This window comes from Tsukamurella strandjordii, from assembly GCF_039525985.1.
GTDB lineage: Bacteria > Actinomycetota > Actinomycetes > Mycobacteriales > Mycobacteriaceae > Tsukamurella > Tsukamurella strandjordii.
On the sequence record NZ_BAAAII010000008.1, the window covers coordinates 162,326 to 274,841 of the forward strand.

Genomic DNA, 112,516 nt, shown 5'->3' on the forward strand with positions numbered 1-112,516 from the left:
CCTGATCACCCCGACCGGCCAGGTGAAGATCACCGACTTCGGTATCGCCAAGGCGGTCGACGCGGCGCCGGTCACCAAGACCGGCATGGTGATGGGCACCGCCCAGTACATCTCGCCGGAGCAGGCCTCCGGTGAGGACGCCACCGCGGCCTCCGACGTCTACTCGCTCGGCGTGGTGGGTTACGAGTGCCTCGCCGGCAAGCGCCCGTTCTCCGGCGACGGTGCGATCACCGTGGCGATGAAGCACATCCGGGATCAGCCCGATCCGCTGCCGGCCGAGCTTCCGGCGCCGGTGCGCGAGCTGATCACGCTGACCCTGGTCAAGGATCCGCGGCAGCGGTACGCGAACGGCGGCGAGTTCGCCGATGCCGTGGCCGCCGTGAAGGCGGGCCAGCGTCCGCCGATGCCGCGGGGCTGGACCGGTGGCGCCGCGGGCGCCTCGCGCGAGCCGGCGACGGCCGCCACCGCGGTGGTGCCGCCGCAGCCGCGTCCCGGGCCGCAGCCGGTGACCGCGAACCGGAACTCGACGCCCACGCCGCGGGCGGCCGCGCCCACGCAGTACGACAGCGACGGCTGGACCAAGGGCCAGAAGACGATCCTGGGCGGTTCGGTGGTGCTGCTGCTGATCGCCGCGGCGATCATCGGCGGCTACCTGCTGCTCCAGGGCACGGGCAGCGATTCGCCGTCCACGACCACGCCGACGGAGCCGACGGTCACCGCGCCGCCGCCCACGGGTGCGCCGACCTCGGTGCGTCCGACGACGCAGACGCAGGACACGCCGCCGCCCACGCGGACGGTGACGGAGACCTCGACGGCCGCCCCGCCGCCGCCCCCGCCCACCACGACGCCGCCGCCGAAGCCGACGACCACCACGCCGCCTCCGACGACGACGCAACCGCCGACCACGACGGAGCCGCCGGTCACCGGCGGTGAGCCGACCACGACGCCGCCGCCGTGCGGCATCTTCGGGCTCCCCGTCCCCTGCAGGAACTAACGGATAACGGACACAGACGATGACAACCCCGCCGCGTCGCATCAACGACCGCTACGACCTGGGCGAAACGCTCGGGTTCGGTGGCATGTCCGAGGTGCACCTGGCGCGGGACACCCGTCTGTCGCGCGATGTGGCGATCAAGATCCTGCGTGCCGATCTGGCGCGGGATCCGAGCTTCTACGAGCGCTTCCGGCGCGAGGCCCAGAACGCCGCCTCGCTGAACCATCCGACGATCGTGCAGGTGTACGACACCGGTGAGGCCGACACCCCGACCGGGCCGCTGCCGTACATCGTCATGGAGTACGTGGACGGCGAGACGCTGCGCGACGTGCTGCGCCGCGACGGCACGATCGCCCCGCAGGCGGCGATGACGTGGATGGCCGATGTCTGTGCGGCACTGGACTTCAGCCACCGCAACGGCATCGTGCACCGCGATATGAAGCCGGCCAACGTGATGCTCACCCGGGCGGGCGAGATCAAGGTGATGGACTTCGGCATCGCCCGCGCGATGAACGATCCCTCGGCCGCGATGACCCAGACCGCCGCCGTGATCGGCACCGCGCAGTACCTCTCCCCCGAGCAGGCCCGCGGCCTATCGGTGGACGCCCGTTCCGATGTCTACGCCGCCGGCTGCGTGCTGTTCGAGCTGCTCACCGGCCGTCCGCCGTTCGTGGGCGATTCGCCGGTCGCGGTGGCCTCGCAGCACGTCCGCGAGGATCCGCCGACCCCGTCGTCGATCCTCGACACCGTGCCGCCGGAGCTGGACTCGATCACCCTCAAGGCGCTGGCGAAGAACCCGGACAACCGGTACCAGACCGCGGGCGAGATGCGGCAGGACCTGATCCGGGTGCTCGCGGGCCGCAAGCCGGAGGCACCGATGGTGCTCACGGACGAGGAGCGCGATGCGCTGCTCACCGAGCCCTCGAGGCCCCGCCGCGCGGCGAAGGCCGCTCCGGTCGCCGCTGCTGCCGCGGCGGCACCTGCCGCGGGTGCGCCGGGCGCACCGTCGGACGACGACGATCGGCCCACCGAGGCCGTGGCCGCGGTTCCGGCGGCCACGGGGCGGGCCAAGCACTCGACCGACTCCTCGGGCGGGCGTTCGAAGCTGCTGCTGTGGGTCTCGGCCGCGGTGATCGCTCTCATCCTGGTGGGCGGCACCACCTTCTACCTGCTGTCGGGTCCGGGCGAGACCAAGCAGGTCACGGTGACCTCGCAGATCGGCCAGAACGCCAGCGACGCCCAGGTGGCGCTGCAGAAGCTGGGCTTCAACGTGCAGATCAAGCGGGTGCCCGACAACACGGTGCCCGCGGAGCAGGTGATCTCCACCATCCCCGGTCCGGACACGCAGGCCACCGAGGGGTCGACGGTGATCGTCGAGGTCTCGTCGGGCCCGAAGATCGCGGCGGTCCCCGATGTGGTGAACCGTTCGGAGAAGGACGCCCGCGACATCCTGACCAAGGCCGGTTTCACCGTGGCCAAGGACCCGAAGCGGGAGGCCTCGCCCACCGTGAAGTCGGGCGATGTGGTCTCCACGAATCCGGCCGTGGGTGCGAACACGCCGCAGAACACGCCGATCGTGCTCACCGTGAGCACCGGTAAGGAGCAGGTCCGGGTGCCGGACGTCTCCAACACGCCGCTCGCGCAGGCCGAGTCGAACCTCAAGGGCCTGGGGTTCGAGACCTCGGTCCAGGAGGTCGACGATCCCGCCGCCGCCGGCACGGTGCTCCGCACCAACCCGACCGGTGGTACCTCGGTCGACAAGGGCAGCAAGATCACCATCGTGGTGTCCAAGGCGAAGTCGCTGCCGATGCCGAACGTGGTCGGTCAGGACGTGAACGCCGCCCGGGCGACGCTGATCTCCGCCGGATTCTCGGCGTCGAACATCAGCGTGGACGATTCCGCCAAGGCCGGTTTCCCGTGGGACGTGAACAAGGTCTACGACACCACTCCGCGCCCGGGAACCCCGGTGGACACGTCCACGCAGGTGACGATCAAGATCCGCCGCTAGGCCGCGGTATCGCGATGTCGCGCTCAGGCGAGCGCGGCGGCCACTTCCTGCTCCAGTTCGGCGACACGCGCCTCGGGGACCTGGAGGCCGCACACGGCGAGCCAGTTCGCCAGCATCCGGTGACCGCCCTCGGTGAGCACGCTCTCGGGGTGGAACTGCACGCCGTGGATGGGCAGCTCGCGGTGTTTGAAGGCCATCACCACGCCGGATTCGGTGCGCCCGGTGATCTCCAGCTCGTCGGGGATCGTGGGCTCGAGCACCGTGAGCGAGTGGTAGCGGGTGGCGGTGAACGGATCGGGCAGGCCCGTGAGCACGCCGTGGCCGTTGTGGTGCACCAGCGAGGTCTTGCCGTGCAGCAGTTCGGGGGCACGGTCCACGGTGGCGCCGAAGACGGCGCCGATGGCCTGGTGGCCGAGGCACACGCCGAGCAGCGGCGATCCGGCCTCGCGAGCGGCGGTCACCATGGGCATCGTCTGGCCGGCGCGCTGGGGGGTGCCGGGGCCGGGGCTCAGCAGCACACCGTCGTACTGCGCGGCCGCGGCGGCCGGATCGTCCAGTCGCGGATCGTCGTTGCGCCAGACATCGGCCTCCACGCCCAGCTGGCCCAGGTACTGGACCAGGTTGAAGACGAAGCTGTCATAGTTGTCGACGACGAGGATTCGCACGTCGCTCAGCGTACTGGGGTGGGGTCACCCGGGCACATCCGATAACCTGGCTGGTGAAAAGCACCCAGGTAGAAGGAAGTCATGCCGAAGTCGAAGGTCCGCAAGAAGACCGATTACACGATCAACACGGCGTCGGATTCGCGCACGCCCGTGAAGGTCAGCGCACCGTCGGGCCGCTGGTTCGTGGCCCTGTTCCTCGGATTCATGCTGGCCGGCCTGGCCTGGCTGCTGGTGTACTACCTCGGCGCCGATGAGTCCGGCATGGGTGCGCCCGGCAAGGCGCTCAACTGGATGGTCGAGCTGGGCCCGTGGAACTTCGCCATCGGCTTCGGCCTGATGATCGTCGGTCTGTTGATGACGATGTGGTGGAAGTAATCCTCACCAGCGGAAACACATCGATGTCATTCATCCCCAGTTGTGGACGAAGCTGTGGATAACTGGAGCGCTCCGCGCAGTGTGGGCGTGGTCCTGCTGGTGGCGGGAGTCGTGCTCGGCGCCGCGACCGCCTTCTTCGGCGCGGTGAGCGATCCCGTGGGCATCGTCCTCGTGGGGCTGGGCACCGTGCTGCTGGCGTACCTGGGCGCCTCGGTGCTGATCCTGCGTCCGCGGCTGGCCGCCGATGCCGAGGGTGTCACCTATCGCGGCGCCTTCGGCCGCAAGCACTTCCCGTGGGACGGTCTGCAGATCAAGCGGACCAGCACCAAGCACTGGGGCCGCGAGTCGGTCCTGCTGGAGCTCAGCCGCGGGGACGATCTGCTCTTCCTGGGCCGCTGGGAGCTGGGCGAGGCGCCCACCGTGGTGGCGCAGGAGCTCGAGGACCTGCGCCCCTAGAAGCGGCGCGCGGTCACGAAGCCGCGGATACCGGCCACGCGCACCGGGGTGCCGTAGGTGACCGCCTCGACCACCTGGCCGTCGCCCACGTAGAGGGCCGCGTGCCCGCCGCCCGCGGTGATCACCACATCGCCGGGGCGCAGCTCGCCCTGGGAGACCGGGGTGCCGGCGCTCATCAGCGAGTAGCTGCTGCGCGGTACCGACAGGCCCGCCTGGTTCATGGCCCAGCTGACGAGGCCGGAGCAGTCGAAGGCCGACGGGCCCGACGCGCCGTACTGGTAGGGCATCCCCACGCGGGTGAGGGCGGCCTGGACGACGGCGCCGCGGTCGGGTGCGGCGGAGACCTGCGGTGCGGGCGCCTGGGCCGCAGGGGCCTGCGGAGCGGGTGCCTGGGGCGCGGGGGCGGCCTGGGAGACGGCGGGTGAGGCGACGAGTCCGATCACTGCGACGGCGGCGCCGAGAGCGGCGCGGGTGCGGCGGGTGGTCTTCGTACTGTCGCTGGTCACTTTCGTTCACACTCCCTGTTCCCCGGAGCGGCGCGATGGTCACGCCTTCATCTCCTGAAGATCACGGCAAGGTTACGAAGGGTGAACGGCGGGTGTCCATCTGAGAACGGCTCGGTGACGGTGAATCCGCCCACCCGCACGCGTTGTCCGTGTCCTGGACCACAGGTTTTCTTGTCCGGCGGGCAATTCCGAGACCGAAGCGGTTCGCCACGATGGACGTCTTAGGCTAAGGAACTTTCTTCACTGGCGTGCCTCCCTCAGCCCGCTCGCTCCCCGCCGGGTGGGGGCCGGAGCGCACGAAGGCCCGGCCGGAATCCCGGCCGGGCCTTGCGCAGATAGCTGAGGTTTAGGGCTCGACGGTGATCGAGTTGATGGTGACCTCCTTGACCGGGCGGTCGGCGCGGTCGGTGGGGGCGTGCGCGATGGTGTCGATGATGCGCTTGCTGTCCTCGTCCTCGACCTCACCGAAGATGGTGTGCCGGTTGTTGAGGTGCGGCGTCTTGCCGACGGTCACGAAGAACTGCGAGCCGTTGGTGGCGGGGCGGCCGATGTTGGCCATGGCCAGCAGGTACGGACGGTCGAACTTGAGCTCCGGGTGGAACTCGTCGACGAAGTCGTAGCCGGGGCCACCCGTGCCGGTGCCGGTCGGATCGCCGCCCTGGATCATGAAACCGTCGATCACCCGGTGGAAGATCGAGCCGTCGTAGAACGGGCCCTCCGAGCCACCCGACGCATTGGTCGTGGTGTAGTCCTTGGTTCCCTGGGCGAGTCCGACGAAGTTGGCCACGGTCACGGGCGCGTGATTACCGAACAGGGCGATCCGGATGTCGCCTTCGGAGGTGTGCAGAGTCGCGTGGGCGGTAGCGTTGGAGTTGGTCACACCGCCATTCTGCCATTTCGGCGGATGCGTCCGGTCGGGCTTTCCGAATCGGACGAACCGGCGGTGCACACTGTCACACGTCCGCCGAAAGGATTCCGCCACGATGGCTACCCCACTGCTCGACGACGTCCAGGCCACCGACGAGTCGTCGCACGCCCCCACCAACGCCCAGCGCGTCGCGACCGGCTTCGGTCAGAGCTTCACCGGCCCGCTCAACATCGCCCGCGGGCTCACCGGGATCGGTCTGTCGATCGCCACCCGCGTACTCACCACGTTCTTCTCCGTCACCCGTAAGACCATCGCCCTGGCGCTGGCCAAGAAGGTGGTCCGCAAGGTCCGCTCGTCCGACGAGGCGCCGCTCGCGCTGGTCGACGATGCGGCACCGTCGGGCACCGCGAAGGGCGGCGCACGCAAGCCGCTCCTGATCACCCTCGTGGTGGCGCTGGTGCTGGCCGTGGGCGGCACCGCGTTCAAGCTGCTGCGCACCCCGAAGGCCCCGCCGATCGCCGCCGAGCCGCCGCGGGTGCGTCCGGCCAGTGGCGCCACGGGCGACAGCGCCCCGATCGCCGAGGAGGAGCCGGCGGTGGTGGCGGTCGACGAGGATCCGCGCAAGATCGGCGAGTAGCCCGATCCGGTCGGCGGCGCGGTGGTCTCTAGCCGCGCCAGCCGACGGGTTGGTGCGCCTGGATGCCGAGCAGCACCCAGGCCAGCGCGATCACCAGGAAGAGCCCGTCGATGCCGCCGGGCCCGCCCCGGTAGAAGGCCACCCCGGCCACGATGAGGAAGAACACCGCGACCACCCAGCAGAGAACGCAACGGCGGGTCATACCCACGAGGGTAGACCCGCCGTTGCGGTTTCGCGGTGCGCTACGCGGTCAGGCCGCGACAGCCTCCGGGGCGCGGCTGCGCGACAGCGTGAGCCGGTTGATCAGCTCACCGCCGATCAGTCCGATGGCGCCCCACAGGATCGCCTGCGCCAGGAACGAGTAGGTGCGGAACCAGTACAGATCGTCGGCGGGGAAGTCCTTGGCGGACAGGGGCGCCGGCAGCACCAGGAAGGCCAGCACGGAGCCGGCCACGATGATCGCGCCGCCGATGAGGGCCGACTCCCAGCCCCCGTACTTCGGGGTCAGTGCGAGGCCCACCACCCACGCCGTGGCCACCAGTGCCAGGGCGATGGCCACCATCAGCAGGTAGGTGCCGGTGCGTTCGCCGATGGAGTCGGGATCGCCCACGCCGGGCGGGTTGGGCGGGTACTTCAGGTACGGGATCAGGTAGAAGCCCGCGAACAGCGAACCGGCCACGGCGAGCGCCAGGGCGCGTGGGCTCCACTGCGGGAGCTTGGGCGCCGCCACGCAGTAGGCCACCGCGAAGAGCACGCCCATCGCGATGCCGAAGACGATGATGCCCGCGCCCAGACCGAAGTTCTCCTGGACGGCCCGGCTGTAGACCTCAGTGGAATCCATCGTCATGCCGGGCATCGAGGCGTGCTCCGCGGCGTCGGCGGCGTCCTGCCGTGCAATGGCGCGGCGGATGATGGGTTCCACCAGGAACCGGGCCACGAGGAAGGCGAGCAGCCCTCCGATCGCCCCGGCGAGTGCGCCGCGGGCGATGACCTTCTTCTCCATGGGTTCTCCCCCGTCAGTGGCAGGGGAAGCCCAGGAAGTGCCGGGCGTCGTGGAAGAACTCGTGGATGTGGGTGTCGTTCCCGAACACCGAGACGGCGCCCTGGTCGATGCCGATGAAGTAGTACGCCAGCGCGGCGAGGACGGTGGCCGCGGTGAGCCAGACGGCCCGCCGCGAGATGCCCAGGGAGAGATCGCCCGCGTGCGCGGTGCTCAGATTCGCCATGACGGTGGCTCCTTCGTCCGGGGTTTCGCGCCCGGATAGTGAATACGGTGTGCCGGAGCGGGTCTGGCTTCACAGTGGCGCGACCGCTCCCCGAGGGATTCCGCCTCCGGCCGACGAAGCATATCCCCGGCCCTGTTCCCCCGCGACCGATCATCGCTCCGGTGCCCGAATCGTTCCGGATCACCGCAGGTGAGAGGCCGACTACCAAGGTTGTCTAAGGTATGAGGCGGTGGCGACCGGAGTCGGGTATCTTCCCATCACCCACTACGTCATCGCAAAGCCCAGAAGGTATCCAGTGACTCCCCAGCGCAGCCTCCGCCGCACCTCGCTCCTCGCCGCCTCGCTCGCCACCGCGGGCGCTCTCACGTTCGGGACGGCCGCACCGTCCGGAGCCACCACCGCACCGGCACCCGCACCCGTCATCGACCTGCTGGTGCTGTACACCCCCGAAGCCCTCAAGGCGCGCGGCGGCAAGGAACAGCTCGCCCAGGCGGTCGAGCGCGGCATCGCCTCCATGAACGATGCCCTCAGCCGCAGCCGCATTCCCGGAACCATCCGTGTCATCGGTCTCGAGGAAACTCCGGTTCCGGAATCGAAGGTGGGCCGCAGCAGGACCGGTTTCGACTGGATAGCCGGGTACGGCCCAGGCGTCCGAAACATCTACGACGCCGACTTGGTCTCCGTTGTCGTCACAGGCGGCGAAGGCATCGCCAGTAGTCCGTACGTGCCTATTGCCAACGTGAACGGCGCCGAGGCCTGGAGTGTGGTCGGAAACGACTGGCTCGAACCCGTTCCCGGCGGGGGCGAGGCCGGGGTGTTCGCACATGAGCTCGGACACAACCTCGGCGCCACGCACGACTGGGGCACTACCCCGGATACCCGCGGTGCGAATTCCCAGCGACACGGTTACGTGAACCCCAATGGTCTCATCGACATCATGGCGTACACCACGTCGCCGCTCTGCGCCCCGAACAGGTGCAACCGACAGCCCTACTACTCGAACCCCGATGTCACCGTCGGCGGCCTGCCCTTCGGCCAGCGTGGAGGCACCAAGCCCTCCGATATCGCCTCCGTCTTCACCAAGACGATCCCGGTGGTCGCCGGCTACCGCACCGCGACCATGGTGCAGTTCCAGTACAACGAGGACAACGCGGCCCGGCCGAGTCTCTTCGATCCGCTGGGGGCACTGAATCGCCTTGCGGCGCAGCGCTACCTGCCCGGCACGTACCGGTCGGCCCGGATCGAGAACGCCCCCTCGGCTGCCCGCGCCGGGTACACGCCCGCGGAGGTGGACGCGGCTGTGAAGGCCGCGAAGGCCTCCTGCACGGCGGCCACGAACTGCGAGACCCGCGACGGTGCGCGGTACGTGACACTGCCCGCGAAGATCCTCCCGATCATGCTGCCGCTGCTCGACTTCGGCTCCGCCACCGGAACGCTCGCCTTCGTCCGGCCCCTGGTCGACCTCACCTCGCCGCTGCTGCGGGTGCTCCTGGACCCGGCCCGCGGCACCGCGCTCGCTCCCGCCGACCTGATCTCCCGGCTGTCCAACGCGGTGGGTGAGGGCGTGCGCGCCGCCTCGACGGGGACCGGCGAGGGCTCCCGCTACCTCGCGCCGGCCACCCGTTCCGGCGACACCGTGCGGTCCGTCTCCGGCGACAGCGCCCCCGTCGGCACGCAGGCCGGTGCCACCGCGGCCCTCGTGCGCGATACCGCCTCCACCGCCTCGTCGACGGTGAGCCCGGTGACCGCCGCTCCGTCCACGCAGACCCCGAAGGCCTCCACTGCCACGTCGGAGACGGCGAAGCCCGCGTCTTCGTCGGGTGCATCGAAGACCTCGGAGCCCTCGGAGGCGGCGGCTGCGACCGGTTCGTCGACCGCATCCACCTCGGCCTCCGGGACCACGTCCGGCAGCACGGCGAAGTCCGGGGCGAGCACGGCCGAGAAGACGACCGCGGAGAAGACGACCGCGGACAAGGCGGCGTCGGGAAGCAGCACGGCGTCGACCGATCCGTCCGGATCGGCCTCGTCGAGCGACAAGGCCGGCGCCTCCTCCGCGAACTGACCACGGGCGGCCTCCACCGCGGTCGGGTACCTTGAATCAGGTATTCGCTATCGCAACGTGTGGAGGTCCCCGATGTCATTCCGTCCCCGGGCGCGCCGCGTCCCCGTCGTGCTGGCCGGCCTGCTCGCCCTCGGCACCGTCTCCCCCGCCGTCACCGTCGCCGCTCCCACGGCGCCCGTGATCGACCTTCTCGTCCTCTACACCCCCGAGGTGCTCAAGGCCCGGGGCGGCGAGGCGCAGGTGAAGGCGGCGGTGGAGACCGGGGCCTCCGCCATGAACGGCGCCCTGGTGCGCAGCGGCATCGCGGGCTCGGTGCGGGTGGTCGGGGTCGAGCAGACCTCGGTACCGCAGGCGCAGACGGGGCGCGCCGGCGCCGGCATCACCTGGCTGAAGAAGAACGCCGGCGGGCTGCGCGACAGCTACCGGGCCGATCTGGTGTCCCTGGTGGTGACCGGCGGCGAGGGGATGGCCAGCAACCCATCGCTGCCCGTCACCGCCGCCAGCTCCTCGCAGGCGTGGAGTGTGGTGGGCAACGATTGGCTGGAGCCGGATCTCAAGCGCGGCGAGGCCGGAGTCTTCGCCCACGAGCTGGGCCACAACCTCGGCGCCATGCACGATTGGGGCACCAATCCCGGTGCGGGCGGGGCGAACCCCGAGCGGCACGGTTTCGCCGACTCCACCGGCCGGGTGGACATCATGGCCTACAACACCTCCTCGCTGTGCAAACCCAGCAGGTGCAGCCGCCAGCCCTACTACTCGAACCCCGATATCACCGTGGGCGGCAAGCCCTTCGGCCAGCGCGGCGGCGATAGGCCCTCGGACATCGCCTCCGTCTTCGCGAAGACGATGCCCGTGGTGGCCGGGTACCGCTAGGAGGCGGTCGGCATCAGCCGGCCCAGCAGGTCGGACAGGGTGACCACGGCGGTGGCACCGTCGGCGCGTTGCACAACCACCAGGTGCGTGCGGGAATCCCGCATGGAACCCAGTGCGGCGTAGGCGGGTTCGTCGGCGGTCAGGAAGAGCACGGGGCGCATCAGGTCCGTGGCGCGTGCCTCATCGGGGACCTGTAGGCAGTCGCGCACGTGGACCATGCCGAGCACCGCGGCACCGTCGTCGATCAGCAGCCGCAGGTGGCCGGTGCGATCGGCCTCGGCACGCACCTGCGCCGGCGTCGCGGACGGCGCCACGCTGGACGGCGGCACGTCCCACCGGGCGATGTCGCCGAGCGTGAGCGCCTCCAGTTCCAGTGCGCTGGTCAGGTGTCCGGAGTACTGCGCGTCGAGCGCGCCCACGGTGGCCGAGTGCTGGACCAGCTGCCGCAGCGCGGCGGGGTCCTGCCCCGATTCCACCTCGTTGACCGGTGTCACGCCCACGCGGCGCAGGCAGGCGTTCGCGGCGTTGTTGAGCACTACGAGAAGCGGGCGGGTCACGGTCATGAAGGCGCGCATGGGCAGCGCGAGCAGCACCGCCGACCGCTCGGGGTGGGCGATGGCCCATGATTTCGGCGCCATCTCGCCCACCACCAGGTGCAGGAAGGTCACGATGAACAGCGCCAGCAGGAAGGCGCCCACATCGGCTGTCCACGTGGGTATTCCGGTGCTCTCCAGCACGGGTGTGAGCCAGGAGTCCACGGCGGGTTTGGTGATCGCGCCCAGCGCCAGGGTGCACACCGTGATGCCCAGCTGCGATCCAGCGAGCAGCAGCGAGAGCTCCTGCGAGCTGCGCAGCGCCGCGCGCGCGGACCGGCTGGATGAGGCGGCGTCCTCCAGGCGGTGCCTGCGCACCGCGATCAGTGAGAACTCCACCGCCACGAAGAAGGCGCTGGCCGCGATCAGCGCGGCCGTGATCGCCACGATCACCCAGGGGTTATCCATTGGTGGCCTCCTCGGTGCGCACGGTCAGGTGCACGGTCTCCGGGACACGCCGGTCGACGGTGCGCACCTCGGCCCGCAGGATCCGTTGCGGTGGAGCGTCATCGAGCAGTGTCGCGGGTTCGGGCACCACCGGTAGGTCGACGGTGTCGCCGGGCTCGGGCAGGGCGCCGAGGTGGGCGATCACGGCGCCGCCGACGGTCTCGTAGTCGCCGGGTTCCAGATCGAGGTCGAGGAGGCGTTCGAGTTCGTCGATGTGCAGGTCGCCCCGCACGAGCCAGCCCTCGCCGTCGGGGACGACCGGGTCCGCTGCACCGTTGTCGTCGTGTTCGTCGTCGATCTCGCCGACCAGTTCCTCGGCGATGTCCTCCACGGTGACCACGCCGTCGAAGCCGCCGTACTCGTCGATCACCAAGGCCATCTCCTGCCCGGCGTCGGCGAGCTGCGCCACCACGGCGGGCAGGGGCAGGGAGCCGGGGACGACCACGGCGGGGCGGCAGCGGGTCGCGGCGGTGCCGGAGCTGTCGGAGAGCAGATCGTGCAGCGTGATCACGCCGATCAGATCGTCGGCGGTGGCACCCACCACGGGGTAGCGGGTGTGCCCGGTGGCCATCCGGTCGAGCACGGACCGCGCGGGTTCACCGGCCGCCACCACGTCGACCCGCGAGCGCGGGATCATCGCGTGTTCGGCGGTGTGCGTGGGGAAGTCGAGGATCCGGTCGAGCAGCGTGGACAGTTCGCGGGGCAGCTCGCCGGCGTCGCGTGATGCCGCCACGATGTGTTCGAGGTCGCGCGGTGTGGCCGAATGCTCCACGTCGTGCACCGGTTCGATGCGGACCGCCCGCAGCAGCAGGTTCGAGGCCCGGTCGAAGAACCGGATGAGCCAGCCGAAGACGCGCAGGTACACGGTGGTCGACAGGGCCAGTTGCAGCGCAACGGGTTCCGGCCGGGAGATGGCGAGATTCTTGGGGAAGAGCTCGCCGAAGACCATCTGCGCCACGGTCGAGAAGCCGACGGCCGCCACGGCACCGATCGCGATGCCGACGGCGGTGGGCATGCCCACGCCGCCGAGCAGGGTGCCCAGGCCCTGGCCGATGAGCGGTTCCGCGACGTAGCCGACGAGCAGGCCCGTCACGGTGATGCCGAGCTGGGCTCCGGAGAGCATGAAGGAGGTCCGCCGCGTGACGGACAGTGCGCGGGCCGCCGCGGGATCGCCGCCCTCGGCGCGCGCTTTCAGGCGCGACCGATCGACGGCCATGTAGGCGAATTCCTGGGCGACGAAGTAGCCGGTGAAGGCGGTGATGAGCAGCACCACCGCGATTCCCGCGAGGATGCCGAGTGCCGCTAGCACGGGGTGTCACACCCCCGCTGTGCACGATCAATGACCGGGTGGGCCAGGTCGGGTCTTCGGCGTTTGCGCGAGGCGCGTCTCATCATTCCTTCGGGGTCGTCGATGCCGTACCTCACCCAGAATAGGGCAAAACTCCCTTCGCCTCGGCAATGATTCAGTCTTCGAGCGACTGCTTCGCGTCGTGCCGCTCCGCGGGCTGGAGGAAGTCGGTCAGGTGGAAGGCGTTTCCTACCAGCAGGATCCCCACCAGCATCGCGAACCCGAGGCCGATCGCGGGGTTGAACCCCACCGCCCCGCCCGCCCCGGCCCACAGCGCCACGACGATCCTCGCCACATCCCACACGGTCATTCGGCACGCCCGCTTTCCATGGAAACAGCTGTGCCGGGCATCGACTCCCCGTCGATGCCCGGCACAGTGGTGGTCTTAGCGTGCGGCGATCAAGCTGCGCTCGGCGGCCTCGGCCTGCGCCTGACGATCCGGCGCCTCGACCGGGACGGCGGAGAGGTAGTAGGTCTGCGGCGTGGTGTCCACGACGATCACGCGCAGCCGGTCGGCGCGCACGGGCGCACCGTCGAACTGCACCTCGGCGAGGGCGCGCGTGGCGGGGACCCCGGAGATGGTGGTGGGCGTGACCTGCACTCCCACGACACGGCCCTTGAGACCCTTGTAGCCGTCGGACTCCAGGCTGCGGGTCACGATGGTGCGAGCCACGGCCTCCGACGACTGCCCCTTGACCAGCGACGGGCCGAACTCGATCTGCGAGCCCCAGTTCTTGCCCGTGAGCTGCGCGCCGGCGACGACGGTGCCGTCGGCATCGGGCGCCATGATCTCCCAGCCCGGCAGGGCGGCGCGATCGAGCGACAGCGGCCCTGCGACGACGCGGGCCGGATCGGCCGCGGCCGGGGCGGCGGTCACGGTGGCGATGGACGCACCGGCGACGACGGTGGCCACGAGGGTACGGGCGGTTCGAGAGGTAAGTGCGATCATGAATACCATGATTCCATATCAGTAAACTTTGTGCATTTTGCGGCATCCGGGTGTGACGAGGATCGAGCCGCTCAGATGTCGAGTAGCAGCGCCCGGTGGTCGGAAACCTCCGGGTTCGCGACGATCTCGAAGCCGCGGACCGCGCTCTCGTCGGAGACGAGCAGGTAGCTGGCGCTGCGGATCGGCTTGCGATACCGCGAGGCGCGGGTGTCGGCCGTGCCGACGAGATCGGTCATCCCGGCGGCGCGGAGCAGCGTGAAGGTCTCGCTGTGCGGGAGCAGGTTCAGGTCGCCACAGAGGACGACGAGGTCGCTGGCCACGCTCGCGTCGCGAACGGCGTCGGCGAGGCGACGGGCCTGGTCCATCCGGGCCGGCGTGTCCTGTTTACCGGCGGGGTCGCACAGGCCGTGCGCCTGAATCACGGCCACCGTGCGGCCCGCGGCACGGTCGCGGACCGTCACAGTGGTCGAGCACGATCTGCATCCGCACGAGCTACGCCCTACTGCTGCGAACCTCGCGAGTTGTCGGGGCGAACGCGAAGTCTGTCAGCTCGATGCTGGAGCGCGGGCGGGCATCGATCACCCTCGGCCCGCTAGTCCTCGGGCCCTTGGCCGTCGCCCGAAATCCTTTTCACGGGGCGCGCCTGACCATGCGGTCACTGTGGACGGTGCGTGTCAGAGCGGAACCGACCAGTCCGGCGCAGCGCTACAGTGCGACGGTGGATTCTTCTTGGCCGCGCCCGAGCGTGCGCATCTCGGCGCTCATCCGGCTGGTCGCGGAGCACATGCTCGCCGCGGCCGACAAGGCTGCGGAGGAGGTGACGGCCGCCGCGCACGAGTCGGCGGAATACCGCGCTCTGCTCGATGACCCGCAACTGGTCGACGCGGACCGGCGAATGAACCGGACCAACATGCTCCACTGGCTGTCCGCGAACATCCAGGAGCCGGGAATGCGGGTTGCGCCGAGCATGGATCCGGAGATCCTGCAGTTCGCGCGGGACGTTGTGCGCCGCGGGCTGGATCTGCACGACCTGGGTTCCTGGCGCGGCGCGCAGCACGGGGCGTGGTCGATGTGGGTCGACGGCTGCTTCGCAGCCACCACCGACCTCGACGAGCTCCGGGACCTTATGAAGGTTTCCGAGCGCTCGATGGCGACATTCATCGACGACTCGATCGCCGCGCTCGACGAATTCGTGGACCAGGAGCGCGCCGTTCTCGCCAAGGGCGCGAACGCCGAACGGCACGCCACGGTCCAGCTGCTGCTCGAAGGTGCGCCGATCGGTCGCGCCCGCGCGGAATCGCGCCTCGGCTACGCGCTGACGGGAAACCACGTGGCCGCGATCATCTGGAGCGATTCGGCGGAAGAGGCGGCGGGCCTCGATACCGTGGCGGAGGCGGTGATGCGGATGTGCGGCGCCGGGCGTCGGCTCACGCTCAACGCCAGCACCACCGCCCTGTGGGTGTGGGTCCCGGCACACGTGGTCCCGCCGACCGAGGTCGCCGAACAGATCGTCGCGGACACCCCGGGGATCCACCTCGCGTTCGGGCGCCCGGGCCAGGACCTCGAAGGTTTCCGCCGCAGCCACCTCGACGCGGCGTCCACGCAGCGCATGCTGGCCCGACTCGGCTCGAACCGCCCAGTCGTGCGCTCCGAGGACGTCGCCCTGGTCTCGGTGCTCACCGCCGACATGGCCCAGGCCGATCAATTCGTCGCGGACACGCTGGGCGACCTCGCCACCGCCGACACGGCGCTGCGCGAGACCGTGCTCACCTACATCCAGGAGCGGTTCAACGGCTCCGCCGCCGCCGAGCGCCTATTCACCCACAGGAACACCGTCGAGCGGAGGCTGGCGCGAGCCGACCAACTCCTACCCGTGCCGCTCGCCGAGAACGCCGCGAGCGTCGTCGCCGCGCTCATGCTCGTGCAGCTGCGCGACTGACACCCGCGGCGTCGCGACCGGGTTGTCTCGCCCAGGCTCACCCCGAGGCGACGATCCTCGCCTGGGCCGCGAACCCGAGATCGCCGAGGCCGGCGTCCACAGCGACGGTGAGGTTCTCGACGGCGGCGGTGAACACGCGGGCCCGGATGCCGGCTTCCGCCATGATGGCGGCGGCACCGTGGAGGCCCTGCGCGTACGTCGCGATGGTGGCCTGGTCGGTCGCGTAGTCGTCGCCGTCGATCGCGGCGGCGGCCCGGGCGGTCTCCGCCTGGATGGATCCGAACACCGCCGGCGTCAGGTTGTCGAGGAGCGACCGATCGACACCCTGCCCCAGCATGTAGGTCGCCGCCTCGACGTACGCGCTGATCGCGGGCACGAGGAACATGCCGACGAGTCCCGCGTTGAGGACGCTGGCCGTCCTGTCCTCCGGCGACACCCACATCGACATCGGTGTCAGGGCCCTGAGGGCCTGGCCGTTTGCGGCCCAGGCGGATTCGGATCCGGAGTAGAGGATCGCCGCCGCCTCGGTGCCGATGTCGGCGGGGTAGCCGAGGATCGATCCGTCCAGATAGTCGGTGCCGCGCCCGCGGGCCCACTCGCCGAACGCCTCGACCTCCACCGGAGTGCCACTGCCCACGTTGACGAGCGTGACGCCGGTCCAGTCCGGCACGTCCCGCAGGGCGGCGAGGGCATCGTCGTAGGTGGACAGGCAGGCCAGCACGAGCGGCGCGGCGGCGACGGCGGCGGCGACGTCCGGCACGGGGGTGATGGCCTCGCTCGCCAGCGCCTCGGCCTTGGCGTGGGTCCGGTTCCACACGGCGACATCGTGGCCGGCGCCGGCCAGTGTGCGTGCGAGTGCCGCACCCATCAGCCCGCAGCCGAGCACTGTGACGTCATGAGAGGTGTTCTTCTCCAAAGGTGTTCTCCTTCTCGTTCAGGTCCGGTCACGAGTCACATCGGCAGGTCCGGCGAGTCCATGCCGACCACCCGGTCTCCGCAGAACACCCGGATCGATTCCGCCGGGCCGTGTCCGCCGATCCCGGACGGGCCCCAGAAGCTCTGCGCGGAGTCGTCGCCGAGGTCTGCGACCTTCGCGCCGTTGACCCGCACCTCGCCGGACTTGATCCGTGCGCCGACGGCGATCGCGCGGCCGGTGTCGGTGCCGAAGACGTACGCGTCCAGGCCCGACGGGTGCGCGTTCGCGGCCCGCAGCGCCTCCTCCTCGGACTCCACGCCGTGCAGCGAGACGACCGGCCCGAAGAGTTCCGCCGTGGTGCGGTCGGGGTCGGAGCCGGTGGCGACGGTGGGGGATAGGAAGAATCCGGCCAGCGCGGGCAGCTCGCCCGGCTGGTCGATCTCGGCCCCGAGGGCGCGGAGGCCGTCGATCCGCTGCCGCAGCGTGCGGAAGTGCGGCTCGTTGGAGATCGGGCCGATGTCGGTGGCCTCGTCCAGCGAGTGCCCGATCCGCAGCTTTGCGATGCGCTCGCCTAGCGCCTCGCGGAGCGGTCGCACCAGGTGATGCGGCGCAAGCACCTTGCCGGGGCCCTCGCACCACTGGCCGTTGAGATTCGTCATGCCCGTGAGGATCCCGTCGGCGGTCACGTCGAGGTCGGCGTCGTCGAGGACGATCACGGGGTTGTTGCCGCCCAGCTCCAGCTGCAGGACCTTGAAGTCCTCCGCGGCCGCCCGGGCGATCGCCCGGCCCGCACCCGGGCCGCCCGTGAACGAGACCACCTGGACGCGGCGGTCACTCGTCAGCGCCGCGCCGATGTCGCCGGTGCCGTGCACGAGTTGGAGGGCACCGGCGGGCAGGCCGGCGTCGACGAAGCACTCAGCGATCACCTGCGCGCTGGCGGGCGCGTGCTCGGACGGTTTGAGCAGCACGGGGCAGCCGGCGGCGATCGCGCTCGCGACCTTGGCCGCCGGGATGAAGCTGGGGCCGTTCCAGGGAGTGAGGATCGCCGCGGGGCCCCACGGGATCCGGTGCAGCCGCACATCGCGGCCGCCCGCAGGGAGAGCGGTGACCCGGGCGATGTTCCGCGCCTCGGCGGCCGCGCCGCGCAGGCGGTGGGGGAGGAAAGCCGCGAGCTTGCGGGTGACGCCGATCGCCGTGCCGCTGGTGAGCGCGTCGACCCGCGCGATCTCCTCGAGCCGCTGCTCGACGAATCCCGCGGCCCGCTCCAGCGCCTCGGCGCGTTCGATCCGGAATTCGTCGGCGGTGAAGTCCGTCGCGTCGTAGACGCGCTGCGCAAGGACCAGCGCCCGGTCCAGATCGGCGTGGGTGGTGGTCACCGTGCGGTGCACGGGCTCACCGGTGTTCGGGTCGACGTTCCAGGTGTCGAGCGTCTCGCACTCGACCCATTCCCCGGCGATATAGCTGCGGGGCTGGGCGAGGGTGGTGGTGGTTTCGGTGGTCATCGGGTCGCCTCGGTCTCGGAAGTGGTGGGCATGGCGACGACGATCCGCGTGACGTCGCCGGATTTCATGGCCTCGAAGCCTTCGTTGATCTCGTCGAACGGGATGACGTCCGTGACCATCTCGTCGAGGAGCAGGCGGCCCTGCTGGTACAGGCGGGCGAACTGCCCGATGTCCTCGCGTGCCTGGCCGGAGCCCATGTACGAGCCGATCAGTCGCTTCTCGCTGAAGAAGAAGTCGGAGGCGGGGACGGGCACGTCGGTGCCGTCGGGTGCGATGCCCACCAGGCACGCGGTGCCGGTGGCCCGCACGATCGCGAGCGCGGTCGCGGCGGTGCGCGCCGAGCCCACGGCCTCGAACGCGTAATCCACGCCGTCGCCGAGCAGTTCGGTGATGTCGGCTCGCACGTCGCCCGCACCGTTGATGGTGTGGGTGGCGCCGTACTCGTGCGCGGCCTTGAGCCGGGCGTCGTCGAGGTCGATGCCGACGATCGCGGACGCGCCGGCCAGCCGCGCGCCCTGGATGATGGCCGAACCGACTCCGCCGCAGCCGATCACCGCGACGGTGGAGCCCGGGCGCACCTGCGCTCCGCGGAACACCGCGCCGACGCCGGTCACGATGCAGCAGGACAGCAGGCAACCGACGCGGGTCGGCACATCGTCGGGCAGCTTCACCGCGGCGTTCGCGCGGAGCAGGATGTGCTCGGAGAACGCGCCCACGTCGCCGAGGCGGGCGACGGGCGTCCCGTCGGGCAGCGAGTACGCGGGCCGGGGGCGGCGGCGGATCTCCGCCTGCCGCTGGCACTGGGTGGAGCGGCCGGCGTTGCAGTTCGCGCACTGCCCGCAGGACGGGGTCAGTGCGCCGGTCACGCGGTCGCCGGGCTTCAGGTCGGTGACGGCGGAGCCGACCGACTCGACGACGCCGGCGACCTCGTGCCCGACGACGACCGGGACCTCGGATTCGACGGTGCCGGTCATGTAGTGCAGGTCGCTGTGGCACAGGCCCACGTGGGTGACGGCGACGCGGACCTCGTTCGGCTCGGGATCGTCGACGTGGATGTCGGTCAGGTGCAGGGGCCGTCCCACCTCGGTGAGCACGGCGGCGCGGGTGGTGATCATCGGTTCGCTCCGTTCGTGGCGGCGGGTGTGCGTGCGTCCCAGAAGCTCTGGACGCCGGCGGTGAGCGCGCCGCTGTTCCAGGACTCGTCGGCCGCCGCGTCCTCGCGCTCGAAGGCGCGCTCGATCTCCTCGATCGACGGCCGCAGCAGCTCGAGGTGCAGGGCGGTGTTGTTGACGCCCTCGGGGGTCCACGCGAGCACGGTGTCGATGGCGCGATCCAGCAAAGCTTCCGGTTCGACGATCTCGTCGAGCAGGCCGATCTCCAGCGCCTCGTCGGCGCCGACGCGTTCGGAGGCCAGGACCATCCGCATCGCGTGGCCGCGGACGATGCGGGGCAGCAGGATGCTGGACGCGTTGGAGATGGTCAGGCCGCGTCCGTTCTCGGGCTGGTAGTACTCCGTCTGCGGGGTGCCGAGCCGGGCGTCGCAGCACAGGGTGATCTCCGACGCACCGCCCACGGCGATGCCGTTGATCGCCGCGATCACGGGCACCCGGGTCTCGATCACGGCGCGGGTCACGTCGTGGAAGCTCTCGAAGCTCTCCCGCATCTCCTCGAACGACGTGGGCGCGGCGGCGAGATCCTCTCCTGCGCTGAACGCGCGCCCGGTGCCGGTGAGCACGATGCCCCTGGCCTCGTCGCCGGCGCCGTACTCGCGGATCAGCGCGGACAGGCGCCGGCGCATCGGCGCGGTCAGCGCGTTCAGCTTCTCGGGGCGGCGCAGCGTGATGACGGCGACCTCCCGGGTCACCTCGACGAGCACGTGCTCGGTCGCCTGGTCGGTGCTTTCCACCTGGTTCTCCTTGTTCGACGGTGCCGGCGCGCGCAGGTCATGGACGGTGCCGGGGGCCTGCGCGGCGCGGGCCTTGAGCGCGGGTTTGGACACCCGCTCGGACGGGGTGCGCGGGAAGTCCGCGACGAATTCGACGTAGCGCGGCACCTTGAAGCGGGCGAGGCGCTCCGCGACGCGGGAGGCGATCGCCTCGGCGGTCGAGCGGTCCGCGGGGACGCCCGCCGCGAGCTGGACGAAGGCCTTGACCTCCTCGCCGAGCACGTCGTCGGGTTCGGCGACCACGGCGGTCGCGACCACCTCGTCGTCGCGCTCGAGCGCGGCCTCCACCTCCGCGGCGGCCACGTTCTCCCCGCCGCGCCGCACCATGTCCTTGAGGCGGCCGACGAGGCGGATCCCGCCGTGCTCGTCTTTGACCGCCAGGTCGCCGGTGTGCAGTCGCCCGTCGCGCAGCGTGCGCGCGGTCTCTTGGGGGCGGTTCCAGTAGCCGAGCATCATCGGCGCGCCGGCCACGGTCAGCTCGCCCGGTGTCCCGGCCGGGACCTCGGCGCCGTCGGCGTCGACGATCCGGACCTGCTTGGTGGGCACGGGATATCCGAGGGTTCCGCTGCCGACGGCCGCGGCGTCGTCGAACGGACTGAACAGGTCGATCCCGCTCTCCGTCATGCCGTACACCTCGCGCCAGGGCGCGCCCCAGCGCTCCTCCAGCGCAGCGTGCAGCGCCACAGGGATCGCGGAGCAGAACACGCCGCGCAGCCGGTTGTCCCGATCCTCCGGTACCGCAGGCTGTTTGAACAGCAACGTGGGCATCGAGCCGAGGACGTAGCAGAAGGTGGCGCCGTGGCGGCGCACATCGCGCATGAAGCCGGATGCCGAGAACTTCGGCAGCACCACCAGCGGAGCGCCGGTCGTCAACGCCAGCACGGTGTTCCACTGCGGGTCCATGTAGGAGAAGGGCTGGGCCGTCAGCAGCACGTCGTCGGGACCGAGGCTGGCGGCTCCGGCGCAGGTCCAGCCGATCCGGGTCCAGTAGTCGTGCGTGAGCATGCACGCCTTCGGGAAACCGGTGGTGCCCGAGGTGTACTGCAGGTTCGCGAGGGTGTCCGGGCGGATCTCGACCTCCGGGGGCGTGGCCGGGAATCCGGAATCCGCGGTCTCCGCGATGTCGACGACGCCGACGCCGGCCAGCGCGTCATCGCTCGTGATCACCTCGCGCACCAGCGGCAGGTGATCGGCATCGGTCACGATCACGCGGGTGCCGGAGTCCTCCAGCACGAACCGCAGGTCGGCCTCGCGGTAGGCGGAGTTGACGGGCACGGCGACAGCGCCTGCCTTGAGCACGGCGAACCAGGTGAGCGGCCAGCCCGCGACGTTCGGCAGCATGATCGCGACGCGGTCGCCCGGGGCGATGCCGTGGTCCTCGATCAGCAGGTGCGCGAGCCGCGATGACGCCGCGTCGGCCTGCTCGTACGTCCAGGACTCGTCGCCGAACCGCAGCAGCTCCGCGCTCGGTGTGCGGGCGGCGCCGTCGGCCAGAAGTCCGGTGACGGTGCCGATCCGCGGGGCGTCGCGGAGCTCGCTCGGCTCGACGACGACCCGCCGTCCGGTGTCTTCGGTGTGCGATGTGGTGGTCACTGCCAGGCCTCCTGTCGGCTCTTCGATTCGTCGACGATCCAGCTCATCGCCGGGTCGTCGCTGTCCATCCATTCGGGGTGCCACTGCACGCCGAGGATCGGAGCGCCGGGCATCTCGACGGCCTCGACGACGCCGTCGGACGTCCGCCCCGTAACGATCAGGCCGTCGCCGCACCGGTCCACGGCCTGGTGGTGCCACGAGTTCGTCGTCATGCTGGGGCCGAAGACCCGCGCGGCGGTCGAGCCGGGCTCGAACCGCACCACGTGGACGGCGTCGCCGTCGGTGGGCGCGGACTGCGGGGACAGGTGCGGGATCGGCCCCGCGGGAAGGTCTTCGATCAACGTGCCCCCGAGCGCGGTGTTGAGCACCTGCAGGCCGCGGCACACTCCCAGCACGGGGATCCCGCGGTCTAAAGCCGCACGGGTGAGGGCGAACTCGTACTCGTCGCGTTCCGGATCGTGCGCATTGGTGTCGGTCCGCGGGTCCACGCCGCGGACGACGGAGGCGTCGCCGCCCCAGCGGTCGGGGTGCACGTCCTGCCCGCCGGTGATCACCACGCCCGACAGCCACTCGCAGGCGTCATCGGGGTCCGCGTCGTAGGGCAGGTGCACGGGCATGCCGCCGGCTTGCGCGATGCGGGTCGCGAAGGCGGACATGAACGAGTCCATGCACGCCTTGCCGTAGCGGGGGTCGGATCCGGCGATCAGGCTCAGTTCGAAACGGCGGCCGGTGATCCCGATGAGTGGCCGGCGGCTCATGAGAACTCGAAGTAGCGTCGAGACTCCCACTCGGAGAGATCCACGTACGGGTCGCCGCCGGTGGTGTGGAATTGCATCCATTCCCAGCGGCGCGAGGCGGTCCAGAAGTCGACGAACTCGTCGCCGAGGTACTCGCGGAGGATCTCGTCCGCGTCGAGCGCGTCGATCGCCTTGGTCATCGAGTCGGGGATCCGCGCGACGCCGCAGTCGTCGGGTAGGCACCAGGCCATGTCGTCGACCTGCGGTGGGGGTGTCATCTTCTTCTCGATGCCGGCGACGACACCGGCGAGGACGCCTGCGAGGGCGTAGTAGGGGTTCACGTCCGATCCGGGAACGCGGTATTCGAGCCGGGAGTATTTCGGGTGGCCGGCGATGGCGCGCAGCGCTGCGGTCTTGTTGTTCACGCCCCAGCTGATCGTGGTGGGCGGACCCGAGACGTCGACCAGTCGGCGGTAGGAAGTGATCTGCGGCAGTGCCAGCAGGGTGTTGCCGGCCATCGTCGCCATGAGTCCGCCGACGGCCTGCAGCATCGTCTCCGATGGCCCGTCGGGGGCGTAGAACTGGTTCTCGCCGTCGCGCTGCAGCGAGATGTTGATGTGTGCGCCCTGTCCGAAGCCGGCGGTCGGCTTGGCCATGAAGGTCACCGAGCGGCCCTTCTCGCAGGCGATCTCGCGCATCACCTGCTTGGTGCGCACCCACGAGTCGGCGAGCGTGAGCGGATCGGTGGGCGCGATGTTGAGCTCGGTCTGGCCGGGCGCAGCTTCGTCGGTCCATGCCTCCCAGACGATGCCCAGCTCGTCGAGCCGGTCTGTGACGGCCTCCATGTAGTCGATCCAGTCCGCGGATCGGGCCAGGTTGTACGTGGCACCGGTCTCGCCGCCGAGGGCAGTGAGGTCGCGATAGCCGCGGGCGCGTGCCTCCTGGATGGACTCCTCGAACAAGGTGGTCTCGATCTCCACCGCGACGGTCGCGGTGTACCCCAGCGATCCGAGCCGGTCGATGAGGCGGCGCACCATGTTCCGGGGACAGATCGGAACGGGATTCCCGTCCTTCATCCAGAAGTCGCCGATCACGGAGTGCACGCCGGGCTTCCACTCGACGAGCGTGTTCATATCCGGGAGCAGGGAGATGTCGTAGAGGTTGCCGCGCCAGTCGGGATAGGCGTCGCCGAAGACAATGTCGGTACCCATGTCGATGGCGAACAGCACGTCGGCGAACGCGAAGCCGGATTCCTTGCCGGAGGCGAACTTCGCGGGGGTGACGTTCTTCCCCATGAAGCTGCCGTCGTGGTTGGTCGCCTCCACGCGGTAGGCCTTGGCCGCGCCGGGTGCACCGGCTCCGGACCGGGTGGGATCAGACATCGTAACGGGCCTTCCAGGAGGCAGCGGTCATGACCGACAGCTGCGCGAGAGAGCCCTGGACCCGCAGGCCGCGCTCCAGGGCGGTGAACAGGAAATCGGTACCGGTGAAGAATCCGGCCAGTGCGTCTGCGCTGCCGACGATGCGATAGGCGACGTCCCCGACGCCGAAACTCGCGTCGTGGTCGCCTTCGGTTCCGCGGGCGACCACGGTCAACACGTCGGGCATGCCGGGGATGGTGCGGGTCTGATCCCAGAAGCGGGCACCCGCCTCCTGCCAATCGGGCAGGGGGACATGCAGCGCGCGGACTACCGCATCGGCGAGGTCCGCATCGCCCTCGGCATCGACCTGCGCGCACCGGCTGTCGAGGTCGACGACCACGGTGGCGTCGACCGGGGCGAAGACACCTCCGGTAACGGCGACGACGCCGTCGGTGAAGGTGACGGTGGCGGCCTGCGGGGTCGAGTGGGAGCGGATGGCGACGGATCCGGAACCGCGGCCAAGCACGTCGGCCGCGTGGCCGGTCCCGTTCGCGTCCCGCAGGATCCGGCCGATGAGGCGAACGATCGGCGTCGCGTCGTCGTCGACCGAGATCCGGACTGCGTTCGCGACCCCGGCGGGGGGAAGGGTGGTTTCCATGACGGTTTCTACTTTCTGGAGGGGTGGCCGCTGTGCGTGGCCGGAGTCATTCGAGGGTCGCGTACACGTCCGGCCGGTTGCGGCGCAGCGCGAGCGCCCACAGGAGGCCGGCGATGAATGCGGCGGCCAGCACGGCGAGGAAGACGTCGGCGAGGGTGGCCGAGCCGATGAGTACGTCGAAGTTGCTCACGACCAGCACGAGGATCGCCCCGAGTGCGACCAGCGCGAGGACAGGAGCGACGGTGCCGCGCCACAGGCTCGTCGTCCGCTCCCGGAGGAAGTGCACGACGATCGCGGCCGAGGTGAGGGCCAGCAGAGAGATCAGTCCGAGCGTCCCCGCGCCGCCGAACCACGCGTACACCTGCGTGACGGGGTCGAGCCCGGCGACCGCGGTGACCGCGACGAGCACGCTGATCACCGCGGAGGTGAGCAGCGACGCGATGTGCGGCGAGCGGTGCTCGGGGTGCACCTCGCCGAGACGCCGCGGCAGCGCGTCCTGCCGGCCGAGGGCGAAAAGGTACCGCGAGACCACGTTGTGCGCGGTGAGGACACACGCGAAGAAGCTGGTGACCAGGAGCACCTGCACCCCGTCGTGCGCGACCTGCGAGACGTAGCGCGTCGCGAGCCCCGGCGCGAGGCCCTCGGGATCCTCCGCGGCGAGCTCGGCGGCGCGGGACACCCCGAGACCGTTGATCATCGCCCACGAGGAGAAGGCGTAGATCACGGCGATGAGGATCACCGCGACGTAGGTGGCGCGGGGAACGGTGCGGTCGGGATCCTTCGCCTCCGACCGGAACACCGCAGTCGCCTCGAAACCGACGAATCCGAAGACCGCGAACATGATCCCGGTGCCGGTGGCGCCGCTCGTGAACGCGCCCCAGGACAGCGGCTCGGCAGAGAGGCCGTCCGCGCCTCCGCGGAGCACGATCGCGAGGTCGACCAGCGCGACGATCCCGATCTCCGCGACCAGCAGCACACCGAGGACGCGCGCGCTCACCTCGACGTTGCGGTAGCCCAGGTAGCCGATCGCCGCGAGCCCGGCGGCGGAGAGGATCCACCACGGCACCGACACCCCGGTGAACGTGACGATCACGTTGCGGGCGGCGGCGCCGAGGTATCCGGTCACGGAGACCATCAGGACGGCGTAGGTGACCAGGGCGAGCGCTGCGGCGCCGAGTCCGACGGTGGTGCCGAGGCCGCGCTGGACGTACGAGTAGAAGGCGCCGGCGTTGCGGACCTCGGGGGTCATCGCGGAGTAGCCGACGGTGAACAGCACCAGTACGATCCCGACGATCACGAAGTCGACGGGAGTGCCGATGCCGTTGCCGGTGCCCAGCATGAGCGGGATCAGACCGGCGAACACCGTCAACGGCGCAGCGAACGCCACCACCATGAAAACGATCTGCGGCACACCGAGCGTCCGCTCAAGGCCGGTGCCGACGGGTGCCTGCACTTCGCGCTGCTGCGTCACGAGAGCACGTTCCCGCCGACCCGGGCGCCCGCGGCGGTGAGCACCTCCGAAGAGGCGCGCTCCGCTGCGCTGACGGCACCGTCGATGTAGCCCTGGTTCAGGACCGCCGTCTCCGTTCCGGCCCAATGGATCCGCCCGATGGGCCGGCGGTCCGCGTCGGTGTACTGGGTCAGCGATCCGGGCGCGCGGGAGCCGACGCAGCCGCTGATCCACTGCTCGTGGGTCCAGTCCTTCTCGAGGTACGCCGCCGGATTCGCCGCATCGGGCCCGAACAGGGTGGTGAGGTCGGCGAGGAAGGCGTCGCGGCGCGCCGCCGGATCGTCGAGGATCGCGTCGGACCAGTGCTGGCCGCAGCCCGCACCGGCAGTGCCGTGGAAGGTCATGAGGATGCCGACGCTCGCGTCCGGCGGCGAGTTGTCGACCACGTAGTTCGCGACCGGGAGGTCGGTCACGGCCTGGCCGTTCAACCCCTGCTCACGCCAGAACGGACGGTCGTACACCGCGAACAGCTTGTTCTCGGAACCGGAGCTCCACCGTCGCTGCAGCATGCTGCGCCGGGTCGGGAGATCGGGAGTGAACCGGATGCGGGTCGCGTCCGCCGGCGACATCGCGACGATCACGCGATCGGCGCGGACGTCGAGCCGCGCGGACCGCACGAGCACCCCGTCGGCGTCCTGGTGGACGGCGGACACGGGGGAGTCGAGCACCACGGCCGGCCCGAGCTCGGCCGCCATCCGGTCTGCGATCGCCGCCGTCCCGCCCACCACACGCGATTCCTGCGCGCCGTCGGTGATGTTGACGGCGTGGTCGATACCGCCGCCGCCCTTGATCCGTGCGAGCTGGACCAGCAGCGAGGTGCTGTGCAGGTCCTCCGCGTTGGTCACGGTGAAGGCCATCGTGAACATCTCCCTGGCCTCCGCGGTGAACGAGTGCTCGTCGATCCAGCGGCCGAAGGTGGTCGCGTCCCACTCCTGCGCCCGGCGCGCCGTCCACGGCGCTTCGAGGGGAATCGATTTCGCCATCCGCTCCAGCCGCAGCTGCAGCTGGGCGAAGTCCGCGATCGCGAGGGGACTCATCGGCGGGATGGTTCCGTCGTAGCGCTTGGACCGGCCGCGCCGGTGGTAGATCGACTTGCCGTCGAGGTAGGTCTTGAAGGTCGTGAGGCCCAGCTCGTCGATGAGGGCGAGGACGCGGTCCTGGCCGGGGCCGACCCACTGCCCGCCGCCCTCGGTGGTCACGCCGTCGGTCACCTGCAGGTTCATCGTGCGGCCGCCGACGCGGTCGCCGGCCTCGATCACCGCCACGGAACGTCCGGCCTGCTTGAGTCGCCTCGCCGCCGTCAGCCCGGAGATCCCGGCGCCGATCACCACGACGTCAACGGTGCGCTGCTCGGTCATACCGCCACCTTCTCGATGTGCGAGACGACATGGTCCGCGATGCGCAGGGCGAGCGCGTCGGGGAGGTGATGCCCCATGCCCGGGATCACGATGTGGCGGGCGTGCGGAATCGCGGCGGCCGTCGCATCGCCTCCCGACGGCGCCACGATGAGGTCGCGGTCGCCGTTGATCACCAAGGCGGGCGCGGTGATCCGGGCCAGCTCGGCGGTGCGGTCGCCCGAGGCGGCGATCGCCTGGATCTGCCGGGCCGTGCCGGCGACGCCGTCACCCGCGGTGCGGTTGAAGGTGGTGACGGCGTGCGCCGCCTCCTCGACCTCGTCGATCGGATACGCCGTGCCGGCGAGGTGCGCCGTCATCCGCAGGTGCGCCCGGACCGCACCCACCCGGTCGCGCGGGGGAGGGCTCGCGATGAGCGCCATCGTCGAAGCCGCGGGTTGCCCCACCTTCGGATTCCCGGTGGTGGAGTACAGCGATGTCAGCGACGCGGTCAGTTCGGGATACCGCGCGGCGACGGTCTGCGCGATCATCCCGCCCATCGACCGCCCCACGACGTGCGTGGGTCCCAGCCCGAGGTGCTCGATGAGCTGGGCCGCGTCGTCGGCCATGTCCGCCAGCGTGTACGCGTCGCGGCGCGCCTTGCCGAGCACCTGCTGCAGCGTGTTCGGCGGCGGTGTCGTCGCGTAGGTCGACCGGCCGCAGTCCCGGTTGTCCATGCGGATCACCAGGAATCCCGTGGCGGTCAGCGCGGAGACGAACCGGTCCGACCAGGTCGTGAGGTCCTCCGCGAGGCCGGCGATGAGCAGCACAGGCGGGGCGCCGACGTGGCCGTCCATCCGATAGCAGATGCGGGTTCCGCCCGGCAGGGGCGCGAACCTGTCTTCCGTGTTCTCAGGCACCGACGGCCTCCTTCTCCTCCGACGGTGCGCCGTCGTCGGCTGTGGAGCCGAAGACCAGGGCGTCGTCGAGCAGGGGGCCGCGGAGGATCTTCGCGTCCTGCTGGTAGGACATGGACTGCTGGAACAGGCCCGTGCCCTGCTTGGGGATGACGTCTTTGGCGCGCTGGGCGTAGCCGGAGCTCAGGTCCAGGATCGGCCGGCGCTCCATGGTGGGGTCGGCTTCGACGCGGACGCTGTCGTACCCGAAGGCGTCCATGTGCGTGACCAGGTCGCAGAAGTAGCGGGCGAGGATCCCGACCTTGAGCGTCCACGCGGACGTGGTGTAGCCGATCGAGATGGCCAGGTTGGGGATGCCCGAGAGCAGCGCGCCGCGGTAGGCCACCGTGTCCGGCAGGTTGACCGGGGTGCCGTCGACCTCGAGGTCGATGCCGCCGAGCATCCGCATGTTCAGGCCGGTCGCGGTGACGATCAGATCGGCGTCGAGATGCTCGCCCGATTCGAGCGCGATCCCGGTCTCGGTGAACCTGACGATCTTGTCGGTCGCGACGGAGGCTGAACCGTTGCTCAGCGCCTCGAAGAAGTCGCCGTCGGGGCACAGGCACAGGCGCTGGTCCCACGGGTTGTACGGCGGGTTGAAGTGGGTGTCCACGTCGTAGCCCTCCGGCAGGGACTTGGCGTTGACGCGCCGAATGATCTTGCGGGTCAGCTTCGGGAAGGCGCGCATGAACTTGACCTGGGCGAGGTCGGTGGTGATGTTGGTGAACCGGGTCATCGCGTAACCGCGCTTCTCACCGAACGTCCGGCTCAGCCACTGTGCGAAACTGTCGACCTTGGGCCACGGCACCACGTAGGTCGGCGTGCGCTGCAGCATCGTCACGTGGGCCGCGGCACCGTCATGGTTCAGCATCGACGGGATCAGCGTGACCGCCGTCGCGCCACTGCCTATGACCACCACCTTTTTGCCCGAGTAGTCGTAGTCCTCGGGCCAGTGCTGCGGGTGCAGGATGTCGCCCTTGAAGTCCTCGCGGCCCTCGAAGTGCGGGGTGTAGCCCTCGTCGTAGCGGTAGTAGCCGGTGCCGGCGAAGATCCAGTTCGCGGTGATGCTCCGGTCACCGTCGGGAGTGCTCACGTCGAGGGTCCACCGGGCGTCGGCGCTCGACCAGGAGGCGCGCTGCACGGCGTGCTCCATCCGCAGGAGCGGCGCCAGGTCGAACTCGTCGATCGTCTCCTGCAGGTAGTTCACGATCTTCGGGGCCTCCGCGATGGCATCGGGGTCCGTCCAGGGCTTGAACTCGTAACCGAAGGTGTGCAGGCCGTTGTCGGACCGGATGCCGGGGTACTTGAACAGGTCCCAAGTGCCGCCGATGTTCTCGCGTCCCTCAAGGATCGCCACCCGCTTGTCGGGGAACGCCTCGGTGATGTACTTCGCGGCGCCGATGCCGGAGATACCGGCACCGATGATGACGATGTCGAATTCTTCGGTCTGCGGAAGTGTCTTCATCGTGGGCCCTTTCGGTGGTGACGTTGTGTCCGTGGTCACTTTGTGTGCCTACGACGGTGCCGGGTCAGACGGCATGTGAGCCACAACACACTGCTCCTAGTTCTTCGAAGGGGTAGTGCACTGTGCACATGCCCCTTCGGGGCGGCCATCGACGATCGCATCGTCTGGTGCATGGTGTTGCGTCACTCGGCCCTGGATGTTGCACCTCGTTGTAGCGCCCGTGGGTTTCGTCGCGAGAGCGTGAGAAGCGTCACGAGACACGGATCACATCTCACGGAGGAACGAACCATGCGCGACTTGCTCTTCGCCGCAGCGGACATCTGGATGATCGCCATCGGATTCATCTGCGGCGTGAAGTTCATCAGGAACTACTCGAATTGGTTGATCGGCCTCGAATGGATCATCATGGCCACGTCGGGCACGAACTTCCTGATCTACGGCGTGACGAAGGCCGGCGCCGATTCGCCGATGTACCACATCGCGTACTTCCTCGACGCCTTCTCCCGGTCGATCGGATTCACGGTGATCCTGGTGCTCGGCCTGCTCGCGGTCACCCACCGCTACCACCCGTCGAGGGCCGTCGAGATCGGCGCATTCGCCCTCGCCGCCGTGCTCGGCTACTTCCTCTCCGAGTTCGCCACCGAGATCGGCACCCCCGGCAAGGTGTTCTTCCTCGTCATGGCGCTCGGCGTCAGCGCCTTCCTCGTGTACTACGGGCAGCGACTGTGGGTGCTCGGCGAACACACCCACGCGATCTGGGTGTGGATCGCCACGGCCCTCAACGTTGTAGTCGCCTCCATCTACGACTTCTGGCACATCCCCGGTGACGACGCCAACCACACGTTGTTCTACATCCTCGCTCTGTTCACCTGGGGCCTAGCCATGCTTGTGATCTACCGCTCGTACGTGGCCTTCGACGCGCACAACCGCGCCGCAGTCGGTGACGGCAAAGCCGGCACGGCCGTCGTCCAGGGGGCTGAGCAGGCATGAGCGCGACGACGAACGCGGTCTACACCGACTTCACGGGCTGGATCGATCCGCCCACCGACGTACGTCCTCCGCTGAGGGAGAGTCTGACCTGCTCCGTCGCGGTGATCGGCGGTGGGCTCGCCGGAATGGCGACAGCGCTGCGGCTCGCGGAGCACGGCGTGGACACGATCCTGCTCGAAGCCGCGTTCTGCGGGCGCGGCGCCGGCTCGCGCAACGCGGGCCAGCTGGCCAGCGCGCCGGGCGGCGACATCCAGCTCCTGGATCTGCTGTACCGCAAGCAGATGCCGGCGATCATCCGCCTCACCGAGAACGCGGCGGCACACGTCGAGGACCTCATCGCGACACGGGGGATCGACTGCGACTACGAGGCCACCGGCAACGTCTTCGCCGCGGTCTCCCGCGGCCAACTGGGCCGGACGCGGCGGATCGCGAAGATCCTCCGCAGGGCCGGCGCCGAGGTCGAAGAGGGCAACGCCGGCGAGCTGGGGATCCCTCAGGGATTCCTCGGCGGTATGCGGGAGGTCCATGGCGGCATCATGAACCCGGGGAAGTTCCTCCGCGGGCTGCGCACAGCGGTGCTCGGCTCGTCGGCCCGGGTCTTCGAACAGTCCAAGGTCACCGACATCGTCCGGGATGGGACCGACGTGGTCGTCGAGACACCGGGCGGAATCGTTCGGGCAGGCACCGTCGTCCTCGCCACGAACGCCTACGCGGGCGAGTGGGACATCACCCCGAAACGGTTGTCGTCGCCGATGTGGGTGACCGAGGTCGAGACCGAGCCGATCGATCCGGAGCGGCTCGCCGCGCTCGGCTGGACGAGCCGGTCCGGGCTCGTTACGCAGCACAACATCATGGAGAACTACCGGCTCACTTCGCGCAACACCATCGTGTTCGGAGTGCGCAAGATCGAGCGCGTCGTCGAATACCCTCTGCCGGAACGGACTCCGGATCCGTCCGTCGTGGCCGACCTGGCGGAGGCCTTCGCCCGGCGGTTCCCGCCGCTCGCGGACGTCGGCATCGCCCGGGCGTGGGGCGGTTGGATCGGCATCACGTCGAGTTGGTTGCCCGTGGCTGGAACGACCGGAGGCAACGTCTACTACTCACTCGCGTGCAACGGTCACGGCCTGGCACAAGCGCCGTACATCGGTGCCCTCATCGCCGACCGGATCGCGACCGGCGCGATGCCGGAGGACTTGCGCACCGTGTGGGCCGACGAGCCGCGGTTCGGCCGCGCAGTCGGCCTGATCATGGGACGCCTCGGCGTCCGAGCGGCTTGGGCCCTCGACCGGTTCAACGACGCGCTGAACGGAAGCAAGCGGATCGCGCGGCGGCGCTATGCGGAGCCGGGCTGTGCGACGTAAGCGGTGACTCAGCTGTCTCCAACATCGCCCTGAACATGCGCGCTGATCCTATCGACGCGAGGAGGCCGCCGCCGTGCATCGCACCGACCCCGCGGAATGCGTCTCAGAGCCGTCCAGGTACACGCGGAGCCGGTATCCGAGTGTTCGGATACCGGCTCTGACTATGAAATTCTTGTGGAGCCTAGGAGATTCGATATCTCTAGGAGTCTCCTGACTGTCCACGACGTGGCTGACGGGGGTCATCGTGGCTGTTGTGGCCCTGTGGCGGTCGGTTTATCTGCAGGTTCTCCTCGACGGATTTCTTGCGCGGCCGGTGGCCGCGTTCCCAGCTCGAGGAGTCGGCTGCGGAGCGCCTCGTTCTCGGTGCGTAGTTGCTCGAGTTGTTCGGTCAACTGGCGGTTGCGGTCGATCGCGGTCGTGAGCTTGGTGCGGAGGGATTCCACGCTTGCCGCGGTCGAGCGTTCGGTTCCGGCGGTGGCAGTGCCGCGTTTCGCGTCGATTTCCTGTCGAAGCAGAGGTTGCTTGTAGAGGAAGCTGGTTGAAACGTCAGCGGCGCGGGCGACGGCGACGAAGGTGACGGGTTGTCCGGTGTTGTGCAGCCGGGTGATGGCTCGGCGTGCGCGGGCGGTCGCGCTGGTTGTGCGGGCGGCGGCGGCCGCGGTGAGGCGGGCGGTGCGGTGATCGCGGTCGCCTTCGCTCACCTGGGTGCCTGCGCGTCAGAGCCGATTTCGTCGATGAGCTTGGTGACCTTGTCGAGCATGCTCTTGTTCAGTTCCGCTGCCTGGCTGTCGCCGTTTTCCTGTGCTTGGGCGGCGAGCTGTTTGAGCTGGTCGCGGTGGGTGATGTGCGCGCCGAGGAAGGTGCGGCCGCCGGAGTCGTGGAAGGAGCAGTCGATGCAGGGGTTCGGGCGGAATTCGCAGCGTTGCGTCGCGGGGAGCGTGCAGAACCCGTTCGGAAGTGCGGTGGTGAAGCGGGCTCGCAGTCGCTCGACGGTGGCGTCAGCGCCGTTGTCGGGGTTGGCGTCCCAGAATTGTCGGGCTTTCCGGGCGAGGGTGTCGTCAGTGATCCGAGCGTAGGTCGCGGTCATGGTGTCGCTGTGGTGACCGAGGAAGTCGCGGACTTCCGGTTGGGTCCATCCGTTGTTGAGCAGGTTCATCCCGATGGTGTGGCGGAAGCGGTGGACGTCGCCGCCGGAGATCTTCTCGCCGGTGGTGATCGAGGTGGTGATGTCGTGCTCGCGGAACAGTGCGGCGAGGCGGTGGCGCAGGCCGCTGGTCGACCAGGGCTGGGTGCGGCCGGCGACGGCGCTGGACCGGGCGCCGGGGAAGAGGTGTTCGGCGTCGGGTCCGTAGGTGTCGCGGACGCGGGCCTGCTGGTCGCGGATGATCGTAGCGAGGCCATCGGGGACGGGAAACCGTCGCCAGGCACTGGTTTTGGTCATCCAGTATTCGATCCAGTACCCCTGGTCGCTGTGTTGGAGGCAGTCGATCGGGAGGGCGACGAGTTCGGAGATGCGGCACCCGGCCCACCGTGTGGTGGCGATCATCGCTCGGAGGGTGGGATCGGTGTCCGGGTTGTCGACGATCCGGGTGTCGATGCGTTCGATGACGTCGGGTGGGAAGGGCCTGGGCCGGCGGGTCTTGCGGTGGACGTTCTCGCCGCGGCGCAGGAAGACCGCCGATCCGAGGTCGTCGACGAGTCCGCAGTCGCGGAGTGTTTCCAGCAGGTAGGCCGCGGTGTTCGCGAGCTGAGAATTCGCGGTGGTGTCGGGACGGCGTGTCCATTCGAGGTAGTCGAGGAACATCGTGCGGGTGACCGCCGGCGGTTCGGGGACGGTGCCGTCGAGGGTGAGGAACTGGGCGAGTTGGCGGGTGGCGCGCAGCCACTGGGTGAGCGTTCCCCAGGACATGCTGGAGGTGGAGAGCTGTTGGCGGGCGAGGCGTTTGACGGCGTCTTTGAGCCAGGGCACCGGGACGGTGGCCCAGTCGACAGCGGTTCGTGTCGCCCCGGCTTGGGTGGTATCGAGGACGAACTCGAATCCGTCGCGCCAGTGCCAGTGATCCGCCGCCCATGGGTCGGGGTCGGTGGCCCCGTGCAGGAGCCGGAAGAATCTGCGGATGTAGGGGGCGCACAGGGAGTCGAAGTTGGTGTAGGGCCAGTATTGCCGGCACAGCAGCAGCCAGTCGTCGACGGGGCGTTCGGTCAGGGAGCTGGTGATGCGCCCGTCGGCGACCTCGATGAGGACGATCAGGACGCGGCGCAGTCCGGCGTTGGGGGTCCAGTCGCCGCGGCCGATCTTGGTGGCGGCGACGAACCGGATTTCGTCGGCGGCCGCCGCTGGGATACGGCGGAAGTCGACCGCCTGGGTGGTGGCAGGCCGGCCGCGCGGCACACCGACGGGCAAGGCACTGATGGTGGCCCAGGCGTCGAAGTCGCCGGGCTGTCCGGCGCGGAACCACTGGAAGTAGTGGGCGTAGCACAGCCCCGAGGTGGCGGCTGCGCGTCCGCCGGGGCCGCCGAGCCAGTACCGTTCGCCGTCGCAGTCGATGACGGCGCAGGGGTCGGTAGCGGCACGGCGGCGGTCGCCGGCGACATCGACGACCGGCCACGTCGCTGCGCACCAGGGCCCGTCCGGCACCTGCAGAGCAGGGACGTCGCGGGGCCCGGACCGGGCTCGCTCGCCGTTACCGTGCGCCATCGCCGTCTCCGTTCACTCGGTGCTGCTGCGGTTCTCGCCAGACCAGATGCTCGGTGTGGCGGAGCTTTTCGGCGAGGTCGTCGCTGGCGAGGTGGATGTACACGTCGGCGCTGGTTGAGTGGGATTGGCCGAGGCGGGCGGCGATTTCGGCGGCGGTCCATCCGGCTTTGGCCAGGGCGGTGGCGTGGGTGTGGCGGAGCATGTGCGGGTTGAGGTCGTCGATCCCGGCGGCGGCGCCGATCCGTTCGATGAGCTGGTAGGCGTTGGAGTAGGTCATCGGACCACCGACGGGTGGGCGGGAGAGGTTGACGAACACGTAATCGCTGTCGACGTGGGCGATCTCATCGAGCAGGTACGCCGCGTACAGGTCGAAGAACCGCCGCGGCGCGTCGACGATGAACTGGGTCTTCTGCTTCGACAGGGCGCCGTTGGCGTTGTCGTCGCGCCGGCAGATCATCACCTGCCGGCGCATCGGGTTCAGGTCGCCGTGGCGCAGGCCGAGCGCTTGGCCGACCCGCAGGCCCAGGTCGTACTGCGCCGACAGCAGCAGCCGGTCACGGGTGGTCGACGCCGCGGCGAGCAGCTTGGCGAAGTCAGTCTCGAAGTCGATCACCTGCACGGTCTCGGCCGGCTGCCGGTCGGGGCGGGCCAGGCGGGAGACCTCGCGTGGACGACGCTGCTCGAGGTGGGCGAGGAAGCTGTGCGCGCGCCGCGGCAACTTCGACGGATTGCGGGTCAGCACCAGGTCCTGCGGTCCGCGACCCTCGACGCGGTGGAACTCGTAGAACTCACGTACCGCGGCGCTGACCGCTTTCACGGTGCCGGGTGCGCGGCCCCCGCACCGTGACGGCAGCGGCGGCAGTCCTGCGGTGAGGACCGCGACGAAGTCGCACAGCTGCTGGAAATCCAGCTCATCCCAGGAGATTCCCCGGGCAGCGAGCCAGCGGTAGAACTGGCTCAGGTGCCGTGCGTACGAGCGGACGGTGTTCCGGGAACGCCCGATCGCCCGCTGCCAGTGCAGGAACTGCTCGATCTCGGGCACCGGCAGGCCCTGGTCGTCGACGACCGTCCACGACCGGACCCCGTGAACAGTGACCGGGGCGGCCCTCATCGCTGGTCCTCGATAACGTCGTCGCGGCGCGGCCGGCGGGTCTTGATGTCGGTGCGGCGCCGATCCTGCTCAACGCGTACGAGATCCTCGGTGCCGACGAGGTCGTCGGCGGTTAGCCGCCCGGGCAGCCACCGCACATCCCGCTTGCGCCAGGCGGCGTACCTCTCCTGCACCCGATCCATCGGCACCTCGAACCGTTCCCACTGCACCCCTGGGGCGCTGACCCAGATCCGCCGCACGTGCGAATCGGTGGCCGCGTCGTAGTCCCAGGTCAGTTCGCAGTGCGTGGGATCGCCCACCAGCTGCAGGGTCTGGGAGTCCTGCTTGATGAACGCCTTGCGCCGGGTGTTGGTGCCGTCCATCTCCTTGTGATGGATCGCCAGGTAGGTGCGGCCGTGGCTGCTCACCTCCGACCACTGGTAGGGCCGTTTGACCAGGTGCCCAGGCGGATGCATCCCCTGGGCGCTCAACCAGACGTTGGTGCCGGCGGAGACGAACGCCGCGACATGGCTGCCCCGCAGCAGCGGCTGCAGCATCGTCTGCAGATGCGCAGGCTGCTCCGCCATGAGCGTGTTCCAGTGATCGACCGCGGCCAGCAGCAGCGCGCCGATACCGATCGTCACCGGACGCAGGATCCGCTGCGCCTCCTTCCGGGACACCGTTCCCGGCAGCGGGTTGAGGTCGTCCATGAGTGTCGTCACGATCTGTCTCCTCTCGATGTAATTACTTGCGTGGAATTTTGCCTAACGTGGTATAGTTCTCAGGTAGGCAACACGCCGTGACCTGCAGAATTAGCCGCACCGGTTCGCCTCGATCTCGCGACCGAGACGGGCGTCACATCAGTCACTTGCGTTTCGGGTGCAGATAACCGGGCCGGTAGGAAAATCGCAGTTCACACGGTGTTTCTGCGCGGATTTGCGGTGGTGCCGCGATAGCGTGGAACGCAGGGATCGATCGAGGGATATGGAGGCGATCTGGGTGACGGCACTCATCTCGCAGGCCGAGGCGAACCCGGTGATGGTTGCGCTGACGCGACTGGCGCACGGCTGGTCGAAGAAGCGGCTCGCGGAGGAGGCCGGGGTCTCCGGATCGCACGTCACCCGGGTCGAGGCCGGTGCGCTGCCGCTGGCCGGTAAAGCGCTCGACGACTACGCACGGGCGTTGCAGTGCCCAGTGGACGCTCTGTGCGTTGCGTTCGAGCGTTCCCCTGCGCAGGGCACGCACTTCCGCGCCAACGCCACCACCGCGGAGTGGAAGCGCGACCGCGTCTGGGCGCGCGCCAACCTGGTTGCGATGCGCCTCGGCCGGGTCGTGGCCCACACCGACCTGGACCCGGCGCTGGCGCTGCCCGATCTCGACCCCGGGGACTACGCCGCCGAGCTCGGTGAGATCACCGTCGCGCAGGTCCTGCGCCGGCTCTGGCGGATCGCCGGGCCCATCCGGTCGATGGTCGAGCTGCTGGAAGCGGCCGGAGTCTTCGTCGTCGTCGAGGACTTCAACGACCGCGAGATCGACGCGGTCACCCTGCGTGCCACCGCGCATCACCCGCACCTGGTGTACGTCAACGCTGCCCTGCCGCCGGACCGGATGCGCATGACCCTCGCGCACGAGCTCGGGCACCTGGTGATGGATGCGATGACCCTGGTCAGCCCGGCCGAAACCGAACGTCGGGCGGATGTCTTCGCCGCCGAGTTCCTCGCGCCGGTCGACGACATCGGCCCGGCGCTGGACCGGGTCTCGACCCGGACCATCCACGAGCTCGACGAGTTGCGCCTGGACTGGGGGGTGAGCGAGTCCTCGCTCGTCGTCCGAGCACGTGAGCGTGGCGCGCTCTCCGACCGGCAGTACCGGGCGATGTTCCGTCTGCTCAACGAGACCGGCCGGATGTACGGCGCCCGGCCCGGTGTCCCTGCCGAGACCCCGGAGCTCGCGCGGGATGTCCTCGCTCAGCTCGCCACCGACGGATACAGCACCACCGAGCTCGACGCCCTGACACTGCTGAGCACCGACCGGCGCACCAGCCTGTTCGGTGCACCCGAAGGTGCCACCGCCGGCAGCCGGCATCTGACCGTCGTCTAACACCGCGGGGCGTCAAGGATGTCGCGGTGGGGCTGGAACGGCGAGGACGCGGTCAAAGACCACCACTGGAAGGTCCCACACGGGTGGAACAAGGCGGTGCAGGCCAAAGAGCAGGACGACGCCGCAGGCGGCCGCCACAACCGCGTCATCCGCACCGCGCCGAACGCGCTGGGGCGGGTGGTCCTGCGGTGCCAGTACCGGCGCCTCTACGCGGAGTTGCGGTGGACCGATGCGACGAAGAAGCACGCCGAGTACCTCGGCGAGATGACCTGGCAAAGCCGCGCCGACAACCTCGCCGCCGCATGGCGCGCAGCACACGCCCGCGGTCTCACGGCCAAGGTCCTCGAGGAAGAGTCCGCCGAAACCTGGTAGCAGCTAGCCCGGTGCCGCGCTCTACTGCATCCAGCGGGCGCAGTCTTCGGATGCCCGTGCCAGGACGACCTCCAGGCGGCGGGGATCACGCGGGCCACTGGTGAGGTACGTGATCGCGCTCTGGTCGTCGAGGTCCGCTGACGGCGCGCACATCCAGCAGGCCGCCGTCCACGGCTCGGCGGCGCGCCGAAGGGCCTGCCAGATGGTCAGCAGCCGCTCGTCCACCCAGCGACCGTCGGGGAACTGCCACACAGGGAACACCGGTGTGCCGCCGGCCAGCGGAACCCAGATCACCTGCTCCGCGGCGACCATCCGCGCCAGGTCATCGCCATCCAGACCGAGGTACCCGGTGACACCATCGGCGTCGTAGAAGGGCCCGACGATCCCGTCGAGGATCGCTCCCTCATCGTCGCCGGCGCTCGTCTCGTCCACGCACGGTGATGATCCGCGCGGTCCGGTGCACTTGTCCACCCGAATATCCCCGCGCCCTGGGGTCGATCCAGAGTGGATACTGACGACCATGACGGGAAGCGGCGACGAGGTGTGGTTCATCTCCGGCGATGAACGGCTGGCGCGGATTCTCGCCGACCCGCAACGGCGGGCCCGGGTGGGCGCCATCACCGCCGAGATGGACCTGATCGATCAGCGGTACCGCACGGCCGCCCACCTACTCGACGAAGCGGTGGCCACGACGGCCGCAGAAGTCGGTGCCGGCACGACCGCCGAGGTGCTCACCGCACTCCAGCGTCATCTCACCGCCGCTGGCGTGCGCGAGGTCGGCATCACGCTCACATTCGATGATCACGACGCGACGGTGCCGTGGAACCGGATCGCCGAACACCTCCTGCGCGACACCGACGACTGACCGCCGTGCACCGGACCCGCACCGATCTTCTAGTTGGGTGCGGACTCGTCGGGGACGAATCCGCTCGCCGCGGCGTCGGCGGCACACAGGGTCCGGACCCAGGTCCCGCGGCGTGTGAGGCCGCCGGCACGGCCGCATTGCTCGCAGGTCAGCTCCGAGCGTCGTTCCGCCGCCCGGATCAGCTCGTCGAAGCCCGGCCGGGGCCGGTCCGCTTCGAACTCCACGTAGTACCGCAGCCCACCGAACTTCTCCTTGACCTGCGCCAGCTGGTAGCCGGGGTCGATCGCCGCAAGCTCCCGGTCGAGATCGACGATCAGCCGGTACCAGCCTGGCCCGACATCCAGGGACCCGTACCACCCGGGAAGGAACCGTGCGCGGATACCCGCCAGGTCGTCCTCACTCACCTCGTCCATGCAGACCAGCCTGCCAGCACGCGGACACCGCGGTATGGGAGCGCCCGGCACCACCAACCTGCTTACAGGCCGAAGGCGCCGCCCGAGACCAGGATGACGACACCGAGGATGATCAGCACCAGGGGGAAGAGCACGCTTTCCCATCGTTCGAGGATCTCGGCGATGCGGCGGCGGGTGGCAACGAACCGGGCGATGTAGACCAGTGCCCCAACCAGGATCAGGAAGACCACGCAGTAGGCGGCGATCGCGGTGCGGCTGATGCTGACGAAGACGGGCACGTACACGCCGATGTTGTCGCCGCCGTTGGCGAAGGTCACGCCCGCCACGCCCAGGACGCCGACCGCGTTCCCCGCACCCTTCCCCGCCGCGGAGTCATCGCCGTCGCCGTCGTTGTCGCGGTATTCGCGCCAGCTCGACCACGCTGCCCGCAGCCCCAGGACCAGGGGGACGAGCCCGAAGTACGGAATCGCCGCGACGGGGAGGAATGCGCCGGCCCCGAGGGCGATCAGCACCGCGACGGCGAGAATGCCGGCGAATCCGAGGTACTGCCCGGCGGTGATCTTGGCCGTCAGGTGCCGCTGGCCCGCGCCGCGGGCGAAGAACAGGGAGATCACGATGATGTCGTCGATGTTGGTGGCCACGAACAGGCCCACCGCTTGCAGCACGGTCGAGATCATCACCGGCCACCCCGCCGTGACGGGGTGGCTGTGGTGGTCGCTCGGTCGAATCGGCCGGCGCAGTCGGCTGAGCAGAACCACCATCGGCCGGCGTCGGTGTGCCGGTGTGCGGGGGCGGTCGCCGGGTCGATGCGGGCCCCGCAGATCGGGTCGTGCGGGTGTCGGGTCTGCGTGAAGGTGATGCTGTGCAGGTCGATCGGGGCGCTGATGTTGCGCAGGCTTCGCGGGCCGAGGGCGGCGGTGGGCACACCGGCGCGGGTGGCGGCGGGCAGGAGCGGGTCGGTGATGACGGCGTGGCCGGCGCCGGCGAGGGCGGTGATGCGGGCGGCGATGTTGACCGCGTGCCCGAACAAGTCGCCGTCGCGGCGCACCGCGGTGCCGTGGTGGATTCCGGCGCGGAGGGCGAGGAATCCGTCCTCGTCGGCGGCGTGCTCGGCGAGGGTGGTGATCGTGGCCAGCATCGCATCGGTGGTCTCGGCGGTGAGCATCACCGCATCGCCGATGGTTTTCACCAGCCGGGCCTGCGGGTGCAGGGCTCGCCGGGCCTGCTCGGCCAATCGGATCGCGAGCTCGGCGGCCTCCTGGTCGCCGCACATCTCGGTGAGCACGCTGTAGCCGGCGAGGTCGACGAACGCCACCGCGACCTCCACCTGTTCGAGGCCGTCCAGCTCGGGCCGCGCACCGTGATGATGCCCGTGACGGGGCCCGCCGTCGGGCTCTGGCGTGGTCATCGGCCTGCGGTGCGGGTCGCGCGGAAGCGGGTCAGTGCCGCGTTCTCCCGGACGGTGAGGTCCCGCAGCGGCAGGCCCGCGAGGTGCGGGCGCAGCTGGCCGCGGTCGATGAACCGGTGCGGAGCGCCTTCGAGCCGGTGCAGGATCCGCGCCGGCGCGGTGCCGAGCAGGTCGTAGCCGACCAGGGTTCCGCCGGGATGCAGCACCCGGACGGCTTCGCGCAGCGCCTGCTCCCAGTCGACGACGTGGTGCAACATGATGAACGAGACGACGGTGTCGAACTCCCCGTCGCCGAAGGGCAACGCGGTGGCGTCGGCCACCTGCGCCACGGCCCGGTCACCGAAGCGCTGCAACCGATCCTGCGCGGCGTCGACCATCACCGGGTCGAAGTCGGTGACGGTGAGCTGCACCCGATCCGCCGGGGTGCACGCCGCGAGCAGCTGCGCGGCCATCGCGCCCCCGCCGCCGCCGATCTCCAGCACCCGCCCGGTGGGACGCACGCCCTGCAAGGCCCACGGCAGCACCCATCGCCGCGTCGCTGCCTCCCACGGCGTGCTGCGGCAGAACAGAGACTCGATCGTCGACATTGACGGCATACCCAGCAGCTCCCAACACCCGCTCAGGCCACCGGTCGGCAGCCTGTTCCTCGCGGGAACTCGATTACACCACAGAATGCCGCTATCATCGCCGTATGACGATGAATGAGTGTTCGGTGGCGACCGGCGCACAGCTCGATCCCGCGGTCGCGTTGTTCCACAGCCTCTCCGACGGGACCCGGTTGGCGATCGCGACCCGGCTGGCCCACGGTGGTGAGGCGCGGGTGGCGGATCTGATGGCCGAGCTGGGTCTGGCGCAGTCGACGGTGTCGGCGCACGTGGCGTGCCTGCGGGACTGCGGGCTGGTGCAGGGCCGCCCGGAGGGCCGGCAGGTCTTCTACAGCCTCGCCCGCCCGGAGCTGATGGACCTGCTCGCGGCGGCGGAGACGCTGCTCGCGGCGACCGGCAACGCGGTGGCGCTGTGCCCGAACTACGGCACCGACAGCGCCTCCTGCTGCGGCCCGGACGCTGTCACGCCCGAGGAAGCTTCGGCGGCGAAGGTGGTGCGGGGATGAGCGACGCGTGCGGGTGCGGGCACGACGAGCCCGCCGGCGAGGACGAGCAGGCCCCTGAGCATTGGTGGCAGTTGCGGGAGCTGCAGGCCGCCGCGGCAGCGGCGGTGTTCCTGCTCGCCGCGTACATCGTCGGGTGGAGCGGCGGACCGCAGCGCGTGTCGCTGGTGCTGGAGTGGATCGCGCTGCTGATCGGCGGGTGGACCTTCGTCCCGTCCACGCTGCGGCGCCTGGCCAAGGGCAAGATCGGCGTCGGGACGCTGATGACGATCGCCGCCGTCGGCGCGGTGATCCTCGGCGAGGTCGGCGAAGCCGCGATGCTCGCCGTGCTGTTCTCCATCAGCGAGGGCCTCGAGGAGTACGCGGTCTCGCGGACCCGCCGCGGCCTGCGGGCGCTGCTCAACCTCGTCCCCGACACCGCGACCGTCCTGCGCGATGGCGCCCCGACCACCGTCTCCCCAGCCGAGCTGGCGGTCGGGGACCGGATGCTGGTCAAGCCCGGTGAGCGGATCGCCACCGACGGCCGGATCACCGACGGCCGGACCGCCCTGGACGTTTCGGCGATCACCGGCGAATCCGTGCCCGTCGAAGCCGGACCCGGCGACGAAGTGTTCGCCGGGTCGATCAACGGCACCGGCGCCCTCACCGTGGAGGTCACCACCACCGCGGAGAACAACTCGCTGGCCAAGATCGTGCAGATCGTCGAAGCCGAGCAGTCCCGCAAGGGCGACGCGCAGCGCCTGGCCGACACCATCGCCAAGCCCCTGGTGCCGGCGATCATGATCTTCGCCGCCGCGATCGCGATCCTCGGGTCCCTGCTCGGCGACCCCGCAACGTGGATCGAGCGGGCCCTGGTCGTGCTCGTCGCCGCCTCCCCGTGCGCGCTGGCGATCTCCGTCCCCGTCACCGTCGTCGCCGCGATCGGCGCCGCCAGCAAGATCGGCGTCCTGGTCAAGGGCGGCGCCGCCCTCGAAGCCCTCGGCCGCGTCCGCACCGTCGCCCTCGACAAGACCGGCACCCTGACCGCGAACCGCCCCGCCGTCGTCGACATCGCCACCACCACCACCGGAACCGGCGTCGAGTCGAATGCCCTCGGCTCGGGTGTCCGGTCGCCGGAACAGGACCGGGTGCTCGCCATCGCCGCGGCGCTCGAAGCACACAGCGAACACCCCCTGGCGCGGGCGATCCTCACCGCCAACGGTGACCACACCGTCGCGGCGGCAGAGGTGCAGGCCGTGCCCGGGGCCGGGCTGACCGGTCTCGTCGACGGGCGCCCCGCCCGGCTCGGCCGGCCCGGCTGGATCGACCCGGGCCCACTCGCAGCGCGGGTCGCGGCCATGCAAGCCAGCGGCGCCACCGCGGTCCTCGTCGAAGACGACGGACAGGTCATCGGGGCGGTCGCGGTCCGCGACGAGCTGCGTCCCGAAGCGGCCGAGGTCATCGACCACTTGCACAGCGGCGGCGCCACCGTCGCGATGCTCACCGGCGACAACTCCGCCACCGCCACCGCCCTGGCGCAGATCGCCGGTATCGACGACGTGCACGCCGACCTGCGGCCCGAGGACAAGGCCCGCATCATCGGCGAGCTCCGCAAGGACCGGTTCACCGCGATGGTCGGCGACGGCGTCAACGACGCCCCCGCCCTCGCCACCGCGGACCTCGGTATCGCCATGGGCGCCATGGGCTCGGACGTCGCGATCGAAACCGCCGACGTCGCGCTCATGGGCGAGGACCTGCGGACGCTGCCGCAGGCCCTCGATCACGCCCGCCGAGCCCGAACGATCATGCTGCAGAACGTGGCCCTGTCCCTCGCTCTGATCGCGATCCTCATCCCCCTCGCACTGTTCGGCGTCCTCGGCCTCGCCGCCGTCGTCGCCGTCCACGAACTCGCCGAGATCGTCGTCATCGCCAACGGCGTCCGCGCCGGCCGCGTCACCGCGCTCCCGCCTGCGCCCCAAGAAGCGCGCTCGGAGCCGGTGGTTCAGCAAGCGGCGTAACCCCACAGCGGACACGGGTCGTGCCTCGGAGCGCGTTACCGAGGCACGACCCGCACGGTCGCGGTGTACGGCCTCTGCTCGCGGATTTCGCTCCGGGCGGTGACCTGCACGGCGTCCCTTGGGAATCCGGGGGACGCCGAGGTTGTGCAGGCCGTCGTGCTCGGCTCTGGCGCCTGCGCTAGACATGCGTAGACTCCGGTCTGTTCGTTTGGGTTCGAGGGGATGCGCCTGGTATTTCGCGCGCGCATTTCGCACACCGCTCCTGCGAAGCAGTGCGCCACCGTCGAGCAACCTCCTACATAGTTACTGGCACGCTCGTACCAATGTCCCGGAGATCAGATCGCAACCGCACCCCCCGCCCGAAGCCCACGTCTTCCCCGCTCGATCACACGCCGCTGATCACGGCGCTGCGGCAGGTGGAGATCGCCGTCGACGGATTCAACCGCGAGGCCGCACGGATCGAGGCCGAGTACGGCATCGCGATCTATCCGGAGCGGGTGGGCAACATGCACACCGATCTGGCTCGCTACATCGAGGTCGCGATCGGCATCGTCGCACGCAAGCTGCCGGTCGCCGTGTACGGGGCGGATAGCCGGCGCTGGACAGGCCCCCAGTCCCCGCGGCAGGTGTTCGCCCTGTACGAGGCGGCCGGCGACAACACAGCCGACTACCTGACGCAGATGGCTCTCAACGCCGAGCGGATCAAGGCCAAGAAGGACGACCTCGACCGCAGCCTCAAGCAGAAGTGCCTGCGGCCGAAGACGAACGGGAAACCGTGTCAGATGCGGCCGCTGTACCAGGCCGGGGTCGGCCACCAAGAAGGCTTCGGCTGCTGGCGTCACGCCACCGACGAGGAGAAGCTCGAGCTCGAAAGGTCGCGAATCATCATTGAGGTCAAGACCGGTTGCCCCGGGTGCAAGGCCGGTCCCGGTGAGGCGTGCCTGATCCCCACCGAGGACGGCCTCACCCCCGCCCAGGCAGGCCTGACGATGGTCGACGGCGAGTGGCCCCGGGTGCGGGTCCTCGGCGGCGTCGAAATCCACGTCCCACGGATCGAACTGATCCATCCCCGCGTCCTCGAACCCGCCGGGTAAGTCACTGGTGGCGGCACCGCGAAACCAGGTCCGAAGACTGCTCACCCGGTAGCGGCCTAAATGAACACCACCTAGCGTTCGGGGCAGCGAGCCCTACGACGAGACGAGGAGTTCCCATGGCTAACGAGCCGAATGTCCAGCAACCGCAGGACGCCAACGATCCACCGTCGGAGACGGTGGTTGAGCTCGCGGACGGTATGCGCGGCCGGTGGGTGGTGGCATCCCAGGGATCTACGCACGTATGGGATCTGGACACGTTGACCTACACGCGCCGTCCCGGCCCCGCCAGCCCCTCGGGGGCGTTCGACTACGACGGCATCGCGCACCGGATCACGAGGGTGACCCGCTGGCCGCGTGTCGGTGATCAGTCGCTGGTCTGGTTCGACGATCCCGCGAGTCCCTTCGACACCGAGCAGTTCCGCCGCTCGTCGGTGATCGTGTCGATCACCCGCGCCCCAGAGGGGACGTAGAACGAAACCGGGCGACGGTTCCGAAGTCGGGGACGCCGGGTAAGTCCAGGTCGGCGGTAGTCAGCGTCGGCGTTCGATGCGAACCACGTCCCGCCAACGGCCGTCGCGTTGGCCGATGCGTTCGCGGGTGCCGACGGTGCGGAACCCGGCGCCCCGGTGCAGCGCCAGGCTGGCGTGGTTCTCGGGGAAGATTCCGGTCTGGATGGTCCACACCCCGGCAGCGTCGGCGGACTGGATGAGGGCCTGCAACAGCGCGGCTCCGATGCCCTGCCCGGCGTGGCCGGAGTCGACGTAGACGCTGTGCTCGATGACGCCGGCGTAGACGCAGCGCCCCGAGACGGGCGCCGCTGCAACCCACCCGGCGACCTGCCCACCTGGGGCGAGGGCGACGACGCGGTGCTCAGGTAGGTGTCGTTGGTCGAAGTCCGTCCAGCCGGGTGCGGCGGTTTCGAAGGTGGCGTTGCCGGTGTCCATGCCGGCTTGGTAAATCGCGAGGACCTGTGGCCCATGCTCGGGCCGCATCGCAACGATCGCCGGGTCCGCCGCTCGTGCGGCGGACCCGGTTGAGTCGTGGGGGCTGGTGGTCACCTGTTCAGGCTAAGGACGCTGCGCTGATGGTGCAGCTGGTGCTCGCGGACCCAGTTCTGGGCGGCGACCTGCACGGCGTCCCACGGGGACCCGAGGGGCGGGGTGTAGGACAGGTCGAGCTCGGAGAGGGCGTCGACGCTCATGCCGTGGTGCAGGGCGGTGGCGTAGGTGTCGACGCGCTTGGAGATCTCGGCCGTGCGGTGCCCGATGAGCTGGGCACCGAGTAGTGCGCCGGTGTTCTGGTCGCCGGTGATCCGGATGCTGATGGGGGTGGCACCCGGGTAGTAGGCCTTGTGATCGTCCGGTGTGGAGGTCGTCGACACCGGCACCCAGCCGCGGTCGGCGGCAAGGGCTTCGGTCTCTTTGAGGCCGGTGCGGGCGGCGACGAGGTCGAAGATCTTCACGACCTGGGTGCCGAGGGAGCCGGTGTAGCGGGCGGTGCCGCCGAGGGCGTTCTCGCCGGCGACGCGGCCCTGCTTGTGCGCGGTGGTGCCGAGCGGGAGCCAGGTGATGCCGAGCTGGCGGTGGTGGGTGTGCACGGCGTCGCCGGCGGCGAAGACGTCGGACAGATTGGTGCGCATCTGCTCGTCGACGGCGATCGTGTTCTTGATGCCGAGCTGCGCGCCCGCTGCGGCAGCGAGGTCGGTGTCGGGGCGCACGCCCACGACGACGAGCACGAGATCGGCGGTGAGGTGATCGCTCTGGCCGTCACTGCTGGTGGTGACGGTCAGGGCGCCGGTGTCGGTGCGGTCGACCGCGGTGACCAGGGTGTGGGTGCGGACGTCGACCCGGTTGCGGACCAGTTCATCGTGGACGAGGGCGCCGAGTTCGGGTTCGACAGTGGGGAGCACCTCAGGGAGGGCTTCGATCTGGGTGACGGTGATGCCGCGGGCAGTGAGACCTTCGGCCATTTCCAGGCCGATGTAGCCGGCGCCGATGATGATCGCGGTCTTCGGGTCCTTCGTGGTGAGGGTGTTCATCACGGCGAAGGTGTCGCCCATCGAGTGCAGCAGGTGCACGCCGTCGGCGGGGCCGAGGTGGTCGAGGCCGGTGATCGGCGGCCGCACGGACACAGCGCCGGTGCCGATGACGAGGACGTCGTAGTCGAGGTCCCGGGCGGCGCCGTCCGGGCCGGTGACGGTCAGGCGGTGTCCGGCCGGATCGATCGCGGTAGCTCTGGTGTCGGTGTGCACGGTCATGCCGGTGGCGGCGAGGTCGGCGGCGGTGCGGTGGGCGAGGTTGCTCCAGTGGGTGACCTCGCCGGAGACGTAGTACGGGATGCCGCAGATGGAGAAGTTCGGGTAGGCGTCGGCGACGACCACGGTGACCTCGCTGGTGGGGTCGAGTTCGCGGGCCCGCAGGGCGGCGGAGATCCCGGCGTCCGATCCGCCGATGGCGATGATCTTGCGTGCAGACATGGGGTGTCGGTTCCCTTCCAAGAACAGGCAAATGAGGTGTGAGCAGGCACAGCGGCACTGACGGCGGTGAGCGGGGCCGTCGAGCACGTCGATCAAAGGGGTGGGTCAGGTGATCGTGGGATGGAGCTCGGCGAGGAGGTCTTTGACGCGGCGGTCGAGGTCGTCACGGATCAGGCGGACGGTCTCGATGGGGTGGTTGTCGGGGTCGGCGACCTGCCAGTCCAGGTACCGCTTGCCCGGGTAGACCGGGCAGGCGTCGCCGCAGCCCATGGAGATCACCACGTCCGCGGCCGCGACCACGTCGTCGGTGAGAGGCTTGGGAAACTCAGCGGCCAGGTCGAGCCCGACCTCGGTCATGGCCTGCTCGACGATCGGGTTGATCACCGCAGCAGGCAGCGACCCGGCGGAGCGTACGTGCACCGCCCCGGCCGCGTGGTGTGTCAGGAGCGCGGCAGCCATCTGCGAGCGGCCCGCGTTGTGGACGCAGATGAACAGCACCTCGGGCACGGTCTTGGTGCTCGCACCGGTCGACTGCGCCAGGGCGGCGAGACGCTCGGCGGCGAACCGGCCGGCGAGAGTCACCAGGTGAGTGTGGATGCGGGCGGTGCGCCGCAGCGCGGTGTAGGACTCGAAGACGACCCGTTCGACGGTCTGCTCGGAGACGATCCCGCGGTACTGGGCGGCGAGCCGCTCCGCGGTCCGCGCCAGCAGGGCCTGGGGCATCAGCAGTTCCGGTGTTCCGGCCGACTCGGTCGTGGCGTTGGCGTTCATCCGACTTTCTCCCGCTTCTCGGGCTTCCCGGCCTGCTCGGTCGCTACCGGGTGGTGAGTTCGGCTGCCAGCGCGGTGACGCGGGCGGCGATGTCGTCGCGCACGAGGCGCATCCGCTCGATCCCGTCGATGCCCCGCTCCGACGGCTCGTCGGTATCCCAGTTGACCAACGCGACACCGTCCGGGGTGTCGACGACGGCTTCCCGGCCGAGAGTGACCACCAGGTCCACCCGGGCGAGCAGCGCCGGGTCGATCGGTTTCGGGGTCTCGCCGGTGATGTCGACACCGACCTCAGCCAGCGACTCGGCGGACAGGCCGTTGACCACGGAGCCGGGCTTGGTGCCGGCCGAGTGCACCTCGACGGCATCGCCGACGGTCTTGCGCATCAGGCCGGCGGCCATCTGGGACTTGCCGCCGTTCTTCACGCACACGAACAACACGCTCGGCGTGGCCGATTCGGTGTCGGCGGTGATCGTATTGTCGGACATCAGTTCACACTCCTGGACGGATCCGCGGTCGCGGCGGTGGAGGACGGGGTCAGCGGGAAGCGCTTGCGCAGGGCCAGCGAGACATAGACCAGGCCGACCAGGACGGGGACCTCGATGAGCGGCCCGACGACGCCCGCGAGGGCTTGGCCGGAGGTGGCGCCGTAGGTGGCGATCGCGACGGCGATGGCGAGCTCGAAGTTGTTGCCGGCGGCGGTAAACGCGAGCGTGGTGGTGCGCTCGTAGCCGAGTCCCATGACGGCGCCGAGCAGGTACCCGCCGCCCCACATCACGGCGAAGTACACCAGCAGCGGCAGGGCGATACGGGCGACGTCCCACGGGCGGGAGGTGATCTGCTCGCCCTGCAGGGCGAACAGGATGACGATGGTGAACAGCAGCCCGTAGAGGGCACATGGTCCGATCCGGGGGAGGAACTTCGTTTCGTACCAGTCGCGGCCCTTGGTCTTCTCTCCGATTCGGCGGGAGAGGTAGCCGGCGAGGAGCGGGATGCCGAGGAAGATCAGCACGGATTTGGCGATCTGCCAGGGCGAGGTGCTGATGGTGGTCTGTTCGAGGCCGAGCCAGCCGGGCAGGATCGAGAGGTAGAACCAGCCGAGGACGGCGAACATGATCACCTGGAACACCGAGTTCAGCGCCACGAGGACGGCTGCGGCTTCGCGGTCGCCGCAGGCGAGGTCGTTCCAGATGATCACCATGGCGATGCACCGGGCGAGGCCGACGATGATTAGGCCGGTGCGGTACTCGGGCAGGTCGGGCAGGAAGATCCAGGCGAGTGCGAACATCAGCGCCGGGCCCAGGATCCAGTTCAGGAAGAGGGAGCCGAGCAGGAGCTTGCGGTCGCCGGTGACGGTGTCGAGGCGGTCGTAGCGGACCTTCGCCAGCACCGGGTACATCATGATCAACAGGCCCAGGGCGATCGGCAGCGAGACACCGTCGACCTGGATCTTCTCCAGCGCGGTGTTCAGCCCGGGGATCATCCGGCCGAGCAGCAGGCCGGCGACCATGGCGACACCGATCCACACCGGCAGGAACCGGTCGAGGGTGGAGAGCTTGCCGACGACCGGCTGATGCTCAGTCGTCGGGGCGGGGCTGGTCACGAAAGAACCTCCAACGAGATGGCGGGGTCACCGGACTGCAGGATCCCGGCGAGCGAGGACAGGACTTCGGGGATGACGCGGTAGTACACCCACGAGGCGCGGCGCTCGGACTCGAGCAGGCCTGCGGTCTTGAGGACCTTGAGGTGGTGCGAGATCGTCGGTTGCGAGACGTCCACCGCCGGCGAGATGTCACACACGCAAGCCTCGCCTCCCTCGTGGCTGGCGATCAGGCTGAACAGGCGCAGCCGGACCGGGTCGGCCAGGGCCTTGAACACCGCCGCGAGGTCGACGGACTGCCCCTCCGACAGAGGCTCACGGACCAGCGGTGAGCACCGCACGGTCACATCGGTCAACGGAATCGAATTCGACACATATCAATATTGACAGATATCGATGTTGGACACAAGCGTGTCTGGGTTATAGGTAGCGACAGATATCTTCGCTAGCGCACGACTTCGGATCGGTGTGTTCGGCAGCTTGGCGTAGGTGGGTGATGTTGTCGCGCAGTGCGATCAGTTCCGCGATCTGTTGATCGAGGTGGTGGATCGACCTGTCTAGCTGGTCGCGTACGTGATCACATGGGGCTTGGCCGGTGCCGCGTATGTCGATGATTCTTTTGACTTGCGCGAGAGTGAGTGCCGCCGCCTGCCCCCTCTTGATGAATTGCACGATGCCGATGGCGTCGGGGGTGTAGTTGCGGTATCCACCGGCGGTACGTCCCGGTTCAGGGAGGAGCCCCGCTTCCTCGTAGTACCGCAGCGTCGATGGCGTGGCGCCAGATTTGCGGGCGAGTTCTCCGATCCGCATCGGGTCCTCCCTGTCCGGATTCTGGGCTTGACCTTCAAGGGTACTGGAGGGTTGATGATGGTGACATGAGTGAAGAGTTTGATCTTGCGATCGTTGGTTCGGGTGCTGCAGCGATGGCGGCGGCGATCCGCGCAACAGCCATGGGCAAGTCCGTGGTGATGATCGAGCGAGGCACTTTCGGCGGCACCTGTGTGAATACCGGTTGCGTGCCGTCGAAGGCGTTGATCGCCGCGGCGCAGGCACAGCACACGGTCTCTGATGCTGGCCGGTTCCCGGGGGTCGGTGCGACCGCCGTGCCGGTAGATATGGCCGCCCTGGCGGCGGGGACACGGCGCTTGGCAGAGTCGATGCGGTCAGAGAAGTACGTTGCCGTTGCGGACTCGTACGGCTGGCGCCGCGTCCAGGGTGCGGCCGCGTTCGCGGGAACGCGGGCAGCGCCATCGCTGGTGGTCACAGCTCCCGATGGGACTACCGAGACGATAATTGCTCGACGGTACTTGGTGGCAACAGGGGCCCAACCGTCGATTCCGTCGATTCCCGGACTCAATCTGGTCGACTACCTGACGTCGACGACCGCGATGGAGTTGACCGCAGTCCCGGAATCACTCCTAGTGATCGGCGGCGGGTTCATCGCGCTCGAGCAGGCGCAACTCTTCGCGCGACTGGGGGCGAAGGTAACCGTTTTGGTGCGGTCCAGGATCGCTTCGGCCGAAGATGCTGACGTCGCAGATGCTCTCCTGGAAGCGCTCGCTGACGAGCACATCGAGGTAGTGCAGCTCGCGACCGCGACCTCGGTCGACACCGAGGCGGGTGAGGTCGTCGTGACCGCCTCCAGCCCTGGTGGACAAGGCGACTTCCGTGCGGCGAAGCTGCTCGTCGCGACGGGCAGAACCCCGAATACTAGAGGTTTGAATCTGGAGACGGTTGGAGTCGACACGAGCACCAGCGGCGCGATCCTCGTGTCGAATCAGCTCAGAACATCAAACCCGCGTGTGTGGGCAGCGGGCGATGTGACCGGCCATCCCGAGTTCGTCTATGTCGCAGCCGCGCAAGGCACAACGGTCGCCGACAACATGTTCGGACAGACCCCGCGGTCGTTGGACTACACGCACCTGCCGCGCGTGATGTTCACCAGTCCGGCAATCGGGAGCGTCGGTATGACCGAGACGCAGGCCCTCGCAAGCGGAATCCGGTACACGAGCTCGCTTCTTCCGCTCACTCACGTACCCCGGGCCCAAGTTGACCGAGATACCCGAGGCTTCATCAAGCTCATCGCAGACTCCGATAGTCATCGAGTCCTCGGAATTTCGGCGGTCGCGAATAGTGCCGGCGAGATCGCCGCCGCTGGGGTCTACATCCTCGAAGCAAGGATGACCGTCGAGCAGGTCGCCCGGACATGGGCGCCCTACCTGACCATGGCCGAGGGCATCAAAATCGCCGCACAATCCTTCAGCACCGACATCGCCCAGCTCTCCTGCTGCGCTTCCTAATTCCTGATTCCACCGATCCGCAAGCGAAGTCCCAGACAATGACCAATCCACTCGATCGACTCATCACCCCCGAGGGGTCCGGCCTCGATCCGGCAGTCCTGGTTCCCCTACTCAGGCTCCTCTCCAAGGGAAACCCCGTCAGCGTAGAGGACTTAGCAGCTGCGGCCGGACTGTCGGAACCCGATGTACGGGAACGACTCCAATCCGTTTCCGACACCGAATACGACGATCGCGACCAAATAGTCGGGCAAGGACTGACCCTCCGTCCGACCCCGCATCGGTTCACCGTCGCAGGTCACGAACTGTTCACGTGGTGCGCACTCGACACCCTGATCTTCCCCACACTCCTAAACCAGTCAGCCACCATCGAGTCGACCTCACCCGCGAGCGGTCAAACGATCAGAATCTCTGTCACGGCAGACACCGTGACCAGCATCGAACCCGACACCGCAGTGCTATCGCTCGTCGACCCCGATGACCTCAGCTCGCTTCGAACGTCGTTCTGCAACCAAGTGCACTTCTTCGCCTCCCCACACGATGCCCAAACGTGGACGCGCGAAAATCCCGGCAACCAACTCCTCGACATCACCCACGCGCACGCCCTCGGGAAAGCTCTCGCTGAACAAGCGCTCATCAGCCCGGACACAGCCCGACAGGCCGGATGCTGCTCGCCGGATCAGCACGAAGGAACCGCCCAATGACCAACACAGTGAAATCGCCCCTCGCACGCAGGACAAGAGAGATCGGCCGATGGGGCACCGCCGCCCGGACAGTGATCGGTGCCGCTTTCGTGGGAGCCGGGATCATCATCGGACCTTCCACAATCGACTTCATCATCGCGGTCGCACTGGTCCCTGCCGCGATCACCCTCGCGGTTGTACTTCGGGGTCGTGATTCGGCACCACTGCGGGTCACAGGCGCGTGGGCCATGGCCACTAACACGCTGGTCTTCTTCGCGTTCTTCGCGCTCACCCCGCCGGCGGCAGCAACGTTCTACGGGCTTTCCATGCTGCTCGCCGCTAGCCGCGGGCTCGCAGCCTGCGAAGTGATGGCGGCATCGAACGTGATCCTCAACCGAAACGACCAAGTCGGTTGCCCTGTCTTTACCCCGATCGACCGCATCGAGGGATTCCACCCACGCGACTGCGCCTAACCGCAGATGCCTCTCCTCCAGCGCAGCCTCCGCCCAGGGGGACGCCGACCGCGAGAACCAGCCGGTACAGCGCAGTGCGGCCCGCTACTGCGTTTCGCGCCAGCGCTCTCTGGTAACCGCGTCGATGGCCGCCACCCGAAGCGGTGACGGCCATCGATCGAGGGCGGACTAGCAGCAGTTCGCCGCCGCAGGGGTGCAGCACGCGGCCGGCGTCGCTTCGGAGTCCTCGGCTGTCGTCGCCGGAGTGTGTCCGCCGTCGAAGGTCTCGGCGTCAGCGAGGACGGTGTAGACCTCCCAACGCTCGGCGTCGGGGGCGGTGACCCAGACCTTGTCCTGGGTGGCGAAGCAACAGGTGGCGCCGATCTCCTCCTCGGTGAACAGCTGCTCCTCGGTGAGGCGGGCGATCTCAGCGTGCACCTTGTCGCTGGAGTCCACCTCGACGCCGAGATGGTTGATGCTGCCGCCCTGGCCGGGGTTCTCCAGCAGGACCAGCTTGAGCGCCGGGTCGGCGACGGCGAAGTTGGCGTAACCGGGCTTGACCTTCGCCGGGCCCGTGCCGAACAGCTTGGTGTAGAACGCGATCGACTGATCGAGGTCATCGACATTGAGGGCGAGCTGGACGCGGGACATGAGAACCTCCGAGGCTTCGACATACATCTAACTGTTGCTCGTTCAGTTCTAGACCACGCTTTGACATATGTCAACGAGTAGGTAGATTGAAGCGTATGCCCAAGACGCTCCCCGTCGTCGACATCAGCGCCCCGATCTGCTGTGCTCCGCTGGCCGCCGGCGTGATGGACGAGGCCGCGGCACTCGAGCTCGCCCTGCGCCTCAAGGCCCTCGCCGACCCGGCCCGGATCCAGCTGATCTCGATCCTCATGGCCGCACGTCCAGGCGAAATCAGCACCGGCGACCTCGCCGACACGGTGGGCCTGTCGTCGGCGACCGTCAGTCACCACCTGAGCCAGCTCAAGAAGGCCGGCCTCGTCAGCTCCGAGCGGCGCGGGATCAACAACTTCTACCGGGCCGAACCTGACTCCCTTGAAGCGCTCCGGGCCGTCCTGGCCACGTGCTGCTAGCGCGAACGCGCCTCTCGCGCGCAGGTAGTGGCTGCACGACACCGTCGCGAGGCTCCCCGGCACAGCACCAGCACGATCGCCTGCGGCAGGATCGACACGCGTGGACCACATCGAGCAGCAGCTAGAGCAACAGCTCCGCGAACGCGGCATCCCCCTCACTGCGGCTGAGTTCCTCCGCGCCGTCCTCGAAGCCCTCGACGACGGCGCTTCCGTGCCTTAGCGGGACAGCGGTCGGCACGAGGAACATGCGCTGTAATCCGCAGTACCAGTGACTGTTCGGTCCTTGACTGCTAAAATCAGCAGTATGCTTCCCACGGGTCCCCGGACGATCGACAGCTTCCGCCGGATCACCATCCCAGCGAAGGTGGCGAAGGCGTCCGGAGTGCGGCAGCCTTCGTGGGTCCGGATCGGTGTCGTCGCCGACCAGAGGATCGTCGAGATCATTCCCACTCGCGGCCCGCGCGGGACGAAGCCGTCCGTACGAGGTAACCCGGATCGTCCGCGGCGGCTGCGGACGTCGCGACAGATCGCGCTGCCGGCGGCGGTCCTCGACTCGGTCGGTCTGGACATTGGGAGCGTCGTGGCGTTCCTGGCCCTGGAGGACCGCATTCATCTGTTCGCCGCGTCGCGGGTCATCGCGCCGGAGCCCGCGCCCGTGGGAGAGGAAGACCAGTGACGGCGCGGCGACGTACCCGGTCAATCCACGCAGAGGCGGGTCAGCTCCCCCTGTTCGACGTCCCTGCCGTCGCGCCGGCGGATCTGGTCGACCCGGCCGTGGTCGCAGCTGCGGAGCTCGTCCTCGATCGCTCAGTGTCGGTGTTGCCACGGACCGAACTGTCGGGGCTTCGCGGGTATCCGGTGGTCCGATGGTCGCCGAGCATCGCCGAACGGATGTCGGCCGGGGCGGGACCGATGCTCGACGCGCAGGTCCTCGAGCTGTGGGAGATGTGCCCGGCGGAAGGCGCTGGCGCGCCGCCAGCGGCACCGTTGAGCATCGTCGGGTTCGTCGCCACCGGGCAGTGGAAGAGGGCCCTGTACGTCGCCAGCGAACTTCGCGGGTTCGGGGAAACCGTGGTGCTGACCGAGCGGCGCCCCACGGCGCTGAGCTTGACGGCGGCGGACCTCGCCGACGTGAGTGTCGTGCATACCTCTCACGCCGGCGAGGAACTGCTGGTGCGGGGATCGAAGGTCGCCGATCCGCCGCGGATCGTCGCGGTGCGGTACTGGGAGGAGCGGCTCTTCGCTCACGCCCTCGCGACAGGGGTGTCGATCACGCCGCAGCCGGCTCCGGCGTAGCGCCGATCCACGCGGACAGGGCTCGTTTACGTTTCCAGTCCCCGCCGGTGAGCTGCTCGATCTCGATGTTGCTCTCGTGGGCGGCCTCGCACATCGCCGTCCACGCCTGCGGGCCGTTGTGCGCGGCGATAGCGGTGGCCAATCCGCGACCGAGCATCGCGACCGCGGAGACCGAATGGGAGAACGCTGCTGCCTTCGGGATGTCGGCGGTGCGGATCCAGGTCAGGTCCCGCCCACCGCAGAGTGCGCAGTCGCAGCACCACGCGGCGTGGGACTCGTCCTTGAGGTAGTGCCGCTCGAACGCGGTCAGCGACGTGTACGCCAGCAGCTCCGGGAGGATGAACGACACCGACCCGCTGCTGCCGCCCCCGCCGATGTCGGGGTAGATATGCCGGTACGTCGTCGACGAACCCAGCGCCGCGCCCGCGGCGCCGTACGCCAGCGCCCCCAATCCCGCCGTGTCACTGCGCAGTAGCAGCACCGGGACATCTGCCGTGAGGACGTGCACCAGCCCGGTCACGACGTTCGTCCGGTCGAACGGGTCGTCGGTGTCCTCGACCATCAACGCCACGGGGATGCCGTGCGCGTTGATCTCAGACCGGAGCGAATCGGCGGCGTGCGAGAGCCACCAGCTCGCGATCGGCAGCGCCGCGATCACCTGTCCACCGAAGCGGGCCGCCGTCTTCAAGGTGGTCCGCAGCCCGGCGGTGTCGCCCTTGGCCACATAGCCGGAATCGGTCAATGCCCACGTCAGGCCCGCGCTACGTTGCACGGTGATCCAGTCGCGGGTCGGCTCCGCCGTCGCCATCTTCCGCTGCCGGCCGCTGTAGAGGTTCGCGTCGAGCAGCAAGGCTGCGTCGGGGCACTTCTTGCGGGTCTGATCCGCCGCGGTCCTCGCAACCGCGGAGCGGTGGGTCCGGGACTGCCACGGCACGGTGAAAACCGCGCCGACACCCTCCGCCGCGATCAGAGCGCGAGTCGGGTCGATCAAGGTCGTCGGGACCTGAACGAACAGGTCCGTCGACATTCCCTCAAGCCGGTGCTGCCCGACCTGAATGGGCCGGGCCTCACCTGTCCGTTCAGTGCTGGTGGAATCGGTAGTGCGATCAGAGTCGCAACTGTCGTTGGTCAACGGTGCCTCCTCAAGGCGTTGTGGATGAGCCACCACGCCGAGGTCCGCATCGCTCGCCCACACCTACCGTTCCGGTGTTTGGCGAACCCGCGCACACCGTCTACCATCGGAGTCGTCATCCAAAGACATTCGCAACGGTCACGGTATCGAGGGCTCGCGCCCTCGGAGCGGTGATTCAGTTGTTCAGCGGAGCCCGGTTCGTCTGCAAACGAGCCGGGCTTCAGCTGTCTCTATTCTAGAGCCTGAACATGACAGGTCTCGGGACGTCGTCACCTCTACGTCACCTATGGCCCTACCGACGCGAGGAGCCCCCAGGCCGGTGGCCTTGGGGGCTCCTCGCTGATGACATCGTCAGCAATTCAACATATCTGTGGAGGCTAGGGTGTCTGGGTTCACGACATGTGTCACAGGTGATACGTCGCTGATGAGTCGCGACATACGTCACCCCCACCCGTGCACGAGAGTCACCAAGCATGTCCCGCGCTCGCGTCGCCGTGTTGAAAGTGATCACCAAGCAGCTGTCAGTCACCGACGCCGCACAGCAGTACGGCTACTCACGCCGCCAACTCCAACGCCTCCTGGCCCGCTACCGCACCGACGGCCTCGACGCGGTCGAACCACGCTCCAGGCGCCCGAGATCCAACGCACGAGCCACGCCGGAGACGGTGCGCGAGAAGATCATCGAACTTCGCCGCAGCCTCACCGCCCGCGGCCTCGACGCCGGCCCCATCACCATCGCCTGGCACCTCGAACAAGACGGTCTCACAGCACCATCGACATCGACGATCCGCCGCATCCTGCACGCGGCAGGACTCGTCACGCCAGAACCACGCAAACGACCGAAAAGCTCCTACCTGCGGTTCGAAGCCGCCCAGCCGAACGAAACCTGGCAATCCGACTTCACCCACTGGCGTCTTGCCGACGGCACCGACATCGAAATCCTCAACTGGCTCGACGACCACTCCCGCTACCTGCTGTCCTGCACCGCCCACCGACCGGTAACCGGCGACGACGTCGTCAACACCTTCCTGGCCGCAGTCGAGCGACACGGTGCGCCCGCCTCGACCCTCACCGACAACGGCCGCGTCTACACCGCCCGGTTCGGCGGCGGCCGCAACGCCTTCGAATACCTGCTGCCGATCCTCGGAGTGAAACAGAAGAACGGCTCCCCCGGCCACCCACAAACCCAGGGCAAGACCGAACGCTTCCACCAGACCCAGAAGCGTTACCTCGCCGCCCAACCAGCCGCTCGAAATCTGCCTGAACTGCAGAAACAACTCGACGACCTCCGAGAGCACTACAACGAGAAACGCCCCCACCGAGCCCGCGACCGGACCACCCCCGGCACCGCCTACCGCGCCACCCCGAAAGCACTCCCGGCCGCACCTCGCCCCGCCGGGCACTACCGCGTGCGCTACGACCACGTCGACATACGCGGGAAGATGAGCTTCCGGCACGCCGGCAGAATGCGTCACCTCGGCATCGGAGTCGAACACGGCCGCAAACGCGTCATCGCCGTCGCCGACGACCACACCGTCATCGTGATCCACCTCGACACCGGCCAGGTCATCGCATCAAACGACATCCAGCCCGACAAGGCCTACTGGCGTAACACGCAGAAAGCCCCCGGCCGATGGCCGGGAGCTTCCTCGTGACACATGTCGCGACTCATGTGTGACACATGTCGCGACTCATCACACTGTGGAGGCTAGGGGATTCGAACCCCTGACCCTCGCCTTGCAAAGGCGATGCTCTACCAACTGAGCTAAGCCCCCGTGTGTGGTTGTGCACCCATTGCTGGGCACCGTCCCCACCGCCAAACTACGACCTCGTGGTGGACATGTCCACCACAGCATCCCTGCTGGTCAACCCCTCACCGAGCCTGTCAGCTGGAGATAAGATGCGAACTCCTGACATCCGCCTTGCAAAGGCGGCGCTCTACCAACTGAGCTAAGGCCCCGAGTGGGGGTGTGGTGGGCCTAGGAGGACTTGAACCTCCGACCTCTTCGTTATCAGCGAAGCGCTCTAACCGCCTGAGCTATAGGCCCGTGAACCGAGGTCAAAGATTACCAGTGCACCCCGGTTCCAACAAAATCGCTGGTCAGTCCCTATCTGCGAGGGTCACCTCGACGCCGCCCACGAGGTCGGCGCAGAGGTTGTAGATGAACGCGCCCACGGTGGCGAGCGCGGTCAGCAGCACCACGTTCGCCAGCCCCACGAGGCTCGAGTACAGGAAGACGTCGCCCGCGGTGAGGATCGACGATCCGGCCTGCTCGTTCACGAGCGTCTGGAAGCTGTCGTTGATCTTCGACCACACGCCCATCCCGTTGAGGATCACGTAGAGCGCGCCCACGGCGATCATCCACACGAAGAACAGAACCACGGACACCACACCGGCCAGCTTGAACGTGGTCCACGGATCGATGGACCGCAGCTGCATCGCGGCCCGCACGGGTCCCGTGGCCGCCTGGGTCTTCACCCCGGCGGCGCGGGCGGGCGTGCTGCCCACGGTGTGCAGGTTCGACGGTGCGGGCTCCGCCGCGGCCTCCGGCTGGGCCGGGGCGTCCGCGGGCGGTGCCGGCGGCGGCGTGGTGGCCACGGGAGCCGTGGCCGCCTCCGCCGTCGTCACATGGTGGATCTTGTCGAGGTCGGGCAGATCCTTGGGCAGCTCATTCCGCTCCACGCCCTCGGTGGGCGCGTCGATGACGCGGCCGAGATCGGTATCGCGTCGCGGGATCCGGACGGGCTGTCGACCCGCCTGCTCCGGCCCGGGCTCACTGGGCTGCCCGGGGCCGGTTCCAGGGGTACTCACATGCGCTCCTCTTGAGTCACGGCGACTATTCCTCGGTGGTCGCCTGCTCGGTCTCGTCGCTCGTCTCGTCGGTCTCGTCGGCGTTTCGGGCGATCGCCAGAAGCGTAGTGCCTTCGCCGAGGTTCATCAGCCGGACACCCTTGGTCTGGCGACCCGCCTTGCGGACCTGCCGCGCGGCGGTGCGGATCACTCCGCCGCCCGAGGTGATCGCATAGAGCTCGGTCTCATCGTCGACGATGAGCGCTCCCACGAGTTCACCGCGCTTGGGGTCGAACTGAATCGTCAGCACGCCCTTGCCGCCACGCCCCTGCACAGGGTAGTCGTCCATCGGCGTGCGCTTGGCGTAACCGCCCGATGTGGCCACCAGCAGGTACGTGTCCTCCTGGACCACGTTGAGCGCCAACAGCTGATCGTCGCCGTTGAAGCGCATACCCTGCACACCCGAGGTTGCACGGCCCATGGGACGCAGGGCCTCGTCGGTGGCGGCGAACCGGATCGACTGCGCGTTCTTGCTCACCAGCAGCAGATCGTCGTCGGAGGAGGCGAGCACCGCGCCCACCAGCTCGTCCTCGTCGCGCAGGTTGATGGCCACGATGCCACCGCTGCGGTTGGAGTCGAAGTCCTCCAGCTTGGACTTCTTCACCAGACCGTTCTTGGTGGCCAGGATCAGGTACGGCGCGTCCTCGTAACCCTTGATCTGGATGACCTGGGCGATCCGCTCCTCCGGCTGGAAGGCCAGGAGGTTCGCCACGTGCTGGCCGCGGGCGGTGCGGCTCTGCTCGGGCAGCTCGTAGGCCTTGGCCCGGTACACGCGACCCTTGGTGGTGAAGAACAGGATCCAGTCGTGGGTCGAGCACACGAAGAAGTGCGCCACGATGTCGTCCTGCTTGAGATCGGCTCCCTTGACGCCCTTGCCGCCGCGCTTCTGGCTGCGGTACAGGTCGGTCTTGGTGCGCTTGGCGTAACCGGTCTCGGTGATGGTGACCACCACGTCCTCGCGGGCGATCAGGTCCTCGTCGGTCACGTCGCCGTCGGCCGCGATGATCTTGGTGCGGCGGTCGTCGCCGAACTTCTCCACGATCTCGGCCAGCTCGTCGCGGACGATGGCACGCTGGCGCTCCGGCTTGTCGAGAATGTCCTTGAGGTCGGCGATCTCGAGCTCGATCTCGGCCAACTGGTCGATGATCTTCTGCCGCTCCAGGGCCGCGAGGCGGCGCAGCTGCATATCGAGGATGGCGTTCGCCTGCAGCTCGTCGACGTCGAGCAGCTCGATCAGGCCGGCGCGGGCGATCTCGGTGGTCTCCGACCGCCGGATGAGGGCGATCACCTCGTCCAGGGCGTCGAGCGCCTTGACCAGGCCGCGCAGGATGTGGGCCCGCTCCTCGGCCTTGCGCAGCCGGAATCGGGTGCGCCGCACGATGACGTCCAACTGGTGCGTCACGTAGTAGCGGATCATCTGGTCCAGCCGCAGCGTGCGGGGCACACCGTCGACGATGGACAGCATGTTGGCGCCGAAGCTGGTCTGCAGCTGACTGTGCTTGTACAGGTTGTTGAGGACCACCTTGGCGACGGCATCGCGCTTGAGCCGCACCACGATCCGCATGCCCACACGATCGGAGGACTGGTCCTCGATCTTGCTGATGCCGGCGATCTTGCCGTCGCGCACCTGCTCGGCGATCGAGAGCACCAGGTTGTCTGGGTTCACCTGGTAGGGCAGCTCGGTGATGACGAGTTCCGTTGCGCCCTTGGAGTCCTCCTCCACCTCCACCACGCCGCGCATGCGGATCGAGCCGCGGCCGGTGGAGTAGGCGTCCTTGATGCCCTGGCTGCCCACGATCAGGCCGTGGGTCGGGAAGTCCGGGCCCTTCACGCGCTCCATGCACGCCTCGAGCGTGGCCTCGGAATCGGCCTCGAAGTTGTCCAGGCACCAGAAGATGGCGTCGGCCAGCTCACGCAGGTTGTGCGGCGGGATGTTGGTGGCCATGCCGACCGCGATGCCGCCCGCGCCGTTCATCAGCAGGTTCGGCACGCGCGCGGGGAGCACGGTGGGCTCCATCGTCTTGCCGTCGTAGTTCGGGACGAAATCGACTGTCTCCTCGTCGATGTCGCGCAGCATCTCCATCGCGAGCGGCGTGAGCCGGGCCTCGGTGTAACGCATGGCGGCCGCGGGATCGTTACCGGGCGAGCCGAAGTTGCCCTGGCCGTCGATCAGCGGGTAGCGCAGCGACCAGGGCTGGGCCAGACGCACCAGGGCGTCGTAGATCGCGGAGTCGCCGTGCGGGTGGTAGTTACCCATGGTCTCGGCGACCGGCTTCGCGGACTTGACGTAGCTGCGGTCAGGCCGGTAGCCGGCGTCGTACGAGGCGTACAGGATTCGGCGCTGCACGGGCTTCATGCCGTCGCGCACCTCGGGCAGGGCACGGCCCACGATCACGCTCATGGCGTAGTCGATGTAGCTGCGCTGCATCTCCTGCTGGATGTCGACCGGTTCGATCCGGTCGTGGCCGCCGCCGGTTTCCGGGGGCAGGGTGGTGTCAGTCATGGAAATCCTTCAGGTTCAGGCGGTTCGACGGTGCGGTTCGCGCGGCCCGGTGGCCCGGGCCGCCGCGGATCACACGTCGAGGAACCGCACGTCCTTGGCGTTGCGGGCGATGAACGAGCGTCGTGCCACCACGTCCTCACCCATGAGGATCGAGAACAGCTCGTCGGCCGCGGCGGCGTCGTCGAGGGTCACCTGCTTGAGCACGCGCACCGTCGGGTCCATGGTGGTCTCCCACAGCTCCTTGGCGTTCATCTCGCCGAGGCCCTTGTAGCGCTGGATGCCGTCGTCCTTGTTGATCTTCTTGCCGGCGGCGAGACCGTCGGCCAGGAGCACGTCGCGCTCGAGGTCGCTGTAGGCGAACTCCGGCTCGGCGCCCTTCTGCCACTTGAGCTTGTACAGCGGCGGCTGCGCGAGGTACACGTGGCCGTGCTCCACCAGGGGCCGCATGAAGCGGAACAGCAGGGTGAGCAGCAGGGTCGAGATGTGCTGGCCGTCCACGTCGGCGTCGGCCATCAGCACGATCTTGTTGTAGCGCAGCTTGGCGAGATCGAACTCGTCGTGGATGCCGGTACCGAAGGCGGTGATGATCGACTGGACCTCGGTGTTCTTGAGCACCTTGTCGATCCGGGCCTTCTCGACGTTGATGATCTTGCCGCGGATGGGCAGGATCGCCTGGTACATCGAGTCGCGACCGCTCTTGGCGGAGCCGCCGGCGGAATCGCCCTCGACGATGTAGACCTCGCACTTCTCGGGGTCGTTGCTGCGGCAGTCGGCGAGCTTGCCGGGCAGGCCGCCGATGTCGGTGGCGCTCTTGCGGCGCACCAGCTCACGCGCCTTGCGGGCGGCCAGACGGGCCTGCGCCGAGGCGGAGGCCTTCTGCACGATGGTCTTCGCATCGGCCGGGTTCGACTCGAACCAGTGGGAGATCTGCTCGCGGCAGACCTTCTGCACGAAGCCCTTGACCTCGGTGTTGCCCAGCTTGGTCTTGGTCTGGCCCTCGAACTGGGGCTCGGAGACCTTCACCGAGATCACGGCGGCGAGACCCTCACGGATGTCGTCACCGGTGAGCTCGCCGTCCTTCTCCTTGACCAGCTTCTTGTCCTTGGCGTAGGCCTTCACCACCGAGGTGAGCGCCGCGCGGAAGCCCTCCTCGTGGGTGCCGCCCTCGTGCGTGTTGATCGTGTTCGCGAAGGTGTGCACCGACTCCGAGTAGCCGGAGTTCCACTGCATCGCGATCTCGACCTCGTGGCCCTTCTCCTGGCCCTCGAAGGAGATGATCGAGCCGTGGATCGGCGTCTTCGACGTGCGCGCGTTGATGTGCTTGACGTAGTCCACCAGGCCGTCGGGGTAGTGGAAGATCCGCTCGCGCTTCTTCGGCGCAACCTCTTCCAACGCGGCCTGCACGTCCTCCTCGTGCGCGGAGGGCGCCTCTTCGGTGAGGTCCTCGTCGGGCACCTCGACCGCCACCGGGCGCTCGTCGGTGAGCGTGATGGTCAGGCCCTTGTTGAGGAAGGCCATCTCCTGCAGGCGACGCGCGACCGTCTCGAAGTCGTAGAAGGTGGTGTCGGTGAAGACCTTGGGATCGGCCCAGAACCGCACGGTGGTGCCGGTGCGGTCGGTGGGCTCGCCCTTCCTCAGCTCGGAGGCGACGGAGGTGCGTTCCTTGTCGTTCCAGGCGAAGTCCTGCTGCCAGTGGTAGCCGTCGACGTCGATCTCGACCTCGACCTTGCTGGACAGCGCGTTCACCACGGAGATACCGACGCCGTGCAGGCCGCCCGACACCGCGTAGGAGTCGGAGTCGAACTTGCCGCCGGCATGCAGCGAGGTGAGCACCAGCTGCACCGTCGGCATGCCCTTGGCGTGCATCGCCACCGGGATACCGCGGCCGTCGTCGATCACCTCGACGCCGCCGTCGGCCATAAGTCGCACGTCCACGCGCGTGGCGTAGCCGGCCATGGCCTCGTCGACGGAGTTGTCGACGACCTCTTGGATCATGTGGTGCAGACCGCGTGGGCCGGTGCTGCCGATGTACATGCCGGGGCGCTTGCGCACCGCCTCGAGGCCCTCGAGCTGCTTGATGGAATCTGCGCCGTAGTTGCCCGAACCGGACTTTCCAGCGTTGTTGTCAGCCGCCACGATGTGTTGGCGCTCCTTCGTCGATACCACCGCGCGGCGCCGCCGGGGGGTACCCGACGGTCCTGTCGATGGTGAACGGACAGCGGGCCACCGAGGCGATCCGCTCTTGCAGTTCCAGTCTACTCTTCTTCAGGACGTTAAATGCGGTTGCCACGCCCTGAACGCGTCGCAGACGAATCCGACCTCGTTTCGGCGCGATCACTCCGAATCGGGTCTCGCTGGCCGCACGGCCCTGCTGGGCCGCAGATCGGTTTATCCGTAGGTATCGCGCGGACCGCGGCCCGATACGTGCAGCGGACCCTTGCGCCAGCTGGGTGCGGTGGGGCCGGTGATGTTGAGCGAGGTGACCACGCCCTGCCCGACGGCGGCGTTGATCTTCGCGAGCAGCTGGGGCTGCATGAGCCGCAGTTGCGTGGCCCAGGCGGTGGATTCGGCGCTCACGTAGAGCACCTTCTCGCGCAGGCTGACGGCCCGCGCGTGCGCCGCGACATCGGCACCGACCACGGTGTCCCAGCAGCCGAGAACCGTTCCCTCGCCGACCTTTCGGTCCCAGCCACGGGCCTTCGCGATGCCACCGATCAGGGCGCCGAACTTCTGCGGATCACGGCCGTCCGGCGCGGGGCCGGACCACTTCCGCGAGCCCTGCCGCAGCCGCCGCACTCCGCCCGTCATCGGTGCGGCATTGCCGCGGCCCACGGACTTGCCGGCCGCCTTCGCCGCGGCGCGGGCCTCCTCGAGGGCACGGCGCGCGATATCGGAGCCGTGCAACTGACCGTTGTCGTTCGGACCCGTCATGTGCGCTCCTCTCCTGGCCGCGATGCCCTCAGGCTACCCGCGCCCTCCGACAGGTTCCGTGTGTCCGCCGCCGGTGGGCTCGCCGGAGATCAGGTCCTGGACCCGCAGCTGCGGCCCGTCCCCCGTGCTCCGGTGCCTGCCCCCTGCGGTGCTAACCGTGCTCCGCATGAACACCGCCACCGTGATGCCCGCGAACAGGGCCACACCGGCGGCCACCAGGTTCGCCGATTGCATGGCGTGCACGAAGCCCTGCTGCACGGTGTGCCCCACCACGGCCTGCAGCTCGGGCGGTGCAGCTCCGATGGCACGCACGCCACCGATCACCGACGATTCCGCCTCGGCCCGGATACCCGGCGTCACGGGCAGGCGGGCGAGATCCTCGGCGACCCGAGCGGAGTACAGGTGCGCGACCACCGAACCGAGGATCGCGACGCCGAGCGCACCGCCCACCTCGCGCGTGGTGTCGTTGACCGCCGATCCGGCCCCAGCCTCACCCGACGGCACCGAGGTCATCACGGAGGTGGTGGCGGGGCCCTGCAACAGGCCCAGACCCACGGCGATCACCGACATCGCGGGCAGGATCTGCGTGAGGTAGTCGGCGGATTCGGTGAGCCGGGAGGTGACCACGAAACCGATGGCCATGATCCCCAGGCCGATCGAGATCGCGAACCGCATCCGGCGCTCGGTGTTGGCTTGGGCCGCAAGCGGCGTCACCGCCACCGCCACGAGCGCGAACGGGATCACGCGCACCGCGGTCTCCAGCGGCCCGTAACCCAGCACTGCCTGGAAGTACATGATCGTGATGAAGACGAAGCCCAACAGGCAGAAGAAGCCGGCGCAGATCGCGAAGGAGCCCATGGCGAACCCGCGGGAACGGAACAGGGTCACATCCAGGACCGGATTCGCATGGCGCCGCTCGTACGCCACGAAGGCCATCAGGAAGACCACCGCGGCCACCAGCGCACCGACCACGGGCGCGCTGCCCCAACCGAAGTTCGGCGCCTCGATCAGGCCCCACACCAGCAGCGTGATGCCCGAGATCGACAGCAGCACCCCGAACAGGTCGAAGGACGGGCGTTCGGAACCGTAGGACTCCGGGACCAGCGTGAGACAGCCGATGATCGCGACGATCGAGATGGGCACGTTGATCCAGAACACCGACGACCAGGCGAAGTGCTCCACCAGGTAGCCGCCGACCACGGGGCCGATGGCGATCGATGCGCCGGCCGCGGCCGACCACACGGCGATCGCCTTCGTGCGCTCCTGCTTCTCCGGGAACAGCTCGGAGATGATGGCCAGGGTCGCGGGGAAGATCAGTGCCGCGGCGGCGCCCAATGCCGCACGCGCGGTGATCAACTGGGCCAGCGAGGTGGACCTGGTCGCCAGGATGGAGATCACGATGAAGCACGCGAGTCCTGCGACGAGCACCTTGCGCCGGCCGATCCTGTCTCCGAAGTAGCCCGTGGCCAGCAGCAGGCCCGCGAAGACCAGCGTGTAGGAGTCCACGATCCACTGCAGCGCGCTCATCCCGCCGCCGAACTCCTCGCTCAGCGTGGGCAGCGCGATGGTGACGATGCTGTTGTCCATGCCCGTCATGAGGACGGCGATGCACACGGTACCGAGCGATATCCACCGCTTCGACGCGCTCAGGGCGCCAGGGGAAGCCGGCATATCAGTGACCGGACCCCTCACCCTCGGTGGACGCGACCTCGGCCATGAAGGCGTCGAAGGCCGCGATGAACTGGTCCCGGCCGTGCAGATCGTTCGCGGCGGCCGCACCGGTGCGGCGTGCACCGACGACCACCGCCTCGTCGCGCACCAGGGCCAGCACCTCGGCCGCGATGGTGTCGGCGGTCATCCGGCGGCGGGGCAGCACGGCGCCGGCCCGGGCGGCCTCGATCCGCCGGCCCCAGAAGTGCTGGTCGAAGGCCTGGCTGCACACCAGCGACGGGCTGCCCGAGGCCGCCGCGATGGCGGTGGTGCCGGCGCCGCCGTGGTGCACCAGGACCGCGCATCGCGGGAACACCGCATCGTGATCGACATCGGGGACCACCAGCAGGTCCGGCGTGTTGACCACCTCGTCGCCGGTGCGGGCCGACCATCCGGGCACGGCGATCACCCGCATGCCGTTGCGCGCCAGGGTGGCGGACAGCCCGCCGACCACACCGTCGAAATCCACGACCGGCATGCTGCCGAAGCCCACGTACACGATGGGCCGGTCGTCCTGCGCGATCCAGGCCTCGATCGCGGCATCGCGATCGGCCCGGTCGGCGGGGCGGCCGCCGATCCGGATGAAACCGATCCGCGGCTGCCGCTCGTCGTGGCGGGTGCGCGGGGGCACCAGCGCCGTCCCGAAGGCCTCGATCCGCAGGATGTCGCGGCCGGCCAGCACCGACCGGGGATTGACGATCCGGTGGGGATAGCCCACGCGCTTGGCCAGGTGCAGGGTCTTCTTGAAGATGCTCAGCGCCCAGCCCACGTTGAACACCCGGTAGGTGAGGGGCAGTACGGCCGGGATCTTCGCCGCCGCGTCCTGCAACCGGGGGCCCAGCAGTGGATTCGGCACCGGGCTGTGCGGATCGCCGGGGAAGTACTCCAGCATCACCAGCGGCGTGTGGCGACGATGGGTCACCAGGGCCGCACGTTCCTCGATGATCCGGGTGCTAATCACGCAGTCGGCGCCCTCGCACAGTGCCTCGAGGTGCTCGTCGAACTCATCGGCGTGTGAATCCGCGAGCTTGCCCACGGCCCGCAGCTGCGTGGTGGTGCCGGTGCCGAAGAACTTCTCCTGGCCGAGCGGCGACTGCAGGAATTCCTTCAGATTCAGCGTGGTGAGAACGCGCGGTTCGAAGCCGTGCGACCGCACGAAGTCCCGCGATTCCACCGTGCACCCGATCTCGACGGTGTCCCCCCGGTCGGCGAACACCCCCGCTACGGCGAGGAGCGGGCTGATGTCTCCGCGGGAGCCCATGCACGCGATCGCTATCCGCACGGTGCCTGCCTTCCATTGTTGTACAGCGAAAGAAAGATCGGAGGTTTGTCGCAGTTTGCGATATTGTCGCGGTCTGCGATCGAATCAGGACAATACGGGACCACTAATCTTCGCGCACGCCTGCACTCACTCCGCCGAAGCCGGGCTCGATTCATCTGATGAATCGTCGACGGCCTCAGCCAGCCGGGAGATCCTCGCGTCCGCGGGTCCCTCGACGGTCACCTCGAAAGTGCGCGCCCGCAACGAGGGCGGCAGGTCTTCGGGCACCGCGGCGGTCACGATCACCTGCTCGGTCGCCAGCGCGACCTCGGCCAGCGCGGTGCGCCGCTTGGTATCGAGCTCGGCGAAGACATCGTCGAGCAGCAGTACCGGCTCGCTCCCGCCGGACCGCAGCAGTTCCAGCGAGGCCAGGCGCAATGCCAGTGCGTACGACCAGGATTCGCCGTGGGAGGCGAAGCCCTTCGCGGGTTCGTTGCCGAGCCGCAGGTCCACATCGTCGCGGTGCGGCCCCACCAGGCACACGCCGCGTTCGATCTCCCGGGACCGTGCGCGCTGCAGGCCCGCCAGCAGGGCCTGTTCGAGTTCCGCGACGGTGGCCTCGGCGGGCTCGCCCTCGAAGTCCTCGTCGAACAGGCCGCTCGTATAGGCCATGGTGGCGGCGCGCGAATGCGGCGCAAGGGCCCCGTAGGCCAGCGTGAGATGCGGTTGCAGCGCGGCCACCACCTCGAGCCTGGCCGCGAGCAGTTCGGCGCCGAACCGGGCGAGCTGCGCGTCCCAGACGTCGAGCGTGGACAGCATCGATTCGGCGTCGGGTCCCCCGCGCCGGGCGGCGGCGTAGGCCGTCTTGAGCAGGGCCGTGCGCTGTTTGAGCACGCGCTCGTAATCGGCCTTCTCGGCGGCGATCCGGGGCGTGCGCAGAATCGCGAGATCGTCCACGAAGCGCCGGCGGCCGCCGGGCTCGCCCCGCACCAACGCCAGATCCTCGGGGGCGAACAGCACCGACTGCAGGATTCCCAGCAGGTCGCGGGGCCGCCGACTGGGCGCGGTGTTGATCCGGGCCTTGTTCGCGCGGCCCGCCACGATGTCGATCTCCGCGGTCAGCTCGCGGCCCTCGTTGTGCACCGTGGCCAGAACCGAGGCGGATTCGGCGCCCACCCGGATCAGCGGCTGATCGGTGGACACACGATGCGAGCCGAGCGTGGCCAGGTAGTTCAGCGCCTCGACGAGGTTCGTCTTCCCGAATCCGTTGCGCCCCACGAAGACATTGATGCCCCGATCCAGTTCGATGTCCACATCGTCCCAGGACCGGAAGTCGCGCAGGCGCAATCGGCGAACGTACAAGGGAAGCGGCGAGAACCTAGTCGGCGCGGCGCACGGCGTGACCGCCGAACTGATTACGCAGGGCCGAGACCGCCTTCATGGTGTCCGAATCATCCTGCCGGGACTGGAATCGCGCGAACAGCGCGGCCGCGATCACGGGCGCCGGCACCGAATGCCGGATGGCCTCCTCGACGGTCCAGCGGCCCTCGCCGGAATCCTCGGTGTAGCCGGTGATCTCCTGCAGGCCGGGATCCTCTTCGAGGGCCTTGACCAGCAGATCCAGCAGCCACGACCGCACCACGGTGCCCTTGCTCCAGGCGCGCAGCGTGCCGGCCACGTTCTCGATCAGCGGCTCGGCCTCGAGCAGGTCGTAGCCCTCGCCGTAGGCCTGCATCAGGCCGTACTCGATGCCGTTGTGGATCATCTTGGCGTAGTGACCGGCGCCGACGGGGCCGCTGTGCGCGAAGCCGTCCGCCCGATCGCCCTCGGGGCGCAGGGCGTCGAAGATCGGCATCGCGCGCTCCACATCGGCGTCCGAGCCGCCGACCATGAGCCCGTAGCCGTTCTCCAGGCCCCAGACACCGCCGGAGACACCGCAATCGAGGTAGCCGATGCCCTTGGCGGCCAGCAGCTCGGCGTTCGGCTGATCGTCGGTGTACTTGGAGTTGCCGCCGTCGATCACCAGATCGCCCTCGCCGAGCAGGTCCGCCAGCTTGCGCACCGTCTCCCGGGTGGGCTCGCCGGCCGGCACCATCACCCAGACCACGCGCGGCGCCTCGAGCGCGTCGACCAGGGCCTCCAGGGTGGGGACGTCCGTCACCTCGGGCCGCGGGTCGTACCCGACGACCTCGTGCCCACCGGCACGCACGCGCTGGCGCATGTTCGCGCCCATCTTGCCCAGACCGATGAGACCCAACTGCATGCTGGTCATGCCTTCCGTGTGATGGAGTTCGACGGTTCGATCAGCCGGGCAGACGCACGGGCATCAGCAGGTACGTGTACGCGCTCTGCGGCGCGGGGAACGCCCCCGAGTCGTCCGGCTGGAAAGCATTCTCCACCGTGGGGCGCAGCACCGCAGGCCGAGAGGGCGTGGTGAACCCGAAGGTCACCGACTCGGTGTGGATCGCGGCCAGGCCGTCCTGCAGATAGCCCGGGTTGAAGGCGATGGTGAGCGGCTCGCCCTGGAAATCGGCGGGCAGCTCCTCCTCGGCCTTGCCGGCGTCGTCGCCACCGGCCGAGAGCCGCAGCGAACCGTCGCCGAACTCCATCCGCACCTGCGCGCCGCGGTCCGCCACCAGGGCCACACGCTTGATGGCCTCGAGCAGCGGTGCGATCTCCATCGTGGCGATCGCGGTGTGCGCGGCGGGGAGCAGCTGGCGGAACTTCGGGAAATCGGCGTCCAGCAGGCGGGTGGTGGTGCGGCGGTCCGGGCCGACCACACCGAGCAGACCGTCGGCGCCCACGGCGGAACCGGCGCCCAGCGCGATACCCACCTCGGAATCACCGGCGAAGGTCTTCGCGGCCTCGGACAGGGTCTTCGCGGGCACCAGGACGGCGGCCTTCACGTCGCCGGACTGCGGCTGCCAGTCGAATTCGCGCACGGCCAACCGGAACCGGTCGGTCGCGGCCAGAACCACCTTCTCGCCCTCGATCTCCACCCGGATACCGGTGAGCATGGGCAGCGTGTCGTCTTTGCCGGCGGCGATGGCGACCTGCGAGATGGCCTCGGCGAAGGTCGACCGCTCGATGGCGCCGGTCTGCTGCGGCAGCTCGGGAAGCTGCGGGTAGTCCTCGACGGGCATCGTGGGCAGCGAGAACTTCGCACTGCCGCAGCTGATGGCCACGCGGGTGATATCGAGTTCCACGTCGACCGGCTTGTTGGGCAGAGCCTTGGTGATGTCGGCGAGCAGCCGGCCGGACACCAGCACCTGGCCCTCGTCGGCGACCTCGGCGCCCACGCGCACCTGCGCCGAGACCTCGTAGTCGAATCCGGAGACGGTGAGCCCGTCGTCGCCCGCGGTCAGCAGGACGCCGCCGAGCACCGGTACCGGGGGACGCGACGGCAGGCTGCGGGCCACCCACGCGACGGATTCGGCGAACTCCTCGTGCGGGACGCGAAACTTCATGCCGACGGAGCCTTTCGGTAGGGACATGCGGGCAGGGCGTGGCGGCTTCTGCCGTCAGGGCTTCGATGCTATAGGAGGCGGGACCAGCGGGTGTACGCCCGCCTGAACTACAGCTCCGGCGCGGGCCGATGCGGCCCGCTTCCCCACACCCTCTTTTCAAAAGAAGTATTGAAAGAAGAAATAGCCTGTAGTCATAAGGCCTGTGGATGATGTGGAGGAAGGCCGTCCGCGCAGCATCACAGGCGTGTCGGTGTGTTGACGACGCGCCGTAGGCAATGTGGAAGTACATCCGTGTAATTGGTGAGGAACCGAACCTGTGGACGGTTGTGGAGGAATCATCCCCAGGTTGTTCCTGCATTTTCGGTGATTCATCCACAGGCGACGCGGTCGATGCACAGGTGCCCGCTCCGCGCCGTGGCGTACTTTGTGACCATGGGATACCCCGATCCGCAGCAGAATCCCGGGCAGCATCCGGGCGGCCAGAACTATCCGGCGCAACCCGGTGGTCCGGTGCCGCCGCAGCAGCCCGGCGGCCCCTATCCCCCGGCACAGCCGGGCGGTCCGTACCCGCCGGCGCAGCCGGGCGGGTACCAGCCCACGCGGGAAATGGGCCGCGAGGAGACCGGCGGCCAGCCCGGCGGCTACGAGCTCGGCTACGCACCGGGCGCGTACGGCCCCTACGACGGCCAGCAGCCCCCGCAGGGCCCGCCCCCCGGTGATCCGTACGGTCCGGGTGGGCCCGGTGGTGGGGACGGCGGTGACGGCAACAAGAACAAGAAGGTGCTGTGGATCGCCGTGGCCACGGTGATCTTCGTGCTGGTGCTGGCGGGCGTCGTGGTGGGTGTCGCCACGAGCGGTTCGAAGGAGACGGCGGCGACCACGACGGCGACGCCGACCACGACGGCTACCCGCACCACGACCAAGGCGCCGGCCACCGGCGGCACTGCGTCACCGTCGTTCTCGCTGCCCAACATCTTCGGCGGCGGGTCCACCACCGGACCGAACGCGCGGCAGTGGCAGGTGGAAGTGTCCGGCACCGGCTCCGCGCAGCTGGTGACGATCGGCATTCCGGACACGAGTCTGTTCGGCTCGCAACCGCTTCCGTGGTCGAAGACCTTCTCCTCGGACGCGGCGCTGGTGAACATCACCGTGATCGGTTACACCGGCGATGTCACGTGCAAGATCACCCGGAACGGCACGGTCGTCTCGGAACAGAAGTCGAGCGCCGAGGGCACCGGCGGCGGACCGCTCATCTGCAGCAGCGGGCGCTGACCGCTACTGGCTGCGCCGCTTGATCCGGGTGGTCAGTTCCTGCACCTGGTCGTAGACGCGGCGCCGCTCCGGCATCTCCTTGCGGATCTTGCGTTCCGCGTACATCACCGTGGTGTGGTCGCGGTCGAAGATCTGGCCGATCTTCGGCAGCGACAGCTCGGTGAGCTCGCGGCACAGGTACATCGCGATCTGCCGCGCGTGGGTCACGGCGCGGGCGCGCTCGGTGCCCTTGAGATCGGCCACGGTGATCTCGAAGTACTCCGCCACCACCGAAAGGATGGTGCTGGAACTGATCTCGATCGTCGTGGTGTCCGGCACCAGATCGCGCAGCACCATCTCGGCGAGCTCGTAGGTCACGTCTGTCTGCGTGAGTGAGGCGAAGGCCGTCACGCGGATCAAGGCGCCCTCGAGCTCGCGGATGTTGCGGTCGATGCGGGTGGCGATGAGTTCGAGCACATCGTGCGGAACGTGGATCCGCTCCATCTGCGCCTTCTTGAGCAGGATCGCCATGCGGATCTCGAGCTCGGGCGGCTGCACATCGGTGATCAGGCCCCACTCGAACCGAGTGCGCAGCCGATCCTCCAGCGTTGCAAGCTGTTTCGGCGGCCGGTCCGAGGAGACCACGATCTGCTTGTTCGCATTGTGCAGCGTGTTGAAGGTGTGGAAGAACTCCTCCTGGATACCCAGTTTCCCTTCCAGGAACTGGATGTCGTCCACCAGCAGGATGTCCACATCGCGGTAGCGCTGCTTGAACTGCACCTGGCGGTCGTCCTTGAGCGAGTTGATGAAGTCGTTCGTGAACTCCTCGGTGGAGACGTACTTCACCCGCATGCCCGGGAACAGGCGCTGCGCGTAGTGCCCCGCCGCGTGCAGCAGGTGGGTCTTCCCGAGTCCGGACTCGCCCCAGATGAACAGCGGGTTGTAGGCGCGGGCCGGCGCCTCGGCCACGGCGAAGGCCGCCGCGTGCGCGAACCGGTTGGAGGCGCCGATCACGAAGGTCTCGAAGGTGTACTTCTGGTTCAAGCTCGAACCGGAGCTACCGCTCGACTTCGACGACGGACCCGTCATCGGCGGCGGCAGGGTGACCGACGGTGCCTCCAGGGTGGCCGTCGGCGTGGGCACGGGGAGGTCGGCGGTGCTGGGCCCGGCCGGCGGTTCGGCCTCGACGGTGACCGGCGGCGTCGCGTCCGGGGAGATGCGCACGCCGAGCTCCACGTCTTGGCCGAGCCGCATGGACAGCGCATCGATGATCGGGTCCCGCAGACTGCGGTCGATCACGTCCTTCATGAGCTGCGACGGGACGGCGACGAGCGCGAAGCCCTCGGTCAGGGTCAGCGGTTGGACCAGGCGCAGCCAGGCCTTCTCCTGCATGGTGAGGGTGCGATCGGTGCTCTCCCCACAGAGATCGTCGACGACGGCCGTCCACGTCTCGATGAGTGGATCAACGGTCATCAGGTCCTCCGCGCCGGGCCCGGAGCTGTTGGGCTGCCGGCTTCTCGTCCACATGTTCGTTATCGGGTTGTGCATGAATCCACCCCACCCGACCTGCGAAAGCACTCTACTCCACAGATCTATCCACAGGTGTGGCAGAACCGGGTATAAGGATGCTGCGGCCGTTGTCTCGGCCGATCGTCGATCTCGCTGCGCTGGTGCAGGCGGTCCGGGGTCGGGCCCCGGCTACGGAGCCGCCCGAAGGCCGGTACACGCCAGGTCCCTGCGGGCCCGGTGCTGCCGTGCCTCGATGCCACGGACGGCCGTGGTCGTGCTCAGCGATCGCATTCGGCAAAGTTAACAGAGCGGAGCGGACTCCTCAACACGAAGCACATTCTCGCAGGACAGTGTGGGACGCGACCGGGAATCGGCGTGTCGGGCGACCCTCATCGTGACCTGCGTCACGGGACCGGCGGTGTCGCGGTTTGACCTTGTCAGGCGGGATAAGTAGTCTTGGACGGTCTGTGCGCACACCGATCCGTCGGGCGAGTTCGACCTCAAGTTGAACTTCATGTGTCGCCGAGAGTTTCCATCCACCATCCGGTGGCGCACCAGCGCCGCCGTACCGAACAAGGAGTGTCACCGTGGCTAAGGGCAAGCGGACGTTCCAGCCGAACAACCGTCGCCGCGCGCGGGTTCACGGCTTCCGTCTTCGTATGCGCACCCGTGCCGGGCGCGCCATCGTCTCTTCGCGTCGTGCCAAGGGCCGCGCGAAGCTGACGGCCTGATTCATTGATCCACGGCGCCACCGCGGCCCCTGAGCGTTCAGGGCGCGGTGGCGTTCGTGCACAGGGGATACGAAGGCAGACCCACGCAGTGCTACCCGCCCGCCACCGGATGAGTTCGTCGCGCGATTTCGCCGCGGCGGTCAAAGGTGGCCGGAGGGTGGGCCGGCGCTCGATCGTCGTGCACGTGGTGAACCGTGGCCAACCGGCAATGGCTGATGAGATTGCAAGCCCGGCAGCTGCTTCCGAGCGGATGCCGGGCCTCGTCGTGTCCGGGAGCGGTGTGGATCCGGTGATCCCGGCGCCGCGGGTGGGACTGATCGTGTCCAAGTCGGTGGGCAATGCCGTCACCCGGCACGCCGTGGCCCGGCGACTGCGCGCGGCCGCCTCGTCGCTGGTCGGCGGACTCGACGACGGCTCGCTCGTGGTGATCCGCGCATTGCGCGCCGCTGCGGACGACGACTCCGATGAACTTGCGGCGCAACTGCGCTCGGGCCTCACCAAGCTGGGTGCCCTGTGAGCGCGGCCACCGCGATGCGGCAGCTGCCGCGGCGCGCACTGATCGGGATGGTGCAGTGGTACCGCACCTGGATCTCTCCGATGCGCCCTCCCACATGCCGTTTCATGCCCACCTGCAGTGAGTACGCGGTGGAGGCGCTCAGCCGGTACGGCGCCGTGCGGGGTGTGTACCTCAGTACCATTCGGCTGTTGAAATGCGGTCCCTGGCACCGCGGCGGATGGGACCCTGTTCCCGAGTAGCTCGTTCCCCCGGCGCCGATCGCCACCCGCGCGGCTATGCCCGCCGCGCCCGAAACCTCATGAAGTAGAACGACAAGGAGCACCACGGACGTGTTCAATCCCTTATCTCTGGACTACGTGTACTACCCGGTCTCGGGCATCATGTGGGTCTGGCACAAGCTGTTCTCGATGATTCCCGGCCTGGGTCCGGACAAGGGAGTGACCTGGGCTCTTTCGGTGATCTTCCTGGTGCTCACCCTGCGCGCCATCCTGTACAAGCCCTTCGTCCGCCAGATCAAGACCACGCGGCAGATGCAGGAGTTCCAGCCGCAGATGCAGGCGCTGCGGAAGAAGTACGGCAAGGACCGGCAGAAGCTGGCCCTGGAGATGCAGAAGCTGCAGAAGGAGCACGGTTTCAACCCGCTGCTCGGCTGTCTGCCTGCGCTGCTGCAGGTTCCGGTGTTCATCGGCCTGTTCCACGTGCTGCGCTCGTTCAACCGGATGCCCGGCGGAGCCACCCAGATGTTCGGCTCGCCCAACATGACGGCGTACGAGACGCGCCACACGCCGAACTACTTCTTCTCGGCCACCGACGTGCAGAGCTTCCTGGACGCCCGCCTCTTCGGCGTGCCGCTGTCCTCGTACGTGCAGGAGCCCTTCGAGCAGTTCCAGGCCTTCATGCCGGTGAACATCAACAACGACTTCATCCAGCCCGACTTCGACAAGTGGATGATCTTCTGGCTGGCCGTGCCGCTCATGATCGTCGCCGCCCTGGCCACGCACTTCAACGCCCGTGCCTCGATCGCGCGCCAGCCCGTCGCCTCGCTCGATAACCCGCAGACGGCCATCATGAACCGCCTGATGCTGTGGGTCTTCCCCATCGGCGTGCTGGTCGGTGGTTTCTTCCTGCCCGTCGCCATCCTGATCTACTGGGTCACCCAGAACATCTGGACCTATTGCCAGCAGCACATCGTCTTCGGCAAGTTGGACAAGGAAGACGAGGAGAAGAAGAAGCTGGCGCAGGAGAAGCGCGCCGAGAACGCCCCCAAACCCGGTGCGAAGCCGGTGGCGAAGAAGGGCGGCGCGCAGGCGGCCAAGGCGGTCGATACGACCGCTGGAGCCGAGACGGAGGACGCCGAGGAGGCGACCGACGCACCGTCGAAGCCCACCCCCGGCGCCAAGCCCGCGGCCGGTGCGAAGCCGAAGCAGCAGCATCCCTCCGGGAACGCTCGCCAGCGGCAGCGCAACCAGCAGCAGCGGAAGAAGCGGCGCTGAGCCGCCCCTATACCCCTACTGAAGAACCACAAGGAGTACGCATGTCTGACGACGTGACCGTCGAGGACGAGAAGACCACCGCCGTGGCGCCCGCGGATACCGCTGCCGAGGAGGACGACGAACTGGTCGAGGAGGGCGAGATCGCCGCCGACTACCTCGAGCAACTGCTCGACATCCTGGACTTCGACGGCGATATCGACCTCGATGTCGAAGGCGGCCGCGCGATCGTGGCCATCGACGGTGGCGAGGATCTGACGAAGCTCGTGGGCCAGCGCGGTGAGGTCCTGGACGCCCTGCAGGAGCTGACTCGCCTCGCGGTGCAGCAGTCCACCGGCGACCGCAGCCGGCTGATGCTGGACGTGGCCGGCTGGCGCGCCGGCCGCCGTGCGCGGCTGTCCACGCTGGGCGCCGAGATTGCGGCCCGCGTCGTGGAGAGCGGCGAGAAGGAGTCGCTCAAGCCGATGACGCCGTTCGAGCGCAAGATCGTGCACGACGCCGTGGCCAAGGTCGACGGTGTGCGCTCGGAGAGTGAGGGCGCGGAGCCGAACCGCCGCGTGGTGGTTCTGCCCAGCGCCTAGACTGGAGCAGAGGTGAACGATGGGTCCCGGGCCGTGCGCCTGGGGCCCATCGTCGTTTGCGGGCAGCGCGAGCTGTGAAATAACACGAGTGTGATTCGGAGGTTTCACGTGGAACGGCGGGATGCGGAAGCGGTGGCCTCGACGGCGGACGAGGCCGGGCAGGAGCTGCCCCCGGCTCCCGCGGAGGCGACGACGGTGTTCGGTGACCGGCTGCCGCTGGCCGAGGAGTATGCGCACGTGTTGGCCACCGACGGTGTCGTGCGCGGGCTGATCGGTCCGCGGGAGGTACCCCGGCTGTGGGAGCGCCACATCCTCAACTGCGCTGTGCTCGGCGAACTGGTCGAGGCGGGCGAGACGCTCGTCGACGTCGGCAGTGGAGCCGGCCTCCCCGGTATTCCGGTCGCGATCGCGCGCCCCGACGTCGAGGTGATTCTGGTGGAGCCGCTGCTGCGTCGCGCAGTCTTCCTCGAGGAGTTCTGCGCGGAGCGCCTGCCGAATGTTCGTGTGGTCCGGGGCCGCGCCGAGGAGCGCTCGGTGGTGCAGGCCGCGGGCGGAGCCGATGTGGTCACCTCCCGCGCCGTCTCGGGTTTCCCGAAGTTGGCTCCGTGGTCCGCTCCCCTGCTGCGCGATGGCGGCCGACTGTTGGCACTGAAGGGTTCGCGCGCCGGCGATGAGATCGAGGAGCACTCGGCGGTCCTCGCGAAGGCCGGACTGTGCGATCCCGAGGTGGTCCGGTGCGGCGAGGGCATCGTCGATCCGCCGACGACCGTCGTCCGCGCCTACCGTCGCGGGTCCGGTGCGGGGAAGTCGTCGCGCCGCCGCAAGTGATCGAATCCGGGCGAAACGGACAGTATTTGCCCCCTACTGGTTACCCACGGTCTGTTTCGACACGTGACAGACGGCCTCTCCGAGGTGGTCTCGACGGGCCCTCACCGGGAGGCAGTTCGGTACGGGCGTACCAATAATTCCGTGGATTGCGAGCTGCCGCGGAGCAGACCCGGGCAGCCCCAGTCCGATCTGTCGGGAGTCATGACGCGGACTGCTCGACGCACGAGCGCGAGTCGAGACCGGGGTCAGTCCTCCCCCGTATCCGACGGCCCTCGGGTGGCCCGCCATGGCGGCGGAGATCCGGCCATCGAGATCGGTGGGCAATTCCGATTGAGTCGGTCGATGAGACGGGTCGGTCGGTGAACTCGGGTGCTGATCCGCTCGGCTCGTAGGACCGAGGCCGGGCGCCGCGAGCGGACCGGTGTGCGAGGCGTGGGAGGGCCGTGGGCCATCCCCACGATGTTTCACGTGGAACCTGTGACCGCCGCGAGAGCCGACAGTGCGGTCGTCGCACCGTGACCTGTCCGCGTCCCGCTCGACGGTGACCGCGAGCGAGCGGCTACGGATCCGCGATGACGACGATGCCGTCGAGCGGAGCACGTGGGCGGCGAGGGGCGGTACGCCGGACGAGCCCGCGGGTGCGAGGCGCGCACTTCCCCGCCGGGCGCCGTGCGGAACGCTCCCGGGCGGGACGCCGCGAGCAGCGCATCACGGCCGGGGCAGGCGCGGGCCGGGGGCCGGTACCGGCGGGAGGCCCGATCGGCAGACGACGGGGGCCGTACGAGGCGCATCGCCGGCAGGACTCCCGGGCAGCATCCAGAGCGTCGTCGCCGCGAGGCCGGCTGCCGAGTTTCACGTGAAACAGACTCCTCGATCGCGCGGAGTTTCACGTGAAACTCGAGGGTCTCGGACGTCGTCGAGCCGGTCGGAACGAACCGAGCTGCGCCGATCACCCGGACCCGGATGCCGGGCTGACGGTGTCGGAACGAGTCACTAGGATGGGGACATCAAGCTGAGGAGTATGCGTGACTGATCACGAATCCGGGTACGACGTTTCACGTGGAACCACGGAGGACGACACCCCCATCGCCGAGGCGGCCCGTCGCGCCAGCCAGGTCCTGACCCCGGGAGGTGCCGGCACCCTTCCCAAGCCGACGGCGCAGCGGGTGCTGACCATCGCCAACCAGAAGGGCGGCGTCGGCAAGACGACCACGGCGGTCAACCTCGCCGCGGCGCTCGCGCTGCAGGGCCTGCGGGTGCTCGTGGTGGATCTCGATCCGCAGGGCAATGCCAGCACGGCGCTCGGGGTCGACCATCGTTCGGGCGTACCGTCCACCTACGAGCTGCTGATCGGCGAGACCACCCTGGAAGAGGCGATGGCGCAGAGCCCGCACTCCCCCAACCTGTTCTGTGTGCCCGCGACCATCGACCTGGCCGGCGCCGAGATCGAACTCGTCAGCATGGTGGCTCGCGAGACCCGGCTGAAGAATGCGCTCGCGAGCGCCGCGGACGCCGATATCGATTACATCTTCATCGACTGCCCGCCGTCGCTGGGGCTGCTCACCGTGAACGCGCTCGTCGCCGCGCGCGAGGTGCTGATCCCGATCCAGTGCGAGTACTACGCGCTGGAGGGTGTGGGACAGCTGCTGCGGAACATCGAGCTGGTGCAGGCGCACCTGAACAAGGATCTGCACGTCTCCACCGTGCTCCTCACGATGTACGACGCACGCACCAAGCTCGCCGATCAGGTGGCGGCCGAGGTCCGCAACCACTTCGGCGAACGCGTTCTCAGCGCCACCATCCCCCGCAGCGTCAAGGTCTCCGAGGCGCCGGGCTACGGCACCACGGTGCTCGACTACGACCCGGGTTCGCGCGGCGCGATGAGCTATCTGGATGCCGGGCGCGAGTTGGCGCTGCGCGGCGCGGGGCAGGCGGTGTAGTCATGGCGACGCAGAAGAAGGGCGGCCTCGGTCGCGGCCTCGCCGCCCTGATCCCCACCGGACCCGACGAGGGACCGCGGCTCGGCAACGCCGCGGCCGACGTGGTGATCGGCGCCAAGCAGACGGCACCCGCACCCGACGGCGTCGGGGGGAAGCGCGCACCGTCGTCCCGCACCCCGGGCGCCGCGGACGAGACCGGCGGCAGCGATTCGCTGGGCGCCGTGTATCGCGAGCTCGCGCCGACCGCGATTCAGCCCAACCCGCAGCAGCCCCGCTCCGTCTTCGACGAGGAGGCGCTGGCCGAGCTCGTGCACTCGATCCGCGAGTTCGGGCTCATGCAGCCGATCGTGGTGCGTCCGCTCCCCACGCCGAAGGGCGAGGTGCGGTACCAGCTCGTGATGGGCGAGCGCCGCTGGCGGGCGAGCCAGGAGGCCGGCCTCGAGACCATCCCGACGATCGTCCGCGAGACCGCCGACGGCGACATGCTGCGCGACGCTCTGTTGGAGAACATCCACCGGGTGCAACTGAACCCGCTCGAAGAGGCGGCCGCCTACCAGCAACTGCTGGAGGAGTTCGGCGTGACGCACGACGAACTCGCCGCCAGGCTCGGCCGCTCGCGGCCCGTGGTCACCAACACCATCCGGCTGCTTCGCCTCCCCGTGGCCGTGCAGCGCCGCGTGGCCGCCGGAGTGCTGTCCGCCGGCCATGCCCGCGCACTGCTCGCCCTGGAGGCCGGGACCGAGGCGCAGGAGTCGCTCGCCGCCCGGATCGTGGCCGAGGGCATGTCGGTGCGCGCCACCGAGGAGGCGGTCACCCTCGCCAACCGCGGGGACGGCACCGTGGCCCCGGCGGCCCCGAAGCGGCGCCAGGAGGCCGACCCGGGCCTGCGCGATGTGGCCGACCGCATCGCCGACCGGCTCGACACCAAGGTCACCGTCTCCATGGGTAAGCGCAAGGGCAAGATCGTGGTCGAGGTGGGCTCGGCCGATGATCTCGACCGCATCGTCTCGCTGCTCGCCGGCCGGTAGTCCCATGGCTCTCACGATCGTCCCCCTCACGCTGGGTGCCTTCGACGACCTGCCGAAGCACCTGCGTCAGTGCGTGTACTGGGAGGTGGCCCCCGGGGCGGCCACCCTGACCGACACGGCCTTCGACAAGGAGGCCTGGCTGTCGATGCTCATGCTGGAGTGGGGCTCCTGCGGGCAGATCGCGATCGATCACCGGCCGGACGGCAGCTCCCGCCTGGTGGGCGTGGCCTTCTACGCCCCGCCCCGCACCGTGCCCCGTGCCGCCACCTTCCCCACCGCCCCGGTCAGCCCCGATGCGGTGCTCCTGACCTGGGTGGGAGCCGAACCGGGCGTCGAAGACCGGGTCCGTGAGGAACTGGTGACGGCGGTGTGCACCGATCTGGTGCGCCGTGGTGTGCGGGCGGTGGAGGCCTTCGGTCTGCTCACACCCGTGGGTCAGACCACGGAAAGCGTTGTGGCACAAATAGATTGCGGTCCGTGCGGCTGCGATACGGTGCCGCTGACCGATGCCGATTTCCTGGAGCGGATGGGTTTCGAGACCGTGGCACCGCATCACCGCTACCCCCGACTGCGGCTGGAGCTGTCCGAGGGCCTCGGATGGAAGGCGGGCGTGGAGCACGCACTGGAGCAGCTGCTGGCGGCCGGTGCGGCCGAAGCGGCCCTCCGTGAGGCGCTGGAGGGAACGGGAGACGCCGCGGCACCCGTGTGCCGGGCGGAGGACTGACGGGGCCGTGAGAGCCCCGTCAGGCACTCACGTGTCCGAGGTCTCCTCGAGCGCGATCAGCTCGGCGAAGGTGTACGTACCGGTGGGCCGGTCGTTCTCGCCCAGCAGGTACATCCGCTTGACCGCCACCAGGATCGCCTCGGCGATGGTGTCGCGCATCTCCGGGGAGGCGAGCACCGCCGCATCCTCGGGATTGGTCACGTAGCCCACGTCGATCTGCACCGTGGGCATCCGCGTCAGGCGCACGATGTCCCAGGTCCGGCCGTGGTAGTGGCAATCGCTGAGCGGAGTACGCGCCACGATCTCGCGCTGGATGAACCCGGCCAGGTTGCGGCCGATGTTCGAGCTGGCGCCGTGGGTGTTGCCGAAGTGGAAGGAGGCGATGCCGTGCGCGCGCGGATTGCGGTAGTGCGCGGTGCGCAGCGCGATCATCAGATCGGCCTCGAAGGTGTTCGCGGTGTACGCGCGGGTGCTGTCGGTGGCGTCCATCCCCCGCGGCCGCGACAGGTAGGTCTCCATCCCGGCGGCCGCCATGCGGCCCTCCAGGCGCGAGCCCAGATCCCAGAGGATCTCCTCCTCGGTGATCATCCGGCCGTCGGGGCCGCGCAGCGCGAGCCCACGGTCGGGCCCGCCGAGGCCGGGATCGATCACGATGCGCTTACCGGACAGCCGCGGACCCGAGCGGCGCACGTGCTCCTCCTCGCGGATCGCGTGCGGGGAACCGCCGGTCACGCGGGAGCCGAGGAAGGTGAGCGAGCGCAGTGTGGCCGGACCGCAGATACCGTCCGCGACCAGGCCGAACTCACGCTGGTAGGCGGAGAGCCCCAGGTGCGTCTGCGGGCCGAACAGGCCGTCGATCATGCCGGCGTAGAAGCCGAGGTTCTGCAGCCGGGCCTGCAGCGCCGCCACATCGTCGCCCGAGGGCGGTGCCGAGGCGATGTAGCTCAGCGTGCGCGCACCGAGCTGATAGGTCGATTCGCGCAGCGCACGGTAGGTGGCCGGGCCCACGACACCGTCGACCAACAGGCCGCGCTGCTGCTGGAAGGCGCGGGTGGCATGGTCCAGGCGACGGTCGAAGACCGCCTCGGGCACCGTCCAACCGCCGCTGACCAGCTCGTTCGGCGCCACGAAATCGGGGAGGAAACCCTGATCGGCGAGGATGCCGCGGATCTCGGCTACGGCACCGCCGTGATCACCGAGGCTGATGCGGGGCATGTCCTGTCCTTCAGTTCGCTCCATGGTCGGCCCCGGACGGGCCGAATCGAGTACACGATACGGCCACTTCGGTGTCCGGACCAACCGCGGTGACCGACTAGAGGACGCCCTCGAGCTCCTTGAGGATGGCCGACTTGCTCTTCGCGCCCACCAGCTTGGCCACCGGCTCACCGTCCTTGAACAGGATCAGCGTGGGGATGCTGAGCACCTGGTAGTCGCGGGGTGCGGCCGGGTTGGCATCCACGTCCACCTTCGCCACGACCAGCGTGTCGGCGTGCTCGTCGGAGATCTGCTCGAGCACCGGCGCCACCATCTTGCACGGACCGCACCACGTGGCCCAGAAGTCCACCAGCACCGGCTTCGACGATTCGAGGACGGTCTGCTTGAAATCGGCATCGGTGACGGTCACGGTGGCCATGGTTGTTCCTTCGGATCGAAAGGGATTGGGGGACAGAACGATTACTGCGCGGCCGCGGTCTCGCGGTGGTGCGCCAGCCAGCGCTCGGCGTCGATGGCGGCCGAACATCCGCTGCCCGCGGCGGTGATCGCCTGCCGGTAGGTGTGGTCCACCAGATCGCCCGCGGCGAAGACACCGGGCACGCCGGTGGCGGTGCTGCGGCCCTCGACCTGCACGTAGCCCTCGTCGTCGACGGTGACCTGCCCCGCGACCAGCCCCGAGCGCGGGTCGTGGCCGATGGCCACGAACAAGCCGGTCACGTCCAGCGTGCTCTCGGCGCCGGTCACGGTGTTGCGCACGGCCAGCGATTCGACCGTCTTCTCACCGTTCACGGCCGTCACCACGGCATCGGTGAGGAAGTGGATCTTCTCGTTGTCGCGGGCGCGGTCCAGCATGATCTTGGACGCGCGGAAGTTCTCGCTGCGGTGGATCAGGGTGACCGACTTGGCGAACTTGGTGAGGAAGATGGCCTCCTCCATCGCCGAATCGCCACCGCCGACCACCGCGATGTCCTGATCGCGGAAGAAGAAGCCGTCGCAGGTGGCGCAGGCGCTCACGCCGCGGCCCAGCAGGGCCTCCTCGCCGGGGATGCCCAGGTAACGGGCGGCGGCGCCCATCGCCAGGATCACGGCGCGGGCGCGGTAGGTGCCCTCGGAGGTGACGACCTCCTTGATCTCGCCGGTGATCTGCGCGGACTCCACATCCTCCATGCGCAGGTCGGCGCCGAACCGGATGGCCTGCTCGCGCATCTCGTCCATCAGCTCGGGGCCCATGATCCCGGCCTTGAAGCCCGGGTAGTTCTCCACCTCGGTGGTGGTCATGAGCGCGCCGCCGAAGTTGGTGCCCTCGAACAGGATGGTCTTCAGCTCGGCGCGGCCGGCGTACACGCCGGCGGTGTAGCCCGCGGGACCCGATCCGATGATGATCACGTCCGCGATATCGGTGCCAGCTGCAGTCATTACCTACCCGCCTCGAGAGAAGATCGATCCGGCCCCGTGCGGGCCGGCTGTTCGTGCCAACGGTCCCGGGGGTCCGGATGTTCCCGCGAGCCTTTCCGCTCCAGGTTACGGCGTGCGTGCGGGCGCGGTGGCGGTGCGTGCGGCCGCGGCCAGGGTGCGGGTCACGAGCACCGACGATGCGGTGCCCTGTGCGCAGGTCGGGGTGACGGCGAGCAGCGTCAGGTCGCCCAGTGCGGGCCCGGGCAGCAGCAGCACGGTGGCGGATGTGCCGCGCACGTCGATCGGGCCGGCGCCGAGCACGATGCGTTTGGTGGTGGGGATCCGGGCGGCATCGAGGCAGCGTTGCAGTGCGGCGTGGTCGGTGAGGGCGCCGCGGTCCCCGCCCGGGGAGGCGGCCGCCAGCAGGATGCCGTTATCGGGTTCGACGGTGCCCGGCTCGCCGAGGGTGCTCAGTGCCACGGTGACGGCCAGGGCGGAGGCGGCGACGGTGCCGACCGCGGCGGCGCCGTAGCGCAGCCGCTTGTTGGGCAGCGTGGGCTTCGGGGCGGTGCGGAGGTCGGCGATGATCCGGCGATCGCCGAGGGGGGTGACATCGGCGGGGCCGTCGGGAGGGGTCCAGGTGGCGTACGTGTCGTCGCGGTACTGCGCCAGCAGGTCGTCGAGCCGGTCGGACCGTGCGCGGTCCGCCCGCGAGCGGCGGCCCCGCTGCGGGGGCTGTTCGCCGTCGCCGTCGGCGTCGGAACCTGGAAGCATCGCTGCAACCTCCTCTCCTGAATTGGACGCATCAGGGTGCGGATCGGTTCCCGAGGCCCTCACACAGCATTGTGCCTTTTCTTACTCGTACGAACGCTGGTGTGTTCCAGCCGCTCCGATCAGCACAGCAGGCGCTCCAACCGGGCCCGTGCGCGCGCCCGGCGGCTCTTGACGGTGCCGACCGCCACGCCGAGCAATTCCGCGGCCTGCGCGACCGACAGACCGTGCATATCGACCGCGATCACCGCGGCACGCTGATCCTCGGGCAGCATCCGCAGCGCCGCGTCCACCGACAGCCGCCGGTCGAGATCCTCGGCGGTGCGCCCCTCGTCGGAGGCGAAGTTGCTCAGATCGTCCGGGATCGGCAGCGCCAGCCGGATCTGATTGCGCCGCGCCCGATCGAGGCAGGCGTTCACCACGATCCGGTGCATCCAGCTCGCCACCCGGCAATCGCCACGGAACGTGGGCGAGAGCTGGAAGGCGCGGAGCATGGCCTCCTGCAGGCAGTCCTCCGCATCGGCGTGCGAGCGGATGGTGCGCAGGGCGGTGGCCAACAGTTGGCGCCGGTGCCGCTGATAGAGCAGCGTGAAGGCGTGGTTGTCGCCGCCGGCGGCGCGATCGAGCAGCACCTCGTCGGGTTCCTCGATCGCGCGCGCGTGATGAAGGCGGTCGTGGACGGTGCTCGGCATTCGCCTCGCCATGGTCTTCGGCTCCCCCGAGCCGTCGATCCGCGAGGCGACCTTCCCCCGGTCTGTCATGAACGGATGTTAGGTCGCATTCGGAACCGGATAGGCGGCTTTCTTTGCTATTCGATTAACTTGATTTCGACGTCACGATCCTGTGATCGCAAAGAGCTGGGGAAAGCCTGGTGCGGCCGCTATTCGGGCGATAACATCGGCTCCAGGCCAGGTGGCGCACCCGTCGCTGTGGATTCTCCTCATCCCCGCGTCGAGCTTCAGGAGGCCTTCATGGTCGACACCTCTCTTCATCCGATCCCGCCTGCCGCCGTGTCCGGCGACGATCCCGCGCTCATCGACGGTGCCGTCGCCCGCGCCGGCCGCTGGCTGCGCACCAGCCGCGGGCCCCGTCCCGCCGAGGTGGGCCGCCGCGAGGCCGCCGCCACCAGCAGCCTCGCCGCACTGCTCCACGACCCGCACGGCGTCGACTTCACGATGGGCTTCGTCGACAAGGTCGCGCGGCCCGAGGACGACCGGGTGGCCGCCACAGCGCTGCGCCGCCTCGTCTCCCCCACCGACGGCTCCGTCGGCTCCTTCATGAGCGGCACCGACGCCGCGCTGCTCCGCCTCGGCACCGTGGCCGCGGGGATCGCACCGTCGATCGCGATGCCGGTGGCCCGTGCCCGGCTGCGGCAGCTGGTGGGCCACCTCGTCTTCGACGCCGACGGCGACAAACTGCGCCGCCGCCTGGGCCGCGCCCGCGATACCGGCGTCCGGCTCAACCTCAACCTGCTCGGCGAGGCCGTCCTCGGCCAGGGCGAGGCCGATAACAGGCTGCGCCGCACCCACGAGCTGCTCGCCGACCCCGCGGTGGACTACGTCTCGATCAAGGTCTCCTCCGTGGTCGCCCAGCTCATCCCCTGGGACCTCGAGGGCAACCGCGACCGCATCGTCGAGCGGCTGCGCCCGCTGTACCGCACCGCCCGTAACGGCGGGAAGTTCGTCAACCTCGATATGGAGGAGTACAAGGACCTGCACCTCACCCTCGAGGTCTTCACCGCGCTCCTGGACGAGCCCGAATTCCGCGACCTGACAGCCGGAATCGTGCTCCAGGCCTACCTCCCCGATGCGCCCGGCGCCCTGGCCCGGCTGCTCGACTTCGCCGCCCGCCGCACCGCCGCCGGCGGCGCCCCGATCAAGGTGCGGCTGGTCAAGGGAGCCAACCTCGCCATGGAGCGGGTGGACGCCGAACTGCACGACTGGCCGCTGGCCACCTACGGCACCAAGGCCGATGTGGACGCCGACTACCTGCGGCTACTGGACATCGCCCTGCGGCCCGAACACGCCGACTCCCTTCGGATCGGCGTGGCCTCGCAGAACCTCTTCTCCCTCGCCTACGCCGTGGAACTCGCCGAACGCCGCGGCGTGCAACGGCAACTCGACGTGGAGATGCTCCAGGGCATGGCCCCCATGGAGGCCGCCGCCGTGCGCGCCGACGTGGGCTCGCTCATCCTCTACACCCCCGTGGTGCACGCCGGCGACTTCGACGTGGCCGTCTCCTACCTCGTGCGCCGCCTGGAGGAGAACTCCTCCAGCGACAACTTCCTGTACTCCATGTTCAGCCCCGACCCCGCCGCGATCCCCCTGGAGGAGCAGCGATTCCGGGCCGCCGTCGCGCGCCGCACCCTGGTGCAGGACACCCCGAACCGGGTGCAGGACCGCGCCCACGACCCGCTGCCACCGCACCGCACGACCTTCGTCGGCGAACCCGACACCGACCCGTCGACCCCCGCGAACCGGGCCTGGGCCCGCGCCGCGCTGGCGGCCCCACCCACCGTGACCCCGCCGCCGACGGTCACCGACCCCACGGCGATCGACACCGCCGTGGCCACCGCCCTCAGCGCCCAGACCGCCTGGGCCGCACTCTCCGCCGCCGACCGGGCCGACCGCCTGCAGCGCGTGGCCGACGAACTGTCCCGCCGCCGCGGTGATCTGCTCGCCGTGATGGTGCACGAAGCCGGTAAGACCGTGGCCGAGGCCGACCCCGAGATCTCCGAGGCCATCGACTTCGCCCGCTACTACGCGCACAGCGCCCTCGATCTGGCCGAACACGCCCGCGGCGAAGCGGAATTCACGCCCCACCGGCTGGTGGTGGTGACCCCGCCGTGGAACTTCCCCGTTGCCATCCCGCTGGGTGGCGTACTCGCGGCCCTCGCCGCGGGCGCGGCCGTGATCATCAAACCCGCGCCCCAGGTGCTGCGCTGCGGCACGGCGGCCGTCGAGGCCCTGCACGCCGCGGGCGTCCCCCGCGAGCTGGTGCAACTGATCAACGCCGACGAGGCCGCCGCCGGCCGCCGCCTGGTGACCCACCCCGAGGCAGGCGCCGTGGTTCTCACCGGCGCCAGCGAGACCGCGGCCCTGTTCCGCGGCTGGCGCCCCGACCTCGACCTGCTGGCCGAGACCTCCGGCAAGAACGCCCTCATCGTGACCCCCGCCGCGGACCCCGACCTCGCCGTGAACGATCTGGTGCGTTCGGCCTTCGGCCACGCCGGACAGAAGTGCTCCGCCGCCTCCCTGGTGATCGCCGTCGGCAGCGTGGGCACCTCGAAACGGTTCCTGGGGCAGCTCGAAGACGCCGTGCGCACCCTCACGGTGGGCCCGGGCACCGACCTGGGCACCAGCGTGGGCCCGCTCATCGAACCCGCCTCCGGCAAACTGCTCCGCGCCCTCACCACCCCCGGACCCGGTGAGCGCTGGCTCGTGCAGCCCCGTCGCCTCGACACCGAGGGCAGGCTGTGGAGCCCGGGCGTGCTCGACGGAGTCGCCGAGGGCAGCTGGTTCCACACCACCGAGTGCTTCGGTCCCGTGCTCGGAATCATGCGCGCCGCCACCCTCGACGATGCGCTGCGGATGCAGAACTCCACCGGCTACGGGCTCACCGCCGGACTGCACAGCCTCGACCCCGACGAGATCGCCCACTGGCGCGAGAAGGTGGAGGCCGGCAACCTCTACATCAACCGCCACATCACCGGCGCCATCGTGCAACGCCAGTCCTTCGGCGGCTGGAAACGCTCCGCCCTCGGACCCGGCGCCAAGGCCGGAGGCCCGAACTACGTGGCCCAACTCGGCCGGTGGAGCGACGCCCCGCGCCCCGATGTGCCCGCACACGCACCGACCCTGTTCAGCGAACGGATCATCGCCGCGGCCCAGCACCTCTCCGCCGACGATGTGCGCTGGCTGCACGCCGCCGCCGCCTCCGATCAGCGGGCCTGGGACAGCGAGTTCGGCGTCGAACACGACCCCACCGGACTGGCCTGCGAGGCCAACGTCTTCCGGTACCGTCCGCTCCCCAAACTCGAAGTGCGCGTGGGCCCCGGCGCCGCACCGCGCGATCTCGTGCGGCTACAGCTGGCCGCGGCGCACACCGGCACCCGGCTGGACGTGACCGTGAGCCCGGACGCGCCGCCCCTGCCCTTCGAAGCACCGGTGCACACCGCCGACGAGTACGCGGGCACCCTCGCCGCCCGCGACGAGGCCATTCGCATCCGCGTGCTCGGCGAGCCCGAACCGCAGCTCCTCGCCGCCGCCGCGGCCAGCGGCCACACCGTGCTGAGCGCACCGGTGCTCTGGTCGGGACGCCGCGAGCTGCTCAGCGTGCTGCGGGAACAGGCGGTGAGCACCACCCTGCACCGCTACGGACACGTCTCGGACTGAGACCGCTCGCTACGCTCCCGGCGCCCAGTACTGATCGGGCCCGCTCGCTACGCTCCCGGCGCCCAGTACTGATCGGGCCCGCTCGCTACGCTCCCGGCGCCCAGACGCCGGAGCTGCCCCGCCGGTGGCTGCCCACCAGGTGATCGTCCACGATGCCCACCGCCTGCATCAAGGCGTACATCGTGGTGGGCCCCACGAACCGGAAACCCCGGCGCCGCAACTCCTTCGACAGCGCTATGCTCTCGGGCGAGGTGGCCGCCACCTCCGCCATGGTGCGCGGCGCCGGGGTGCGCTCCGGCCGGAACGACCAGATGAGATCCACCAGGCCACCGTCCTCCCGGAGCGCGATGGTGGCCGCCGCATTACCGATCGTGGCCTCGATCTTCTGCCGGTTCCGGATGATCCCGGGATCGGCCATCAGGCGCTCCACCTCCGCTGCGCCGAAACCGGCCACCACATCGGGATCGAACCCGGCGAAGACCTCCCGGAACCGCGGACGCTTGCGCAGCACCGTGGCCCACGACAGACCCGCCTGGAAGCCCTCCAGACTGACCCGCTCGAACAGCCCCTGCTCGTCCCGGATGGGCATCCCCCACTCGGTGTCGTAGTACTCGCGATGCAACTCGTCGATCGCCGCCCACGCCGGCCTCGCCAAACCGTCCTCGCCCACGATCAGTCCATCGTCCACCGTTTCCATGATCCGCTCCCCTCCTCCGGTGCGCCCCTCGGGGCCTGTCCGCACCGTAGCGCCGGGCACCGACAGGATCCGGCGGATTCCGGCCCCGTCGCTCCGCCAAGCGCGCCGCAAGCGACGGTTCAGCGCCGAGGTCCATCCTCTGGCCATGAACGCCTGCGCCGAGCCGCTCCGCCTGCTGTACGCGCGGTGGTGCCTGCTCGCCGCGGCGGAGGCGCCGCTGGGGGCGGCCGGGGCCCCGCTACCCTTCCGGATCTCGGTCGACGGTCCGCGCAGCACCGCCGCCGGCGAGGGCGGCTGGGTGGCGCGGTATCACGCCTCCTCCACCGCAGGCGCCACCCTCGCCGGGTTCCCCGCACACCGCGCCGTGCTCTCCTGCGCCGATGCCGGGTGGCGGGTGGCCGGCGCACCGTCGGCCGACGAACTCCTCGCCGGCGGGCCGGACTGGGCCGACCACGCCACCATGCTCGATCACCGGGTACGCACCGGGCACTTCGGCTGGGCCACGTTCTGGGAGGACGGCCGATGGCACTGCCGGACTCCGCCCGAACCGGGCCTACCGCTCCCGCCGGTGAGCACCACCTTCGACGCCGCCGCCGCGCTGGCCGCCCGCTTCGAGGAGCCGGCCGCGGTGGGGGACACCATGTTCCACCTGGTGCGGATGTGCGAGTACGAATGGCTCGACACCGCCTCCTGGGCGGCGGCCTTCGGACCGCTGGCGCCGCAGCGCCTGATCGACGAATCCTGGGAGCGGCTGGTGCGATTCGGGCTCACCCAGTGGACCGGTAGCGGTCCACGCATCGAAGGCGTGCCCGGCCGCACCGCGGAGCAGGCGGTGGCGCTGGCCGCGGAACACGCACAGCGGGAGGGACCGGGGATTCCGGAGGACGTCCGGGTGGATTCGGCGCTGCGCGATCCGAGCGGATGGCGCGTGAGTTTCCGGGACTACCGGGACGGGCCGAGCGTGCGGCCGGTGGTGGTGCAGGTCCCCGACGAGGGACCGGTCAGGAGCCTTGGAAGGACACCCGGTTGATCGTGGTGTACCAGTCGTTGCCCTCGACCTTGGTCAGCCCGGTGATCCACACCAGCACGTACTTGGCGCGCGGTGCCACCGCGCTGACGTGGAAATCGTTGGCGCCCGGGCGGATCGTGCCCGACCAGACGAGCGAGGTCTCGTCGACCGACTTCACGGTGTCCTTCGACGAGGTGCGCACCTCGATCGTGGAACCGGCGCTGGGTGAGGTGATGCTGCCACCGGTCAGCGAGACCGCCTTGTCGAGCGTGACCATCAGGCCCACGCCCTTCTTGAGGTTCCCGAACGCCGGGCCCGCCTTGTAGGTGTCGGTCTTCCAGGCGGGATCCTCGCCGGTGAGCACGTGCTCGATGTTCGTCGCGGAATCCTTACCGCGGGTGGAGAAATCGACCAGTGCGACCCCCGTGCCCTTCACCGGAGAACCGATACCGGGCGCCGCCGGGGGCGCCGCGGCCGCGGAGGAGCTCTGCCCGGCCGGGTACAGCGAGCCCACGCTGGACTGCGTGTCCTTGCCGCCCGTGATGCTGCTGATCAGCAGGGTGAGGCCGATGATCAGCAGCAGCACTACCGCGCACGCCGCGATCACCAGTAGCGGAACGTTCTTGGGGCGCTTGCTCGTCTGCACCCGCTTCGGCGGCGTGGGCCGGGCGGCCTGCGCCGCCGCGGCGGCCGACGCCGATGCCGACGCCGATCCCGCGGGCTGCTGGGAGGCAGCCGGCTGCGGGCTGTCCCGCACGGCCGCCAGTAGATCGGTCTTCACATCGACCACCGAGGCCTGATCGAGCAACTGCTGCACGGTGGCGGCGGTGCGGATGCCCTGCCCGCCCTCCAGGGTGCGGGTGGCCACCGCCGAGATCTCGAACGGGATGTCGCTCTTGGCGTCCCGCGGCTCCACCGGATTGCCGTTGGCATCGGCATCGGCCTGCTGCAGCCCGGAGACGGTGCCCGTTCCGGTGGTCACGATCCGGCCCGTGGTCTCGTCGAGCGGCCACTTCTCCAGGAGCAGGGCGTAGAGCACCGCGCCCAGGCCGCGCACGTCCGACTCCTTGGTGGCATCGGCGAGGGTGCCCGGGAAGGCGAGGTAGGCGTTGCCGTCCTGCGAGATCCGGACCCGGTCGGGATGGTCGATCGACAGTGCGGCACCGGCGCGGTGCGCGCCCTCGGCGGCACTGGCCAGCGACCGCACGGCCTTGGCGGCGGCGATCGCCGACGGGTGGGTGCCCGCGACATCGGCGAGCGAGTAGCTGGGGATCCACTCGGCCACCACGATGCCGCCGGAGCTGCCGCGCACCACGTCGAGCACGCGGGCCAGGCCGTTCGAGTGCACCCGGCCCAGGCGCAGCGTGCGCGAGAGGATCGACTGCGGTCCCTCGCCGCGCATGCTGATCTGCGCACCGCGCTCCGGGACGGGCTCGCGCTGCTCCGAATCGACGAAGGTCAGGGCCACATCGCGGTCGAGGTTGATATCGCGGGCCTGCCAGAACTGCAGGCCGCGGATGCCGCCGTAATGCTCGGTGAGGCGGTACCGGCCGCCGGCCACCACCGCGCCGGGGATCAGCTGCGGGCCGCGCGGGGCATCGTCGAAGGCGTCGAGCGGCGCCGGCGGACCGGACTGCTCGGCGGGCTGCGTGGACGGCAGAGGCATCGGACCGGTGCCCGGGGCTGCGGGGCCGGTCGAGCGTGCGGAGTCGTCCTCGGTCACTGCGAATGCTCCTCTTCTGCGGTACCTGAGACCAGTGGTCGGATTGTCGGCACGTGCCTCCGACCGCCGGGGAACATGGCTTTGGCCAGCATACGGGAGGCCGATATCGTCGGCGATCCTCGGCATCTGGGCCGTGATCTCCTCCTGGCGGAGGCTGGCGAACCGTTCGAGTTCCTCGAGCCGGAGCTCGGCGGTGATCGCCTCGGCGGGCTCACGCTCGCGTGCCGGGGCCGACGGTGCCGCCGGCCGCAGCGCGGGCACGAACCGGCCCGCGACGCGCCGCAGAGGTGCCAGGATCGCCAGCACGTCCGGAACCCGCCAGAGCGCGAGCAGCGCGTAGATCAACGTCATGGATAGGACGCCTGCGATTGCAAGGTACAGCAAGGCGCCCAGCGGCCCGCTCTTATCGAGCCTTTGCAGCACGCTCACGTGCATGATCGCGTACACAGTGACAACGACCAGCGCCGATACCGCCGTCGTCTGGATCAGCGTGCGGGCCACATTGGTGAGCTGCATCGGGCCCAGACTCCGCCGCAGCAGGATCCAGCCGACGAGGGCTCCGGCCGCGTAAGCCAGGCCGGTGGCGGTACCGAGCAGCTCGACAACCCGGTTGCCGTCGTCCACGAAATGCGGCACCAGGTACGACAGCGCGGTCTTCACACCGGTGATCGCGAGCACGATGAAGGTGGGCGTCCACGGACGCTCCTGCGCGTAGAACACCCGCAGGTGGATCAGCACCATCGCGTACGGGATGAGGACGAAGGCCTCGAAGGAGATGGCGGTACCGAGATGGTTGGCCTGGTCCACCGACATCTGCCCGTAGTTGAACAGCGCGCGGCCGATCGACGGGCCGAAGGCCGTCGCGAAGGCCACCACCGGCACCAGGGCCACCATGGTGATGCGGGTGGCCAGGGACAGGTCGTCGACGACGGCGTTCCGGTTGCCCTCGGCCGCGTGCCGGGACAACCGCGGCATCACCGCGGTCAGCAGCGCCACACCCAGCACGCCGTAGGGCAGCTGCAGCACCAGCCAGACGTTGGCGTAGACCGCGGGCCCGCTCTCCGAGGCCGCCGCGGCCACGGGGGTCACCAGATACGAGCCGAGGAGCGAGATGAAGACGTAGGCGATGATCGCGATGCCCATGCCGCCGAAGTGCTTGAGCCGATCGTCCACGCCCCAGCGCAGCCGCAGTTTGATCCCGGCCCGCTTCATGGCGGGGAGCTGGATGCACGCCTGGACGATGACGCCGATCGTGCTGCCGAGGCCGAGGACGAGCAGTTTGGGGTCGCTCATCTCCACCGGGTTCAAGGTGAGCTCGCCCGGCATCAGATAGAACAGCACCAGGGTGCTGATCTGGATGACGTTCGTGGCCACCGGTGCCCACGCGCCCGGCCGGAACACGGCGCGGGTGTTGAGCACGGCGGTGAACAGGGCGGAGAGCCCGTAGAAGACCAGCTGTGGGAGCAGCAGGTACACCAGCGCCTGGGTGAGCGGCTCGTTCACCTTGCTGTCGGCCTTACCCACCAGCCAGCCGACCAGCAGCGGCGACAGGATCATCGCGATCACCAGCGCGGCGCCCAGAATCACCAGCGACATGGTGAACAACCGCTCGAAGAAGGCCTGGCCGCGGTCCTTGTCCTCCATCTCGGCGCGGATCAGCACCGGGATCACCAGCGCCGCGAGCACCTGGCCCAGCACCAGCTCCGAGACCTGCTGCGGCATCTGATTGGCCACGGTGAACGACGACCACACGGCCGAGCCCAGGATCGCGGCCAGCAGCACGGTGCGCAGGAAGCCGGTGAGCCGGGAGGTCAGCGTCGCGACGGCGACGGATCCCGTCGAGCGCAGCAGGCTCGACGTGCCGCCGTCGTCACCGCCACCGCTCCCGGGGGAGACGGTGCCCTTGCGCGGCGGGATGTGCCGGGGCTCGGCGCGGCTCATGAGTCCTTCGGGTCCGGGGAGCCGGACGGATGATCCGGCGGGGTGGGATTCCGGTGTGCACTGTAACTGTTCGCCAGGCGCCGGTCGTGCTCGTCGGCCGGCGGACGATCGGCGTCGGCGCGGTCGGGCTGGCCGCGGAACCGGCGCCACAGCCGCCGTCCCGACAGCAGCACCAGCAGCACACCGGCGGCGCAGGTGATCCAGAACAGCGGCCGGCCGTAGGCGTTCGAATGCACCGTGATCTGGATCGGCTCGCCCAGCGACATATCGCTGGTGGTGCGCAGCGACAACTGCACCGCCACCTGCCGCGAATCGTTCGCCGTGGTGGGCAGCTCGATCTGCCGGGTACCGCGCGCCGGCAGCTCCTGCACCTCCGAGGCGTCGATCGAGAAGCCGTCCGGTGCCGCCACGTTGATCACCGTGCGGATCGGGAGCGGCAGATCGTTGCGGGCCGCCAGCAGCAGCGGCGATTTGTCCGAGGCCAGGGTGTAACTACCGCCCGGCGAGAGGATGTTCACCGACGCCAACTGCGCCGACAGCGAGGAACGGGCCGCGGTCAACCGGATGGTGGCGTCACCGTCGACCGCGGAACGCGCGGGGGCCCAGCGCAGCGCCCGCACCGCGTCCTCCCGCAGCGGGGAGGTGTACACGCGCGGCGTGAGCGGGGTCTTCGGCAGCGGCATCAGCGCGGCGCCGAGCCGGTCGACCTGGCGGACGTGGTCGGCGGCGGTGGACACGATCCGGTCGGGCACTCGCGAGCCCACGGTGCCGGGCGGCTGCCGCAGGGTCCACGGATCGGCCGCGGCGGCCGGATCGCGCCCCGCCGACTGCGCCGAGGCCACCACATCGCGGAAGGTGCGCGGCCCGGCCAGCCCGGAGGCGAACAGGGTGGACGCCGCGTCCAGGACGGCGCGGGCGTCGTCCGGGCCCGCGGCCCACACCTGCGGCGGCACGATCAGCGAGGTGCGGCCGGTGACCGTGCTGATCGGATCGGTCGAGGTGACGGCGGCCCAGCCCCCCGGCGGCGCGTACCGCTGGGTGGGATCGAGCGCGGACGCGGCGATCGCGCCCACCGCGGCCTGCCGCCGCGAGACCTGCGACTCCTGGTCCAGATCGAAGGTCACGGACTGCGGTGTGGTGCCCGCGGCGCCGGGCCGCACGCCCTGCTCCGCACCGTCGGGGGTGCCGCCGAGCGCGGCCAGCGCGGTGGTCACGTACGGGTCGAACAGGGCGGCGCCGATCCCCCGGCCCACCGGGACGATGCCGTTCGCGGTGCCCCGGCCGCGGGCGGGCGCGCCCACCGCGGTCGCGGCCACCACGGCGGCCGAATTGTCCGAGGCCACCGACTGCTGCGCACCGTCGCCCAGCAGCACGCCCGAGGCGGGCAGGGTCACGCCCCGCACCGAGGTCACGCCGAGGATCGAATCGATCACATCCGCCGAACTGTCCAGCGCGGCCCGCTGCAGCGAGGGCTCGTTGGAGCGGCCCAGGGCCTCCAGATCGACCTGGCCGAAGGGCAGCGCCACCACGCACGAGCCGTCGGCCACCTGCCGCAGCCGCGCCAGCCACGCCGCGGCCTCGTCGCTGCCCGTCCCGGCCAGCGTGGGGCCGCGCGGGTCCGACGGATTCCGCGTCACGCGGTACGGCCCCGTCATCGCCTGCACCGTGACCAGCAGGTCCGGATCGATGGCCAGGCACGAGCCGGTGCGCATCGCGGTGTGGCGCGGATCGGGACCGCGGGTGGCCTGCTCGTACGCGGCCAGCAGACCGTCGAGCCGCCCGCCCGCGCCGAGCGAGCCGGCCAGCGCATCGTCGACCAGGCGGACCGGCGCATCGCCACCACCGGGCACACCACCCGCGAGCTTCGGATTATCGGCCAGCGGCCACAGCACGGTGAGCTGGGACGGCGAGCTGGTGACCGGCTTGTCGACGGTGCCGGACGCGGTCGTGTCGTCGTCGGGCAGCGCGAGCACCGGCAGCATGGTCCGCGAATCGTCGAGCCGGGCGACGCCGCCGTAGGCCGGTTTGCCGTTCACGTTGACCAGGATCGGATAGACCCCCGGCCGGTCGATGCCGAGCGTGGGACCGCCGGTGCCGGTGCTGCCGGCGCGCACGGGGATGCTCAGCGTGAAGGACGCCTTCTCCCCCGGCCGTAGCACCTTGGCCGCGGGCTGGAACCGGCCCATCGTGTCGTAGACGTTGTTGTCGGCCACCAGATCGCTGCGCAATTGCGCGGAGGCGGCGATGGCGGGGGCGCGCTGCACCCGGACCTCGAGATCGCTCACATCGCGGTCGCCGAAGTTGGTGATGGTGCCGCGCACCGTCACATCGTTCGGGGAATCAGCGGTGACGCGGGGCGTGATCTCGTCGATCGCGATCCGGACGAACTGCGCGTCCGGCATTCCCGCCCGCGTGGGGGCGGCCAATCCGGTCAGTGCGACCAGCAGCGTCAGCACGCACAGCAGGCGGGCCGACCGGGTCACGTCTGACCGCTCCCGCTCCCGCCTCCGCCGCCGCGCCGGCCCCGGGACCGGCGTCCGCCGCGCCGGCGCCGCGGCTTCGGCGGATCGTTGCGCACGGCGTTGCGCTCGGCGGCCGCCCGCTCGTAGGCCGACGGTTCGCTGCGCGGCGCCGCGGCCACGCGGGCCGCCAGCTCGTCCGGATCGGCGGTCAGATCACTGATCACCGTGCGGGCGGCGGCCACCAGCTTGCGCTCGTCGGAGTAGGTGAGCTTGCTGCTCAGTTCCGTGAGCGGCACCCACGCCACCTCGGACACCTCGTAGTCCTCGGCCGAGAGATCGCCGCTCTCCCAGGACAGCAGGAAGTGGTGCACGGTCTTGTGCACGCGGCGGCCCTCGACGGCGAACCAGTAGTCGATCTTCCCGATCGGCGCGAGCACCGAGCCGGTGAGACCGGTCTCTTCGGCGATCTCGCGGATCGCGGTGAGCTCGGCGGTCTCGCCCTCCTCGATGTGGCCCTTCGGCAGCGACCACAGGGTGCGGCCGCGGCGGTCCACGCGGCCGATCAGCGCGGCGCGCAGACCGTCGCCGTCACCGTCGAGACCGGCCACCACCAGGCCGCCGGCCGAGGTCTCGCGGACGGTGCGAACGCGCTGGTCGGGGCGGGTGCGGCCGCGCTGTCCGGCGGCGCGCTTCTGCTTCGGGGTGCCACCCTCGGTGCGGGTGTTGCGGGGCTTCTGTTCTGGGGTCGACGGTGCGGGTGGGGCGTCCGCGGTCTGTGCCTCCGGCGCCTGATCGGCGACGGCGGAGAGCTGCGCGCGGGACCGTCCGCGGCCGCCGCGACGGCGGCGACGACGCGGCCGAGAGGCCCCGCCGCCTGCAGAGTCGCCGGTGGCACCCGGGCGCTGCGGGCGTCCCGGGGTGTCGGCGGATTCTGCGGAGGTCACCCCCCGATGCTACTGGCCGGTTGCCGTCGCGAACGCCACGCCGGTGTTTTGCCCGGCGCCGCCCGCCCCGGTCGGGGTGTTTCGACGGTGCGCCGCAGCGCCGTAGACTGGTGGGTCGTGACCGATTCGACTTCCGATCCGCGCGCCGAGCGCCGGACCAGGCTGCTGGCGGCCGCGCACATCTCGTTGCGTGAGCTGTCCGATGTGCTGGTGCCGCTGGGCACCCGGTTCGCCGATGCGGGTCACGAGCTGTACCTGGTGGGCGGATCGGTGCGCGATGCGCTGCTCGGCCGCCTCACCAGCGATCTGGACTTCACCACCGACGCCCGCCCCGAACAGGTCCAGGACCTGCTGCGCGGCTGGGCCGAGGCGATGTGGGACACCGGGATCGAGTTCGGCACCGTGAGCGCCGCCTTCCACGATCAACAGATCGAGATCACCACCTACCGCGCCGAGGCCTACGACCGGGTCACCCGCAATCCCGTGGTGAAGTTCGGCGAGAACCTGCGCGACGATCTGGTGCGCCGCGATTTCACCATCAACGCGATGGCCGTGAAGGTGGGCCGCGAGGGCGCCGAGGATTTCCACGATCCGCTGAACGGGCTGGACGCCCTGCTGGCCGGCGAGATCGACACCCCGGCCACCCCGGAGGAGTCCTTCTCCGACGATCCGCTGCGGATGCTGCGCGCCGCCCGTTTCGTCTCCCAGCTGGGCTTCTCGGTGGCCGAGCGGGTGCAGCGCGCGATGACCGACATGGCGCCCGAGATCGACCGGATCACCGCCGAGCGGGTGCGCGCGGAACTGGACAAGCTGATCCTGGGCGAGCACCCGGTGGACGGCATCGTGCTGCTGGTGGACACCGGCCTCGCCGAGCGGGTGATCCCCGAGATCCCCGGGATGAAGCTGGCGATCGACGAACACCACCAGCACAAGGACGTCTTCTGGCACTCGATGACGGTGCTGCAGCAGGCCATCGACCTGGAGGAGTCCGATCCAGACCTGATCCTGCGCTGGGCCGCGCTGCTGCACGACATCGGCAAGCCCGCCACCCGCCGGCACGAGGCCAACGGCGGGGTCTCCTTCCACCACCACGAGGTGGTGGGCGCGAAGATGGTGCGCAAGCGGATGCGGGCCCTCGCCTACCCCAAGGCCGTGATCGAGGACGTGGCGCAGCTGGTCTTCCTGCACCTGCGGTTCCACGGCTACGGCGATGGCCAGTGGACCGATTCCGCGGTGCGCCGCTACGCCACCGACGCCGGACCGCTGCTCCCCCGGCTGCACAAGCTGGTGCGCGCCGACTGCACCACCCGCAACAAGCGGCGCGCGGCTCGGCTGCAGGCCACCTACGACGGCCTGGAGGAGCGGATCGCGAAGATCGCCGCGCAGGAGGATCTGGCGCGGGTGCGGCCCGATCTGGACGGCAACGCGATCATGGAGCTCCTGGGCCTGGAGCCCGGACCGCAGGTGGGCGCGGCGTGGAAGTTCCTCAAGGAGCTCCGGCTCGACCGCGGCCCGCTCGACCGCGACGAGGCCGAGGCCGAACTGAAGAAGTGGTGGACGGAGCGGCAGGGCTCCTAGTCAGCGCTGCTCCAGGTACGGGGTGCGCTCGCCGGGGATCGTGAGGATCCGCTTGCGCAGGTCGTAGCTGAGGTCGCCGAGGGCGGGCCAGCCGCGGGGCTGCGGATTGTCGAGCTGGGTGCGCAGGACGGTCCCGTCGGCGGCCACGACGGTGGCGGTGACGGCGGAACCGTCCATGATCACGGCGCGGGTGTCGACGGCCGGACGGTTGCGCAGCACGCGTTCGGCGATCGCCCGGAGATCGGCCACATCGGCGCGAGTGCCGCGCAGCTGGACGAGCCCGCCGGGGGAATCGCCGTTGGTGATGATGCGGCCGTCGGCGTAGACCTTGACCCGCTGCGGCGGGGTGGGGACGAGGAAGACGGTGTTCGTCACGTCCACGACCACGCCGTCCGCGGGCGGCGCAGCCGCGGCGGCGGAGCCCGCGCCCCCGGCGATCATCGAGACGAGGAGCGCGAGCACCGTGGCGGCCGCGCCGCCGATCCGAATCGTCCGGTTCATGCCGCACACCCTACGCCGGTCGTACGCGAAGCGAAATGACCTCTTCCGGTTAGCGCACATCGACGGCCCCGTCGGCCGCCCCGTCGCCGTCGGCGTCGAACAGCAGGACATCGGGCGCGCCGTCACCGTCGGAATCGACCACCGCCTGCCGGGGCGCCTGGCCCGGCTCGGCCGGGACGGGTGTGACCGGTGGCGCCGGCTCTCCCGGCGCGGCGGGTGCCGGTGTCGCGGGCGCGGGTGCTGGTTCCGGTGCGGCGGGAGCCGGGACACCCGGTGCCCGGCAGCGCGACGGTGCGGGCGTCTCGCGCTGCGCCCACAGGCCGCTGCCGTCGTCGCGGAAGCGGGACTCGCCGGTGCCGTCGTCGTCGAGATCGAGTGCGGCGGCGTCGGCGCGACCGTCCGCATCGAGGTCCAGTACCGCATCGTCGAGGCGCCCGTCGCCGTCGAAGTCGAGCAGGACGGCACCGTCGACCGCGGGCGACCGCCAGGTGCTCACCTGCCCGTCGCCGACGCCGAACCAGTACTCGATCGAGCCGTCGTCCCCCACATCAATTGGACGCGTCGGGCGCGACGGGGGTTCCCTTCCGCCGGTACAGCGCCAGCACCAGGACCACGGCCACGGCGTAGATCGCGGCCCCGAACAGGGCCAGCGGGCGGCTGGCCCCGTCGTACGGGACGACGGCGGCGGCGAAGGCGACGGCGGCCACGAAGGTCACGTTGAACAGGGCGTCCTGGAAGGCGAAGACCTGCCCGCGGCGTTCGTCGGGGACGTCCATCTGCATGGCCGCATCGCCGGACAGTTTGACCACCTGCCCGGCCAGTCCCAGGATCGCCGCCGCGCACACCAGCACGGCGAAGTTGAGGGTGAGCACGCAGAGCTGGGTCAGGCAGGCCACGGCGAGCGCGCCGACCACGGTGTTGCGCCGGCCGGTGCGCGCCACCGCGAAGGGCACGATGACCGCGGCGGCGAACATCCCCACCGCCGTGGCGCCCGCGACCGCGCCGAATCCGGCGAGTCCCAGGGTGCCGTCGGTGAAGTGGTAGCGCGTCAGGAGCAGCAGCATCATGGTGTTGAAGCCGAAGACGGTGCGGTGTGCTCCCATACCGGTGAGGGCCGCGGTGACCGACGGTGCGCGCCAGGCGGCGATGGCGCCGTGCGCGAGCCCGGTGCCGATGTCGTGCACGGCGGAGGTCTTCGCGACGGGGGCGTCCGGATCATGGTCCGGTCCGAGGACGCCGGCGGGGAAGCGGGCGGCGAGTGCGGCGCCGGCCACGGCGATCAGCGCGGCGCAGCCGAGGACGGCGGCGCTGCCCGCATCGTCGGGTCCGAACATGGCGCGCAGGCCCACCGCGGTGGTGGCGCCGAGCGCGGTGGCGCCCGCGCCGAAGGTGGTGGTGACCGAGTTCATCGCCACCAGTTGCTCGCGGTCGACCACGTGCGGGAGCGAGGCCGACAGACCCGAGGCCACGAACCGGCCCGCTCCGCCGACCACCAGCGCGACGATGAAGATCGGTGTCTCGCCGCCGCCCGAGGCGAGGATCGCGGCGCACAGCACGATGAGCGCGGCGCGGATCAGATTCGCCACGATGAAAACCCGCCGGCGGTCCCAGCGGTCGAGCAGGGCCCCGGCGAACGGTCCCACCACGGAGTAGGGCAGCAGCAGGACGGCGAGGCCCGCGGCGATGGCCGCCGGGGAGGCGCCGCGCTGCGGGTTGAAAACGATGGCGCTGCCCAGCGCGGCCTGGAACAGGCCCTCGGCGTACTGGCTCAGCAGCCGGACGCCCAGCAGGCGCAGCAGGTCGGGCAGATCGCGGAAGGTGCGCCACGCCGCTGGCTTGGGCTGCGGGTCCGCACCCGGACCGCTGACTGTCACCGCTTCACGATAGCGACGGTGCGCCGGTCGTGGTGTGCGACCCCGAAGTCGGTGGTGCGTGCCATGATGGGGACGTGGGTCCCGATCGTTCCAACGAATCCGCTCCGCGGGACGCGTCCTCGGGTGAGAACGCGGGCGCGGATATCGACGTGTCCGCGGGCACGCTTCTGGTGTCGTCCCCGGAGTTGTACGAGCCCACTTTCCGGCGCACCGTCGTCTACCTCATCGAGCACAACGAGTCCGGCAGCCTGGGCGTGGTGCTCAATCGCCCGAGCGAGTCCGCGGTGCACGGTGTGCTGCCGCAGTGGCACGAGCTGGCCGCGAAGCCGAAGGCGGTGTTCGTGGGCGGTCCGGTGAATCAGTCCGCCGCGCTGTGCTTGGGCGTGGTGAAGGCGGGGCAGGACGTGGAGGGTATCCGCGGCCTGCAGCCGGTGTCGGGCCGCGTGGTGCTGGTGGATCTCGATTCGGATGTCGAGATGATGGACGAGCTGCTCGACGGTGTGCGGGTGTTCGCGGGGTACAGCGGTTGGGGCATGGGCCAGCTCGACGATGAGCTGGAGCGCGACGATTGGATTCCGTGCGCGTCCCTGCACACCGATGTGCTGACGCCCCCGCGGGTCGATCTGTGGGGAAAGGTCTTGCGCCGTCAGGGCTTCCCCACCTCGTTGCTGGCGACGCACCCGGTGGACGTCTCCGTCAACTGACGGTCCTCGAGCGGCGGTCGTCGTCGCGTGTCCGATGTCCGGACGACCTTCTCTGCGACTCGTCGTCGCGTGGCCCCCGGTCGGCATGACAACCAACCTTGTCGTAGCATTTAGTTAGAGACAATTGTCTAACAAGGGAGCGACCGTCTTGGCCGCCGTCACTACCGCAGGTCACCGGCATCTCCGGGCCCGCGTCCTTCTGGGTGCGCTCCTCACACTCGCCGGGATCGGCCAGCTGATCCGCGTGGTGCGGTGCGGTGTTCCGATCGACGGTGCCGGACACATGGGCATCGCGTTGGCCTATGCGATGCTCGCGCTCACCGTGCTGGTGAACGAGCGCTGGGGATTCTTCGCCGCGATCGGCTTCCCGGCGATCGGGGAGCTGCTCGGCGACAACCGCGTGTACGAGTTCGGCGCCAGCGGCGCGATGCAGGTGGTCGAGATCCTGATCGTGCCGACGGCGTTCTACCTCTGGCGGGTGACCGCGCGGATGGACACCCAATGAATTAGGCTAGACTTACCTCCCGAGCACCGGCTGGAGGAGGCAATGTGAAGAAGGTCCTCGCCGCCCTGGCGGCCCTGGCGCTACTCGCCGGATGCGGGACGTCCGATCCGCAGGCGCCGGCACCCTCGTCGTCCACGGTGTCGATCCCCCAGGCGAACGGCACCATCGACTACCCGGTGGGACCGAAGCGCATCGTGGCCTCGGGCTACTCCATCGACAACGTGCTGGCGCTGGGCATCAAGCCCGTCGCGATCGTGCAGCTCACCCAGCCCCTGCCGGCGCCGTGGCAGCGCGAGCAGCTCAAGGACGTGCCGGTGATCAAGGCGGCCAGCGCCACCGAGCTCCCGGTCGAGGAGATCGCCAAGTACCAGCCCGATCTGTTCGTGGGCGATCACCGCATCGTGCGCGGCAAGAACTTCAGCTCGATCAGCGGTGTCACCAAGGTGCTCGGCGGCATCGGCGCCTCGGGTGCGGAGGCCGGGTGGGACACGCAGCTGCTGGCGCTGGGCAAGATCCTCGGGAAGGAGGATCAGGCCAAGCAGGTGATCGCGGCCGATCACGAGTACGTGGCCGGGGTGGCGCAGAAGTACCCGGGCCTGCGCGGTAAGACGGGGTTCGTGGCGCAGTACGTGGCGTCGTCGGCGAGCTTCAACGTGATCGCCGATCCGCAGGACCCCACGAACCGGTTCTTCACCGAGCTGGGCCTGCTGATGCCGAAGGCGATCCGCGAGGACTCCCGGTTCACCAATCCGGCGAACCGCGGGATGGTCTCGCTGGAGCTGTTGCCGAAGATCGGTGCCAACTTCATGGCGATCTACCCGAACGGTGCCGCCGGTGCGGATCTGCTCAAGCTGCCGGGGTACACCGCGCTGCCGCAGGTGCAGCGGGACTCCACGGTGATCGCGGATCTGGACCTCACCTATTCGGTGTATCAGCCCACGTCGCTGAGCCGGAAGTGGTTCATCGAGAAGGTCGAACCCACGTTGAAGCTGGTCTCGGAGCAGCCCGCGGTGGAGTGAGTCACCGCGGCTGTGCGGGCTCCAGCTCGCGTCCGTACTTGGCGGCCAGCCAGGCGCACATCATGAGCTGGATCTGGTGGAAGATCATCAGCGGCAGCACCAGCAGGCCCACGGGCTGTCCGGCGAACAGCACGGCGGCCATGGGCAGGCCCGTGGCCATCGACTTCTTGGTGCCGCAGAACTGGATCGCGATCATGTCGCCGCGGTCGAAGCCCAGCTTCTCGGCGGAGAACCGGGTGAGCCACAGCATGAACAGCACCAGCAGCACCGACAGCACGATCAGCTGCAGCACGCCCACCCACGACACCTGGCTCCAGATGTGTTCGCGCATACCGGCGGAGAAGGCCGCGTAGACCACGAGCACGATCGATCCGCGGTCCACGTACTTCAGGGCCGCGGCGTGCTCCTTGACGAAGTCGGCCACCCAGCGGCGCGACAGCTGGCCCAGGATGAAGGGCAGCAGCAGTTGCAGGCACAGGTCGAGCACGGCGCTGCTGCGGAACTGCACCTCGCCGGTGGTGGCCATGAGGCCCAGCACCAGCAGCGGTGTGATGAAGATGCCCAGCAGGTTGGACAGTGAGGCGCTCACGATGGCGCCGGGCACGTTGCCGCCGGCGATCGAGGTGAAGGCGATCGATGACTGCACCGTGGACGGCAGCAGCGTCAGGAACAGCACTCCCGCGTACAGGCTGGGAGTGAGCAGGGCGGGCGGCAGGAACTGCAGCAGCACGCCGATGATCGGGAAGACCACGAAGGTGAAGCCGAGGATCACGGCGTGCAGGCGCCAGTGCTTCAGGCCGGCGAGCGCCTCCTGCGGGTGGATGCGGGCGCCGTACAGGAAGAACAGGACGGCGATGGCGACGGTGACGGCGCCGTCGACCACCGGCACGGCCTTGCCCTGGGCGGGGAAGACGGCGGCCACCGCGACGGCGGCGAAGATCGCGAGGATGAAGCCGTCGATCGACAGCTTGTTCAGCAGAGCGCGCATTTACGCGGGGTGCGGCTCGTGGTCGCACATGCCCTTGAGTACGCATGCGCCGCACCCGCCGGTCACACCGCAATCGTCGGCGGGGTTCGACGGTGCGCCGTCCGTGGCGTCGTCGGCGCTGCAGCAGGTGGCGTCGGGCATCTGCAGGCGGGCCTGGATCGATGCTGCGCGCGAGCCCTGCAGGGCGCCGAATCCGGCGAGGAACAGGCCTGCGAGCACGGCGATGCCGACGGCGATGTAGGACCAGGGCGCGCTCATCGCGAGGCCCACCAGGGCCCCGCCGCCGAAGATGATGCCGGCGGCCATGAGGCCCGGTCCGGCGACGCGGTTCGCGGTGCGCCAGAGCAGCGGGTCGGAGAGCGTCTGCTCGGTGCGGACCCCCACGAAGCCGTTCTCGGGGAGGCGGCCCGCGAGTCCGGCCGCACCGACCGCGAGTGCGGCGAGTGCGGCCACTGCCAGGATCACAACCAAGACGAGCACCCGTCCAGTGTAGGTTCGCCGCGAATTTCGTCCCATCAGGGGCAGCATTTAGGCTGGTGGGGTGACCCAGAACGTGGAACAGACCGCCTCCGCCGTGCCCGCCCATCGCTACACGGCGGAGCTCGCGGGCGCGATCGAGCAGCGGTGGCGCGACACTTGGCGCGACGGTGGCGTCTTCAACGCCCCGAACCCCGTCGGCCCGCTCAAGGCGGCCGACGGTGCGCTGCCCGCCGACAAGCTCTTCCTGCTGGACATGTTCCCGTACCCGTCGGGCGCGGGCCTGCACGTGGGCCACCCGCTGGGCTTCATCGCCACCGACGTCTACGGCCGGTACCACCGGATGAACGGTGCAAACGTGCTGCACACGATGGGCTTCGACGCCTTCGGACTGCCCGCCGAGCAGTACGCGGTGCAGACCGGCACCCACCCCCGGGTCACCACGGAGAAGAACGTGGCGCGGTACCTGGAGCAGATCGCCACCCTGGGCCTGGCGCACGACGAGCGGCGCCGGGTGTCCACCACCGATCCGGAGTTCTACCACTGGACGCAGTGGATCTTCCTGCAGATCTACAACTCCTGGTACGACGCCGCCCAGGACCGCGCGCGGCCCATCGCCGAGCTGGAGGCCGAGTTCGCGGACGGCAGCCGTGCGCTGGCCGACGGTCGCGACTGGTCGAGCCTGACGGTGGTCGAGCGCGGCGCCGTGCTCGACGAGTACCGCCTGGTCTACGAGAGCAATTCGCTGGTGAACTGGTGCCCGGGCCTGGGCACGGTGCTCGCCAACGAGGAGGTCACCGCCGACGGCCGCAGTGAGCGCGGCAACTTCCCGGTGTACCGCAAGCAGCTGCGGCAGTGGATGATGCGGATCACCGCCTACTCCGATCGCCTGATCGACGATCTGGACGTGCTGGACTGGCCGGAGAAGGTCAAGTCCATGCAGCGCAACTGGATCGGCCGCAGCCGCGGTGCGCGAGTGCGCTTCTCCCCCGCCGTCGGCACCGAGCCGATCGAGGTCTTCACCACGCGCCAGGACACCCTGTTCGGCGCCACCTACCTGGTGCTCTCCCCCGAGCACCCGCTGGTTGACTCCCTGGTCGCCGAGGCGTGGCCCGCGGGCACCGACGAGCGCTGGACCGGCGGCGCCGCGACCCCGGCCGAGGCCGTCGCCGCGTACCGCGCGTCGATCGCCGCGAAGTCGGATCTGGAGCGCCAGGAGAACAAGGAGAAGACCGGCGTCTTCCTGGGCACCACCGCGACGAATCCGGTGAACGGCACCGAGGTTCCGGTGTTCATCGGCGACTACGTGCTCATGGGATACGGCACCGGCGCCATCATGGCCGTCCCCGCGCACGACACCCGCGACCACGAGTTCGCGACCACGTTCGGCCTGCCCATCATCGAGGTGGTCGGCAGCGATGTGGGTGTGACGGACGAGGCCTACACCGGCGACGGTCCCGCCGTGAACTCCGCGCACGGTGATCTGGACATCAACGGGCTGAACGTGTCCGAGGCCAAGGTCGCCGTCACCGCCTTCCTGGAGAAGACGGGCGCCGGTGAGGGCACCGTGCAGTACAAGCTGCGCGACTGGCTGTTCGCGCGGCAGCGGTACTGGGGCGAGCCCTTCCCCATCGTCTTCGACGCCGACGGTGCGCCGCACGCCCTGCCGGAATCCGAACTGGCCGTGCTGCTCCCGGAGGTCAAGGACTACGCGCCGGTGGCCTTCGATCCGGAGGACTCGGATTCGCAGCCCAATCCCCCGCTGGCCAAGGCCACTGACTGGCTGCACGTGGAGCTGGACCTGGGCGACGGGCTCAAGGACTACACGCGCGATGCGAATGTGATGCCGCAGTGGGCCGGTAGCTCCTGGTACCAGCTGCGCTACATCGATCCGACCAACTCGGAGGCCTTCTGCGCCAAGGAGAACGAGGCCTACTGGATGGGCCCGCGTCCCGAGGTGAACGGTGCGAAGGATCCCGGCGGTGTCGATCTGTACGTGGGCGGCGTGGAGCACGCGGTGCTGCACCTGCTGTACGCGCGGTTCTGGCACAAGGTGCTCTTCGACCTGGGTCATGTGAGCTCGCGGGAGCCCTACCGGAAGCTGTTCAACCAGGGCATGATCCAGGCCTTCGCCTACACCGACTCGCGCGGCGTCTACGTGCCCGCGGAGGAGGTCGTCGAGCGCGACGGCAAGTACTTCCTGGGCGATCAGGAGGTGAACCGCGAGTACGGCAAGATGGGCAAGTCGCTGAAGAACTCGGTGGCGCCGGACGAGGTCGCGCGCGACTACGGCGCCGACACCCTGCGCGTCTACGAGATGTCGATGGGCCCGCTGGATCAGGACCGTGCCTGGGCCACCAAGGACGTCGTCGGCTCGCAGCGATTCCTGCAGCGCGCGTGGCGCACCGTGATCGACGAGGAGACGGGCGCCGTCCGGGTGACCGACGAGACCCCGTCGGATGAGACGATGCGCCTGCTGCACAAGACGATCGCCGGAGTCCGCGAGGACTACTCGGAGATGCGTGACAACACCGCCATCGCCAAGTTGATCGAGCTGACCAACCATCTGACCAAGGCGTACCCGGGCGGTGCGCCGCGGGCCGCGGCGGAGCCGCTCGCGCTGATGCTGGCGCCGGTGGCGCCGCACATCGCCGAGGAGCTGTGGAATCGTCTGGGCCACACCGAGTCCCTGGCGCACGGGCCCTTCCCGCAGCACGATCCGCAGTGGCTGGTGGAGGACACCATCGAGATCCCGGTGCAGGTGAAGGGCAAGGTGCGTGCCCGGATCACCGTGGGCGCCGATGCCTCCGACGAGGCGCTCGAGGCCGCCGCGCTGGCCGAGCCCAAGGTCGCCGAGCTGCTCGACGGTGCCCCGCGCAAGGTGATCGTGGTGTCCGGCAAGCTCGTCAACGTCGTCCCGTAGCGATGTAGCCATGACGCCGCTCGCGGAGCAGTTGATGTCCGGCCCCCGCGGCCGGCAACTCTGCCTGTTGGCTGCGTGTTTCGCCTACCGGGACGTCTCGGAGGCGTCACAGCGGATCGGAGTTCGGCTCGATTCCAGTGTGGACGGCGGCTGGTACGCACCGGGTGGGATCGGGATCAACCCGGGCTCCGAGGACCGCGTGAGTACGCTCGTCGCGACGCTGGCCGCGGTCGAGGCGATCGACGACCATTGGATCCACCTCGCATTGGAGTCGATCGTCGAGCTGGCGATGTACTGGCAGGAGCCGCACGACATCCTCGCTTCGCGCCCCGAACTGGCGGTCGGGCTTCGGCGGATCGCCGAGATCGTTGCGGTAGCGCCTGTGGCGCAGTGGTGGACCGCGGGGATTGATCGCGCACAGTTCGCGGTCTGGATGGGCGGCCGTTCGGAAGGCATCGTGCTGCGAAAGGCGTCTGAGCATCTCGACGTGTGGCGGGCCGGGGTCCTTCGCGACGAGGTCACCGCCGCCAGGGAACGGCCGAGCGACCCGAGGGCGCGCTACGGCGGAATCTGGTGGTCCCGTCCACCGTATTCATTACCGCGCACCTGTTCCGAGCAGGCCGGCGTGCCGACCGGTCTGTATTTGATCGAGGACGGCTTCGGCGAGACTCGAGCGGCGGTAGACCGTGCTCGGGCGTCGGGGCGCGTCTTCGAGATCGATTCCGCAGCAGCATGGGCGGAGCTGTGCCGCCGCTATCCGCTGGACGTGACCGCGTCGAAGCGGCACGACTGGTACCGGACCACGGGACTCGCCGATACCCGCTGGGTGATGCCGGACTGGACGGCCGTGGCAGAGGAGTACGACGCGGTGCACCTACAGGTCGGCGCGTACCTGGCAGCGAGCGGCACGGCGATCGAGGTGGAGCCGGGGGTGCACTCGGTCATCGCGGGCTGGGCGCCGGGCGACACCGTCTGGCTCACGGATGTCGTCGAAGTGGAGCCTCGGGGCCGGGGCTTCGTCAAGGATCAGGGCGACGACCTGTGGCACGCGGTGGAGGAGACGGCATGAGCGGCTCGGTACATGGAGCCGGACGGGATCGATTGGCCCACAACCTGGGAGTCCTCTGATGCGATTGATCGACGATGCGGAACGCCGCGCCCGTATGGCGCGGCGGCACGCCCTGGCTGCGCCGCACCGGGTGGATTCGGTTCTCGACGCGGTGCGCTCCGTGGCGGTGCTGCACGCCACCGAGGCCGCCACCCCGTACCTGTCCGTGCAGGCCCGGATGAACGGCTTCACCCGTGAGCAGTACGAGCACGAGCTGTACGAGGAGAAGTCGCTCGTCAAGCAATTGGCCATGCGGCGCACCATGTTCGTCTTCCCCCGGCCGTTGCTGGGGGCGGCGCTGAGCGCACCGTCGGAACGGGTGGCCCGCACCGAGCGCGCCAAGGTGATCAAGGACGCCGAGGCCGGCGGGATCTGCGCGGACGGCGGCGCCTGGCTCAGCGATGCCCGCTCCGCCGTGCTCGCGGCGCTGGCCGGTGGCAGGGAACTGGGCGCGAAGGAACTGCGGGAGACGGTGCCCGAGCTGGTGGGGCAAGTGACGCTGTTCGAGGGCAAGAAGTACGGCGGCGATCAGCATCTCGCGCCCCGGGTGCTCACCTGGCTCGGCGCCACCGGGGATCTGGTCCGCGCCCACAACGCGAGCCACTGGCGCGTGAACCGGAACCTGTGGGCCCGTGGCGACGAGTGGCTCGGCGCAGCTCCCGTGCGCATGGACACCGATGCGGCGTACGCCGAACTGGTGTCCGAGTACCTGCGGGCCTTCGGGCCGGCCACGGAGACCGATGTGGTGTGGTGGTTCGGCGCCACCAAGTCCGCGATCCGCGCCGCCCTGGCGGCGATCGGCGCGGTGGAGGTGGCCCTCGAACGGGACCGCACGGGCTGGGTTCTGCCCGACGATGTGGAACCCGAGGAAGCCGTGGATGATTGGGCCGCGCTGCTCCCGGCGCTGGACCCCACACCGATGGGCTGGAAGGAACGGGACTTCTACCTGGACCCGGGTTTCGCCTCGTCGATCTACGACACCGCCGGCAACTGCGGCGCCACCGTGTGGTGGCAGGGCAGGATCGTGGGTGCCTACCTGCAGGACGAGGACGGCATCGTGCAGTGCGTGTACGGCGCCGAGCCCGGACGCCGAGCCCGCGCCGCGGTGCAGGTGGAGGCGGATCGACTGGGGGAGTGGATGAACGGCGAGCGGGTGGCCTCGATGTACAAGGCCCCGCTCATCCCTCGTTAGTCACGGGGCGCACGCCGGAATACCGTCAGCGAGGAAGCAGGAGCGATGAGTGGGAGACCATCGCGGCACCGACGAGTCCGGCGGTGTTCCCGAGCGCGGCCGGGACCACGGGCGCTGAACTCCGGACGTGGTGGAGCCACTGATCGGCGTCACGGCTGATCCCCCCGCCGAGGACGATGAGATCGGGGGAGAGCAGCTTCTCGCATTCGCCCAACACGCGCGACAGTCGTGCCGCCCATGTCGGGTAGGACAATCCGTCCCGCGTCTTGACGGAACCTGCGGCCAGTCGCTCCGCGATCGTCCCGTCGATGTTCAGGTGTCCGAGTTCCGTGTTCGGTAGGAGCCGACCGTCGTGGATGACTGCGGAACCGATTCCGGTCCCGAGGGTCAGAACGAGAACGACGCCGCAGTGTCCGGCTCCGGCGCCGTAGCGCGCTTCCGCCAGGCCGGCGGCGTCCGCATCGTTGAGCGCACGGGCGGGCAGATCGGTGACTCCGGAGAGGACGTCCTCGATGTCCGTGCCGATCCAACTCGGATCGATGTTCGCCG

At 69.4% G+C, this 112,516-nt stretch carries 108 protein-coding genes and 3 tRNA genes (2 of these 111 cut by a window edge); 43 read left to right on the forward strand and 68 right to left on the reverse strand.

Annotated elements, in window-relative coordinates; translation table 11 throughout:
- A protein-coding gene (locus ABD108_RS15360) for a protein kinase domain-containing protein (protein ID WP_343930731.1) crosses the window boundary here: on the forward strand, nucleotides 1–994 show its 3' portion. The gene continues 443 nt to the left of window position 1, outside the view; only the last 994 of its 1,437 coding nucleotides appear in the window; its start codon lies off the left edge, out of view; its stop codon occupies nucleotides 992–994.
- Nucleotides 995–1,013: 19 nt separating this feature from the next.
- Entirely contained in the window at nucleotides 1,014–3,002 is a 1,989-nt protein-coding gene (gene pknB, locus ABD108_RS15365) for a Stk1 family PASTA domain-containing Ser/Thr kinase (protein WP_343930732.1), read from the forward strand.
- Between the two features lie 23 nt (nucleotides 3,003–3,025).
- Here the strand turns inward: pknB and ABD108_RS15370 are convergent, their stop codons facing one another.
- The gene (locus tag ABD108_RS15370; protein ID WP_305112624.1) at nucleotides 3,026–3,667 is read right to left on the reverse strand and encodes an aminodeoxychorismate/anthranilate synthase component II; all 642 of its coding nucleotides are present in this window, start codon (nucleotides 3,665–3,667) and stop codon (nucleotides 3,026–3,028) included.
- 81 nt (nucleotides 3,668–3,748) lie between these two features.
- Here ABD108_RS15370 and crgA point away from each other — a divergent pair, with 81 nt between their 5' ends.
- Complete coding sequence (crgA, locus tag ABD108_RS15375; protein WP_220657163.1) at nucleotides 3,749–4,042, forward strand: cell division protein CrgA; 294 nt, start codon at nucleotides 3,749–3,751, stop codon at nucleotides 4,040–4,042.
- Nucleotides 4,043–4,096: 54 nt separating this feature from the next.
- Nucleotides 4,097–4,498 carry a PH domain-containing protein gene (locus ABD108_RS15380; protein WP_343930733.1) on the forward strand — a complete coding sequence of 134 codons (402 nt, stop codon included), beginning with the start codon at nucleotides 4,097–4,099 and terminating at the stop codon, nucleotides 4,496–4,498.
- Here the strand turns inward: ABD108_RS15380 and ABD108_RS15385 are convergent.
- Nucleotides 4,495–5,004, reverse strand: a complete 510-nt coding sequence (locus ABD108_RS15385; protein WP_220657165.1) for a C40 family peptidase — start codon at nucleotides 5,002–5,004, stop codon at nucleotides 4,495–4,497. The two genes, ABD108_RS15380 and ABD108_RS15385, sit on opposite strands and share 4 nt — an antisense overlap.
- Nucleotides 5,005–5,350: 346 nt before the next feature.
- Nucleotides 5,351–5,884, reverse strand: coding sequence for a peptidylprolyl isomerase (locus ABD108_RS15390; RefSeq protein ID WP_305112627.1), 534 nt, complete (start codon nucleotides 5,882–5,884; stop codon nucleotides 5,351–5,353).
- Nucleotides 5,885–5,987: 103 nt separating this feature from the next.
- Between ABD108_RS15390 and cwsA the strand changes: the two genes are divergently transcribed.
- A complete protein-coding gene (cwsA, locus tag ABD108_RS15395) occupies nucleotides 5,988–6,509 on the forward strand; it encodes a cell wall synthesis protein CwsA (protein WP_305112628.1) in 522 nt (173 codons plus the stop codon).
- Between the two features lie 28 nt (nucleotides 6,510–6,537).
- Here the strand turns inward: cwsA and ABD108_RS15400 are convergent, their stop codons facing one another.
- Genes ABD108_RS15400 through ABD108_RS15410 form a run of 3 tightly spaced genes read right to left on the reverse strand, consistent with a single transcriptional unit; the run spans nucleotide 6,538 to nucleotide 7,735 of the window.
- Nucleotides 6,538–6,711: a hypothetical protein gene (locus ABD108_RS15400; protein ID WP_220657168.1), complete on the reverse strand. Its 174-nt coding sequence runs from the start codon at nucleotides 6,709–6,711 to the stop codon at nucleotides 6,538–6,540.
- A gap of 48 nt (nucleotides 6,712–6,759) precedes the next feature.
- Entirely contained in the window at nucleotides 6,760–7,512 is a 753-nt protein-coding gene (locus ABD108_RS15405) for a CbtA family protein (RefSeq protein WP_220657169.1), read from the reverse strand.
- A gap of 13 nt (nucleotides 7,513–7,525) precedes the next feature.
- A complete protein-coding gene (locus tag ABD108_RS15410) occupies nucleotides 7,526–7,735 on the reverse strand; it encodes a CbtB domain-containing protein (RefSeq protein ID WP_220657170.1) in 210 nt (69 codons plus the stop codon).
- Nucleotides 7,736–8,030: 295 nt separating this feature from the next.
- On the opposite strand from ABD108_RS15410, the gene ABD108_RS15415 reads away from it, so the two are divergent.
- Both ABD108_RS15415 and ABD108_RS15420 read left to right on the forward strand, forming a co-directional pair.
- Nucleotides 8,031–9,797: a M12 family metallo-peptidase gene (locus ABD108_RS15415; protein WP_343930734.1), complete on the forward strand. Its 1,767-nt coding sequence runs from the start codon at nucleotides 8,031–8,033 to the stop codon at nucleotides 9,795–9,797.
- Between the two features lie 72 nt (nucleotides 9,798–9,869).
- The gene (locus ABD108_RS15420; RefSeq protein ID WP_343930735.1) at nucleotides 9,870–10,670 is read left to right on the forward strand and encodes a M12 family metallo-peptidase; all 801 of its coding nucleotides are present in this window, start codon (nucleotides 9,870–9,872) and stop codon (nucleotides 10,668–10,670) included.
- Here the strand turns inward: ABD108_RS15420 and ABD108_RS15425 are convergent.
- The 5 genes from ABD108_RS15425 to ABD108_RS15445 all read right to left on the reverse strand — a co-directional run bounded on the left by ABD108_RS15425 (nucleotide 10,667) and on the right by ABD108_RS15445 (nucleotide 14,468).
- A complete protein-coding gene (locus ABD108_RS15425; RefSeq protein WP_343930736.1) occupies nucleotides 10,667–11,671 on the reverse strand; it encodes a CNNM domain-containing protein in 1,005 nt (334 codons plus the stop codon). The genes ABD108_RS15420 and ABD108_RS15425 overlap by 4 nt on opposite strands.
- Complete coding sequence (locus tag ABD108_RS15430; RefSeq protein ID WP_343930737.1) at nucleotides 11,664–13,019, reverse strand: hemolysin family protein; 1,356 nt, start codon at nucleotides 13,017–13,019, stop codon at nucleotides 11,664–11,666. The genes ABD108_RS15425 and ABD108_RS15430 overlap by 8 nt, the downstream gene beginning before the upstream one ends.
- Before the next feature lie 154 nt (nucleotides 13,020–13,173).
- Complete coding sequence (locus ABD108_RS15435; RefSeq protein ID WP_343930738.1) at nucleotides 13,174–13,353, reverse strand: hypothetical protein; 180 nt, start codon at nucleotides 13,351–13,353, stop codon at nucleotides 13,174–13,176.
- A gap of 90 nt (nucleotides 13,354–13,443) precedes the next feature.
- A complete protein-coding gene (locus tag ABD108_RS15440; RefSeq protein WP_305112635.1) occupies nucleotides 13,444–14,007 on the reverse strand; it encodes a hypothetical protein in 564 nt (187 codons plus the stop codon).
- A gap of 71 nt (nucleotides 14,008–14,078) precedes the next feature.
- Nucleotides 14,079–14,468, reverse strand: coding sequence for an endonuclease/exonuclease/phosphatase family protein (locus ABD108_RS15445; protein ID WP_343930739.1), 390 nt, complete (start codon nucleotides 14,466–14,468; stop codon nucleotides 14,079–14,081).
- A gap of 257 nt (nucleotides 14,469–14,725) precedes the next feature.
- Between ABD108_RS15445 and ABD108_RS15450 the strand changes: the two genes are divergently transcribed.
- Nucleotides 14,726–15,946, forward strand: coding sequence for a PucR family transcriptional regulator (locus ABD108_RS15450; RefSeq protein ID WP_305112637.1), 1,221 nt, complete (start codon nucleotides 14,726–14,728; stop codon nucleotides 15,944–15,946).
- Nucleotides 15,947–15,983: 37 nt separating this feature from the next.
- On the opposite strand, the gene ABD108_RS15455 is transcribed toward ABD108_RS15450, so the two are convergent.
- From ABD108_RS15455 to ABD108_RS15505, 11 genes are read right to left on the reverse strand one after another with little or no spacing between them, the layout of a single operon-like run.
- A complete protein-coding gene (locus ABD108_RS15455; protein ID WP_343930740.1) occupies nucleotides 15,984–16,862 on the reverse strand; it encodes an NAD(P)-binding domain-containing protein in 879 nt (292 codons plus the stop codon).
- A 35-nt stretch (nucleotides 16,863–16,897) separates the two neighbouring features.
- A complete protein-coding gene (locus tag ABD108_RS15460; protein WP_343930741.1) occupies nucleotides 16,898–18,364 on the reverse strand; it encodes an aldehyde dehydrogenase family protein in 1,467 nt (488 codons plus the stop codon).
- Nucleotides 18,361–19,479: a Zn-dependent alcohol dehydrogenase gene (locus tag ABD108_RS15465; protein WP_343930743.1), complete on the reverse strand. Its 1,119-nt coding sequence runs from the start codon at nucleotides 19,477–19,479 to the stop codon at nucleotides 18,361–18,363. Before ABD108_RS15465 ends, ABD108_RS15460 begins: the two co-directional genes overlap by 4 nt.
- Nucleotides 19,476–21,902, reverse strand: coding sequence for an AMP-binding protein (locus tag ABD108_RS15470; protein WP_343930744.1), 2,427 nt, complete (start codon nucleotides 21,900–21,902; stop codon nucleotides 19,476–19,478). The genes ABD108_RS15465 and ABD108_RS15470 overlap by 4 nt, the downstream gene beginning before the upstream one ends.
- Nucleotides 21,899–22,660, reverse strand: a complete 762-nt coding sequence (locus tag ABD108_RS15475; RefSeq protein WP_343930745.1) for a gamma-glutamyl-gamma-aminobutyrate hydrolase family protein — start codon at nucleotides 22,658–22,660, stop codon at nucleotides 21,899–21,901. Before ABD108_RS15475 ends, ABD108_RS15470 begins: the two co-directional genes overlap by 4 nt.
- Complete coding sequence (locus ABD108_RS15480; protein ID WP_305112643.1) at nucleotides 22,657–24,021, reverse strand: glutamine synthetase family protein; 1,365 nt, start codon at nucleotides 24,019–24,021, stop codon at nucleotides 22,657–22,659. The genes ABD108_RS15475 and ABD108_RS15480 overlap by 4 nt, the downstream gene beginning before the upstream one ends.
- Nucleotides 24,014–24,658 carry a hypothetical protein gene (locus tag ABD108_RS15485; protein ID WP_305112644.1) on the reverse strand — a complete coding sequence of 215 codons (645 nt, stop codon included), beginning with the start codon at nucleotides 24,656–24,658 and terminating at the stop codon, nucleotides 24,014–24,016. The genes ABD108_RS15480 and ABD108_RS15485 overlap by 8 nt, the downstream gene beginning before the upstream one ends.
- 46 nt (nucleotides 24,659–24,704) lie before the next feature.
- The gene (locus ABD108_RS15490; protein ID WP_343930746.1) at nucleotides 24,705–26,129 is read right to left on the reverse strand and encodes an APC family permease; all 1,425 of its coding nucleotides are present in this window, start codon (nucleotides 26,127–26,129) and stop codon (nucleotides 24,705–24,707) included.
- A complete protein-coding gene (locus tag ABD108_RS15495) occupies nucleotides 26,126–27,526 on the reverse strand; it encodes a flavin monoamine oxidase family protein (protein WP_343930747.1) in 1,401 nt (466 codons plus the stop codon). Before ABD108_RS15495 ends, ABD108_RS15490 begins: the two co-directional genes overlap by 4 nt.
- A complete protein-coding gene (locus tag ABD108_RS15500) occupies nucleotides 27,523–28,422 on the reverse strand; it encodes an alpha/beta fold hydrolase (RefSeq protein WP_343930748.1) in 900 nt (299 codons plus the stop codon). The genes ABD108_RS15495 and ABD108_RS15500 overlap by 4 nt, the downstream gene beginning before the upstream one ends.
- Nucleotides 28,415–29,923, reverse strand: coding sequence for a flavin-containing monooxygenase (locus ABD108_RS15505; protein ID WP_343930749.1), 1,509 nt, complete (start codon nucleotides 29,921–29,923; stop codon nucleotides 28,415–28,417). Before ABD108_RS15505 ends, ABD108_RS15500 begins: the two co-directional genes overlap by 8 nt.
- A 288-nt stretch (nucleotides 29,924–30,211) precedes the next feature.
- Between ABD108_RS15505 and ABD108_RS15510 the strand changes: the two genes are divergently transcribed.
- On the forward strand, nucleotides 30,212–30,913 hold the full coding sequence (locus ABD108_RS15510) for a transporter (RefSeq protein ID WP_305112649.1): 702 nt from the start codon (nucleotides 30,212–30,214) through the stop codon (nucleotides 30,911–30,913).
- The gene (locus ABD108_RS15515) at nucleotides 30,910–32,274 is read left to right on the forward strand and encodes an NAD(P)/FAD-dependent oxidoreductase (protein ID WP_305112650.1); all 1,365 of its coding nucleotides are present in this window, start codon (nucleotides 30,910–30,912) and stop codon (nucleotides 32,272–32,274) included. Before ABD108_RS15510 ends, ABD108_RS15515 begins: the two co-directional genes overlap by 4 nt.
- A gap of 239 nt (nucleotides 32,275–32,513) precedes the next feature.
- Here ABD108_RS15515 and ABD108_RS15520 read toward each other — a convergent pair whose 3' ends face one another.
- Genes ABD108_RS15520 through ABD108_RS15535 form a run of 4 tightly spaced genes read right to left on the reverse strand, consistent with a single transcriptional unit; the run spans nucleotide 32,514 to nucleotide 36,784 of the window.
- On the reverse strand, nucleotides 32,514–32,975 hold the full coding sequence (locus ABD108_RS15520; protein WP_343930750.1) for a DUF6262 family protein: 462 nt from the start codon (nucleotides 32,973–32,975) through the stop codon (nucleotides 32,514–32,516).
- Nucleotides 32,972–34,972, reverse strand: coding sequence for a tyrosine-type recombinase/integrase (locus ABD108_RS15525; RefSeq protein WP_343930751.1), 2,001 nt, complete (start codon nucleotides 34,970–34,972; stop codon nucleotides 32,972–32,974). Before ABD108_RS15525 ends, ABD108_RS15520 begins: the two co-directional genes overlap by 4 nt.
- Nucleotides 34,959–36,083 carry a tyrosine-type recombinase/integrase gene (locus ABD108_RS15530; protein ID WP_343930752.1) on the reverse strand — a complete coding sequence of 375 codons (1,125 nt, stop codon included), beginning with the start codon at nucleotides 36,081–36,083 and terminating at the stop codon, nucleotides 34,959–34,961. Before ABD108_RS15530 ends, ABD108_RS15525 begins: the two co-directional genes overlap by 14 nt.
- On the reverse strand, nucleotides 36,080–36,784 hold the full coding sequence (locus tag ABD108_RS15535; protein WP_343930753.1) for a hypothetical protein: 705 nt from the start codon (nucleotides 36,782–36,784) through the stop codon (nucleotides 36,080–36,082). The genes ABD108_RS15530 and ABD108_RS15535 overlap by 4 nt, the downstream gene beginning before the upstream one ends.
- Before the next feature lie 277 nt (nucleotides 36,785–37,061).
- On the opposite strand from ABD108_RS15535, the gene ABD108_RS15540 reads away from it, so the two are divergent.
- Both ABD108_RS15540 and ABD108_RS15545 read left to right on the forward strand, forming a co-directional pair.
- On the forward strand, nucleotides 37,062–38,162 hold the full coding sequence (locus tag ABD108_RS15540) for an ImmA/IrrE family metallo-endopeptidase (RefSeq protein ID WP_343930754.1): 1,101 nt from the start codon (nucleotides 37,062–37,064) through the stop codon (nucleotides 38,160–38,162).
- An 18-nt stretch (nucleotides 38,163–38,180) separates the two neighbouring features.
- Nucleotides 38,181–38,534: a hypothetical protein gene (locus ABD108_RS15545; RefSeq protein ID WP_343930755.1), complete on the forward strand. Its 354-nt coding sequence runs from the start codon at nucleotides 38,181–38,183 to the stop codon at nucleotides 38,532–38,534.
- 21 nt (nucleotides 38,535–38,555) lie between these two features.
- Here the strand turns inward: ABD108_RS15545 and ABD108_RS15550 are convergent, their stop codons facing one another.
- Nucleotides 38,556–38,966, reverse strand: coding sequence for a hypothetical protein (locus ABD108_RS15550; RefSeq protein WP_343930756.1), 411 nt, complete (start codon nucleotides 38,964–38,966; stop codon nucleotides 38,556–38,558).
- An 88-nt stretch (nucleotides 38,967–39,054) separates the two neighbouring features.
- Here ABD108_RS15550 and ABD108_RS15555 point away from each other — a divergent pair, with 88 nt between their 5' ends.
- Nucleotides 39,055–39,399 (forward strand): hypothetical protein, encoded by a 345-nt coding sequence (locus tag ABD108_RS15555; RefSeq protein ID WP_343930757.1) that lies wholly within the window; start codon nucleotides 39,055–39,057, stop codon nucleotides 39,397–39,399.
- A 29-nt stretch (nucleotides 39,400–39,428) separates the two neighbouring features.
- Here the strand turns inward: ABD108_RS15555 and ABD108_RS15560 are convergent, their stop codons facing one another.
- The 4 genes from ABD108_RS15560 to ABD108_RS15575 form a co-directional block, all read right to left on the reverse strand.
- On the reverse strand, nucleotides 39,429–39,812 hold the full coding sequence (locus tag ABD108_RS15560) for a hypothetical protein (protein WP_224644792.1): 384 nt from the start codon (nucleotides 39,810–39,812) through the stop codon (nucleotides 39,429–39,431).
- 62 nt (nucleotides 39,813–39,874) lie between these two features.
- Nucleotides 39,875–40,492 carry a cadmium resistance transporter gene (locus tag ABD108_RS15565; protein ID WP_224644791.1) on the reverse strand — a complete coding sequence of 206 codons (618 nt, stop codon included), beginning with the start codon at nucleotides 40,490–40,492 and terminating at the stop codon, nucleotides 39,875–39,877.
- A complete protein-coding gene (locus ABD108_RS15570; protein ID WP_224644790.1) occupies nucleotides 40,489–41,220 on the reverse strand; it encodes an adenylate/guanylate cyclase domain-containing protein in 732 nt (243 codons plus the stop codon). The genes ABD108_RS15565 and ABD108_RS15570 overlap by 4 nt, the downstream gene beginning before the upstream one ends.
- A complete protein-coding gene (locus ABD108_RS15575; RefSeq protein WP_224644789.1) occupies nucleotides 41,217–41,807 on the reverse strand; it encodes a class I SAM-dependent methyltransferase in 591 nt (196 codons plus the stop codon). Before ABD108_RS15575 ends, ABD108_RS15570 begins: the two co-directional genes overlap by 4 nt.
- 104 nt (nucleotides 41,808–41,911) lie before the next feature.
- Between ABD108_RS15575 and ABD108_RS15580 the strand changes: the two genes are divergently transcribed.
- The 4 genes from ABD108_RS15580 to ABD108_RS15595 all read left to right on the forward strand — a co-directional run bounded on the left by ABD108_RS15580 (nucleotide 41,912) and on the right by ABD108_RS15595 (nucleotide 45,889).
- On the forward strand, nucleotides 41,912–42,331 hold the full coding sequence (locus tag ABD108_RS15580) for an ArsR/SmtB family transcription factor (RefSeq protein ID WP_224644788.1): 420 nt from the start codon (nucleotides 41,912–41,914) through the stop codon (nucleotides 42,329–42,331).
- Nucleotides 42,328–44,325 (forward strand): heavy metal translocating P-type ATPase, encoded by a 1,998-nt coding sequence (locus tag ABD108_RS15585; RefSeq protein ID WP_224644787.1) that lies wholly within the window; start codon nucleotides 42,328–42,330, stop codon nucleotides 44,323–44,325. Before ABD108_RS15580 ends, ABD108_RS15585 begins: the two co-directional genes overlap by 4 nt.
- A gap of 323 nt (nucleotides 44,326–44,648) precedes the next feature.
- Nucleotides 44,649–45,419: a hypothetical protein gene (locus ABD108_RS15590; protein ID WP_343930758.1), complete on the forward strand. Its 771-nt coding sequence runs from the start codon at nucleotides 44,649–44,651 to the stop codon at nucleotides 45,417–45,419.
- Between the two features lie 116 nt (nucleotides 45,420–45,535).
- The gene (locus tag ABD108_RS15595; RefSeq protein ID WP_068565106.1) at nucleotides 45,536–45,889 is read left to right on the forward strand and encodes a hypothetical protein; all 354 of its coding nucleotides are present in this window, start codon (nucleotides 45,536–45,538) and stop codon (nucleotides 45,887–45,889) included.
- Nucleotides 45,890–45,949: 60 nt separating this feature from the next.
- Here ABD108_RS15595 and ABD108_RS15600 read toward each other — a convergent pair whose 3' ends face one another.
- From ABD108_RS15600 to ABD108_RS15630, 7 genes are all read right to left on the reverse strand, one after another.
- On the reverse strand, nucleotides 45,950–46,477 hold the full coding sequence (locus ABD108_RS15600) for a GNAT family N-acetyltransferase (protein ID WP_231857576.1): 528 nt from the start codon (nucleotides 46,475–46,477) through the stop codon (nucleotides 45,950–45,952).
- Entirely contained in the window at nucleotides 46,474–47,895 is a 1,422-nt protein-coding gene (locus ABD108_RS15605; RefSeq protein WP_068526158.1) for an FAD-dependent oxidoreductase, read from the reverse strand. Before ABD108_RS15605 ends, ABD108_RS15600 begins: the two co-directional genes overlap by 4 nt.
- 105 nt (nucleotides 47,896–48,000) lie before the next feature.
- Nucleotides 48,001–48,666: an arsenate reductase/protein-tyrosine-phosphatase family protein gene (locus ABD108_RS15610; protein WP_068526159.1), complete on the reverse strand. Its 666-nt coding sequence runs from the start codon at nucleotides 48,664–48,666 to the stop codon at nucleotides 48,001–48,003.
- A 43-nt stretch (nucleotides 48,667–48,709) separates the two neighbouring features.
- A complete protein-coding gene (locus tag ABD108_RS15615) occupies nucleotides 48,710–49,153 on the reverse strand; it encodes an arsenate-mycothiol transferase ArsC (protein ID WP_068526160.1) in 444 nt (147 codons plus the stop codon).
- Entirely contained in the window at nucleotides 49,153–50,268 is a 1,116-nt protein-coding gene (arsB, locus tag ABD108_RS15620) for an ACR3 family arsenite efflux transporter (RefSeq protein ID WP_068526161.1), read from the reverse strand. Before arsB ends, ABD108_RS15615 begins: the two co-directional genes overlap by 1 nt.
- Entirely contained in the window at nucleotides 50,265–50,639 is a 375-nt protein-coding gene (locus tag ABD108_RS15625) for an ArsR/SmtB family transcription factor (RefSeq protein ID WP_068526162.1), read from the reverse strand. Before ABD108_RS15625 ends, arsB begins: the two co-directional genes overlap by 4 nt.
- 46 nt (nucleotides 50,640–50,685) lie before the next feature.
- Entirely contained in the window at nucleotides 50,686–51,075 is a 390-nt protein-coding gene (locus tag ABD108_RS15630; protein WP_068526163.1) for a heavy metal-responsive transcriptional regulator, read from the reverse strand.
- Between the two features lie 65 nt (nucleotides 51,076–51,140).
- Between ABD108_RS15630 and merA the strand changes: the two genes are divergently transcribed.
- Genes merA through ABD108_RS15645 form a run of 3 tightly spaced genes read left to right on the forward strand, consistent with a single transcriptional unit; the run spans nucleotide 51,141 to nucleotide 53,718 of the window.
- Nucleotides 51,141–52,565 carry a mercury(II) reductase gene (merA, locus tag ABD108_RS15635; RefSeq protein WP_068526164.1) on the forward strand — a complete coding sequence of 475 codons (1,425 nt, stop codon included), beginning with the start codon at nucleotides 51,141–51,143 and terminating at the stop codon, nucleotides 52,563–52,565.
- 38 nt (nucleotides 52,566–52,603) lie between these two features.
- Nucleotides 52,604–53,266 (forward strand): organomercurial lyase MerB, encoded by a 663-nt coding sequence (gene merB, locus ABD108_RS15640; RefSeq protein WP_074850279.1) that lies wholly within the window; start codon nucleotides 52,604–52,606, stop codon nucleotides 53,264–53,266.
- Nucleotides 53,263–53,718, forward strand: a complete 456-nt coding sequence (locus tag ABD108_RS15645; RefSeq protein WP_224644782.1) for a hypothetical protein — start codon at nucleotides 53,263–53,265, stop codon at nucleotides 53,716–53,718. The genes merB and ABD108_RS15645 overlap by 4 nt, the downstream gene beginning before the upstream one ends.
- Nucleotides 53,719–53,886: 168 nt before the next feature.
- Here the strand turns inward: ABD108_RS15645 and ABD108_RS15650 are convergent, their stop codons facing one another.
- On the reverse strand, nucleotides 53,887–54,348 hold the full coding sequence (locus ABD108_RS15650; protein WP_068526166.1) for an ArsI/CadI family heavy metal resistance metalloenzyme: 462 nt from the start codon (nucleotides 54,346–54,348) through the stop codon (nucleotides 53,887–53,889).
- Between the two features lie 95 nt (nucleotides 54,349–54,443).
- Between ABD108_RS15650 and ABD108_RS15655 the strand changes: the two genes are divergently transcribed.
- The 3 genes from ABD108_RS15655 to ABD108_RS15665 all read left to right on the forward strand — a co-directional run bounded on the left by ABD108_RS15655 (nucleotide 54,444) and on the right by ABD108_RS15665 (nucleotide 56,093).
- Nucleotides 54,444–54,797, forward strand: a complete 354-nt coding sequence (locus ABD108_RS15655; protein WP_343930759.1) for an Rv2640c family ArsR-like transcriptional regulator — start codon at nucleotides 54,444–54,446, stop codon at nucleotides 54,795–54,797.
- Between the two features lie 304 nt (nucleotides 54,798–55,101).
- Nucleotides 55,102–55,473: a hypothetical protein gene (locus tag ABD108_RS15660; protein WP_068526168.1), complete on the forward strand. Its 372-nt coding sequence runs from the start codon at nucleotides 55,102–55,104 to the stop codon at nucleotides 55,471–55,473.
- Entirely contained in the window at nucleotides 55,470–56,093 is a 624-nt protein-coding gene (locus tag ABD108_RS15665; protein ID WP_068570220.1) for a hypothetical protein, read from the forward strand. Before ABD108_RS15660 ends, ABD108_RS15665 begins: the two co-directional genes overlap by 4 nt.
- On the opposite strand, the gene ABD108_RS15670 is transcribed toward ABD108_RS15665, so the two are convergent.
- Entirely contained in the window at nucleotides 56,068–57,225 is a 1,158-nt protein-coding gene (locus ABD108_RS15670; RefSeq protein WP_343930760.1) for a hypothetical protein, read from the reverse strand. The two genes, ABD108_RS15665 and ABD108_RS15670, sit on opposite strands and share 26 nt — an antisense overlap.
- Nucleotides 57,226–57,698: 473 nt before the next feature.
- Here ABD108_RS15670 and ABD108_RS15675 point away from each other — a divergent pair, with 473 nt between their 5' ends.
- A complete protein-coding gene (locus ABD108_RS15675) occupies nucleotides 57,699–58,880 on the forward strand; it encodes an IS481 family transposase (protein ID WP_343930761.1) in 1,182 nt (393 codons plus the stop codon).
- A gap of 47 nt (nucleotides 58,881–58,927) precedes the next feature.
- On the opposite strand, the gene ABD108_RS15680 is transcribed toward ABD108_RS15675, so the two are convergent.
- From ABD108_RS15680 to dnaN, 12 genes are all read right to left on the reverse strand, one after another.
- A tRNA-Ala gene (locus tag ABD108_RS15680) sits at nucleotides 58,928–59,000 on the reverse strand.
- Between the two features lie 115 nt (nucleotides 59,001–59,115).
- Nucleotides 59,116–59,177: transfer RNA gene (locus ABD108_RS15685), tRNA-Ala, on the reverse strand.
- Nucleotides 59,178–59,196: 19 nt separating this feature from the next.
- Nucleotides 59,197–59,273 (reverse strand) — tRNA-Ile (locus ABD108_RS15690).
- A gap of 53 nt (nucleotides 59,274–59,326) precedes the next feature.
- Nucleotides 59,327–60,037: a DUF3566 domain-containing protein gene (locus ABD108_RS15695; RefSeq protein ID WP_343930762.1), complete on the reverse strand. Its 711-nt coding sequence runs from the start codon at nucleotides 60,035–60,037 to the stop codon at nucleotides 59,327–59,329.
- Between the two features lie 25 nt (nucleotides 60,038–60,062).
- Nucleotides 60,063–62,579: a DNA gyrase subunit A gene (gene gyrA / locus ABD108_RS15700; protein ID WP_220657178.1), complete on the reverse strand. Its 2,517-nt coding sequence runs from the start codon at nucleotides 62,577–62,579 to the stop codon at nucleotides 60,063–60,065.
- 69 nt (nucleotides 62,580–62,648) lie between these two features.
- Nucleotides 62,649–64,715 (reverse strand): DNA topoisomerase (ATP-hydrolyzing) subunit B, encoded by a 2,067-nt coding sequence (gene gyrB, locus ABD108_RS15705; RefSeq protein WP_220657179.1) that lies wholly within the window; start codon nucleotides 64,713–64,715, stop codon nucleotides 62,649–62,651.
- Between the two features lie 252 nt (nucleotides 64,716–64,967).
- Entirely contained in the window at nucleotides 64,968–65,510 is a 543-nt protein-coding gene (locus ABD108_RS15710) for a DUF721 family protein (RefSeq protein WP_220657180.1), read from the reverse strand.
- 33 nt (nucleotides 65,511–65,543) lie between these two features.
- A complete protein-coding gene (locus ABD108_RS15715; protein WP_343930764.1) occupies nucleotides 65,544–67,181 on the reverse strand; it encodes an MFS transporter in 1,638 nt (545 codons plus the stop codon).
- A 1-nt stretch (nucleotide 67,182) separates the two neighbouring features.
- Nucleotides 67,183–68,481, reverse strand: coding sequence for a glycosyltransferase (locus ABD108_RS15720; RefSeq protein WP_343930765.1), 1,299 nt, complete (start codon nucleotides 68,479–68,481; stop codon nucleotides 67,183–67,185).
- A 147-nt stretch (nucleotides 68,482–68,628) separates the two neighbouring features.
- Entirely contained in the window at nucleotides 68,629–69,843 is a 1,215-nt protein-coding gene (recF, locus tag ABD108_RS15725; RefSeq protein ID WP_220657183.1) for a DNA replication/repair protein RecF, read from the reverse strand.
- A gap of 16 nt (nucleotides 69,844–69,859) precedes the next feature.
- A complete protein-coding gene (gnd, locus tag ABD108_RS15730; RefSeq protein ID WP_220658516.1) occupies nucleotides 69,860–70,744 on the reverse strand; it encodes a phosphogluconate dehydrogenase (NAD(+)-dependent, decarboxylating) in 885 nt (294 codons plus the stop codon).
- Nucleotides 70,745–70,784: 40 nt separating this feature from the next.
- Nucleotides 70,785–71,948 carry a DNA polymerase III subunit beta gene (gene dnaN / locus ABD108_RS15735; RefSeq protein ID WP_343930766.1) on the reverse strand — a complete coding sequence of 388 codons (1,164 nt, stop codon included), beginning with the start codon at nucleotides 71,946–71,948 and terminating at the stop codon, nucleotides 70,785–70,787.
- 432 nt (nucleotides 71,949–72,380) lie between these two features.
- On the opposite strand from dnaN, the gene ABD108_RS15740 reads away from it, so the two are divergent.
- Nucleotides 72,381–73,220, forward strand: coding sequence for a hypothetical protein (locus ABD108_RS15740; protein ID WP_343930767.1), 840 nt, complete (start codon nucleotides 72,381–72,383; stop codon nucleotides 73,218–73,220).
- 3 nt (nucleotides 73,221–73,223) lie between these two features.
- Here the strand turns inward: ABD108_RS15740 and dnaA are convergent, their stop codons facing one another.
- Entirely contained in the window at nucleotides 73,224–74,672 is a 1,449-nt protein-coding gene (gene dnaA, locus ABD108_RS15745) for a chromosomal replication initiator protein DnaA (protein ID WP_220657186.1), read from the reverse strand.
- A gap of 623 nt (nucleotides 74,673–75,295) precedes the next feature.
- Between dnaA and rpmH the strand changes: the two genes are divergently transcribed.
- From rpmH to ABD108_RS15790, 9 genes are all read left to right on the forward strand, one after another.
- Nucleotides 75,296–75,439, forward strand: a complete 144-nt coding sequence (gene rpmH / locus ABD108_RS15750; RefSeq protein WP_220657187.1) for a 50S ribosomal protein L34 — start codon at nucleotides 75,296–75,298, stop codon at nucleotides 75,437–75,439.
- Between the two features lie 109 nt (nucleotides 75,440–75,548).
- Complete coding sequence (gene rnpA, locus ABD108_RS15755; RefSeq protein WP_374758686.1) at nucleotides 75,549–75,956, forward strand: ribonuclease P protein component; 408 nt, start codon at nucleotides 75,549–75,551, stop codon at nucleotides 75,954–75,956.
- 14 nt (nucleotides 75,957–75,970) lie between these two features.
- Nucleotides 75,971–76,195: a membrane protein insertion efficiency factor YidD gene (yidD, locus tag ABD108_RS15760; protein WP_220658517.1), complete on the forward strand. Its 225-nt coding sequence runs from the start codon at nucleotides 75,971–75,973 to the stop codon at nucleotides 76,193–76,195.
- A gap of 141 nt (nucleotides 76,196–76,336) precedes the next feature.
- Nucleotides 76,337–77,449, forward strand: coding sequence for a membrane protein insertase YidC (yidC, locus tag ABD108_RS15765; RefSeq protein ID WP_255585737.1), 1,113 nt, complete (start codon nucleotides 76,337–76,339; stop codon nucleotides 77,447–77,449).
- A 41-nt stretch (nucleotides 77,450–77,490) separates the two neighbouring features.
- Entirely contained in the window at nucleotides 77,491–78,027 is a 537-nt protein-coding gene (locus ABD108_RS15770) for a Jag family protein (RefSeq protein WP_220657190.1), read from the forward strand.
- 132 nt (nucleotides 78,028–78,159) lie between these two features.
- A complete protein-coding gene (gene rsmG, locus ABD108_RS15775) occupies nucleotides 78,160–78,855 on the forward strand; it encodes a 16S rRNA (guanine(527)-N(7))-methyltransferase RsmG (protein ID WP_425579795.1) in 696 nt (231 codons plus the stop codon).
- A 1,025-nt stretch (nucleotides 78,856–79,880) separates the two neighbouring features.
- Complete coding sequence (locus tag ABD108_RS15780) at nucleotides 79,881–80,795, forward strand: ParA family protein (protein WP_255585594.1); 915 nt, start codon at nucleotides 79,881–79,883, stop codon at nucleotides 80,793–80,795.
- 2 nt (nucleotides 80,796–80,797) lie between these two features.
- Nucleotides 80,798–81,823 carry a ParB/RepB/Spo0J family partition protein gene (locus tag ABD108_RS15785; protein WP_343930768.1) on the forward strand — a complete coding sequence of 342 codons (1,026 nt, stop codon included), beginning with the start codon at nucleotides 80,798–80,800 and terminating at the stop codon, nucleotides 81,821–81,823.
- Nucleotides 81,824–81,827: 4 nt separating this feature from the next.
- Nucleotides 81,828–82,547: an acetyltransferase gene (locus ABD108_RS15790; RefSeq protein ID WP_255585595.1), complete on the forward strand. Its 720-nt coding sequence runs from the start codon at nucleotides 81,828–81,830 to the stop codon at nucleotides 82,545–82,547.
- A gap of 27 nt (nucleotides 82,548–82,574) precedes the next feature.
- Here the strand turns inward: ABD108_RS15790 and ABD108_RS15795 are convergent, their stop codons facing one another.
- The 5 genes from ABD108_RS15795 to sigM all read right to left on the reverse strand — a co-directional run bounded on the left by ABD108_RS15795 (nucleotide 82,575) and on the right by sigM (nucleotide 86,689).
- A complete protein-coding gene (locus ABD108_RS15795; RefSeq protein ID WP_220657193.1) occupies nucleotides 82,575–83,762 on the reverse strand; it encodes an N-acetylmuramoyl-L-alanine amidase in 1,188 nt (395 codons plus the stop codon).
- A gap of 97 nt (nucleotides 83,763–83,859) precedes the next feature.
- Nucleotides 83,860–84,180: a thioredoxin gene (trxA, locus tag ABD108_RS15800; RefSeq protein ID WP_220657194.1), complete on the reverse strand. Its 321-nt coding sequence runs from the start codon at nucleotides 84,178–84,180 to the stop codon at nucleotides 83,860–83,862.
- Between the two features lie 41 nt (nucleotides 84,181–84,221).
- Nucleotides 84,222–85,178: a thioredoxin-disulfide reductase gene (gene trxB / locus ABD108_RS15805; RefSeq protein WP_220657195.1), complete on the reverse strand. Its 957-nt coding sequence runs from the start codon at nucleotides 85,176–85,178 to the stop codon at nucleotides 84,222–84,224.
- A gap of 105 nt (nucleotides 85,179–85,283) precedes the next feature.
- Nucleotides 85,284–85,931 carry a hypothetical protein gene (locus ABD108_RS15810; protein ID WP_220657196.1) on the reverse strand — a complete coding sequence of 216 codons (648 nt, stop codon included), beginning with the start codon at nucleotides 85,929–85,931 and terminating at the stop codon, nucleotides 85,284–85,286.
- Between the two features lie 119 nt (nucleotides 85,932–86,050).
- Complete coding sequence (gene sigM, locus ABD108_RS15815; RefSeq protein ID WP_255585596.1) at nucleotides 86,051–86,689, reverse strand: RNA polymerase sigma factor SigM; 639 nt, start codon at nucleotides 86,687–86,689, stop codon at nucleotides 86,051–86,053.
- Nucleotides 86,690–86,899: 210 nt separating this feature from the next.
- On the opposite strand from sigM, the gene ABD108_RS15820 reads away from it, so the two are divergent.
- Nucleotides 86,900–90,322, forward strand: coding sequence for a proline dehydrogenase family protein (locus tag ABD108_RS15820; RefSeq protein WP_343930769.1), 3,423 nt, complete (start codon nucleotides 86,900–86,902; stop codon nucleotides 90,320–90,322).
- An 85-nt stretch (nucleotides 90,323–90,407) separates the two neighbouring features.
- Here ABD108_RS15820 and ABD108_RS15825 read toward each other — a convergent pair whose 3' ends face one another.
- Nucleotides 90,408–91,019, reverse strand: coding sequence for a DNA-3-methyladenine glycosylase I (locus tag ABD108_RS15825; protein ID WP_305112210.1), 612 nt, complete (start codon nucleotides 91,017–91,019; stop codon nucleotides 90,408–90,410).
- 145 nt (nucleotides 91,020–91,164) lie between these two features.
- Between ABD108_RS15825 and ABD108_RS15830 the strand changes: the two genes are divergently transcribed.
- Nucleotides 91,165–92,049 carry a hypothetical protein gene (locus tag ABD108_RS15830; protein WP_343930770.1) on the forward strand — a complete coding sequence of 295 codons (885 nt, stop codon included), beginning with the start codon at nucleotides 91,165–91,167 and terminating at the stop codon, nucleotides 92,047–92,049.
- On the opposite strand, the gene ABD108_RS15835 is transcribed toward ABD108_RS15830, so the two are convergent.
- From ABD108_RS15835 to ABD108_RS15845, 3 genes are read right to left on the reverse strand one after another with little or no spacing between them, the layout of a single operon-like run.
- Entirely contained in the window at nucleotides 92,021–95,692 is a 3,672-nt protein-coding gene (locus tag ABD108_RS15835; protein ID WP_343930771.1) for a murein biosynthesis integral membrane protein MurJ, read from the reverse strand. The genes ABD108_RS15830 and ABD108_RS15835 overlap by 29 nt on opposite strands.
- The gene (locus tag ABD108_RS15840) at nucleotides 95,689–98,175 is read right to left on the reverse strand and encodes a glycoprotein (protein ID WP_343930772.1); all 2,487 of its coding nucleotides are present in this window, start codon (nucleotides 98,173–98,175) and stop codon (nucleotides 95,689–95,691) included. The genes ABD108_RS15835 and ABD108_RS15840 overlap by 4 nt, the downstream gene beginning before the upstream one ends.
- Nucleotides 98,172–99,098, reverse strand: a complete 927-nt coding sequence (locus ABD108_RS15845) for an NUDIX hydrolase (protein ID WP_343930773.1) — start codon at nucleotides 99,096–99,098, stop codon at nucleotides 98,172–98,174. Before ABD108_RS15845 ends, ABD108_RS15840 begins: the two co-directional genes overlap by 4 nt.
- Nucleotides 99,099–99,215: 117 nt before the next feature.
- On the opposite strand from ABD108_RS15845, the gene ABD108_RS15850 reads away from it, so the two are divergent.
- Nucleotides 99,216–100,676: a CCA tRNA nucleotidyltransferase gene (locus ABD108_RS15850; RefSeq protein ID WP_343930774.1), complete on the forward strand. Its 1,461-nt coding sequence runs from the start codon at nucleotides 99,216–99,218 to the stop codon at nucleotides 100,674–100,676.
- Here ABD108_RS15850 and ABD108_RS15855 read toward each other — a convergent pair whose 3' ends face one another.
- The 3 genes from ABD108_RS15855 to ABD108_RS15865 are packed head-to-tail and all read right to left on the reverse strand — an operon-like array spanning nucleotide 100,677 to nucleotide 103,051.
- Nucleotides 100,677–101,177 carry a hypothetical protein gene (locus ABD108_RS15855; RefSeq protein ID WP_220657204.1) on the reverse strand — a complete coding sequence of 167 codons (501 nt, stop codon included), beginning with the start codon at nucleotides 101,175–101,177 and terminating at the stop codon, nucleotides 100,677–100,679.
- A 49-nt stretch (nucleotides 101,178–101,226) separates the two neighbouring features.
- Nucleotides 101,227–101,724: a hypothetical protein gene (locus ABD108_RS15860; RefSeq protein ID WP_343930775.1), complete on the reverse strand. Its 498-nt coding sequence runs from the start codon at nucleotides 101,722–101,724 to the stop codon at nucleotides 101,227–101,229.
- Between the two features lies 1 nt (nucleotide 101,725).
- Nucleotides 101,726–103,051, reverse strand: coding sequence for an MFS transporter (locus ABD108_RS15865; protein WP_220657205.1), 1,326 nt, complete (start codon nucleotides 103,049–103,051; stop codon nucleotides 101,726–101,728).
- Between the two features lie 74 nt (nucleotides 103,052–103,125).
- Here ABD108_RS15865 and ABD108_RS15870 point away from each other — a divergent pair, with 74 nt between their 5' ends.
- The 3 genes from ABD108_RS15870 (at nucleotide 103,126) to ABD108_RS15880 (ending at nucleotide 105,279) form a co-directional block, all read left to right on the forward strand.
- A complete protein-coding gene (locus tag ABD108_RS15870) occupies nucleotides 103,126–103,755 on the forward strand; it encodes a YqgE/AlgH family protein (protein ID WP_220657206.1) in 630 nt (209 codons plus the stop codon).
- A 148-nt stretch (nucleotides 103,756–103,903) separates the two neighbouring features.
- A complete protein-coding gene (locus tag ABD108_RS15875; protein ID WP_220657207.1) occupies nucleotides 103,904–104,260 on the forward strand; it encodes a hypothetical protein in 357 nt (118 codons plus the stop codon).
- 44 nt (nucleotides 104,261–104,304) lie between these two features.
- The gene (locus ABD108_RS15880) at nucleotides 104,305–105,279 is read left to right on the forward strand and encodes an ABC transporter substrate-binding protein (protein WP_343930776.1); all 975 of its coding nucleotides are present in this window, start codon (nucleotides 104,305–104,307) and stop codon (nucleotides 105,277–105,279) included.
- A 1-nt stretch (nucleotide 105,280) separates the two neighbouring features.
- Here the strand turns inward: ABD108_RS15880 and ABD108_RS15885 are convergent, their stop codons facing one another.
- Nucleotides 105,281–106,267 carry a bile acid:sodium symporter family protein gene (locus tag ABD108_RS15885; protein ID WP_220657209.1) on the reverse strand — a complete coding sequence of 329 codons (987 nt, stop codon included), beginning with the start codon at nucleotides 106,265–106,267 and terminating at the stop codon, nucleotides 105,281–105,283.
- Entirely contained in the window at nucleotides 106,268–106,747 is a 480-nt protein-coding gene (locus ABD108_RS15890; protein WP_343930778.1) for an SdpI family protein, read from the reverse strand. It lies immediately after the preceding gene.
- A 61-nt stretch (nucleotides 106,748–106,808) separates the two neighbouring features.
- Between ABD108_RS15890 and leuS the strand changes: the two genes are divergently transcribed.
- The 3 genes from leuS to ABD108_RS15905 are packed head-to-tail and all read left to right on the forward strand — an operon-like array spanning nucleotide 106,809 to nucleotide 111,967.
- On the forward strand, nucleotides 106,809–109,667 hold the full coding sequence (leuS, locus tag ABD108_RS15895; protein WP_343930779.1) for a leucine--tRNA ligase: 2,859 nt from the start codon (nucleotides 106,809–106,811) through the stop codon (nucleotides 109,665–109,667).
- A 10-nt stretch (nucleotides 109,668–109,677) separates the two neighbouring features.
- A complete protein-coding gene (locus ABD108_RS15900; RefSeq protein ID WP_343930780.1) occupies nucleotides 109,678–110,736 on the forward strand; it encodes a hypothetical protein in 1,059 nt (352 codons plus the stop codon).
- A gap of 58 nt (nucleotides 110,737–110,794) precedes the next feature.
- Nucleotides 110,795–111,967 (forward strand): winged helix DNA-binding domain-containing protein, encoded by a 1,173-nt coding sequence (locus tag ABD108_RS15905; protein WP_343930781.1) that lies wholly within the window; start codon nucleotides 110,795–110,797, stop codon nucleotides 111,965–111,967.
- Between the two features lie 25 nt (nucleotides 111,968–111,992).
- Here ABD108_RS15905 and ppgK read toward each other — a convergent pair whose 3' ends face one another.
- Nucleotides 111,993–112,516, reverse strand: partial view of a polyphosphate--glucose phosphotransferase gene (ppgK, locus tag ABD108_RS15910; RefSeq protein ID WP_343930783.1) — the 3' portion only. The gene runs 235 nt beyond the window's last position; 524 of the gene's 759 nt are visible here — the last part of the coding sequence; its start codon lies off the right edge, out of view; its stop codon occupies nucleotides 111,993–111,995.

What these genes read in the sequence shown, in the direction of transcription:
- pknB (WP_343930732.1), top strand. Translation starts at nt 1,014, where the DNA reads ATGACAACCCCGCCGCGTCGCATCAACGACCGCTACGACCTGGGCGAA.
- crgA (WP_220657163.1), top strand. Translation starts at nt 3,749, where the DNA reads ATGCCGAAGTCGAAGGTCCGCAAGAAGACCGATTACACGATCAACACG.
- cwsA (WP_305112628.1), top strand. Translation starts at nt 5,988, where the DNA reads ATGGCTACCCCACTGCTCGACGACGTCCAGGCCACCGACGAGTCGTCG.
- ABD108_RS15400 (WP_220657168.1), bottom strand. Translation starts at nt 6,711, where the DNA reads ATGACCCGCCGTTGCGTTCTCTGCTGGGTGGTCGCGGTGTTCTTCCTC.
- ABD108_RS15405 (WP_220657169.1), bottom strand. Translation starts at nt 7,512, where the DNA reads ATGGAGAAGAAGGTCATCGCCCGCGGCGCACTCGCCGGGGCGATCGGA.
- ABD108_RS15410 (WP_220657170.1), bottom strand. Translation starts at nt 7,735, where the DNA reads ATGGCGAATCTGAGCACCGCGCACGCGGGCGATCTCTCCCTGGGCATC.
- ABD108_RS15420 (WP_343930735.1), top strand. Translation starts at nt 9,870, where the DNA reads ATGTCATTCCGTCCCCGGGCGCGCCGCGTCCCCGTCGTGCTGGCCGGC.
- ABD108_RS15425 (WP_343930736.1), bottom strand. Translation starts at nt 11,671, where the DNA reads ATGGATAACCCCTGGGTGATCGTGGCGATCACGGCCGCGCTGATCGCG.
- ABD108_RS15440 (WP_305112635.1), bottom strand. Translation starts at nt 14,007, where the DNA reads ATGATCGCACTTACCTCTCGAACCGCCCGTACCCTCGTGGCCACCGTC.
- ABD108_RS15460 (WP_343930741.1), bottom strand. Translation starts at nt 18,364, where the DNA reads ATGACCACCGAAACCACCACCACCCTCGCCCAGCCCCGCAGCTATATC.
- ABD108_RS15465 (WP_343930743.1), bottom strand. Translation starts at nt 19,479, where the DNA reads ATGATCACCACCCGCGCCGCCGTGCTCACCGAGGTGGGACGGCCCCTG.
- ABD108_RS15475 (WP_343930745.1), bottom strand. Translation starts at nt 22,660, where the DNA reads ATGAGCCGCCGGCCACTCATCGGGATCACCGGCCGCCGTTTCGAACTG.
- ABD108_RS15480 (WP_305112643.1), bottom strand. Translation starts at nt 24,021, where the DNA reads ATGTCTGATCCCACCCGGTCCGGAGCCGGTGCACCCGGCGCGGCCAAG.
- ABD108_RS15485 (WP_305112644.1), bottom strand. Translation starts at nt 24,658, where the DNA reads ATGGAAACCACCCTTCCCCCCGCCGGGGTCGCGAACGCAGTCCGGATC.
- ABD108_RS15495 (WP_343930747.1), bottom strand. Translation starts at nt 27,526, where the DNA reads ATGACCGAGCAGCGCACCGTTGACGTCGTGGTGATCGGCGCCGGGATC.
- ABD108_RS15505 (WP_343930749.1), bottom strand. Translation starts at nt 29,923, where the DNA reads ATGAAGACACTTCCGCAGACCGAAGAATTCGACATCGTCATCATCGGT.
- ABD108_RS15510 (WP_305112649.1), top strand. Translation starts at nt 30,212, where the DNA reads ATGCGCGACTTGCTCTTCGCCGCAGCGGACATCTGGATGATCGCCATC.
- ABD108_RS15515 (WP_305112650.1), top strand. Translation starts at nt 30,910, where the DNA reads ATGAGCGCGACGACGAACGCGGTCTACACCGACTTCACGGGCTGGATC.
- ABD108_RS15525 (WP_343930751.1), bottom strand. Translation starts at nt 34,972, where the DNA reads ATGGCGCACGGTAACGGCGAGCGAGCCCGGTCCGGGCCCCGCGACGTC.
- ABD108_RS15530 (WP_343930752.1), bottom strand. Translation starts at nt 36,083, where the DNA reads ATGAGGGCCGCCCCGGTCACTGTTCACGGGGTCCGGTCGTGGACGGTC.
- ABD108_RS15545 (WP_343930755.1), top strand. Translation starts at nt 38,181, where the DNA reads ATGTCGCGGTGGGGCTGGAACGGCGAGGACGCGGTCAAAGACCACCAC.
- ABD108_RS15555 (WP_343930757.1), top strand. Translation starts at nt 39,055, where the DNA reads ATGACGGGAAGCGGCGACGAGGTGTGGTTCATCTCCGGCGATGAACGG.
- ABD108_RS15560 (WP_224644792.1), bottom strand. Translation starts at nt 39,812, where the DNA reads ATGGACGAGGTGAGTGAGGACGACCTGGCGGGTATCCGCGCACGGTTC.
- ABD108_RS15570 (WP_224644790.1), bottom strand. Translation starts at nt 41,220, where the DNA reads ATGACCACGCCAGAGCCCGACGGCGGGCCCCGTCACGGGCATCATCAC.
- ABD108_RS15575 (WP_224644789.1), bottom strand. Translation starts at nt 41,807, where the DNA reads ATGTCGACGATCGAGTCTCTGTTCTGCCGCAGCACGCCGTGGGAGGCA.
- ABD108_RS15580 (WP_224644788.1), top strand. Translation starts at nt 41,912, where the DNA reads ATGACGATGAATGAGTGTTCGGTGGCGACCGGCGCACAGCTCGATCCC.
- ABD108_RS15585 (WP_224644787.1), top strand. Translation starts at nt 42,328, where the DNA reads ATGAGCGACGCGTGCGGGTGCGGGCACGACGAGCCCGCCGGCGAGGAC.
- ABD108_RS15590 (WP_343930758.1), top strand. Translation starts at nt 44,649, where the DNA reads ATGTCCCGGAGATCAGATCGCAACCGCACCCCCCGCCCGAAGCCCACG.
- ABD108_RS15595 (WP_068565106.1), top strand. Translation starts at nt 45,536, where the DNA reads ATGGCTAACGAGCCGAATGTCCAGCAACCGCAGGACGCCAACGATCCA.
- ABD108_RS15605 (WP_068526158.1), bottom strand. Translation starts at nt 47,895, where the DNA reads ATGTCTGCACGCAAGATCATCGCCATCGGCGGATCGGACGCCGGGATC.
- ABD108_RS15610 (WP_068526159.1), bottom strand. Translation starts at nt 48,666, where the DNA reads ATGAACGCCAACGCCACGACCGAGTCGGCCGGAACACCGGAACTGCTG.
- ABD108_RS15615 (WP_068526160.1), bottom strand. Translation starts at nt 49,153, where the DNA reads ATGTCCGACAATACGATCACCGCCGACACCGAATCGGCCACGCCGAGC.
- ABD108_RS15630 (WP_068526163.1), bottom strand. Translation starts at nt 51,075, where the DNA reads ATGCGGATCGGAGAACTCGCCCGCAAATCTGGCGCCACGCCATCGACG.
- merA (WP_068526164.1), top strand. Translation starts at nt 51,141, where the DNA reads ATGAGTGAAGAGTTTGATCTTGCGATCGTTGGTTCGGGTGCTGCAGCG.
- merB (WP_074850279.1), top strand. Translation starts at nt 52,604, where the DNA reads ATGACCAATCCACTCGATCGACTCATCACCCCCGAGGGGTCCGGCCTC.
- ABD108_RS15645 (WP_224644782.1), top strand. Translation starts at nt 53,263, where the DNA reads ATGACCAACACAGTGAAATCGCCCCTCGCACGCAGGACAAGAGAGATC.
- ABD108_RS15650 (WP_068526166.1), bottom strand. Translation starts at nt 54,348, where the DNA reads ATGTCCCGCGTCCAGCTCGCCCTCAATGTCGATGACCTCGATCAGTCG.
- ABD108_RS15655 (WP_343930759.1), top strand. Translation starts at nt 54,444, where the DNA reads ATGCCCAAGACGCTCCCCGTCGTCGACATCAGCGCCCCGATCTGCTGT.
- ABD108_RS15660 (WP_068526168.1), top strand. Translation starts at nt 55,102, where the DNA reads ATGCTTCCCACGGGTCCCCGGACGATCGACAGCTTCCGCCGGATCACC.
- ABD108_RS15675 (WP_343930761.1), top strand. Translation starts at nt 57,699, where the DNA reads ATGTCCCGCGCTCGCGTCGCCGTGTTGAAAGTGATCACCAAGCAGCTG.
- gyrA (WP_220657178.1), bottom strand. Translation starts at nt 62,579, where the DNA reads ATGACTGACACCACCCTGCCCCCGGAAACCGGCGGCGGCCACGACCGG.
- ABD108_RS15710 (WP_220657180.1), bottom strand. Translation starts at nt 65,510, where the DNA reads ATGACGGGTCCGAACGACAACGGTCAGTTGCACGGCTCCGATATCGCG.
- ABD108_RS15715 (WP_343930764.1), bottom strand. Translation starts at nt 67,181, where the DNA reads ATGCCGGCTTCCCCTGGCGCCCTGAGCGCGTCGAAGCGGTGGATATCG.
- ABD108_RS15720 (WP_343930765.1), bottom strand. Translation starts at nt 68,481, where the DNA reads ATGGGCTCCCGCGGAGACATCAGCCCGCTCCTCGCCGTAGCGGGGGTG.
- gnd (WP_220658516.1), bottom strand. Translation starts at nt 70,744, where the DNA reads ATGCAGTTGGGTCTCATCGGTCTGGGCAAGATGGGCGCGAACATGCGC.
- dnaN (WP_343930766.1), bottom strand. Translation starts at nt 71,948, where the DNA reads ATGAAGTTTCGCGTCCCGCACGAGGAGTTCGCCGAATCCGTCGCGTGG.
- ABD108_RS15740 (WP_343930767.1), top strand. Translation starts at nt 72,381, where the DNA reads ATGGGATACCCCGATCCGCAGCAGAATCCCGGGCAGCATCCGGGCGGC.
- dnaA (WP_220657186.1), bottom strand. Translation starts at nt 74,672, where the DNA reads ATGACCGTTGATCCACTCATCGAGACGTGGACGGCCGTCGTCGACGAT.
- rnpA (WP_374758686.1), top strand. Translation starts at nt 75,549, where the DNA reads ATGAGTTCGTCGCGCGATTTCGCCGCGGCGGTCAAAGGTGGCCGGAGG.
- yidD (WP_220658517.1), top strand. Translation starts at nt 75,971, where the DNA reads ATGCGGCAGCTGCCGCGGCGCGCACTGATCGGGATGGTGCAGTGGTAC.
- yidC (WP_255585737.1), top strand. Translation starts at nt 76,337, where the DNA reads ATGTGGGTCTGGCACAAGCTGTTCTCGATGATTCCCGGCCTGGGTCCG.
- ABD108_RS15770 (WP_220657190.1), top strand. Translation starts at nt 77,491, where the DNA reads ATGTCTGACGACGTGACCGTCGAGGACGAGAAGACCACCGCCGTGGCG.
- ABD108_RS15785 (WP_343930768.1), top strand. Translation starts at nt 80,798, where the DNA reads ATGGCGACGCAGAAGAAGGGCGGCCTCGGTCGCGGCCTCGCCGCCCTG.
- ABD108_RS15790 (WP_255585595.1), top strand. Translation starts at nt 81,828, where the DNA reads ATGGCTCTCACGATCGTCCCCCTCACGCTGGGTGCCTTCGACGACCTG.
- ABD108_RS15795 (WP_220657193.1), bottom strand. Translation starts at nt 83,762, where the DNA reads ATGCCCCGCATCAGCCTCGGTGATCACGGCGGTGCCGTAGCCGAGATC.
- trxA (WP_220657194.1), bottom strand. Translation starts at nt 84,180, where the DNA reads ATGGCCACCGTGACCGTCACCGATGCCGATTTCAAGCAGACCGTCCTC.
- trxB (WP_220657195.1), bottom strand. Translation starts at nt 85,178, where the DNA reads ATGACTGCAGCTGGCACCGATATCGCGGACGTGATCATCATCGGATCG.
- ABD108_RS15810 (WP_220657196.1), bottom strand. Translation starts at nt 85,931, where the DNA reads ATGCTTCCAGGTTCCGACGCCGACGGCGACGGCGAACAGCCCCCGCAG.
- sigM (WP_255585596.1), bottom strand. Translation starts at nt 86,689, where the DNA reads ATGACAGACCGGGGGAAGGTCGCCTCGCGGATCGACGGCTCGGGGGAG.
- ABD108_RS15820 (WP_343930769.1), top strand. Translation starts at nt 86,900, where the DNA reads ATGGTCGACACCTCTCTTCATCCGATCCCGCCTGCCGCCGTGTCCGGC.
- ABD108_RS15825 (WP_305112210.1), bottom strand. Translation starts at nt 91,019, where the DNA reads ATGGAAACGGTGGACGATGGACTGATCGTGGGCGAGGACGGTTTGGCG.
- ABD108_RS15830 (WP_343930770.1), top strand. Translation starts at nt 91,165, where the DNA reads ATGAACGCCTGCGCCGAGCCGCTCCGCCTGCTGTACGCGCGGTGGTGC.
- ABD108_RS15835 (WP_343930771.1), bottom strand. Translation starts at nt 95,692, where the DNA reads ATGAGCCGCGCCGAGCCCCGGCACATCCCGCCGCGCAAGGGCACCGTC.
- ABD108_RS15855 (WP_220657204.1), bottom strand. Translation starts at nt 101,177, where the DNA reads ATGAACCGGACGATTCGGATCGGCGGCGCGGCCGCCACGGTGCTCGCG.
- ABD108_RS15885 (WP_220657209.1), bottom strand. Translation starts at nt 106,267, where the DNA reads ATGCGCGCTCTGCTGAACAAGCTGTCGATCGACGGCTTCATCCTCGCG.
- ABD108_RS15900 (WP_343930780.1), top strand. Translation starts at nt 109,678, where the DNA reads ATGACGCCGCTCGCGGAGCAGTTGATGTCCGGCCCCCGCGGCCGGCAA.
- ABD108_RS15905 (WP_343930781.1), top strand. Translation starts at nt 110,795, where the DNA reads ATGCGATTGATCGACGATGCGGAACGCCGCGCCCGTATGGCGCGGCGG.